This is a genomic window from Hymenobacter sp. DG01, from assembly GCF_006352025.1.
Lineage (GTDB): Bacteria > Bacteroidota > Bacteroidia > Cytophagales > Hymenobacteraceae > Hymenobacter.
Genome location: NZ_CP040936.1, coordinates 1,715,595 through 1,830,415 on the forward strand (window position 1 = coordinate 1,715,595; position 114,821 = coordinate 1,830,415).

General features: G+C 60.3%; 100 protein-coding genes, 1 other RNA gene and 2 riboswitches (2 of these 103 cut by a window edge). Of the genes, 60 read left to right on the top strand and 41 right to left on the bottom strand.

What is annotated here, in order from left to right; genetic code table 11:
• From ccoN to FGZ14_RS07385, 11 genes are all read left to right on the top strand, one after another.
• On the top strand, positions 1-40 hold the 3' portion of the coding sequence (gene ccoN, locus FGZ14_RS07335; RefSeq protein ID WP_139922849.1) for a cytochrome-c oxidase, cbb3-type subunit I. 2,210 nt of this gene lie to the left of the window's left edge; only the last 40 of its 2,250 coding nucleotides appear in the window; its start codon lies off the left edge, out of view; it ends in the stop codon at positions 38-40.
• A 51-nt stretch (positions 41-91) separates the two neighbouring features.
• The gene (locus FGZ14_RS07340) at positions 92-310 is read left to right on the top strand and encodes a hypothetical protein (RefSeq protein ID WP_139922851.1); all 219 of its coding nucleotides are present in this window, start codon (positions 92-94) and stop codon (positions 308-310) included.
• Positions 304-627 carry a hypothetical protein gene (locus FGZ14_RS07345; protein WP_139922852.1) on the top strand — a complete coding sequence of 108 codons (324 nt, stop codon included), beginning with the start codon at positions 304-306 and terminating at the stop codon, positions 625-627. Before FGZ14_RS07340 ends, FGZ14_RS07345 begins: the two co-directional genes overlap by 7 nt.
• Positions 624-1,505, top strand: a complete 882-nt coding sequence (locus FGZ14_RS07350) for a cbb3-type cytochrome c oxidase N-terminal domain-containing protein (RefSeq protein ID WP_139922854.1) — start codon at positions 624-626, stop codon at positions 1,503-1,505. Before FGZ14_RS07345 ends, FGZ14_RS07350 begins: the two co-directional genes overlap by 4 nt.
• Before the next feature lie 217 nt (positions 1,506-1,722).
• Complete coding sequence (gene ccoG / locus FGZ14_RS07355) at positions 1,723-3,132, top strand: cytochrome c oxidase accessory protein CcoG (protein ID WP_139922856.1); 1,410 nt, start codon at positions 1,723-1,725, stop codon at positions 3,130-3,132.
• 170 nt (positions 3,133-3,302) lie between these two features.
• The gene (locus FGZ14_RS07360; RefSeq protein ID WP_139922858.1) at positions 3,303-3,779 is read left to right on the top strand and encodes a FixH family protein; all 477 of its coding nucleotides are present in this window, start codon (positions 3,303-3,305) and stop codon (positions 3,777-3,779) included.
• Positions 3,780-3,855: 76 nt separating this feature from the next.
• The gene (locus FGZ14_RS07365) at positions 3,856-4,593 is read left to right on the top strand and encodes a sulfite exporter TauE/SafE family protein (RefSeq protein WP_139922860.1); all 738 of its coding nucleotides are present in this window, start codon (positions 3,856-3,858) and stop codon (positions 4,591-4,593) included.
• Between the two features lie 40 nt (positions 4,594-4,633).
• Positions 4,634-5,554, top strand: a complete 921-nt coding sequence (locus tag FGZ14_RS07370) for a universal stress protein (RefSeq protein WP_180754524.1) — start codon at positions 4,634-4,636, stop codon at positions 5,552-5,554.
• A gap of 22 nt (positions 5,555-5,576) precedes the next feature.
• Positions 5,577-6,569 (top strand): oxygen-dependent coproporphyrinogen oxidase, encoded by a 993-nt coding sequence (gene hemF / locus FGZ14_RS07375; RefSeq protein WP_257883366.1) that lies wholly within the window; start codon positions 5,577-5,579, stop codon positions 6,567-6,569.
• Between the two features lie 328 nt (positions 6,570-6,897).
• On the top strand, positions 6,898-7,233 hold the full coding sequence (locus FGZ14_RS07380; protein ID WP_139922864.1) for a YbaB/EbfC family nucleoid-associated protein: 336 nt from the start codon (positions 6,898-6,900) through the stop codon (positions 7,231-7,233).
• Entirely contained in the window at positions 7,223-8,302 is a 1,080-nt protein-coding gene (locus FGZ14_RS07385) for a glycosyltransferase family 2 protein (RefSeq protein ID WP_257883367.1), read from the top strand. Before FGZ14_RS07380 ends, FGZ14_RS07385 begins: the two co-directional genes overlap by 11 nt.
• Before the next feature lie 78 nt (positions 8,303-8,380).
• Here FGZ14_RS07385 and FGZ14_RS07390 read toward each other — a convergent pair whose 3' ends face one another.
• Positions 8,381-8,599, bottom strand: a complete 219-nt coding sequence (locus tag FGZ14_RS07390; RefSeq protein ID WP_139922866.1) for a PspC domain-containing protein — start codon at positions 8,597-8,599, stop codon at positions 8,381-8,383.
• 164 nt (positions 8,600-8,763) lie between these two features.
• On the opposite strand from FGZ14_RS07390, the gene FGZ14_RS07395 reads away from it, so the two are divergent.
• The 4 genes from FGZ14_RS07395 to FGZ14_RS07410 all read left to right on the top strand — a co-directional run bounded on the left by FGZ14_RS07395 (position 8,764) and on the right by FGZ14_RS07410 (position 12,750).
• Positions 8,764-10,572 (top strand): tetratricopeptide repeat protein, encoded by a 1,809-nt coding sequence (locus FGZ14_RS07395; RefSeq protein WP_139922869.1) that lies wholly within the window; start codon positions 8,764-8,766, stop codon positions 10,570-10,572.
• 33 nt (positions 10,573-10,605) lie between these two features.
• A complete protein-coding gene (locus tag FGZ14_RS07400) occupies positions 10,606-10,827 on the top strand; it encodes a hypothetical protein (protein ID WP_139922871.1) in 222 nt (73 codons plus the stop codon).
• 122 nt (positions 10,828-10,949) lie between these two features.
• Positions 10,950-11,933 (top strand): pyruvate dehydrogenase complex E1 component subunit beta, encoded by a 984-nt coding sequence (locus FGZ14_RS07405; RefSeq protein WP_139922873.1) that lies wholly within the window; start codon positions 10,950-10,952, stop codon positions 11,931-11,933.
• A 280-nt stretch (positions 11,934-12,213) separates the two neighbouring features.
• On the top strand, positions 12,214-12,750 hold the full coding sequence (locus tag FGZ14_RS07410; protein ID WP_139922875.1) for a DinB family protein: 537 nt from the start codon (positions 12,214-12,216) through the stop codon (positions 12,748-12,750).
• A 90-nt stretch (positions 12,751-12,840) separates the two neighbouring features.
• Here FGZ14_RS07410 and FGZ14_RS07415 read toward each other — a convergent pair whose 3' ends face one another.
• Both FGZ14_RS07415 and FGZ14_RS07420 read right to left on the bottom strand, forming a co-directional pair.
• Positions 12,841-13,293 (bottom strand): thioesterase family protein, encoded by a 453-nt coding sequence (locus tag FGZ14_RS07415; RefSeq protein ID WP_257883368.1) that lies wholly within the window; start codon positions 13,291-13,293, stop codon positions 12,841-12,843.
• A gap of 80 nt (positions 13,294-13,373) precedes the next feature.
• On the bottom strand, positions 13,374-14,114 hold the full coding sequence (locus FGZ14_RS07420) for a bifunctional 2-polyprenyl-6-hydroxyphenol methylase/3-demethylubiquinol 3-O-methyltransferase UbiG (RefSeq protein WP_257883369.1): 741 nt from the start codon (positions 14,112-14,114) through the stop codon (positions 13,374-13,376).
• A 97-nt stretch (positions 14,115-14,211) separates the two neighbouring features.
• On the opposite strand from FGZ14_RS07420, the gene FGZ14_RS07425 reads away from it, so the two are divergent.
• From FGZ14_RS07425 to FGZ14_RS07440, 4 genes are all read left to right on the top strand, one after another.
• Complete coding sequence (locus FGZ14_RS07425) at positions 14,212-14,388, top strand: DUF2256 domain-containing protein (RefSeq protein WP_180754525.1); 177 nt, start codon at positions 14,212-14,214, stop codon at positions 14,386-14,388.
• 89 nt (positions 14,389-14,477) lie between these two features.
• Complete coding sequence (locus FGZ14_RS07430; RefSeq protein WP_139922877.1) at positions 14,478-14,864, top strand: hypothetical protein; 387 nt, start codon at positions 14,478-14,480, stop codon at positions 14,862-14,864.
• Between the two features lie 539 nt (positions 14,865-15,403).
• A complete protein-coding gene (locus tag FGZ14_RS07435) occupies positions 15,404-15,856 on the top strand; it encodes a nucleoside deaminase (RefSeq protein WP_308217171.1) in 453 nt (150 codons plus the stop codon).
• A gap of 393 nt (positions 15,857-16,249) precedes the next feature.
• Positions 16,250-19,021 (top strand): heparinase II/III family protein, encoded by a 2,772-nt coding sequence (locus FGZ14_RS07440; RefSeq protein ID WP_139922881.1) that lies wholly within the window; start codon positions 16,250-16,252, stop codon positions 19,019-19,021.
• A 99-nt stretch (positions 19,022-19,120) separates the two neighbouring features.
• Here the strand turns inward: FGZ14_RS07440 and ffh are convergent, their stop codons facing one another.
• Positions 19,121-20,470 (bottom strand): signal recognition particle protein, encoded by a 1,350-nt coding sequence (gene ffh / locus FGZ14_RS07445; protein ID WP_139922883.1) that lies wholly within the window; start codon positions 20,468-20,470, stop codon positions 19,121-19,123.
• A gap of 178 nt (positions 20,471-20,648) precedes the next feature.
• Between ffh and FGZ14_RS07450 the strand changes: the two genes are divergently transcribed.
• Positions 20,649-21,983 (top strand): glycosyltransferase family 4 protein, encoded by a 1,335-nt coding sequence (locus tag FGZ14_RS07450; RefSeq protein WP_257883370.1) that lies wholly within the window; start codon positions 20,649-20,651, stop codon positions 21,981-21,983.
• Positions 21,984-22,192: 209 nt separating this feature from the next.
• On the opposite strand, the gene FGZ14_RS07455 is transcribed toward FGZ14_RS07450, so the two are convergent.
• Entirely contained in the window at positions 22,193-24,028 is a 1,836-nt protein-coding gene (locus tag FGZ14_RS07455) for a hypothetical protein (RefSeq protein ID WP_139922885.1), read from the bottom strand.
• Positions 24,029-24,298: 270 nt separating this feature from the next.
• Between FGZ14_RS07455 and pseB the strand changes: the two genes are divergently transcribed.
• The 19 genes from pseB (at position 24,299) to FGZ14_RS22235 (ending at position 49,731) form a co-directional block, all read left to right on the top strand.
• Entirely contained in the window at positions 24,299-25,318 is a 1,020-nt protein-coding gene (gene pseB, locus FGZ14_RS07460) for a UDP-N-acetylglucosamine 4,6-dehydratase (inverting) (protein ID WP_139922887.1), read from the top strand.
• A gap of 97 nt (positions 25,319-25,415) precedes the next feature.
• Positions 25,416-26,591, top strand: coding sequence for a UDP-4-amino-4,6-dideoxy-N-acetyl-beta-L-altrosamine transaminase (pseC, locus tag FGZ14_RS07465; protein WP_139922889.1), 1,176 nt, complete (start codon positions 25,416-25,418; stop codon positions 26,589-26,591).
• A gap of 111 nt (positions 26,592-26,702) precedes the next feature.
• Complete coding sequence (locus tag FGZ14_RS07470; protein ID WP_139922891.1) at positions 26,703-27,428, top strand: cytidylyltransferase domain-containing protein; 726 nt, start codon at positions 26,703-26,705, stop codon at positions 27,426-27,428.
• Between the two features lie 42 nt (positions 27,429-27,470).
• Entirely contained in the window at positions 27,471-28,988 is a 1,518-nt protein-coding gene (pseG, locus tag FGZ14_RS07475; protein ID WP_139922893.1) for a UDP-2,4-diacetamido-2,4,6-trideoxy-beta-L-altropyranose hydrolase, read from the top strand.
• Positions 28,989-29,029: 41 nt separating this feature from the next.
• Entirely contained in the window at positions 29,030-29,716 is a 687-nt protein-coding gene (locus FGZ14_RS07480; protein WP_180754527.1) for a DUF4328 domain-containing protein, read from the top strand.
• Between the two features lie 39 nt (positions 29,717-29,755).
• On the top strand, positions 29,756-30,796 hold the full coding sequence (gene pseI / locus FGZ14_RS07485) for a pseudaminic acid synthase (RefSeq protein WP_139922897.1): 1,041 nt from the start codon (positions 29,756-29,758) through the stop codon (positions 30,794-30,796).
• A 67-nt stretch (positions 30,797-30,863) separates the two neighbouring features.
• Entirely contained in the window at positions 30,864-32,153 is a 1,290-nt protein-coding gene (locus tag FGZ14_RS07490; RefSeq protein ID WP_257883371.1) for a hypothetical protein, read from the top strand.
• A 71-nt stretch (positions 32,154-32,224) separates the two neighbouring features.
• Positions 32,225-33,670 (top strand): hypothetical protein, encoded by a 1,446-nt coding sequence (locus tag FGZ14_RS07495; RefSeq protein WP_139922899.1) that lies wholly within the window; start codon positions 32,225-32,227, stop codon positions 33,668-33,670.
• Between the two features lie 124 nt (positions 33,671-33,794).
• Positions 33,795-35,273, top strand: a complete 1,479-nt coding sequence (locus tag FGZ14_RS07500) for an oligosaccharide flippase family protein (RefSeq protein WP_139922901.1) — start codon at positions 33,795-33,797, stop codon at positions 35,271-35,273.
• 47 nt (positions 35,274-35,320) lie between these two features.
• Positions 35,321-35,620, top strand: a complete 300-nt coding sequence (locus FGZ14_RS07505) for a hypothetical protein (protein WP_139922903.1) — start codon at positions 35,321-35,323, stop codon at positions 35,618-35,620.
• Positions 35,621-35,713: 93 nt separating this feature from the next.
• Positions 35,714-35,805, top strand: a riboswitch (SAM riboswitch).
• Positions 35,806-36,117: 312 nt separating this feature from the next.
• Entirely contained in the window at positions 36,118-36,894 is a 777-nt protein-coding gene (locus FGZ14_RS07510; protein WP_139922906.1) for a phosphoadenylyl-sulfate reductase, read from the top strand.
• 51 nt (positions 36,895-36,945) lie between these two features.
• The gene (gene cysD / locus FGZ14_RS07515; protein ID WP_257883407.1) at positions 36,946-37,887 is read left to right on the top strand and encodes a sulfate adenylyltransferase subunit CysD; all 942 of its coding nucleotides are present in this window, start codon (positions 36,946-36,948) and stop codon (positions 37,885-37,887) included.
• Between the two features lie 118 nt (positions 37,888-38,005).
• Positions 38,006-39,292 carry a sulfate adenylyltransferase subunit 1 gene (locus tag FGZ14_RS07520; RefSeq protein WP_139922911.1) on the top strand — a complete coding sequence of 429 codons (1,287 nt, stop codon included), beginning with the start codon at positions 38,006-38,008 and terminating at the stop codon, positions 39,290-39,292.
• A gap of 114 nt (positions 39,293-39,406) precedes the next feature.
• Positions 39,407-40,210 (top strand): uroporphyrinogen-III C-methyltransferase, encoded by an 804-nt coding sequence (gene cobA, locus FGZ14_RS07525; protein WP_139922913.1) that lies wholly within the window; start codon positions 39,407-39,409, stop codon positions 40,208-40,210.
• Between the two features lie 44 nt (positions 40,211-40,254).
• On the top strand, positions 40,255-42,111 hold the full coding sequence (locus FGZ14_RS07530) for an assimilatory sulfite reductase (NADPH) flavoprotein subunit (RefSeq protein ID WP_139922915.1): 1,857 nt from the start codon (positions 40,255-40,257) through the stop codon (positions 42,109-42,111).
• 420 nt (positions 42,112-42,531) lie between these two features.
• On the top strand, positions 42,532-45,459 hold the full coding sequence (locus FGZ14_RS07535; protein WP_139922917.1) for a TonB-dependent receptor: 2,928 nt from the start codon (positions 42,532-42,534) through the stop codon (positions 45,457-45,459).
• A 168-nt stretch (positions 45,460-45,627) separates the two neighbouring features.
• Positions 45,628-46,401, top strand: coding sequence for a DUF2490 domain-containing protein (locus tag FGZ14_RS07540; protein WP_139922919.1), 774 nt, complete (start codon positions 45,628-45,630; stop codon positions 46,399-46,401).
• A 4-nt stretch (positions 46,402-46,405) separates the two neighbouring features.
• Entirely contained in the window at positions 46,406-48,112 is a 1,707-nt protein-coding gene (locus FGZ14_RS07545) for an NADPH-dependent assimilatory sulfite reductase hemoprotein subunit (RefSeq protein ID WP_139922921.1), read from the top strand.
• 110 nt (positions 48,113-48,222) lie between these two features.
• Entirely contained in the window at positions 48,223-49,731 is a 1,509-nt protein-coding gene (locus FGZ14_RS22235) for a TSUP family transporter (RefSeq protein WP_139922923.1), read from the top strand.
• 88 nt (positions 49,732-49,819) lie between these two features.
• Here the strand turns inward: FGZ14_RS22235 and FGZ14_RS07555 are convergent, their stop codons facing one another.
• Together FGZ14_RS07555 and FGZ14_RS07560 are read right to left on the bottom strand one after the other, a co-directional pair.
• A complete protein-coding gene (locus tag FGZ14_RS07555; RefSeq protein ID WP_180754528.1) occupies positions 49,820-50,407 on the bottom strand; it encodes a CPBP family intramembrane glutamic endopeptidase in 588 nt (195 codons plus the stop codon).
• A 364-nt stretch (positions 50,408-50,771) separates the two neighbouring features.
• Positions 50,772-52,229, bottom strand: coding sequence for an amino acid permease (locus FGZ14_RS07560; protein ID WP_139922927.1), 1,458 nt, complete (start codon positions 52,227-52,229; stop codon positions 50,772-50,774).
• 357 nt (positions 52,230-52,586) lie between these two features.
• Positions 52,587-52,679, bottom strand: a riboswitch (SAM riboswitch).
• Between the two features lie 379 nt (positions 52,680-53,058).
• Here FGZ14_RS07560 and FGZ14_RS07565 point away from each other — a divergent pair.
• Positions 53,059-53,490, top strand: coding sequence for a hypothetical protein (locus FGZ14_RS07565; RefSeq protein WP_139922930.1), 432 nt, complete (start codon positions 53,059-53,061; stop codon positions 53,488-53,490).
• A 93-nt stretch (positions 53,491-53,583) separates the two neighbouring features.
• On the opposite strand, the gene FGZ14_RS07570 is transcribed toward FGZ14_RS07565, so the two are convergent.
• The 4 genes from FGZ14_RS07570 to FGZ14_RS07585 all read right to left on the bottom strand — a co-directional run bounded on the left by FGZ14_RS07570 (position 53,584) and on the right by FGZ14_RS07585 (position 57,776).
• Positions 53,584-54,339 carry an EcsC family protein gene (locus FGZ14_RS07570; RefSeq protein WP_139922932.1) on the bottom strand — a complete coding sequence of 252 codons (756 nt, stop codon included), beginning with the start codon at positions 54,337-54,339 and terminating at the stop codon, positions 53,584-53,586.
• A gap of 228 nt (positions 54,340-54,567) precedes the next feature.
• Entirely contained in the window at positions 54,568-55,572 is a 1,005-nt protein-coding gene (locus FGZ14_RS07575) for a Gfo/Idh/MocA family protein (protein ID WP_139922933.1), read from the bottom strand.
• Positions 55,573-55,724: 152 nt separating this feature from the next.
• Positions 55,725-56,534, bottom strand: a complete 810-nt coding sequence (locus tag FGZ14_RS07580) for a M48 family metalloprotease (RefSeq protein WP_139922936.1) — start codon at positions 56,532-56,534, stop codon at positions 55,725-55,727.
• Between the two features lie 78 nt (positions 56,535-56,612).
• Positions 56,613-57,776: a DegT/DnrJ/EryC1/StrS aminotransferase family protein gene (locus FGZ14_RS07585; RefSeq protein ID WP_257883372.1), complete on the bottom strand. Its 1,164-nt coding sequence runs from the start codon at positions 57,774-57,776 to the stop codon at positions 56,613-56,615.
• A 163-nt stretch (positions 57,777-57,939) separates the two neighbouring features.
• Here FGZ14_RS07585 and FGZ14_RS07590 point away from each other — a divergent pair, with 163 nt between their 5' ends.
• Entirely contained in the window at positions 57,940-58,866 is a 927-nt protein-coding gene (locus tag FGZ14_RS07590; RefSeq protein ID WP_139922938.1) for a hypothetical protein, read from the top strand.
• An 84-nt stretch (positions 58,867-58,950) separates the two neighbouring features.
• On the opposite strand, the gene FGZ14_RS07595 is transcribed toward FGZ14_RS07590, so the two are convergent.
• The 6 genes from FGZ14_RS07595 to FGZ14_RS07620 all read right to left on the bottom strand — a co-directional run bounded on the left by FGZ14_RS07595 (position 58,951) and on the right by FGZ14_RS07620 (position 62,664).
• Positions 58,951-59,841 (bottom strand): glycosyltransferase family 2 protein, encoded by an 891-nt coding sequence (locus FGZ14_RS07595; RefSeq protein WP_180754529.1) that lies wholly within the window; start codon positions 59,839-59,841, stop codon positions 58,951-58,953.
• 148 nt (positions 59,842-59,989) lie between these two features.
• The gene (locus FGZ14_RS07600; protein ID WP_139922942.1) at positions 59,990-60,697 is read right to left on the bottom strand and encodes a cell division ATP-binding protein FtsE; all 708 of its coding nucleotides are present in this window, start codon (positions 60,695-60,697) and stop codon (positions 59,990-59,992) included.
• Positions 60,698-60,824: 127 nt separating this feature from the next.
• Positions 60,825-61,028 (bottom strand): fructose-6-phosphate aldolase, encoded by a 204-nt coding sequence (locus FGZ14_RS07605; protein WP_139926053.1) that lies wholly within the window; start codon positions 61,026-61,028, stop codon positions 60,825-60,827.
• A gap of 89 nt (positions 61,029-61,117) precedes the next feature.
• Complete coding sequence (fsa, locus tag FGZ14_RS07610) at positions 61,118-61,774, bottom strand: fructose-6-phosphate aldolase (protein WP_139922944.1); 657 nt, start codon at positions 61,772-61,774, stop codon at positions 61,118-61,120.
• A 212-nt stretch (positions 61,775-61,986) separates the two neighbouring features.
• Positions 61,987-62,083, bottom strand: an RNA gene (ffs, locus tag FGZ14_RS07615) — signal recognition particle sRNA small type.
• Between the two features lie 122 nt (positions 62,084-62,205).
• Complete coding sequence (locus tag FGZ14_RS07620) at positions 62,206-62,664, bottom strand: carboxypeptidase-like regulatory domain-containing protein (RefSeq protein WP_180754530.1); 459 nt, start codon at positions 62,662-62,664, stop codon at positions 62,206-62,208.
• A 381-nt stretch (positions 62,665-63,045) separates the two neighbouring features.
• Between FGZ14_RS07620 and guaA the strand changes: the two genes are divergently transcribed.
• Entirely contained in the window at positions 63,046-64,578 is a 1,533-nt protein-coding gene (guaA, locus tag FGZ14_RS07625) for a glutamine-hydrolyzing GMP synthase (RefSeq protein ID WP_139922948.1), read from the top strand.
• Positions 64,579-64,668: 90 nt separating this feature from the next.
• Here the strand turns inward: guaA and FGZ14_RS07630 are convergent, their stop codons facing one another.
• On the bottom strand, positions 64,669-66,546 hold the full coding sequence (locus FGZ14_RS07630) for a DUF4153 domain-containing protein (RefSeq protein WP_139922951.1): 1,878 nt from the start codon (positions 66,544-66,546) through the stop codon (positions 64,669-64,671).
• Between the two features lie 68 nt (positions 66,547-66,614).
• The gene (locus FGZ14_RS07635) at positions 66,615-66,935 is read right to left on the bottom strand and encodes a DUF6686 family protein (protein ID WP_139922953.1); all 321 of its coding nucleotides are present in this window, start codon (positions 66,933-66,935) and stop codon (positions 66,615-66,617) included.
• A 201-nt stretch (positions 66,936-67,136) separates the two neighbouring features.
• Between FGZ14_RS07635 and FGZ14_RS07640 the strand changes: the two genes are divergently transcribed.
• On the top strand, positions 67,137-70,373 hold the full coding sequence (locus FGZ14_RS07640; protein WP_139922955.1) for an AsmA-like C-terminal region-containing protein: 3,237 nt from the start codon (positions 67,137-67,139) through the stop codon (positions 70,371-70,373).
• Between the two features lie 14 nt (positions 70,374-70,387).
• On the opposite strand, the gene dgt is transcribed toward FGZ14_RS07640, so the two are convergent.
• The 6 genes from dgt to FGZ14_RS07670 form a co-directional block, all read right to left on the bottom strand.
• Positions 70,388-71,809 carry a dGTP triphosphohydrolase gene (dgt, locus tag FGZ14_RS07645; RefSeq protein WP_139922957.1) on the bottom strand — a complete coding sequence of 474 codons (1,422 nt, stop codon included), beginning with the start codon at positions 71,807-71,809 and terminating at the stop codon, positions 70,388-70,390.
• Between the two features lie 76 nt (positions 71,810-71,885).
• Complete coding sequence (locus FGZ14_RS07650) at positions 71,886-72,587, bottom strand: DUF1361 domain-containing protein (RefSeq protein WP_180754531.1); 702 nt, start codon at positions 72,585-72,587, stop codon at positions 71,886-71,888.
• Positions 72,588-72,859: 272 nt separating this feature from the next.
• Positions 72,860-74,374 carry a TolC family protein gene (locus FGZ14_RS07655; RefSeq protein WP_139922961.1) on the bottom strand — a complete coding sequence of 505 codons (1,515 nt, stop codon included), beginning with the start codon at positions 74,372-74,374 and terminating at the stop codon, positions 72,860-72,862.
• Positions 74,371-75,771: an HlyD family secretion protein gene (locus tag FGZ14_RS07660; protein ID WP_139922963.1), complete on the bottom strand. Its 1,401-nt coding sequence runs from the start codon at positions 75,769-75,771 to the stop codon at positions 74,371-74,373. Before FGZ14_RS07660 ends, FGZ14_RS07655 begins: the two co-directional genes overlap by 4 nt.
• A 46-nt stretch (positions 75,772-75,817) precedes the next feature.
• Positions 75,818-77,545, bottom strand: a complete 1,728-nt coding sequence (locus tag FGZ14_RS07665; protein ID WP_139922965.1) for a peptidase domain-containing ABC transporter — start codon at positions 77,543-77,545, stop codon at positions 75,818-75,820.
• Between the two features lie 50 nt (positions 77,546-77,595).
• Positions 77,596-78,282, bottom strand: coding sequence for a TetR/AcrR family transcriptional regulator (locus FGZ14_RS07670; protein WP_139922967.1), 687 nt, complete (start codon positions 78,280-78,282; stop codon positions 77,596-77,598).
• A gap of 331 nt (positions 78,283-78,613) precedes the next feature.
• Between FGZ14_RS07670 and FGZ14_RS07675 the strand changes: the two genes are divergently transcribed.
• From FGZ14_RS07675 to FGZ14_RS07695, 5 genes are all read left to right on the top strand, one after another.
• Positions 78,614-80,614, top strand: coding sequence for an ABC transporter substrate-binding protein (locus tag FGZ14_RS07675; RefSeq protein ID WP_139922969.1), 2,001 nt, complete (start codon positions 78,614-78,616; stop codon positions 80,612-80,614).
• A 123-nt stretch (positions 80,615-80,737) separates the two neighbouring features.
• Positions 80,738-82,066 carry a glutamate-1-semialdehyde 2,1-aminomutase gene (hemL, locus tag FGZ14_RS07680; RefSeq protein ID WP_139922971.1) on the top strand — a complete coding sequence of 443 codons (1,329 nt, stop codon included), beginning with the start codon at positions 80,738-80,740 and terminating at the stop codon, positions 82,064-82,066.
• A 257-nt stretch (positions 82,067-82,323) separates the two neighbouring features.
• Positions 82,324-83,187 (top strand): hypothetical protein, encoded by an 864-nt coding sequence (locus FGZ14_RS07685; protein ID WP_139922973.1) that lies wholly within the window; start codon positions 82,324-82,326, stop codon positions 83,185-83,187.
• A 90-nt stretch (positions 83,188-83,277) separates the two neighbouring features.
• Positions 83,278-83,814: a dCTP deaminase gene (gene dcd, locus FGZ14_RS07690; RefSeq protein WP_139922975.1), complete on the top strand. Its 537-nt coding sequence runs from the start codon at positions 83,278-83,280 to the stop codon at positions 83,812-83,814.
• 190 nt (positions 83,815-84,004) lie between these two features.
• Entirely contained in the window at positions 84,005-84,520 is a 516-nt protein-coding gene (locus FGZ14_RS07695; RefSeq protein ID WP_139922977.1) for a hypothetical protein, read from the top strand.
• A gap of 84 nt (positions 84,521-84,604) precedes the next feature.
• Here FGZ14_RS07695 and gldC read toward each other — a convergent pair whose 3' ends face one another.
• Together gldC and dnaN are read right to left on the bottom strand one after the other, a co-directional pair.
• The gene (gldC, locus tag FGZ14_RS07700; RefSeq protein ID WP_139922979.1) at positions 84,605-84,943 is read right to left on the bottom strand and encodes a gliding motility protein GldC; all 339 of its coding nucleotides are present in this window, start codon (positions 84,941-84,943) and stop codon (positions 84,605-84,607) included.
• A 216-nt stretch (positions 84,944-85,159) separates the two neighbouring features.
• Positions 85,160-86,284 (bottom strand): DNA polymerase III subunit beta, encoded by a 1,125-nt coding sequence (gene dnaN / locus FGZ14_RS07705; protein WP_139922981.1) that lies wholly within the window; start codon positions 86,282-86,284, stop codon positions 85,160-85,162.
• Positions 86,285-86,530: 246 nt separating this feature from the next.
• Between dnaN and FGZ14_RS07710 the strand changes: the two genes are divergently transcribed.
• Positions 86,531-86,977, top strand: coding sequence for a BLUF domain-containing protein (locus FGZ14_RS07710; RefSeq protein WP_139922984.1), 447 nt, complete (start codon positions 86,531-86,533; stop codon positions 86,975-86,977).
• Positions 86,978-87,037: 60 nt separating this feature from the next.
• Here the strand turns inward: FGZ14_RS07710 and FGZ14_RS07715 are convergent, their stop codons facing one another.
• The 9 genes from FGZ14_RS07715 to FGZ14_RS07755 form a co-directional block, all read right to left on the bottom strand.
• The gene (locus FGZ14_RS07715) at positions 87,038-88,747 is read right to left on the bottom strand and encodes an ATP-binding protein (protein ID WP_139922986.1); all 1,710 of its coding nucleotides are present in this window, start codon (positions 88,745-88,747) and stop codon (positions 87,038-87,040) included.
• A complete protein-coding gene (locus FGZ14_RS07720; RefSeq protein ID WP_139922988.1) occupies positions 88,744-89,070 on the bottom strand; it encodes a circadian clock KaiB family protein in 327 nt (108 codons plus the stop codon). Before FGZ14_RS07720 ends, FGZ14_RS07715 begins: the two co-directional genes overlap by 4 nt.
• A 9-nt stretch (positions 89,071-89,079) precedes the next feature.
• Positions 89,080-89,397 (bottom strand): circadian clock KaiB family protein, encoded by a 318-nt coding sequence (locus FGZ14_RS07725; protein ID WP_139922990.1) that lies wholly within the window; start codon positions 89,395-89,397, stop codon positions 89,080-89,082.
• 41 nt (positions 89,398-89,438) lie between these two features.
• Positions 89,439-91,148 (bottom strand): circadian clock protein KaiC, encoded by a 1,710-nt coding sequence (gene kaiC, locus FGZ14_RS07730; protein WP_139922992.1) that lies wholly within the window; start codon positions 91,146-91,148, stop codon positions 89,439-89,441.
• A 344-nt stretch (positions 91,149-91,492) separates the two neighbouring features.
• Positions 91,493-93,211 (bottom strand): gliding motility-associated ABC transporter substrate-binding protein GldG, encoded by a 1,719-nt coding sequence (gene gldG / locus FGZ14_RS07735; protein WP_139922994.1) that lies wholly within the window; start codon positions 93,209-93,211, stop codon positions 91,493-91,495.
• Positions 93,212-93,285: 74 nt separating this feature from the next.
• The gene (gene gldF / locus FGZ14_RS07740; protein ID WP_139922996.1) at positions 93,286-94,011 is read right to left on the bottom strand and encodes a gliding motility-associated ABC transporter permease subunit GldF; all 726 of its coding nucleotides are present in this window, start codon (positions 94,009-94,011) and stop codon (positions 93,286-93,288) included.
• Positions 94,012-94,098: 87 nt separating this feature from the next.
• Positions 94,099-95,007, bottom strand: a complete 909-nt coding sequence (gldA, locus tag FGZ14_RS07745) for a gliding motility-associated ABC transporter ATP-binding subunit GldA (RefSeq protein ID WP_139922999.1) — start codon at positions 95,005-95,007, stop codon at positions 94,099-94,101.
• Between the two features lie 52 nt (positions 95,008-95,059).
• The gene (locus FGZ14_RS07750; protein WP_139923001.1) at positions 95,060-95,431 is read right to left on the bottom strand and encodes a four helix bundle protein; all 372 of its coding nucleotides are present in this window, start codon (positions 95,429-95,431) and stop codon (positions 95,060-95,062) included.
• Positions 95,432-95,529: 98 nt separating this feature from the next.
• Positions 95,530-96,222: an SDR family oxidoreductase gene (locus FGZ14_RS07755; RefSeq protein ID WP_139923003.1), complete on the bottom strand. Its 693-nt coding sequence runs from the start codon at positions 96,220-96,222 to the stop codon at positions 95,530-95,532.
• Positions 96,223-96,232: 10 nt separating this feature from the next.
• Here FGZ14_RS07755 and FGZ14_RS07760 point away from each other — a divergent pair, with 10 nt between their 5' ends.
• The gene (locus FGZ14_RS07760; RefSeq protein WP_180754532.1) at positions 96,233-97,012 is read left to right on the top strand and encodes a GIN domain-containing protein; all 780 of its coding nucleotides are present in this window, start codon (positions 96,233-96,235) and stop codon (positions 97,010-97,012) included.
• A gap of 13 nt (positions 97,013-97,025) precedes the next feature.
• Here the strand turns inward: FGZ14_RS07760 and FGZ14_RS07765 are convergent, their stop codons facing one another.
• Complete coding sequence (locus FGZ14_RS07765; RefSeq protein WP_139923007.1) at positions 97,026-97,736, bottom strand: SDR family oxidoreductase; 711 nt, start codon at positions 97,734-97,736, stop codon at positions 97,026-97,028.
• 102 nt (positions 97,737-97,838) lie between these two features.
• Between FGZ14_RS07765 and FGZ14_RS07770 the strand changes: the two genes are divergently transcribed.
• Together FGZ14_RS07770 and FGZ14_RS07775 are read left to right on the top strand one after the other, a co-directional pair.
• On the top strand, positions 97,839-98,570 hold the full coding sequence (locus FGZ14_RS07770; protein WP_110977447.1) for an ABC transporter permease: 732 nt from the start codon (positions 97,839-97,841) through the stop codon (positions 98,568-98,570).
• A gap of 66 nt (positions 98,571-98,636) precedes the next feature.
• Positions 98,637-99,446, top strand: coding sequence for an ABC transporter ATP-binding protein (locus FGZ14_RS07775; RefSeq protein WP_110977446.1), 810 nt, complete (start codon positions 98,637-98,639; stop codon positions 99,444-99,446).
• A gap of 213 nt (positions 99,447-99,659) precedes the next feature.
• On the opposite strand, the gene FGZ14_RS07780 is transcribed toward FGZ14_RS07775, so the two are convergent.
• From FGZ14_RS07780 to FGZ14_RS07795, 4 genes are all read right to left on the bottom strand, one after another.
• The gene (locus FGZ14_RS07780) at positions 99,660-100,202 is read right to left on the bottom strand and encodes a YfiT family bacillithiol transferase (protein ID WP_139923009.1); all 543 of its coding nucleotides are present in this window, start codon (positions 100,200-100,202) and stop codon (positions 99,660-99,662) included.
• A gap of 141 nt (positions 100,203-100,343) precedes the next feature.
• Positions 100,344-100,967: a bifunctional nuclease family protein gene (locus FGZ14_RS07785; protein ID WP_139923010.1), complete on the bottom strand. Its 624-nt coding sequence runs from the start codon at positions 100,965-100,967 to the stop codon at positions 100,344-100,346.
• Positions 100,968-101,167: 200 nt separating this feature from the next.
• Positions 101,168-102,145, bottom strand: a complete 978-nt coding sequence (locus FGZ14_RS07790) for an electron transfer flavoprotein subunit alpha/FixB family protein (protein ID WP_139923012.1) — start codon at positions 102,143-102,145, stop codon at positions 101,168-101,170.
• A gap of 112 nt (positions 102,146-102,257) precedes the next feature.
• The gene (locus FGZ14_RS07795) at positions 102,258-102,995 is read right to left on the bottom strand and encodes an electron transfer flavoprotein subunit beta/FixA family protein (RefSeq protein WP_139923014.1); all 738 of its coding nucleotides are present in this window, start codon (positions 102,993-102,995) and stop codon (positions 102,258-102,260) included.
• Positions 102,996-103,069: 74 nt separating this feature from the next.
• Here FGZ14_RS07795 and FGZ14_RS07800 point away from each other — a divergent pair, with 74 nt between their 5' ends.
• From FGZ14_RS07800 to FGZ14_RS07835, 8 genes are all read left to right on the top strand, one after another.
• Positions 103,070-103,411, top strand: a complete 342-nt coding sequence (locus FGZ14_RS07800; protein ID WP_139923016.1) for a tetratricopeptide repeat protein — start codon at positions 103,070-103,072, stop codon at positions 103,409-103,411.
• Positions 103,412-103,516: 105 nt separating this feature from the next.
• Positions 103,517-104,194: a response regulator transcription factor gene (locus tag FGZ14_RS07805; protein WP_139923018.1), complete on the top strand. Its 678-nt coding sequence runs from the start codon at positions 103,517-103,519 to the stop codon at positions 104,192-104,194.
• A gap of 88 nt (positions 104,195-104,282) precedes the next feature.
• Positions 104,283-105,632, top strand: coding sequence for an ATP-binding protein (locus FGZ14_RS07810; RefSeq protein WP_180754533.1), 1,350 nt, complete (start codon positions 104,283-104,285; stop codon positions 105,630-105,632).
• A 492-nt stretch (positions 105,633-106,124) separates the two neighbouring features.
• The gene (locus FGZ14_RS07815; protein ID WP_139923022.1) at positions 106,125-107,411 is read left to right on the top strand and encodes a TolC family protein; all 1,287 of its coding nucleotides are present in this window, start codon (positions 106,125-106,127) and stop codon (positions 107,409-107,411) included.
• Positions 107,412-107,534: 123 nt separating this feature from the next.
• A complete protein-coding gene (locus tag FGZ14_RS07820; RefSeq protein WP_139923024.1) occupies positions 107,535-108,629 on the top strand; it encodes an efflux RND transporter periplasmic adaptor subunit in 1,095 nt (364 codons plus the stop codon).
• Between the two features lie 148 nt (positions 108,630-108,777).
• Positions 108,778-111,942 (top strand): efflux RND transporter permease subunit, encoded by a 3,165-nt coding sequence (locus FGZ14_RS07825; RefSeq protein WP_139923026.1) that lies wholly within the window; start codon positions 108,778-108,780, stop codon positions 111,940-111,942.
• Positions 111,943-112,122: 180 nt separating this feature from the next.
• Entirely contained in the window at positions 112,123-114,594 is a 2,472-nt protein-coding gene (locus FGZ14_RS07830) for a M1 family aminopeptidase (RefSeq protein ID WP_139923028.1), read from the top strand.
• A 197-nt stretch (positions 114,595-114,791) separates the two neighbouring features.
• A protein-coding gene (locus tag FGZ14_RS07835; RefSeq protein WP_180754534.1) for a transporter crosses the window boundary here: on the top strand, positions 114,792-114,821 show its beginning. It continues 816 nt past the right edge of the window; the window shows 30 of its 846 coding nt (coding positions 1-30); it begins with the start codon at positions 114,792-114,794; its stop codon lies beyond the right edge, outside the window.

Genomic DNA, 114,821 nt, shown 5'->3' on the forward strand with positions numbered 1-114,821 from the left:
TACCCCGGTCCAACGGGCTTTGCCCGTCGGACCGGGGTAGGCGGCGCGGTCCGAAATCCAAGTCCCTAAGACCTCAAGTCCCCAAGTCCCTATGGAAAAGAAAGTCCTGCAATCCATAGCCGGCATTGAGCTGTACCCGCTCATCTCCCTGGCCATTTTCTTCCTCTTCTTTCTGGGGCTGCTGGTGTACGTGCTGCTGACCAGTCGCCAGCACCTGCAGGCCATGAGCCAGCTGCCCCTGGGCGCCCCCGAAGACGCTACCCCCGATCAAACCCTAGAGTACCACCTTAACCACGACGTGTTATGCTAACCAAGCGCACCTCCCTCCTGACTGTTCTGGGCCTGCTGACCTCTTACCTGGCTACGGCGCAATCCACGGCCGCTACGGGTCCGCAGCCCACCGATATTCTAAGCTGGCTGGCCGGCGCCCTGGCCGTGGTGGTACTGCTGATGGGGCTGATGACGGGCGTATCGTTGGCGACGGCCGCCGCCCAGCCCGACGACCAGGCGGCCCCCGCGGAAGCGGAAACCGCCCCCATGACGGCCTCGGTCGCCCAACCCCAACCCGCCACGCCGGTTCTCACGGCCGCCCCGGCCCTCACCCCCGAGCAGGTTATTGCCGCATGAGACGACTACCTTACCTTTTGACCGGAGCCGGAGCCCTGCTGCTAAGCGCGTCGGCGGCCCTGGCCCAGGCCGCCGACGCGGCCACCCCTACCCCCACCCCGGCCGCCGAGCCCAAGCTGCTGCTGTTCTGGTTTCTGGTGGGTGTGCTGGCCCTGGTGCTGCTGGTGTTTCTGGTGCTGTTTGTGGCCATTGTGGCTCAGATGCGGCCCCAGCTGCGCCGGGTGTATGAGCTACCCTCGGTGCGCCGCTCCTGGAGTGGCAAGGTGCTGGGCCTGCTGGTAGGCGACCCCACCCTGGTACGGGGCGAGGTGCGCGACGAAATTCTGGACCACGACTACGATGGCATCCACGAGTTCGACAACGACCTGCCGCCCTGGTGGAAGTATAGCTTCTACGTGACCATTGTGTTTGCCATCGGGTACCTGGGCTACTACCACGTAGCGCAGGCCGGGCAGCTCAGCCAAGCCGAGTACGAAACGGAAATGCAGCAGGCCGCCCTGCTCGTCTCGCCCGACGCCGACGACCCCAACAAGCTGACCACCTACGAGGCCCTGGCTTCGGCGGCCGATATCAGCAGCGGTAAAACGCTGTTCGCCAGCAACTGCGCTGCCTGTCACGGCCAGAACGCCGAGGGCAAGGTAGGCCCTAACCTCACCGATGAATACTGGCTGCACGGCGGCGAGGTAAACCACGTCTATAAAACCATCAAGTTTGGGGTGCAGGGCAAGGGCATGGTGGCCTGGAAAGGCAAGCTCTCGGGCAAGCAGATTCTGCAGGTCAGCTCCTACATCCTGAGCCTGCAAGGCACCAAACCTGCCGGCGCCAAAGAGCCCCAGGGCGAGAAGGAAGCCCCCACCAAGCCCGTAGCCAAGCTCTAAGTCACTACGTGTGGCCTACCCCGAGCCCCCTCTCCGAAAAAGCAGTGGGGCCAGATGGTCATCAGTATTATCCCATTTCATCATATAAAGCGTAGCTCCCACGCCGGCCAGGCCAGGTAGCCAGTCTTGAGGCCAGAGCCGAAAGGATGGCGCTGAAACGTCAGGCTCCCCCTCTCCTTTTTCCGGAGAGGGGGCCGGGGGGTGAGGCCCCAGACTCATGTCCGTTACCCAGTTCAAACCCGACGACTCCTACCGCGACTCCATTGCCACGGTAGATGCGGAAGGCCGCCGGGTGTGGCTTTACCCTAAGCAGCCCGCCGGCCGGCTCTACAACCTGCGCAAGTGGCTGAGCTACGGGCTACTGGCCCTGCTCTTTGCCGGCCCCTGGCTGCGCATTGGGGGGCTGCCGGTGCTTATGCTGAACCTGCCGGCGCGGCGCTTCATCATCTTCGGGCAAATTTTCTGGCCCCAGGATTTCTTTATTCTGCTGCTGGCCTCGCTCACGTTTCTGGTGTTCATCATCCTGTTTACGGTGGTGTACGGGCGGGCCTTCTGCGGGTGGGTCTGCCCCCAGACCATCTTCCTGGAAATGGTGTTCCGGCGCATAGAGTACTGGCTGGAAGGCGACGCGCCCCAGCAGAAAGCCCTCGACCGCGCCGCCTGGACCTGGAACAAGATCTGGCGCAAAACCACCAAGCACGCGCTGTTCCTGGTCATCTCGTTTCTGATTGCCAACACCTTCCTGGCCTACATCATCGGCACCGAGGAACTGATCAGCATCATCACCGACTCGCCCGCCGAGCACCTGGGTGGCCTGACCTCCATGGTCTTGTTCACGGGGGTGTTCTACGCCGTGTTTGCCCGGTTCCGGGAGCAGGTGTGCACCATTGCCTGCCCTTACGGCCGCCTGCAGGGCGTCCTGCTCGACAAGGACAGCCTGGTAGTAGCCTACGACTACCGCCGGGGCGAGCAGCGCGAGAAGCTGCGCAAAAACCAGGTGCGCACCGCCGGCGACTGTATCGACTGCCATCAGTGCGTGCAGGTGTGCCCCACCGGCATCGACATCCGCAACGGGGCTACCCAGCTGGAGTGCGTGAACTGCACGGCCTGCATTGACGCCTGTAACCGCATGATGGATTTGGCCGGCCTGCCCCAGGGCCTGATCCGGCACGCCTCCGTAAACAACATTGCCGAGGGCACCCGCTTCCGCCTGACGGGCCGGGTGAAGGCCTACTCCACCGTGCTGGTGGTGCTGCTGACCGTGCTGACGGGCCTGCTGGTGTCGCGCTCCAACGTGCAGGCCACGGTGCTGCGCACGCCGGGGCAGCTGTTCCAGAAAACACCTCAGGGCACCATCACCAACCTCTACAACATCTCCGTCATCAACAAAACCAACGCCCCCTACCCCCTCACGCTGCGGGTACTGGAGCCGGCCCAGGGTCGGATTTCCCTGGTGGGCGGCCAGGGCCTGAAGCTGCCGGCCCAGGGCATCGTGGAGGGGGTATTCTTCGCCGAGCTGCCCCGCACGGCCCTGCACCACACCAACCAGCCCCTGCGCATCGGCCTGTATAGCGGCAACCGGCTCATTGCCGAAGCCAGCACCAAGTTCCTGGGCCCGGTGCAGTAGCCCGCTCTCGGTCCGACGGGCAGCGCCCGTCTCGGGGCCGGTTGCCGCCCGCACCTCCAGAGCCACCTGCACATCCTACCCCCTCCCGAGTTTCCAACCTCAGCACGAAGCCAACCGGCCCCGAGACGGACGCTGCCCATCGGACCGGGGCCAGGCTTACTGTATTCAAGATGATGACCATGACTTCTCCTACCAAGCGCACGTTCTGGCCCTACGCCATTATTGCGGCGTTCGTGCTGTTTGCCGGCTTTATCGGCTACCTTGTGCAGCAGGCCATGCGCACCAGCGTGGACCTGGTCAGCCCCGATTATTACCAGCAGGAGCTGGCTTACCAGCAGCGCATGGAAACCGTGGCGCGCACGGCGGCCCTGCCGGCCCCGGTTGAAATTGCGTTTGATGCCGCCGCCGAGCGACTCACGCTGCGGCTGCCCGCCGCCATGGCCGGCCAGGCCGTGAAAGGCCAGCTCCACCTGTTCCGCCCCTCCGATCAGCACCTGGATTTCAGCCTGCCCCTGCAGCTTTCCGCGCAGCTGGAGCAGCAAATCAGCACGGCCCGCATGCAGCCCGGCTACTGGCGCGTGCGCCTGGATTTCACGGCCAATGGGCAGACGTATTTTGTGGAAAGAAATATCACCCTCGGCAACTGATTTTCGTCATGCCCGGCCCGGCAGCAGCGGCCGTACTTGCCTCCCGATTCAAGTACGCTTCATTTCTCTTCCGCTGATGCTCTGGGCCGGTTTTGTTTTTGGGTTATTGGGTAGCTTCCACTGCGTAGGCATGTGCGGCGCTATTGCCCTGGCCCTGCCCGGCCGGCCCGGAGCGTCCCTACCCTCGGGGCGCTACGTGGCCGGCCGGCTGCTGTATAACCTGGGCCGCGTTACCACCTATGCCACCCTGGGCGCCCTGGCCGGCCTGGTGGGCCAGAGCCTGCGCCTGGCCGGGCTGCAGCAGGGGCTGTCCATAGCCTCGGGCTGCCTGATTATGCTGCTGGTGGCCGTGCCCGAGCGCTACACGGCCCGCCTGGCCGGCTGGCTGGGTCTCTCGCGGCCTTTGGGCTGGGTAAAAACCACCCTGGCCGCGCTGTTTCAAAAGACTTCCGGTGGGGCGCTCTACGGCGCGGGCGTGCTCAACGGCCTGCTGCCCTGCGGCCTGGTGTACCTGGCCTTGGCCGGGGCCCTGAGCGCGCCGGGCGTGCTGGGCGCGGCCGCCTACATGGCCTGCTTTGGGCTGGGCACGCTGCCCCTGATGCTGGGCCTCTCGCTGACGGGGCAGCTGGTGCCGCTGCACTGGCGGCGGCGCCTGCGCCTGGCCGTGCCCTACGCCGCCACGGTGCTGGCGGTGCTCTTCATCGTGCGCGGCCTGGGCCTGGGCATTCCCTACCTCAGCCCCCGCCTTGGCCCGGCTCCTACGGCCCACGCGCCCCATGCCCAGCTGCCCCGGAGCGTGCACTACTGCCACTAATCTTCTCCTCCAAGTCCTTCCCTTTACGCCCAGCCTGCGCATGAAAACCATTCTCGTCCCTCTTGACCACACGGCCGCTGCCGAGTACACCCTGGCCTATGCTAACAAGCTGGCCGTGCGCTGGCCCGCCGAAATTGTGCTGCTTTACTGCCACCACGGCGCCGGCCCCGGTCAGCCGCCCACCAACCTGCCCGAGCAGGAGCAGCGCCTGCGCAGCCTGGTGGAGCGCCTGCGCTACCAGCAGCTTACCCGCCAGGATGGGCGCCGCATCCGCTACCACTACCGGGTGCTGGCTGGCTGCCTCCACGACCACGCCGCTACCGAAGCCGCCCGCTGCGCCGCCGACCTAGTGGTAATGGGCCTGGAACACGTTGACTGCAACCGGCAGGCGCCCCCCGGCAACCACGCCGCTGCCATCACGGAGCTGGTGAGCTGCCCGGTGCTGGTGGTGCCGCCCGGCCGCCGCCCTCTGCCCAACCGCCTGGCCCTGGTCACCGACTTTACCTCCCTCGGGCTGAACGTACTCCCCCGCCTCTCGGCCCTGCGGGAGGCCTTTCCGGCCCCCCTGGACCTGGTGCAGTTCTACTCCCCGGCCCAGCGGCCCCAGCGCCGCCATCTGAAGCAGGCCCTGAACCAGGCCGCCGCCCAGCTGACCTGGTCCCTGATTACCCCGCATTTGCTGGAAGATGATGCTCCCCTGGAAGGCGGCAGCGAATTCTGCGCCCGCACCCAAACCCAGCTGCTCATCATTGCGCCCGGCAGCCCGGGGCAGCTGCTGCAGTATTTCGATAGGTGCTACACTACCACCCGGGCCTACCACACCCAGATTCCGGTGCTCGTGCTGCGCGCCACCCAGCGCCCTGCGTCCGTCGAGGCCTGCTGCGAAAAGTGCGCCGAGCGGCTGGCCCAGCAGCCCGCCCGCCGCCTGCTCCCCGATTACGCGGCCATGCACTGGGCCTGATTTTCTTGCTTTTCCTTCTTCTATGATGTCTTCTCCGATGAATATACCTGCTTCTACCCCCGTTCCCGCCAACCGCGTAGTGGTGGAAGACTGGATGCGCCAGTTTCAGGATTGGCTGTGCCAGCAGCTGGAAGCTGCTGATGGCGGTGAGGCCCGCTTTACCGAAGATGCCTGGCGCCACGAAGGCGGGGGCGGCGGCCGTACCCGCGTCATTCAGCAGGGGTGGGTTCTGGAAAAAGGTGGGGTAGCCTTTTCAGCCGTGTGGGGCACCATGAGTGAGCAGGCGGCCCGCGTATTGCTGATGCCTGACCCCGGCTACTTCGCCACGGGTGTGTCGGTGGTGCAGCACCCGCGCAGCCCCCGGGTGCCCATTTCTCACATGAACGTGCGCTACTTCGAGGCCGCCAACGGCGAGGCCTGGTTTGGGGGTGGCCTGGATTTGACCCCGATTTATGTGGATGTCGAGCAGGCCCGCTGGTTTCACGAGCAAATTGAGGCCATGTGTGCCCAGCACGATGCTACCTACTACCCTCGCTTTAAGCAGTGGGCCGATGAGTACTTTTTCCTGCCCCACCGCCAGGAAACCCGCGGCATCGGCGGGCTGTTCTTCGACCGCCTCACGGTGGGCAAGGACGGTTCCTTTGCCGAGCTGTTCGCTTTCGTGCGAGCTGTGGGTGAAATCTATGGCCGCGCCTATTCCACCATTATGCGCCAGAACGCGGCCCTACCCTACACCGAGCAGCAAAAGCAGTGGCAGCTGGTGCGCCGCGGCCGCTACGCCGAGTTCAACCTAGCCTTTGACCGGGGCACCAAGTTTGGCCTTGAAACCGGAGGCCGCACCGAAAGCATCCTGATGAGCCTGCCGCCCCAGTGCGAGTGGCACTACAACCTGCAACCCCAGCCGGGCTCGCCCGAGGCCGCTACCCAGCAGTGGCTCCAAAAGGGCATCGACTGGCTGGCCGCTGATGCCGCTGCCCCCGAGGCGCTTGAGCTTCAGGAAGCGGCGCAAGCTTAGGCGTCTTCTCCGCCCCCGTATTGGCAAGGTTACCCCGGCAACTGCCTGATAAATCAGGCGGTTGCCGTTTTTTATGTTCGGGCGCAGCTATCCGGCCTGGGGCGTCCTATACCGCTCATGGGCATCTTTCCTACCCCCTACGCCCACCCCAACCCGGCCGCTTCCGGCGGTTTGCCGTAAATTGCCGGGCGTTCGTTTGGGGTAGCCGCGCAGGCTCCGGAGCAGGAGCGGCTATGGTAGCCGCCCCGGCAGGAAAGACCACCTAACGTTTCGCTTACCTTTTGGTGTTCCACTCCGTCCGGCCCGCCGGACTTAGCACGACCTTCCTATGTTTGATATGATGGGCATGATGGGCAAAATGAAAGAGCTTCAGGACAAGATGAAGCAGGCCCAGGACCAACTGCAGTACCTCACGGCCACCGCCGAGTCGGGCGGGGGGCTGGTAAAAGCTACGGCCAATGGGCAGCGTCGCCTGCTGAAGCTGGAAATCGACGAAAGCCTGCTCCAGCCCCAGGACCGCGACATGCTGGCTGATTTGGTGGTAGCCGCCGTGAATAAGGTTATGGACGAAGCCGGCGAGAAAGCCAAGGAGGAGCTTAAATCGAAAACTGCGGGCCTCATCCCCAACATTCCGGGCCTCGACCTCGGTGGCTTTGGCCTCTGATGCGGGGGCCGCGACCACCGGCTTTTGCGCCGATGTGGCGGTAGTCATTCTGAACTGGAACGGCCGGGACTTTCTGCGCCGGTTCCTGCCTGCCGTGCTGGCGCACTCCGATGGTGCCACCGTTTTCGTGGCCGACAATGCCTCCTCCGACGACTCAGTGGCACTGCTGGCCCAGGAGTTTCCGCAGGTACGGCTGCTGCAGAACGGAGCCAACCTGGGGTTCTGCGAGGGCTACAATATGGCCCTGGGCCAGCTGCCCGGGTTTCGTTACTACGTGCTGCTCAACTCCGATGTAGAAGTAACGCCTGGCTGGCTTCGCCCCCAGCGCGAGCTGCTGGAAAGCAACCCGCGCATTGCCGCCTGCCAGCCCAAAATCCGTCAGTACAGCGAAGTTCCTGCCGAGCGGCAGCAGTTTGAGTACGCCGGCGCCGGGGGCGGCTACCTCGATGAGCTGGGCTACCCCTTCTGTCGCGGCCGTCTCTTCGATACTCTCGAAGCCGATGCCGGCCAGTACGACGATCCGCGCCCTGTGGCCTGGGCCACTGGCGCCTGCCTGCTGGTGCAGGCCACCGCCTGGCACGAATTGGGTGGCCTGGAAACGGCTTTTTTCGCTCACATGGAGGAAATTGACCTGTGCTGGCGCCTCCAGAACGCGGGCTATGAGGTGTGGTATCACGGCGGCGCTACGGTGTTTCATGTGGGCGGCGGCACGCTCCACAAGTCTAACCCCCGCAAGACATACCTCAACTTCCGCAACGGGCTGGCCCTGGTGTATAAGAACACCCACCCCGCCGAGCTGCCGGCCGTGCTGATCAGCCGGGTAGCTCTGGACTGGGTAGCGGCACTGCGCCTGCTACTGCAAGGTGCTACTCCCGATTTTCAGGCCATCCTGCGGGCGCATTGGCATTTCCTGAAGCGGCTCTCCTACTGGCGCACCCAACGCCGGCAGTTTCCGCCGCGCCTGCGCGCCACGGAGCGGACGGGCGTGTACCAGGGCAGTTTAGTGTGGGCCTATTTCGGGCAGGGGCGGCGCCGGTTTTCGGAGTTGCCCGGCCACCTGCTGCGCTAAAACCAAAGCCCGCCTTTGCCGGGCGGGCAGGGGCGGGCTTTCAGGAAGTTTTCGTTCAGGGTGCTAACCGGGCGGGGCCTATAGGTCCCAGACGGTGCTGCGCTGCCGCCGCAGGGCCCGGCGCACGTTTATCCAGAAGGCCAGGGCAAAGTATAGGACAATGGGCGAGCCAAACGTGAAAAAGGAGGCGTACACAAACGACAACCGGACGCTGCTGGTTGAGAAACCCACCCGCTTGCCGATGGCATCGCAGACGCCGAAGCTCTGCTTTTCAATAAAGTCGGTTAGTCGTTTCATAACTCCTGCTATTCCAGTTGCCGGCAGTGGCTAACCTGATGTTAAAATACAATGATTTGTAGCCTGTGTCAAGCACTTACGCGGAAAGCTCGCCGCAAGATACGTCTGTCGGCTGCCTTTTTCCGTTTGTTGTCTGAATTTCGCGCTACCCCTGCCTGTTGCCCATGAGAATTTCGTTGTTACGCCTAGTACCCGGTGCCCTGCTGAGCGCGTCCTTTCTATCCGCCTGCTCTCCCCTGGCCAAGGTGCTAAAGAATGCCCAGGCCGGCCAGGAAATTACAGTGCAGCCCACAGTGCTGGAAAGTAACGGCGAAAACGTGCTGTTTGAGGTAACGGCCAAAGTACCCGCCAGCCACTTGCGCAAGGGGGCCGCCTACAACCTGGGCCTGAGCTACCGCTACAACAACGGCCTGCGCGAAGACACGGTGGGCCGCCTCACGTTTATCTCCGGCGAGTACCTCTACGATGAGGAGCAGAAAAATAAGCTGGTCATCCGGAAGCAGTTTTCTTTCCCCTACGCTCCCCAAAAAAGCCCCGGTGAGCTGCTGGCCCTCCCCGACGCCCGCGAGACCAAGCCGGGCGGCAAGCGGGTCAAGGGCAAGGAAATCTGGCTTACGCGCGGCATTGTAACTACCAGCCGCCTGGTGGTGCGCCAGGATACGGCCATTGCTCTGCTGCCCGAAACGGCCAGCAACAACATGAGCGGCACCCGGGTGATGCCCTTTTTCTTTGATGCCGGCAAGGCCGAAATCCGCAACTACCTGGGCACGAACGTAGCGGCCCTGGAAGACTTCATTGAGGCCAACCAGCACACCGACAAGGTGATGATTGTGGCCGGTCACTCGCCCGACTCCCTTGACCGCCACGACCCACGCCTGTCCGACAAGCGGGTGCGGGCGCTGCTGAACTACTACAAAAAGCGCGTCGATACCGACTCCTACCTCAATAAAGTCAGCAACATCGATTTTGAGACGGAGGCCTATCACCGCCGGTGGGACTTGTTTCTGAACAAGGTGCAGGAGTCGGCCCTGAAGCCGGCTCAGGTCGATTCGGTGCTGCTGCTTATCAACGATACGCCTGGTTCCTACGCCACCAAGGAGCAAAGCCTGCGCCGGCTTACGTTCTACGACTACCTGGAGCAGTACATTTACCCGGTGATGCGCTTTGGCACCATTGCCGTGCGCTACACCGCGCCCAAACGCTACGACTCTGAAATCTATCTGCTCTCCAAAAAGATTGTGGAGAAGCAAACCGAGGCCGACGCCCTCACGCCCGAGGAGCTGCGCTACTCCGCTACCCTTACCCCCCTGCTGGCCGAAAAGCAGCGCATTTACGAAACCTCGGTGGCTACAACCGGCCTCTGGCAGGCCTACCACAACCTGGCCGTGGTGTTGCTGCAGCGCTCTGAAAAAGAAGTAAACCCGAAGGTGCAGCGCGCCTACCTGCGGCGCTCGGCCGTGAACTTCACCCTGGCTGCCCACCGCAACCCCACCGCCGAGCTGTTCTACCGCGTGGGCAGCGCCTACCACCGCGCCGGCGACAAGCTGGAAGCCCTGCAGAACTACGACTACGCCATCAAGCTGGGCGGACCGCGGGCCGTACTCAGCAAGATTTTCTCCGATAAGGCCGCCCTGGAAATTGAAATCGGTCAGCTCGATGACGCCCTGCGTAGCCTGAGCTACAGTTCCAAAACCTACCAGAACATCATGAATCGGGCCCTCATCTATGTGCTGAAGGGCAACTACCAGGGGGCAGCCAACATCTACGCCGAGGCCATTGCCCTCCGCCCCCAGGACCCGCTGGTGTATTACTGCCTGGCCATTGTGGCCGCCCGCCAGCAGAACGAGCCCGCCATGGCCATGCACCTGCGCCGCGCCGTGCAGCTCAGCCGCACCTACGCCAACCGCGCCGTGGAAGACCTGGAGTTCCGCGACTTCGCCAAGGGCAAGCAGTTTCTGGAGGCGCTACGGTAGCTACTGGCTGAACCGTTTAGATTTACTCATGCAATGAGAACTCTAAATTCAATCTTACTCAACGAAACCGCCATACTTAGTTTGGCAGGCTATATCATAGCGGCGGCAGCCATTCTCTTTGGTGTAATTATAGGTGGTGTAGGAGTGGTGCTTTTGATAGGTAAAGTGGATTCAAAGCCACTAAAAGCCGTTGGCATTTTTTTACTGCTGCTGACGCTGTGCTGCTTTTCCTTTGCTTACTCACTATTCGGGTGATACTGGTAATACTATGGATACTGGGCGAATGCATTGCTTGTCCGTCCCGGTTACTCGTCGTAGCTTTACGCGCCGGTTTAGAGCCGGCTTTTTCTTTCTGATCTGACAAGCACCTGACAAGTATGCGGACCATCCAATTCCGGGAAGCCCTGCGTGAAGCCATGTCTGAGGAAATGCGCCGCGACCCGCGCGTGTTTCTGATGGGCGAAGAAGTAGCCGAGTACAACGGCGCCTACAAAGTAAGCCAGGGCATGCTCGACGAATTCGGGCCGGAGCGCGTGATTGACACGCCCATTGCTGAGCTGGGCTTCGCCGGTATCGGCGTGGGCGCGGCCGCCAACGGCCTGCTCCCCATCATCGAGTTCATGACCTTCAACTTCTCGTTGGTGGCTATTGACCAGGTGATTAACTCCGCCGCCAAAATCTACTCCATGTCGGGCGGGCAGTACTCCTGCCCCATCGTGTTCCGCGGCCCCACCGGCAATGCCGGCATGCTGTCCTCGCAGCACTCCCAGAACTTCGAGAACTGGTACGCCAACACCCCCGGCCTGAAAGTGGTAGTACCCTCTACCCCCTACGACGCCAAAGGCCTGCTGAAATCGGCCATCCGCGACGCCGACCCGGTTATCTTCATGGAGTCGGAGCTGATGTACGGCGACAAGGGCGAAGTACCCGAGGAAGAGTACCTCATTCCGATTGGCAAGGCGAACGTAGTGCGCGAAGGCGAATCGGTAACCATCGTGAGCTTCGGCAAAATGATGAAGGTAGCCCTGGCCGCCGCCGACGAGCTGGCCAAGGAAGGCATCAAAGCCGAAGTAATTGACCTGCGCTCCGTACGTCCTATCGATTACGACACGCTGGTAGAATCGGTGAAGAAAACCAACCGCATGGTGGTGGTAGAAGAAGCCTGGCCGCTGGCCAGCATCAGCTCGGAGCTGGCTTACATAGTACAGCGCCGCGCTTTCGACTACCTCGACGCCCCCGTGCTGCGCATCACCAACATGGACGTGCCGCTGCCCTACGCCCCTACCCTCATTGATGCTGCTCTCCCGAATGTGGAGCGCACGGTGAAAGCAGTAAAAGAAGTACTCTACGTAAACCGCTAATCCAGGCTCCGGCATCCCCGGTTGCCTTTTGGTTATAACACAAAAAAGCCCGCTTACAGCGGGCTTTTTTGTGTTCCTGCCACTCTTCTGGCCCTGCCCGACCTCGGCTTCCGGCCCGGGCCTCAGGGTTTGGGCTGCCTCGGGGGGTAGGCAAATAGCGTAGCCTCCCGAACAGGCCGGATTCTGACGAAGAAGGTCGGCGCCCCCGCCAAGAAGCAGAACAGGAGGGGCAGAATTTTTATGTACCTTTTGCCCAAAGCTACGCTTGTTCTCTCCCCTTATGAATCATCGGTTACACCTCCGCTTCGAGCAGCTCGAACACGCCACCACCCGCTTACTTCAGTCGGTTGCCGCACTAGGCGACAAGGCCCGGCAAGCACCAGGTCCGGGGCAGTGGTCGGCCGTGCAGGTAGTGCAGCACCTGGTGGTAGCCGAAACAGGTATTGGCCAGTACATGGAGAAGAAGCTGTTGCAGGCCGATGCGCTGGCCAAAGCCGGGGTAGGCTCCATCCTGAAATCGTGGCTGCTGCGCGCGCTGCTGCGGCTGCCATTTACGCGCTTTAAGGCGCCTGCTCAGCTCACCCAGCTTACGCCCGCAACTATTCCGCCGCTCCCGGAGCTGCAGGCCGAGTGGGAAGCCGTCCGCCGCCGCTTGGAGCGCCTGCTCAATGAGTATCCCGGCAACCTCCTCGACCGCGCCATCTTTAAGCATCCCCGCTCCGGTATGCTCACCATCTACCAGACCCTGGACTTCATGCTCGACCACGTGCTTCACCACCAGAAGCAGGTAGAACGCATTGCAAAAGCCGTGGCCTAGGCTAACTAACGCGAGCCGGCGCCTACCAGAGCCCAAACCGCCAGGGGTTCAGGGTCCGGTAGGCGCCGGCAGATGGCAGCTTATGGGCTGCTAGCTGGGCTTGCGAACAATAGCAGCGTACGACTCGTGCCGGGGCAGTTCCTGCATCAGGGCCGTGATTTCGGCGGGCGGCACCACCAGTTTGCGGGCCCGCAGATCAAGCCAGGCGCCTTCCACGGCTACAGTGGCGGCCGGGCGGCCATCAGCCTTGTGCAGGGTATGGATGATGTTCCACCGGGAGCCGTCTTCACTCAGGCCCGAAAGCTCCCCGGTTACGCGCAGCGCTTCGTTAAGGTGCAGCTCCTTCAGGAAGCGGGTATCCTCCCGAAACAAAATGGGTCCAAGGCTCAGCTGCGCGAAGCGCTGCAGCGTGAAGCCATGCTGGGCCAGGTACTCAATGCGGTGCTGAGCGGCATAATCGGCGTAGGCCGAGTGGCGCATGTGCCCATTAGGGTCCATATCGGCCCAGCGCACGGTGTACATACGTTCAAAAACAGCAGACATACGAAAGGAAATATAAGTGGTAGGCCGCCCCGCCGGGGCGCCTGCCAAGCAGCCGCCCGCACCAGTAAACAGCCCGTGATTTAGCGCACTGTCAGCCGAACGAGGTACTGCTGCTGGTCGTCTTCCTCCAGAAACTCCACCTCATAGCCGGCGGCTTCGGCGTAGTCCTGCAGCAAGGCCGGGTCGGTGAAAATCCAGTGGAAAGCCGGGCCGGTTTCGTTGGCGTACTGCATGGTGTACTCTACCTCGCCGTAATAGGGCGCGTTCAGATCAAACACCAAGGCCCCTTCCTCGTCTTCGTAGAGGTAGCTGATGTCGGAGGAGGTAGCCAGAATCTGGCCGCCGGGCGTCAGCAGGTGCTTGGCATGGACCAGAAAGCGCTCCAGGCCGTCCAGCGTACCCACCAGCCCGATGCCGTTCATAAGCATAAGAATGGTATCGAACTTTTCGCCCTGGGCAAGCGCCGCATCGAAAATATCGTGGCGGGCCACTTCCTGTACGCCGCGCTGCTGCATTACCTGCACGGCACCCGCCGAAACATCCACAGCCTTCACGGCGAATCCACGCTGCTGCAGCTCCAGAGCATGGCAGCCGGCCCCGGCGCCCAGGTCAAGTACCCGGCCGCGGCACTCTTCCAGCGCCGTGCGCTCCATTTCGGGCATTTCCCAGAGGGAGCGGAAGAAGTACGCGGCGGGCAGTACCTCTTCATCGGCCACGGAGCTGTGCACGGCTATGGTGGCACTCAGGTGGCCTTGCTGATATGCAAGCAGCGCCTGGCCTATGGGGTCGGGGGTAGGGGTAGCAGTAGGTGACATCGACATAACGGCAAAGATACGCGGCGCGGCCCGGCCCGCTGATGCCGGCCGCGAACTTCCCCGTCCTGAACTCGTTACAGAACCCTACTCCTGCTGTTCCTCCATGCCGTCTTCTAGCCTGCCTAAACGCCTGGTTAAGGGCAATTTGCCCACGAAATTATGCCTGACCTGCGGACGCCCGTTTGAGTACCGTAAAAAGTGGCGCGCCTGCTGGGACGAGGTGAAGTATTGCGGCGAGAAGTGCCAGCGCAACCGCCCGCCTACCTCTTCCGCCGCCTGAAAGGGCCGGGCACCCGCCCGGCTGCGTGCATCCTTTCCGGCGGCGGCTGCGTTGTGAAGCTCAGCAACCACTCTCTTCGCTTTCCACTCATGTCAACCAATCTCGACTACCTCGACCCGGCCCTGCAGCCGCTGGCAGATAAGCTACAGGCGTACCTGCAAACCGAAAAGGAGCTGCAACGGGCCGAAGTAAAAGCTACCGACCTCACGCACCGGAACCAGCCCGCTCCTACCCCCATCGACTACGAGCAACGCTCGGCCGCCGGCAGCTACGACCAGTCGCACGAAGAAATACGCCTCAGCCTCCAGCACCTGCGCGACGAGCTTGACCAGCTGCGCCAGGAAATAATTACGCTGCTTCCAGTGCACGATGAATGGATTAAAGTAAACCTAGGTTACGGCCCTAGCCGGGTAGGTGCTTTCAGTACTACGCCCGCTGATGCTCCTGCTAGCTATGAATTGCGCGTAGTAGTGTAAAAAGAAAAACACCCTACCACCCCGGAAGCCCCTGCGCTACGGGGTGGTTTTTTGCGCTTACCGGGCTACACTTTTAAGATGCGGTACACACTAAGCCTAAAGCACCCTCAGTGTGTATAGACAATGCTGTGATTATCAGCAATAAAAAAAGGGCGACTAGTAGCCGCCCCCTTTTCCACAACCAAAACACCTAAAAAACTATTCTTTCGTTTTACAGATGATCAAATACCGGGCCAAATTGCATTAACCCTGTCTGATCATTTGTGCGAAGAACAGCATTCATAGTGTCTACACGATATAGAGTCGGAAGTGGGGCCTTGGGGTTGCATGGGGATACAAAAAAAGTAGCGAGCCGAAGCTGCTTGGTCGAAGCGACTTGCGGCGCATGCTGGGTAGCTTGTTTCCGCGTGGGCTGGTAACCCGGTGACGAAAAGAGCTGAATACCGTATTTTGCGCAGTTTTTGGCCGGTTTGTTCGGCCCGTTCTTCTTTCTTCACTCCCTGACTCCTACCCGTATGGAAGCGCCCAACCCCGACTTTATGCGCGAAGCAATTCGCTTATCCATTGAAAAAATGCAAGCTGGCTACGGCGGGCCTTTTGGGGCCGTGGTCGTCAAGGACGGACAAATTATTGCCCGGGGCTTCAACCAGGTTACCAGCACCCACGATCCTACCTGCCACGCCGAGGTAGATGCTATTCGCAAAGCCTGTGCAACGCTTGGTACTTTTCAGCTCGACGACTGCGACCTGTACACCAGTTGCGAGCCGTGCCCCATGTGCCTGGGAGCAATTTATTGGGCCCGCCCGCGCCGCGTGTTCTACGGCAACACCAAGCAGGATGCCGCCGCTATTGGCTTCGACGACCAATTTATTTACGAAGAATTAGAGAAGCCGCTAAGCGCCCGCCACATCCCAATGGTGGAATTACTGCGCGACGAAGCAGGGGCCGGGTTCCGGGCCTGGGAGCAGCACGAGGGCCGCACCGATTATTAAACTTTATTTATAGACTTTAGCCTGTTCATCCCACATCAGCAAAACCCCGTCCTATTCCTGGAATAGGACGGGGTTTTGCTTTTACTTCCTTTTTAAGTCACAGGAGCATATAAAATAGAATGAAACTCTTTTTGCGCTCGGATTATTAACGCATCATACGTCAAACCAGCCCAAGAGTAATATATAACTAAAATAATATACGCTTTGAGTAAAAAGCTTTTACTGTCTGTCTTTTTTCTTTGGTTTTTAGCAACTTCAGCCCCAGCCCAAACGGGCAGCTGGAATCCACCCGGGGCCACGGCCGCCTACCCCCGTACCCTACTTACACCAGCCGCCATACCGGGCAGCCGCGGGTTTCTGGCCGCCCCGCAGAACCAGCCGCTGTACGCCAGCTTGTACACCAGCATTGGCAGCGGCCCCACCAGCAGCAACACTACCGCTGATGAGCGCCGCAGCAGGGCCACCTTCGCCAAGAACGCGGCTTTTGTGCTGCTGATGGACCGCAAGCCCACCGGCTCTACCCTCACCGCTTTGCCTGCGCCTGAGCGTGCTTTGTACCAGCAACAGGCAATAGAAGCGCTGGAAAGTCTGAACCCAGCCGTAGAGCCATTCGCCAGCTTCTCGGGCACTACTTATACCGAGTGGCAGTGGCGCTCTAAGGAACTCATTGATTATCTGATTGCCTACGACTTGCTGCGGGGAGCAGGGGTAGCAGAACCAGCTTTGCTGAAGAGCCGGACCAATCTGCAGCAGTTTGCGGGGAATCTGTACCGGGAATCGAACCGGGCTTTTCTAGGCGTGTACTTCTTCCGCCAGATCAAGAACAACCATACCCTGATGACAGCGGCCGCGCTGGGTATGGCGGCCGTAGTACTCAACGACGCCACCAGCACCGACGCCAACCTGCAGCCGGCAAACTGGTTCAACTCCGGCCTCTACCACATTGATAACGTGCTGTGGGCCGATGCCCAGCGCCAGTCGGACCCGGCAGCGGTAGCAGGCTACGCCGAAGGCCCGTACTACTTTAAGTATGCTTTTCTGAACTGCCTGCCGTTCTTTCGGGCTCTGGGAAATTTCGCGCCGGATACTGGTTTCACTTGCACCTACAACGGAACCACACGCAGCATCCGCAACCCTTTTTACGACCCTCGCTACGACCAGCTCTACGACTGGATAACCGCCATTCTGATGCCAGATGGCCGTTTTCCGGCCTTGGAAGACTCGTACGTGGACATGGGCATGCCGGAGCTGGCCCTCACCGGCAAAAGCCGCTATGTGGTGCCCCTGCATCTGCAACACCTGTCGGGTGGGCAGCTAAATTCCCTGAATGCCCAGCTCCGCGATGCGACGGTGGACATGCGAGCGGCTTACCTGGCCGCGCAGATAACCCCGGCTCCCCGGATCCGCCCTACCCTCACCTACCTGCCCCAAAGCGGCAACCTGGTGCTGCAGGCCGGCCCCGATTCCGTAGCCACCTACCTGCACTTGTATGGCAAAGGCGGCGCGGTGCAAGCCAACTCCGGCGGCCACAACCAGGCCGATGCTACCAGCTTTATTCTCCACGCTCAAGGCCAGCTACTGGCCCTTGATGCTGGCTACCTGAGCTATAACCGCCGGGCAGAGGTAGGTCAGGCCAGTAACCACAACATGGTGCTGGTAGATGGCGCCGGTCCGGCCATCGGCAACGCCGGAGCGGCCAACGAGGCCAATGCCACATTGCCGCGCGCTTTCGAGTCGGGTGGCCTGGCCTTCGGCGAAGCGCGCACTACCTACCAAAATGCCTCCGTTACCCGCAAAGTGCTGTTCGTGCGGGGCCGCTACTACCTGCTGGCCGACTTCGTGCAGTCGGCGGGGCCGCGGCGCTACACCTGGCAGCTGCACGGCTACGGACTGGCCGGCGGCACCGAGCAGACGGGTGTTTTCCGGGATAATCTAGCGCAGCAGGAAGGCACCTGGGAGAAGAATGGTGCCCGTCTGCTGGCCCACGTTGCAACGCCGGGCACCACGGCGGCTTACCGTACCGCAACCGGAGCCCACGAGCTGGTTTATAACACCACTGAAAATCACACGACCCTGCTGGTAGAGCAAAACGGGGCGGCCCAAACGCAGTTTCTGGCCGCTCTTTATCCCAGCGCCGCCACCACTCCCCCCGCCCAGATAACCACCACCAGCACCCCCGCCACGGCCGGACTGACAACCTCCACCGATGGCTTCCGGGACATGGCTTTCACCCAAACCGACACCATGCTGACCACCAGCCCCGGACCGGACCGCCCCGTCAGCTCCGATGCGCTGCTGACGTTCCTTTCTCTAAACGAGGGAGGAACTCCTGTTCAGGCTTTTCTGGATGAGGGCACCGAACTGCGCTACGGCTCGGAGGTAGTGCTGCAGTCCTCGCGCCGGGCTACCATCAGCTGGCAGCAGCTGCCCGGCAATCAGTTCACCGTGTATGTCAGCCGACCTACGACCCTTACCCTACGTGCAGGCTCGGGGGCGGTAGCCGCTACCGGACCGGGCGTTGCGCGCAGCTCCTACAATCCGGCAACGAGCCAGCTAGTGGTTGAACTGACGCAGGCCTCGGCCGTTACGGTACAACCGCTCGGCGGCCCGCTGCCGGTAACCCTTACTTCCTTTAGCGCCCGCCGGCAGGGTAGCACCTCTACTGCGGTAGAGCTAAGCTGGCAAACTGCGGCGGAGCTACAAAACCGGGGCTTCGCGGTGCAGCGTAGCCACGATGGAGGCCGCACGTTCCAGGATATCGGGTTTGTAAAAGGCCAGGGCACCAGTGCCCAGACTACTACCTACCAGTTCACTGACCACACCGCTCCGGCCGGCCCGGGCTATTACCGCCTGCAACAGCAGGACCTGAATGGTACCACCGAGTACTCCTCCGTAGTACAGGTAGCCACCGCAGCTACGGCCGCCACGCTAACGGCCTCCCCCGTTCCCACGCGCGACTTCCTCACTGTTTCCTACCCCGATCCGCAGCAACGCATCGACCTGCAGATGCTGGACCGCAACGGACGGGTAGTATTACGGGCGCAGTTTCAGCAGCAAACCCAGCTCAATGTTCAAAGTTTAGCGCCAGGAATGTATTTCCTCCGGGCCTTGAGTTCAACCGGCGAGGTAGTAGCCACGCCCCTTAAAGTTCTGATTGAGAGGTAAGGTAGCTGCTACCCCGTAGAAACCCGGAAAGCCCGAACGCTGGAGCGTTCGGGCTTTCTGATTCAGGTGGATTTGGAGGCTGGGGGGCTCCCTTCCGGTTTAGCGAAGCGGGCCTTTCATGCCCATCATCCGGGCCATTTGCTGCATACCGCCTTTGGTCTGGCTCATCTTGTTCATGGTGCGCATTACTTTGCGCATGTCCTCGAACTGCTTCATCAGGTTGTTTACCTGCTGAATATCAGTACCCGAACCTTTGGCCAGGCGGCGGCGGCGGGAGCCGTTCAACAGCTCGGGCTGGGCGCGCTCCTTGGGCGTCATGCTCTTGATGATGGCTTCAATCGGCTTGAAGGCGTCATCGTCGATTTCCACGTCCTTCAGGGCCTTGCCCATGCCCGGAATCATGCCTACCAGATCCTTCAGGTTGCCCATCTTCTTGATCTGCTCCAGCTGAGAGAGGAAGTCATCGAAGTTGAACTGGTTTTTGCGGATCTTCTGGTTGATGCGCTTGGCCTCTTCCTCATCGAACTGCTGCTGGGCACGCTCTACCAGCGAAATCACGTCGCCCATGCCCAGGATGCGCTGGGCCATGCGGTCGGGGTAGAACAGGTCGAGGGCTTCCATCTTCTCACCCGTCGAGATGAACTTGATGGGTTTCTCTACCACGGCCCGGATGCTCAGCGCGGCACCACCACGCGAGTCACCATCAAGCTTGGTGAGTACTACCCCGTCAAAATTCAGGCGGTCGTTGAAGGTCTTGGCCGTGTTTACGGCGTCCTGACCCGTCATGGAGTCCACCACGAACAGCGTTTCCGAAGGATTGATGGCGCGCTTTACGGCCTCAATCTCCTTCATCATCTGCTCGTCCACGGCCAGGCGGCCGGCGGTGTCGATGATGACAACCTTCTTGTTGTTCTTACGGGCAAACTCGATGGCGTTCTGCGAAATCTCAACCGGGTTCTTGTTTTCCGGCTCTGAGTACACTTCTACGCCAATCTGCTCGCCCAGCACTTTCAGCTGGTCGATAGCGGCAGGGCGGTACACGTCGCAAGCCACCAGCAGCACGTTGCGGCCCTGCTTCTTGATGTGGCTGGCCAGTTTACCAGCAAATGTGGTCTTACCCGAGCCCTGCAGACCCGAGAGCAGCACCACGGCCGGCTCGCCTTTAATTACAATGTCTTGCTTTTCGCCGCCCATCAGCTGGGTCAGCTCATCATAGACGATTTTGGTCATCAACTGGCCCGGCGACACGCTGATCAGCACGTCGCGGCCCATGGCCTCGTCCTTGATTTTATCGGTTACCTCCTTGGCTACCTTATAGTTTACGTCGGCGTCCACGAGGGCCCGGCGAATCTCCTTTACGGTGGAGGCAACGTTGATTTCGGTGATGCTGCCCTGGCCTTTAAGGGTTTTAAAGGCGCGGTCTAGTTTGGTACTAAGGTTATCGAACATGGAGTCGCAGATTTGCGCTGATTTTCCTGATTTCGCTGAAGTATACTCGTGCTGCGCAAGCGCGGCGTCGGAACGCCGGGAGGCGTCGGTGGTTCAGCCTCCAAAAGTAACCAGAAAACCCCGAAAGGCCGCAGGTGCTTACCTTCGCGGTTTCATTGCTACCACCTGCTTCGTGTCCGTGTCTGCTGCTCGCCCGCTTCGCTTGCTTGTTCTTACGTACTACTGGCCGCCTTCCGGCGGAGCTGGCGTGCAGCGCAGCCTGAAGTTTGTGAAGCACCTGCCCCAGTTCGGGGTGGAGCCGACGGTGATAACCGTGGACCCCAGCCAAGGCGCCTACCCCGTCCTCGACCACTCGCTGGCCGCCGACGTGCCACCGCAGGTGCGCGTGATTCGCACCAACACCTTCGAGCCCTTCGACAGTTATAAACGCCTGACGGGCAAGCAAGTTCCTTACGGAGGATTCGTGGGCGAAAGCAAAACCAGCTTTGTGCAGCGCGTTTTCAAGTTTGTGCGCGGCAACCTGTTTATTCCGGATGCCCGCCGGGGCTGGAACCGTTACGCCCTGCAGGCTGTGGCCGACCTGGTGGCGGCCGGCGAGGAGTTTGACGCCGTGCTGACGTCTTCCCCACCCCACTCTACCCAACTGATTGGCCTGGAGCTAAAGTGGCGCTTCGGCCTGCGCTGGCTGGCCGACATGCGCGACCCCTGGACCGATATTTACTACTATAAAGAACTGAACCACACCCCGCTGGCCCGCTGGCTCGATGCCCACTACGAGCGCCAGGTGCTGGAGCAGGCCGACGCCGTGCTGGTAACCAGCCCCCACACCAAGCGGTTGTTCCTGGGTAAGTCAGCGCATATTGCGGCCGACAAGATTCAGGTAGTGCCCAACGGCTACGATGAGGACGATTTCCGGGCGGTAAGCGCGCCGCCCCCGGATGCGTTGCTCATCACCCACACCGGCACCATCTCCGAAACCTACCACATTGAGCAGCTGCTGGCCGCCTGCGCCGAGTGCGCCCGCCGCCACCCCGAGGTGCCACTGCGCCTGCGCTTTGTGGGGAAAGTATCCGACGGATTGCGGCAGCAGGTAGTGGCAGCGGGGCTTGGTGAACAGACAGAGTTTATTCCCTTCGTACCGCACGATGAATCGGTAGGCTACCTGCTCCGCAGCACGGTGCTGCTGATGGCCATTCCGGACGTAGCCAATAACCTAGGCATTCTGCCGGGCAAGGTGTTTGAGTACCTGGCCGCTGGCAAACCCATTCTGTGCGTGGGCCCCACTGGCTCTGATGCCGACCTGCTCCTGCGCGAGTGCGGCGCCGGCCAAGCCCTACCCTACGCCGACTACGAAACCATGCTGGCGCATTTGGAAGCATTAGCCGCGCAGTGGCGCACCAACCCCAACCTTGATCTGCCCGCTGGCCGCGCCACCGCCTACTCCCGCCGTGCCCTTACCGAGCGGCTGGCGAAATTGGTGAGGGTAGGTGATGAGGTGACCAGTGACAGGTAAATGGTTGGAAGTGAAGAGTGGTAGGTGAATCGTCTGTCATGCAGAGGCGCAGCCAAAGCATCCCGCGTGCTGACGTTGCAGGACTATTCAATCTCCCTCTCTGAGGAGAGGGAGCCGGGGGGTGAGGTTGCCCACGCGAGATTCCTCGACAAGCTCGGAATGACGTTCTGTTTGTAACCTATCACTTGTCACCCCATCACCTTATCACTTTACTTAAACAAGCCGCGCAGCTTACTTGGTACTAGGCTGGCGGCGCGGGCTTTCAGGTCGGTCCAAGTGGAATGGTCTAGATGGTGGCCGTGCCACTGGCCGATGGCGGCGGCTAGGCGCTGGGCCAGGGTGCGGTAGTGCTGGCGGTGATAGTGGCGGAGGTTGTTGGTCACGTCGGCGGGCGTCTGCACGAAGTCGCGCACATCTACTACCTGGCAGTTTTCGGCGGAAGCCGCAAAATCCATCAGAGCCTGGTTCATTAGGTGGTGCCTCTCTTTGGCGCCGGTTTCGCCCGAGCCGGGCACCTCTATTTCGGCTCCGTTCAGCAGGAAGATGGGCACCTGAACCGGCACCTGAGCCCGCAACCACCGCAGGTTTTCCGTGAATTGCTCGGGCGAAATCTGACCTACTAGCTCATATTCCTGTTGGAAACGGCGCAGAAATGCTTCGTCCATTCCCTGGAAGCGGCGCTGGGTGTACTTTGCAGCCTGCGTGGCAGGGTCCACGGCCGTCAGGTTCTGGTAGCCCCCGAAAGGAACTTCGCGGCCGGTGGCTTTTTCGCGGTACAACTCCTGGGTGTAATCCATGAGGGGGCTGTACACCAGCACGTCGTATTTGCCGCTCCAAAGCTGCGTGTCGAAGGCTTCGCGGCCTAGGAAGGGTAGCGCGGCGGCCAGGCGCTGCTGCTCGGCGGCAGGCCACTCACGCCCGGCGCGTAATAGGGCCGTATGCTCCAGGTGGACGGGAATCTGGTGCTCGTTGTTGTAGTTGAATTCTTCGACCACCGCCAAATCAAACGCCTGCAGGAAGGGCGTGAGCTGGCCCAGGTCGCAGCCGCCTTTCAGCAGCACCCGCAGCTGCTCCCCGGCCGGAGCGGAGGCCGCCGCAACCGGAGTTTTGGTTTCAATGGTAATCCAGTCGGGTTTGTCCGTGGTGTTAAGGGTAGTAGCTACCTCGCCCTGTACCTCCAAAGCCGGAAAACCGAGGTGGGCGTAGGTAAACTGCTCCACGCCCAGATGCAGAATCCGGCAGGAAAACACCAGCTGTTCCAGTTGCTGGGTGGTCGTGTTCAGGCAGTAAATCCCTACCAGCCCATAATCCCCGAACCGGTCGCGCACCCGCACAGTACCCCAACGGCGGGTGGCATCCGCGAAGCTGGCCTGCAACTCGTCTTTAGTAACGCGGCACTTGGTGAAGTTGAGCTGATTGGAACGGTTAATCAGCTCCTCGATGCGGTCCAGATCGGGGCCTACCCCCACTCCTTCGCGGAACTCGATGCGTACCTGGGCGTCGCGCAGGAAAGCCAGGTTGTCGTCGTAGGCGGCGCGGGCCTGCTGCTGGCGCTCCAGCAACCGGTACTGCTCCAGGCGCGAAAACGTGGGGTCAGGCTTGCCGCTGGCGCGCAGTTGCGGGGCCAGGGCGGGCAGATCGGCGGGGTCGGCTACCTGTAGCTCGGGGTTGTAGTACTGGGCTTCGGCCCGGTTCATGGAGTTGTCATCCAGAAACAGGGCATTGGGGGCCCGCAGCTGCATCTGCTCCAGTAGTTGCTTGATAATAGGGCCTTTCGGCTGCCAGCTAATTTGCGGAAACACGAACAGGTCGCGGATGCCCAGCTCAACCAGCTTGGCTTCGGCCGGCGCAAAATCGTTCTTACTGACAATGGTATGCACGATGCCGCGGGCCGCTGTGTCGCGCACCAACTGCAGATTATCTTCCAGCGCCTCCACCGCACCTTCGGAGAGCGTGCCGTTCCAGAATGTATCGTCCAGGTCCCAGATGATGACCTTTATTGGGTTGTCAGTTACCAGTTGCGAGTTGCCGGTTGCCAGTGTCATGTGCTATGCGTTGCTGATTGAGCAGGATCTGTGCAGTCATTCAACCTGAAATTATTCAACTCCATTCTGCATCAATCAGTCCCCAAAGCTACGGAGGAAGAACCAACCCTTGGCCCTGGTTGGTTTCTCTGCCCGGCGCTCAAAGAAACAGGCAACCTATAACTCGCAACTGGTAACTGACTGCGGAATGTCTATTTTTGCCTGCCTTAGCCCGGGAGGTCCGGTTTGGGTGACGTTTCACCTGTTTTCCGCCTCCCCTCATCACTCCCAATGGCCCTCGACCTCAATCATAAATCCATTCTGGTAACCGGCGGCACCGGTTCGTTCGGCAAGCAGTTCGTGCAGACCGTTTTCGAGAAATACCCTCAGGTGAAGCGCCTGGTGGTGTACTCACGCGACGAGCTGAAGCAGTTCGAAATGTCGCAGATTTTTCCCCACTCCAAGTACCCCGCCATTCGCTACTTCATTGGGGATGTGCGCGATGGGGAGCGACTCAAGCGAGCCTGCGAGGGCATTGATGTGATTGTGCACGCCGCCGCCCTCAAGCAGGTGCCGGCTGCCGAGTACAACCCCATGGAGTGCATCAAAACCAACATCTTCGGGGCCGAAAACGTGATTAACGCGGCCCTCGACTGTGGGGTGAAGGACGTGGTAGCCCTGAGCACCGATAAAGCTGCAGCGCCCATCAACCTCTACGGCGCTACCAAACTTTGCTCCGATAAGCTGTTTGTGGCCGCCAACAACATGAAAGGCAGCCGCGACCTGCGTTTCTCGGTGGTGCGCTACGGCAACGTAATCGGCTCGCGCGGCTCAGTGGTGCCGTTTTTTCTGCAGCGCCGCCACACCGGCGTGCTGCCCATCACCCACCCCGACATGACGCGCTTTAATATTTCCCTGGAGGAAGGCGTGGACCTGGTGCTGTATGCCTTGGAGCACAGCTGGGGCGGGGAGATTTTCGTGCCCAAGATTCCGAGCTATAAGATTACAGAGGTAGCCAAAGCCATCGGCCCCGACTGCCGCCAGGAAATTGTGGGCATCCGGCCGGGCGAGAAGCTGCACGAGGAAATGATTACCGAAACCGACGCCCTGAGCACTGTGGAGTTGGATAAGTACTACGTTATCCTACCCTTCACTCCGCGCTGGGACGTGGATGACTTCATCAAGCACTTCGGGGGCCGCCGCGTGGAAGCCGGTTTCCACTACGACTCCAGCAACAACACCGAGTGGATGGACGCTGAGCAGATCCGGGAGGAAATCCGTCTGCACGTAGATGCCGATTTCACGGTGTAGCATCACGCTGGTTTTATAAAAGAAAAGGCTGTTTTCGTCAGAAAGCGGCCTTTTTTGCTTTTCGAGTTGTTACCGCACCAGCTACCTTTGATCTACTATGTCTGCACCTGCTTTCTCCCCTACCCGCCCCATCGCCTACGGCCGCCAGCAAATTACCCCCGAGGATGTGCAGGCCGTAACGGAAACCCTGTATTCCGACTACCTCACCCAGGGCCCCAAAGTGGCGGAGTTTGAGCAGAAGTTTGCCGCCTACGTGGGAGTCAAATACGCCGTAGCCGTTGCCAACGGCACGGCCGCCCTACACCTGTGCGCCCTGGCGCTGGGCGTGCAGCCGGGCCAGCGCGTTATTACAACTCCCATTACTTTCTCGGCCTCGGCTAACTGCGTGCGCTACTGCGGCGGCGAGGTGCACTTCGCCGACATCGACCCCACTACCGCCCTCATCGACCTGAAGGCCGTTCGCCGCCTGCTGGAGAGTCAGCCCAAAGGCTACTTCCACGGCCTGATTCCGGTGGACTTCGCGGGCCTGCCCGTGAACCTGGAGGAAGCTCGCCAGCTAGCCGACGAGTTTGGCCTCTGGATAATCGAGGACGCCTGCCACGCGCCCGGCGGGTTTTTCCTGGATAAGGGGGGTAGGGAGCAGCGCTGCGGCAATGGGCAGTTTGCCGACTTAGCCATTTTCAGCTTCCACCCCGTCAAGCACATTGCCACCGGCGAGGGCGGCATGATTACCACCAACCGGCAAGACCTTTACGAGCACCTGCTACGCCTGCGCACCCACGGCATCACGAAGGAGCCCGCGCAATTGCAGCGCCCCTCTGATGGCGGCTGGTACATGGAAATGCAGGAGCTGGGCTACAACTACCGCATGCCCGATATGCTCTGCGCCCTGGGCATCAGCCAGCTTACTCGCGCCGAAGAAGGTCTGCAGCGCCGCCGCGAGCTGGCCGCCCGCTACGATGCCGCCTTTGCCGACACGCCCGGCGTGCAGCTTCTGGCGCCGGCTGCCGGGCATGCTTACCACCTCTACGTCATTCAGGCAGCCGACCGCAAAGGACTTTATGACTTCCTGCGGGAAAAGCAGATTTTTGCGCAGGTGCACTACATTCCGGTGCACACCATGCCCTACTACCAGCAACTAGGCTGGCAACCCGGCGACTTCCCCCTGGCCGAAACCTACTACGCCCACTGCCTCAGCATTCCGCTGTTCCCTAGCCTCTCCGACGAGGAGCAGCTGTACGTGATTGACTGCATCCGGGAGTTTGTTGGATAAGTCGTTCAGACCATTTTAGCCCGCAGAGGGCGCAGAGGTCCGCAGAGCCGTTCTGGTATAAATACGCCCTTCGACGGGCAAGACACTTCTTACCTTCCTACCCCCGTCTCCTTGACCAACGTCGGTATTATTTCCCAAGCCCGCATGACCAGTACCCGGCTGCCCGGTAAAGTGCTTCACCTGGCTGCCGGTCGCCCTTTGCTAGACTACCATGTGGAGCGGCTCGCGTGGAGTAAGCTGCCCTTGCACCTGGCCATCACGGCCAATGACCCCGACGATGCCCTGGCCGCCTATGCCGAGGCGCACCACCTACCCTACACGCGCGGCTCCGAAGACGACGTGCTGGCTCGCTTTCAGCAATGCGCCCAGGAGCACGACCTGGACGTCATCGTGCGCGTCACCTCCGACTGTCCGCTGCTGGATGGAAGGCTGATCCAGTCGGCGGTGCAGGAGTATCTGAGGGTCGATAATCCGCGTCTCTACCTCTCCAACGTGCTGAAGCGCAGCTACCCCCGCGGTTTCGACTACGAAGTATTCTCGCGGGAACTGTTGGAAGAAGCGCACCAACGCGCTACCCTGCCCGCCGACCGGGAACACGTTACCCCGTACATCAACCAAAACCGCTCTGGCCGCGTGGAGTTCCGCCACGTTCGCCGCCCTGAGGACCGCAGCGCCTACCGCCTCACGGTAGATACGCCCGACGATTTTACCTTGATAAAGACGCTGATTGAGAACTACGGAGCGGCTGACTTATCGGGGGATGAGCTCATTCAGCTGCTGGATGCTCACCCCGAGTTGGTGGCGCTGAACGCCCACGTAGAGCAGAAGAAAATCTAGGCCGCTGCCGGGGTATCGGGCGCAGGTGGCTACTTTCGGGCCATGCAAACGCCCGCGCCTACCCCTGCTCCCGTCCGCAACCCTACCCCCCGCCTCGTGCTGCGGGCCGATGGCAACTCCCGCATTGGGCTGGGCCATGTGATGCGGCTGCTGGCCCTGGCGGAAATTCTGCAGCCGGACTTCGCGGAGCTGCTCTTTCTGATTCGGGAGCCGGATGCGGCGTTGGTAGAGCAGCTCCGGGGGGCCGGCCTCGCGGTGCGGGATCTGCCAGCGCAACCTCTGGCCGAGGAAGCGGCCTGGCTGGTGCGCCACGTCCTGCGCCCCACCGACCTGCTGGTGCTCGATGGCTACGATTTTCGCTACGACTATCAGAACACGGTGCGCGGGGCCGTGGCGCGGCTGGTGTACCTCGATGATCTGCACGCCTACCCCCTTGCCGCCGACCTAATCCTTAACCCCGCCGGCGGCCTCACCCTCCGCGACTACGAGCTGCGCCAACCCGGCGCCCGCTTGCTCAGCGGTCCGGCCTTTGCCCCCTTGCGCGCGGCCTTCCGCACGCTGCCAATGGCTGAACAAGTTGCCTCCACCGATACCGTGCTGGTGTGCCTGGGCGGAGCCGACCCAACCCACCAAACCCAGCGCATAGCCGCCGAGCTGCTAGCCCTGCCCTCGGTGCGGCAGGTGCACGCGGTGGTGGGCGGGGCCTACCTGGGTTGGGAAAGCCTGAGCGCCTGGGCCCAGGATCAACCCCGACTTCTGCTCCACCGCAACCTGTCGGGCCCTGATCTGGCGGCTCTCATGCGGGAATGCGGGGCGGCCGTGTGCTCGGCCAGCACCGTGAGCTACGAGTACGCGGCGGCCGGGGGGGGCCTGCTGTTTTTGCTGCCCACCGCCGATAATCAACAGGATATCGACCGGTACTTGCGCGAAACGGGCCTGGCCTTACCCTACCCGGCAGCCGCCAATGTGCTGACCTCCCCCGAAGCCGGTCGCGTTGCCGAGCGCCTGCGCCGACAGCAGCTACAGGTGTTCGATGGACTCGCGCCCGTGCGTCTGCGCCAGGAGTTCCGGGCCCTGCAGCTGCCCCCACCGCCGTTTTACCTACGCCCCGTAGTCGCCGCCGACTCGGATCAGCTGCTGGCCTGGACCAACGAGCCTGCCGTGCGGCAGTTCTCCTTTAACTCTACCCCCGTGGAGCGCCCCAACCATGAGCAGTGGCTGGCAGCCCGCCTGCAAGACCCGAAGGCCTTGCTGCTGCTGGCCCAGGATGCCGCTACGGGCCGCCCGGCCGGGCTCATCCGGTTTGCCATAGAAGGGGAAAAGGCTACCCTGAGCTACCTGCTGGATGCTGCCTTCCGGGGCCGGGGGCTCGCGCCACTGCTGCTACTGGCCGGTACGCGGCGCTTGGCGGAGCATTTCCCGCAGGTGCGGCAAGTGGTAGGGCATGTGCAGACCGCCAATGTCCCGTCGGTGAGGGCTTTTGAGCGGGCGGGGTTTCAGCAGGTGCCCACTGACAGCCCCAGCACCCTAAGCTTCCTTTGGCAGGCTGCCAGAATTTAGGCTACTTTATCAGCTCTTTTACGCTTTTATTATTTCAGTTGATGATTCGTGACAACGCCGGACGAGGCCAGATGGCCTACACGGTATTTCTTGGCCTCAGTCTCTTTAGTCTAGCGTTTGCTGCCTTTAGCATGGCCTACGCCACCTACCTGCGACAAACAGATTTCAGCTCTACTACTGTAGAGATACTCTCCATCTTTCAGTCGCTGGGCACGATTACACAATTTATTTTGCTCATACTGAGCATAGTCGTCTTTATGCGCTGGCTTCGGCGGGCTTACTATAATCTGGCCGCTACGGGTTTCGAAACAAATTACGCGGACAATCAGGCAGTTATTGCGTGGTTCCTGCCTGTCATGAGCATGTATCGTCCTTACCGAATTACGCGGGAGGTCTGGCAGGTAACCCAAGGCCTGGGCACAGGCGTCGGTAGTTCGCATGGCCTGCTGCGGCTGTGGTGGGCTCTATTTTTACTACGTGGGCTGCTAGGGTTACTTATTACCTTCCTTGGAAAAGGGGTCGGAGTGGAAGGCCTGCGCACGGTTCTTCTGTTTACGGCCTGCACTTCCGCCTTCGATGCGGTGGCGGCCTACACTACGGCCCGCGTGATTCAACGCATCGTAGGGTTTGAGCAGCAGCTGGCCTTGAAAGTACAGGTAGCTGACTTAGGGCAAGCTGCCCCCGAGCATAATCATTTGGGTGCCACGGAACAAGACCTCTACCTCTAGCTGCAGCCCATTTCGGCGGCAGCTTTGTTTCTTTGCAGCATGAATTTCTCTCTTGGCTCCCGCCTCATCGGCCCCGATCAGCCGCCGCTTATCATTGCTGAGCTCAGCGGCAACCACAACCAGGACCTCAACCGCGGCCTGGCCATTGTGGATGCCATGGCTGCTGCCGGAGCCCACGCCATTAAGCTCCAGACCTACACCGCCGATACCATGACGCTGCCCGGCGCCTACCGCATCGACGACCCCAACTCCCTCTGGTACGGCCGCGAGCTGCACGAGCTCTACCAGGAGGCCCACACGCCCTGGGAGTGGCACAAGCCCCTGTTCGACCGGGCCCGGGCGCACGGCATGCTGGCGTTCAGCTCGCCCTTCGATGAAACCGCCGTCGATTTTCTGGAAACCCTCGACGTGCCCGCCTATAAAATTGCCTCCTTCGAGAATACCGACTGGCCTTTGCTGCGCCGGGTAGCCGCTACCGGCAAGCCCGTGATTATGAGCACCGGCGCCAGTCAGCTCTCCGAGGTGGCGGAGGCCGTGCAGGTGCTGCGCGAAGCCGGCTGCCGCGACTTGGTGCTGCTCAAGTGCACCAGCACTTACCCCGCCACGCCCCAGAATACCAACCTGCGTACCCTGCCTCACTTTCAGCAGCTCTTCCCCGATGCGCTGATGGGCCTCTCCGACCACACCATGGGGGTAGGCGCTGCCGTAGCGGCCGTGGCCTTGGGTGCTTGCGTGGTGGAAAAGCACGTCACCCTGCGCCGCGCGGACGGCGGGGTGGACTCGGCTTTCTCCCTGGAGCCCGAGGAGATGGCCCAGCTCGTAACGGAAACCGAGCGTGCCTGGCAGGCCCTGGGCCAGGTGCAGTACGGCGTGCAGCGTGCCGAGGAGAAAAGCCGCCTCTACAAACGCTCCCTCTACGTGGCCCAGGACGTTGCCGCCGGCGAGGTATTCACCAAGGACAACCTGCGCGTGGTGCGCCCCGGCGACGGGCTGCCGCCGCGCTACTACGACCAGCTGCTCGGTAAACCCGCCCGCCAGAACCTACGGGCCGGCACCCCGCTGACCTGGGATGCCCTGTAGGCTTCTGACAATTCCTAAGCTTTCAACTAGCGCGTTGCTCCTGAGCGGCGCGCTATTTTTGTGCTCTATGCCCAACTCCGCTACCGCCCGCCTGCGCGACATCCTGCAACTGCGTTTCACCGACCTGTTTGCCTCGCTGCCAGCCCACATGCTGGAAGCCATTTCGCCGGCCAGCCCCTGGAAGCGCCTGGCCAAGGTGGCCGGCTACGCGGGGCTGCGGCTGGTGGGCAACATGTTTCGGCCGGTGCGCAACCCCGAGCAGCTGCAGGGCAAGGTGTGGCTGTACGTGGTCAGCCAGAACAACTACGATTCCCTGCACTTTCTGCGCGAAAGTCTGCCTAGCGCGGTGCTGGTGGCCGGTCAGAGCAAGCAGATTGGTCGCTACAACGGGGTAGTAAACCGCCTTTCCCTGCGGCGCAAGTTGCTGTATTACGGGCAGTTTCCTACCCTGTACCAGGGCCTGAAGCGCACGGAAGGCGGGAAAGCCTGGCGCTTCTTCGACTTGATTTTCAACGCCATTGGCTACTATGAGGTGTACGTGCGGGCCCTGCGCCACTACCGCCCCCAGGCCATCATCTTCGCCAACGACCACAACGACGACGCCCGGGCCCTGCTGCTGGCGGCCCGCACCTGCGGGGTGCCCACGGCCTACGTGCAGCACGCCAGCGTGAGCACCAACTTCCCGCCCTTGGGCTTCGATTTTAGTTTGCTGGAAGGCCAGGACGCGCTGGACAAATACCGGCAGTGCGGCCCGGTAGCAGGCCGGGTGGAGCTGGTGGGCATGCCTAAGGCCGATGCGTTTCTGGCCCGCAAAAACCTGAACCCCACCGTGCAGCGCGTGGCCGTGGCCATCAATACCCTCGATGAAACAGAGTCCGTAGCCGCTACCCTGGCTCACCTGCTGCAGGAGTTTCCGAACCTAACGTTCACCCTACGCCCCCACCCTGGCGACACCCGTGACTTTTCCTTTCTGCGCCAGCGCCACCCGCAGCTGCAGTTTTCCGATGCCCGCCAGCAAACGGTTTTTGAGTTTCTGGCCGAGCACGATGCCCTGATTGCGGCCGACACCAGTACCCATCTGGAGGCTACCCTGCTCAATCTTGCCAGCATCTACTTCCGGCTTGGCACCCACGGTGTAACCGAGGACTACTACGGCTACGTGGCCCACGGCTTGGTGGAGCGCGCTCATACGTTGCCTGAGCTCAGCAGACTACTGCGGCGCTACCAGCAGCACAAGCCCACCGATTTGTACCACCGCGCAACTTACTATAACGCTACCCTGGGCACTCCCGACGAGGGGCACAGCCAGGAAAGAGCCATCCGGTTGCTGCGGGAGTGGCTGGCCGGGCAGGCGTAGGTTTCCGCGGAGGAACGCAGAGGATTTCGCAGAAGGCTACAGAGTTGCTGGGTAGCGCTTATTTTGCCGGGATGACTGCCCCGCCTTTCCCCATCACGCCGCTTCCAATTCCGACGGAAACCCGGCTAGCCTATGTACTTCAGCACTTCCGCATGGCCTACGAGGCTGTGCCGACGGTGTCCATCGGGTACGCCGAGTTGCAGCCGCAGGTGGAGGTAGCGGAGGCGGCCGGGTCGTTTTTCAGCGAGCAGCAGCCCTACCCCCCTGCCCCCACCCAACGCGAGTGGCTGGGCCAGTCCATTCCGGTTTTCTTCGACCTAGCGCCGCAGAAGCCGCTGCTGGAGTTGCTGCCCGGCGGGCGGGCCCTGATTCACGCCGACATCATTTCGGCGGCTTTCTACCTGCTCAGCGGTTGGCAGGAGTATTTTTCGGAGGAGCGTGACCAGCACGGCCGCTTCCCTTACTCGGCCAGCGTGCAGAGTCGCTACAGCTTCGTGACGGTGCCCGTCGTGAACTACTACTTCGATGTGCTGAAAACTGCCGTGGAGCACGTCATGGGCCAGCCGCTGCAGCCGCGCCGCTGGGCCGGTGGGGCCTCCTGGGCCGCCTTCATCACCCACGACATCGACAACCTGTACAGCGCCTGGAAAGCCCCGGCCAAAGCTGCCCTGCGCCAAGGCCGGCTCCTGAGCTTCGGGCAGCAGCTGTGGCGGCATTTCACTACCCCTGACGCCTGGGACAACCTCCGGCAGGTGCAGGAAACCGTAGCCAGTTACGGCGCAAAGAGCACGTTCTTCTTTCTGCCTGAGCACCGGAAAGCTGCCAACGGCACGCCGAATGCGGATTATAAACTGCGCAAGGTGTGGACAAAAATAGCCGCAGCTATTCAGGATGCAGAGGTAGGCCTGCACGCGAGTCTGGGTACTGCAGCACATGGCGGAAAGTTGAAGGTGGATTGGCTTAAAATTCCGGTACCATGTAGCGGCATCCGGTTTCACTACCTGAGTTGGGAGCCGCGCATCACGTCCACTTTGCTGAGTATGGATGGTTTCACTCATGACTCTACGCTAGGGTTTGCGGAGCACTTTGGCTTCCGAAATTCCTACTGCCTACCGTTCTATACTTTCAATTTTAATGCTGATCCTTTTATTGTTGATCCTCCGCAAATGAGGCTTTATACGCTACCATCAGAAGCACCAGCTTTCTTTACCCTAGGACCGAAAAACTCTATTCAGACATCTACATTCCTGGAAATCCCGCTCAACGTGATGGACGCTACCCTCCATCACCCGCGCTACCTCCAACTGGCTACCAAGGAAATCCTGCCGGCTTTGATGCCGATGTTTCAGAAAATAGAGCGGTTCGGGGGCGTGTGCACGGTGCTCTGGCACAACGAGAACTTCGACCCGGCCAACGAAACCAACGGCCCCCGCCAGTTCGCCGAAATCATGGAGTACCTTCGCGGCCGCAACGTGGCCTTCGTCAACGGCCGGGAAATTTGTGAGCGAATGGGCTAGCAATGTCATTCCTCGCTTCGGTCGGAATCTGGGTTACTCCGCCGCGTGGAGAACCTAGACCTCTCGCTTCGCTTAGAACGACAGCTGGAACATTCATTCATTCACTCATTTATCACTTCACCGTTTGGGTATCGTTCAGCGGCAGGGGCTGCGCAACACCATTATTTCCTACATCGGGCTGGCGCTGGGCTTCGTGAGTACGGCTCTGGTGCTACCCAACTTTCTGCAGCCCGAGCAGCTGGGGGTTACGGCCACCCTGTCGTCGGTAGCCACGCTCTACGCCCAGGTTGCGGCCTTTGGCTTTGCCAGCGTGGGCATCCGTTTTTTCCCTTACTTCCGCCATCCAGAGTCGGGGCACCGAGGGTTTCTGCCGCTGCTGCTGGGTGTGCCGCTGCTGGGGTTTGCAGTGGTCACGGCCCTGTATTTTCTGGGCGAGCCACTGCTGCTGCCCTGGTATGGGCGGGATGCGCCCCTACTGGCGCCGTACTACGCCTGGGGTGCCGTGCTGGCCTTGTTTACCATGCTTTACTCGGTGCAGGATGCCTACCTCAAGGCGCTGTACCACACGGCTTTCTCGTCCTTCGTGCAGGATATTCTGCTGCGAGTTCTGATTGTGACGGGGGCTTTCCTGTTTGGCTTTGGCTACCTGTCTTTCTCAGGCTACGTGCTGTGGTTTGTGAGCGTAAACAGCGTCATTGCTTTGCTGCTGACGGCTTACACGGCGGCCATCGGGGAGCTGCACTGGCGACCTACGCAGCAGGTGCTCACGGTGCGCCCCCTGCGCGAAATGCTGGGCATGGGCGCCTTTACCCTGCTTGGCAGCCTGTCGGGCAGCATCATTATGTTCATCGACACCCTGATGGTGGGCGCCCAGGTGAGCGTGGCGGCGGCCGGCATTTACGTGGTGGCCGGCAACATCAGTACGGCCTTGGCTATTCCGGCCCGCTCCCTCAACAAAATAGCCTTTCCGCTCCTGGCCGACTACTGGAAGCAGCAGGACCTCCCGCGCATGGCCGACTTCTACCGCCGCGCTACCCGCCTCAACACCCTCATCGGCTGCCTGTTGTTCCTGGGCATCGCCTTGAATCTGGACTTTATCTACTCCCTGATGCGCAACGCCCGCTACGCCGAGGGTACGGTGGTGGTGCTGCTCCTACTGGCCAGCAAGCTCTTCGATGGCATCACGGGCGTTAATGGCCTGATGGTAGTAACGTCTCCACGCTACCGGTTCGACCTGATTTTCAACGTGTCACTGGCGCTGCTCACTATTCTGCTCAACGGTTTGTTGATTCCGCGCCTGGGCATGGTGGGGGCGGCGGTAGCGGCCTGCATCGCGCAAGTCAGCATTAACGTGGCCCGCACCTGGTTTGTGTGGCACAGCTACCGCATGCAGCCCTTTACCTGGCGCATCCCGCTGATACTAGGTATTGCGGCCGTGGCGGGGGTAGCAGGCTGGCTGATGCCCTCCCTTAGCTCGCCCCTGCTTACCATGCTCCTGCGCTCCACCGTGCTGACGCTGGTGTACGGCGGACTGATTCTGGTGACGAACTCGGCCCCCGAAGCAACTGCTTTTCTCAGCAAACTTAAACAACGGAAACACTAGCCGTTGTTTTATATATTATTATTCTACAGACTGATATACTATCTTCTATGAACGCGGTGAAGCATTTTCTGGGGTCAATTTTAGCCATTGCTTTCTTCCTTTTACTGGTTGTGATTTTCAGGGAGCATATACCCGGGAAAAGAAACCAGCACAATTCCTATCTGGTCCGGGTGGGCATGTCTAAACAGCAGGCAATGAGAATAATGGGCGGCGCTCCGTCGCGCAGAATGCTGGGCGTTTCTGCTGATTCAGCGTACGTGTACAAGGCCTCGCCTGCAGCCTCCGATAATATCTACCTAAGCATTGGGGCCGATGGCGTAATTACGAGCGTCAGCCACGGCGAATAATCAGGATTTTTAGTTGACCAGAAAAATAAAATTTGGAAGTATAAAATTCTGGCCGCTACTTTTGCCCCATCAATTCTTTACCTGAAAGGATTGTTTTTATACAGAGGCGTGGAGAGACAGGCTCGACGAAGCGCCGGCAACCAGCGGACCATCCGAAACGGTGCCAAGTCCTGACCATATAAAAACAACGTACCGTGAACCGCTTGTCTAACTCCGCCGCCACATCCGCCACCACCATTGCTCTACAGCATGGGTGTTGTGCTATGATGGGCATGGCGTGTTGTTGTCAGGCGTAACGCACCCTTCTTTTTTTCCTGGTTTGTGCGCCTGGCAGCTCTGCTGACACAGTTTTTTGTGTAGCTGACTCTGCCCGCACACCCGGCTTTTCGCCCTTGCCGCTGCTGGCTGCGCCTCCTTGTTTGGCTGCCACCGCGGGGTAGGGCCATCCTGTCAGCTGAAGTTTGCGCCTGTGGGCCGGCTTCCCTCCCCTTCTTGTTATGTCAGCAGCAACTGCTGCGCCGGCCGTCCGCGCCTTGCTCGACGACCTGCGCCCCCGGCTGATCCAGGCTACGGCCCTGGAGCGGCTGCGCCTCGTGGCTGAACGCTTCCCCGAACAGGCCGTTTTTTCGACCTCTTTCGGCCTGGAAGACCAGATTATCAGCCATTTAATCTTCAGCCACCAGCTTCCCATTCAGGTTTTCACCCTCGATACGGGCCGGAATTTCCAGGAAACCTACGCCACCTGGAACAAGACCCTGCTGAAGTACGAGCAGCCCATTGCGGTGTACTACCCCCAGCGGGAAAGCGTAGAGCAGCTGATGCTAGCCAAAGGCCCTAACTCCTTCTACGAGAGTGTGGAGAACCGCAAGGAGTGCTGCCATATCCGCAAAGTGAAGCCCCTGAACCGCGCCCTGGCCGGCAAAGCCGCCTGGGTTACGGGCATCCGCGCCGAGCAGTCGCAGAACCGCCAAACCATGGACCCCGTGGAGTGGGACGCGGCTCATAACCTGGTTAAAATCCATCCGCTGTTCGACTGGACCTGGGACCAGGCCGTGGCCTTCACCCAGGAAAACGGAGTGCCGGTGAACACCCTGCATCAGCAGGGCTTCGTGAGCATCGGGTGTGCCCCCTGCACCCGCGCCATTCGGCCGGGCGAGGACTTCCGGGCCGGCCGCTGGTGGTGGGAAGACCTTTCGGCCAAGGAGTGCGGCCTGCACGCCACCGCCCATCACAACGGCCCCGACCCGGTGGTGGAGCCCGTTCCGGCAGGCTAGCCACGGGCCTTTTACCTCTCATTCGTCTCTACAGCAGCTCCGCCAGTTTAGCTGACTTCTGCGCTAAATCGTGTTCTACACATGAGTACCCCTTCTTTCGATTATCTCGACCGGCTGGAAGCCGAAGCCATCCACATCCTGCGGGAAGTGGCCGGCCAGTTTGAGCGCCCAGCCCTACTCTTCTCGGGCGGCAAAGACTCCATCGTGCTGACCCGCCTCGCGGAAAAGGCCTTCCGGCCCGGCCGCTTCCCGTTTCCCCTGGTGCACGTCGATACCGGCCACAACTTCTCCGAGGTACTGGCCTACCGCGACCAGCTAGCTGAAAACCTGGGCGAAAAGCTGATCGTGCGCCAAGTGGAAGATACCATCAAGCGGCAGCGCCTGCGCGAGCCGGGCGGCAAGTTTCCCAGCCGCAATCCCCTGCAAACCTATACGCTGCTGGAGGTCATTGAGGAGTTTGAGTTCGATGCCTGCATCGGCGGGGCTCGCCGCGACGAGGAAAAGGCCCGGGCTAAGGAGCGCATTTTCTCCGTCCGCGACGAGTTTGGGCAGTGGGACCCTAAGCGCCAGCGCCCCGAGCTCTGGAACATCTACAACGGCCGCATCCAGAAGGGCGAAAACGTGCGCGTGTTCCCCATTTCCAACTGGACGGAGCTGGACGTGTGGCGCTATATCCAGCGCGAGAACATTGCCCTGCCCGACATCTACTTCGGTCATGAGCGCCGTTGCGTGGTGCTACCTACCGGCCAGCTACTAGGCCTTTCGGAGCACTTGCGCCTGGATAAGGACGATGAAATCGTGACCCGGCAGGTGCGCTTCCGCACCGTCGGCGACTCTACATGCACGGCCGCCGTGGAAAGCGACGCCGCCACCGTGGAAGACATCATCCAGGACCTGCTGCTGGCCAAAGTAAGCGAGCGGGGCGCTACCCGCCTCGACGACAACATCTCGGAAGCCGGCATGGAAGACCGCAAACGCAACGGGTATTTCTAGTGGGGTGATGAGGTGATGAAGTAATGAGGTGAAAAGAATGGTCCTGCAATGGCTTCCTCCCTCTACTCCATCATCCCACAACACATTTCACCTCATCACCTTTCACCTCATCACCAACATGGACTTACTTCGATTTATCACCTGCGGCAGCGTCGATGACGGCAAAAGCACCCTGATTGGGCGGCTACTCTACGACTCCGAATCGGTGTCGCTGGACGTGCTGGCGGCCCTGGAAAAGCGGCAGGCCTCTAATGGCACCGTGGATTTGGCTTTGCTGACGGATGGCTTGCGGGCTGAGCGCGAGCAGGGCATCACCATTGATGTCGCCTACAAGTATTTCACTACCCCCCGCCGCAAGTTCATCATTACCGATGCGCCGGGCCACGTGCAGTACACCCGTAACATGGTAACCGGCGCCAGCAACGCCGACCTGGCCATTGTGTTGGTAGATGCGCGCCAGGGCGTGATTGAGCAAACCCGCCGCCATACGCTCATTGCCGCCCTGCTGGGCATCCGGCACTTTGTGCTGGCCGTGAACAAGATGGATCTGGTAGGCTACGACGAAGCCGTGTTCGCCAAGATTGCCACCGACTACGCCGAGCTGACCAACCACTTCAACCTGCCCGCAGCCACGGCTATTCCGCTCAGCGCCCTCAACGGCGACAACGTGGTGAAGAAGTCGGTGCTCCTACCCTGGTACACTGGCCCGAGCCTGCTGGAGCACCTGGAAAGCGTGCCCGGCGCTTCGGAAACGGCCGCGCCGGGTCGCTTCCAGGTCCAGTACGTCATCCGGCCCCAAACCGCCGAGCTGCCCGATTACCGTGGCTACGCCGGCCAGATCCAGAGCGGCCAGTACCGCCGCGGCGACCGGGTAACGGTGCTACCCTCCGGCCTGCAGTCGGAAATCGAAGCCATTGAAGTAAACCAGCAGGAAGTTGATGCGGCCTCCGCGCCCCAGGCCGTGGTGTTGCGCCTGCGCGACGACGTGGACGTGAGCCGCGGCGACTCCATTGTGCCGCTGGCCGAGGCCCCTACCCTCACCCGCGAGCTGGAAGCTACCCTTTGCTGGATGAGCGAGCAGCCCCTGTGGCCCGGCCGTAAGCTGCTGGTGCAGCATCATTCCGCGCTGGTGAAAGCGGCCATTCCGGCCATCCTCTATAAGGTGAACGTGCACACCTTCGCCCGCGCCGCCGCCGATTCGGCCCAGCTCAACGACATCGTGCGGGTGCGCCTGAAAACGGCCCTCCCCCTGGCCGTGGACACCTACCTGGAAAACCGCGCCTCCGGTTCCTTTATCCTCGTCGATGAGCTGACCGGCGACACCGTGGCGGCCGGCCTCGTGGAAGCCGCCGACTCCGAGTACTTCACCCTGCCCGTCGGTCCGCCGGTGGCCTATTCTATTTAGAAATCTGAGTCTGGGGGCACACGGGTACCTGCTCATCAAATAGAACGTCATGTCTAGACTAGCTCGACATGACCGGCAGTTTTCCCAGCTCTCACCTCACTTCTCCCTACCCCCATGTCCACAACCAAACTACCACGCCTGACGGTACTCGGGGCCGGGCCCGGCGACCCGGAGCTGCTCACGCTCAAAGGGGCTCGGGTGCTGGCCGAAGCCGACGTGATTCTCTACGATGCCCTGACCAACCACGCCCTGCTCCAGCACGCACGCCCTGCGGCTGTAAGCGTGCCCGTGGGCAAGCGCCGCGGTATGCGCAGCCACTCGCAGGACGAAATCAACGCCCTGATTGTGGAGTACGCCCACCGCTACGGCCACGTGGTGCGCCTGAAAGGTGGCGACCCATTTGTGTTCGGGCGGGGCCGAGAGGAAATGCTCTTCGCCGAAGCCCACGGCCTAGCCACCGACTACGTGCCGGGCATTAGCAGCGCGGTAGCGGCGGCGGGCAGCGCGGGTATTCCGGTTACGCACCGCGGCCTGAGCGAAGGATTTCGAGTGATTACGGCCACTACGGCTACCGGCGAGTTGTCGGGCAGTGTGGCCGAGGCCGCTCAGTCGCGCGCTACTACTGTGATACTCATGGGCCTGGGCGAGCTGGAAAATATCGTGGCTGTGTTCAGCCGTTGCGGGCAGACTGACACCCCGGCAGCCATCGTGCAGAACGGCACCCTACCCCAGGCGCGGGTGGTAACCGGTACGGTAGCCGAGCTGCCCGCCCGCGCCGCCGCGGCCGGTATCGGGACGCCGGCCATCATCATTATTGGCGAGGTAGTTCGCCTGGCTACTCCGGCCAGTCTGGCGACTACGCTCCCGCCGGCGGCTTTCGCCGTGTTAACGCCACCCTCCTACGCAGAGGTGGCCTGATTTATTTCTGCTCCGCTTTTCCACAGCCAATATCACTACCGCTCATGTCTTCCCCCACTCTTCCCATCGGCCTTGATGAAGCCACGCTGCAGCAGCTGACGGCCGGCCTCACCGACCGCCAACTGCTTTGGCTGAGTGGCTACCTCTACGGTCGGGCTGGCTCGGACGCTGCTCCGGAAGCCGCTATTCCGGCAGCGGCAACCGCCCCGATTGCCACGTCCGTAGCTCCCAGCCTCACCATTCTGTACGGCTCTCAAACCGGCAATAGCAAGAAGGCAGCGGGTATTGCGGCTGAAGCCGCCCGGCAGCGCGGCCTGGTAGCCACCGTGCGCGACATGAACGACTACCCCACCAAGGACCTCAAAACCGAGCAGCAGCTATTGGTGGTGGTGAGCACCCAGGGCGAGGGCGACCCACCTATTGCGGCCGAGGAGCTGCACCAGTTCTTACTGAGCAACCGCGCCCCCAAGCTGCCCGACCTACGTTTCGCAGTGCTGGCTCTGGGTGATAAAAGCTACCTGCAGTTCTGCCAGACGGGTTTTGAGTTCGACCAGCGCCTGGCCGAGTTGGGTGCCAAACGCCTGCTGGAGCGCGTGGACTGCGACGTGGAGTTCGAAGCCGAAGCTCGCCGCTGGGCCGGGCAAGTGCTGGGGCTGATTGCCGCTGCTACTTTGCCTGCAGTAACTCCTGCGCCGGTAGCCGCCAGCGTGGTGTCAGCCCAGGTTAAGCCGGTGGCGCTGACAGCTCTTGTGGGTGGCGCGGAAGTGGAGTTGGAGGAACGGGTGGAATACAGCAGCCGTAACCCCTTTGAGGCTGAGCTGCTGGAGAAAATTCAGCTCAACGGCCGTGGCTCTACCAAGGAAACCTACCATTTAGAGTTTTCCCTGGCCGACTCGGGCATCCAATACGAAGCTGGCGACGCCCTGATGGTGCAGCCCCGCAACCGCCCCGGTTTAGTGCAGGAAGTGCTGGACGCTGCCCGCCTGGCCGCCGCGGACCCCGTGCGCCTCGAAGCCGAGGAACTAGACCTGAGCACGGCCCTGACCGAGCGGCTGGAGCTGTCCGTCGTCACCCGCGACGTGCTGGAGCGCTACGCCGCCGTAGCCCCGCACCACCCCAAGCTGCGCGAAATTCTAGCCGACAAAGCTCAACTTCCTACCTACCTCTATGGCCGCGACGTAGCCGATTTGCTTCAGGAGTTTCCGGTGGAACTGTCGGGGCAGCAGTTGGCGGCGGTGCTGCGGCCTTTGCCGGCCCGGGCTTATTCTATTGCCTCTTCCCTGTTGGCTCACCCCGAGGAAGTACACCTGACTGTGGGGGCAGTGCGCTACCAAGCCAACGGCCGCGCCAAGCACGGTGCCTGCTCCAGCTTCCAGGCTGACCACCTACACATCGGCGACGCGGCCCGGGTGTGGGTGGACCGCAACGAGTACTTCAAGCTCCCCCAGGACCCGAGCACCGACATCATCATGGTAGGCGCGGGCACCGGCGTGGCACCCTTCCGGGCCTTCGTGGAGGAGCGGGCCGAAACCGGCGCTACCGGCCAGAACTGGCTGGTGTTCGGCAACCCCCACTTCACCACCGACTTCCTCTACCAAACCGAGTGGCTGCAACACCTCAAGCGCGGCACCCTCCACCAGCTCGACGTGGCCTTCTCCCGCGACCAGGAAGAGAAAATATACATCCAGCACCGCCTGCTCCAGCAAAGCCGCCGCCTCTACGCCCAGCTTGAAAACGGGGCCCACTTCTACGTCTGCGGCGACAAAAACCGCATGGCCGCCGACGTACAGCGCGCCCTGCTCACCGTCATTGCTCAGGAAAGCGGCCAGGGCGATGCCTACGCCGCCGACTACCTCAAGCAGCTCCGCAAATCGCGCCGCTACCTCGAGGACGTGTACTGACCTGTCCAACTCGCACTGAATGCTAGAGCTAAAGCCTAGCTCCCCTCCTCAGCTGAGGAGGGGTTGGGGGTGGTTGATCAGCGCGTCTGAACATCCTAGTAGCTCTAGACACCGCCCTACCCCCTAACGTTTTCTCCAAGGAAAGGGATACTAGTTCTAGACACTGCCCTACCCCATCAACCACCCTCAACTCCTTCCCATCTGAGGAGGGGAGCTTAACTCTAACTTTTCCTACCTCTCCTCCCAATCTGATGATGTTCCTTCTGCCAAGACGATGTTGTAGCTGGTAACTGCTGCCGCGCGGCCTGACGCGGGTGCCCCCGTTTTTGTGCCTTTTGCGGCCTTTACCTGAGTAGGCTCTTTCCAAGCGCAGACCTGCTCCCTACCCCTCCTTCTTTCCAGAACCTCATCTGATTTGTCATGAAGCATTCCTACGCTTCTCTTCTGCTGCCGGCTGTATTGCTGGCTAGCACTACTTCCCTGCACGCCCAAGAAGCGTTAATTTCCGTGAGCGGTACCGTTCGGGAGAAAGGCACCCAGGAGCCATTACCGGGCGTGAGTATTAGCGTGAAAGGCGGCTCGGCGGGCACGCTCAGCGACGGTAACGGGCAGTTCGCCCTCAAGGCTAAGCTGCGCTTTCCGTTTACGCTGGTATTTAACATTCTCGGCTACGAGGCCCGGGAGCTGGAAATTGCCAGTGGCAGCCAGCCCATTGCCATGCAGCTGGAATCGAAGGCGGTGGCGATGAACGAGGTGGTGGTGTCGGCCTCGCGGGTGGAGGAGAGCCGGCTGAAGTCGCCGGTGGCCATTGAGAAGCTGGACATCCGGGCCATCAAGGAAACGCCCGCGCCCAGCTTCTACGACGCCCTGGAAAACGTGAAGGGTGTGCAGATGACTACCTCCTCGCTTACCTTCAAAGTACCCAATACCCGCGGCTTCAACATCCCGAACAACTTCCGCTTTATGCAGCTGGTGGATGGCGTGGACATGCAGGCCGCTACCCTTGGCGTCCCGCTGGGCAACGCCATTGGGCCCACCGAGCTGGATATTGCCAGCGTGGAGATTACGCCCGGAGCGGCCTCGGCCCTCTACGGCATGAATGCCATCAACGGCATGGCCAACCTCACCACCAAGAGCCCCTTCAGCTACCAGGGCTTGAGCGTGTATCAGAAGGTAGGCGTGAACCACGTCGATGGGAAGGACCGGGACCCAAGTGTGCTCACCGAAACAGCCGTGCGCTGGGCGCAGGCGTTGGGCAGCTCGCAGCGCTGGGCCTACAAAGTAAACCTGAGCTACCTGCGCGGCACCGACTGGCTGGCCAACACCCAAACGGACCAGAACCCGCAGAACCTAAGCTCGGCTAACCCACGCTTTCCAGAGTTGAGCGGGGCCGACAACCCGGCCGCCGACCTCTGGAACCGCTACGGCGACGACAACGCCGGCAACGTGTCCATCCCGATTACCTACAAGGGCCGCACCGAAACCTTTAACATCCGGCGCACCGGTTACTACGAACGGGACCTCACCAACCCCATCGTGCGCAACATCAAGGCCGATGCCAGCCTGCACTACAAGCTCACGGATAAGCTGGAGCTGAGCTACGGCTACCGGTTTGGACTCATGGATGGCGTATTTCAGCGCGGCAACAAGATTCAGCTGGATGGCGTGACGGTGCAGAACCACAAGCTGGAGCTGCGCGGCCAGAACTTCACGGCCCGCGGCTATATGCTGGCAGAAAACACCGGCAACTCCTACAACCTCAACCCCTTGGCCCTGAACCTGGACCTGCAAAACGGCGCTACCGCCCTTTCGCCGGCCAGTGCCACCGTGCGCAACAGCTGGGGCGACAAGTTTCAGCAAAGCCTGCAAGCCCAGGTAAACCAGGGCGTGGACCTGGCCACAGCCATGCAGCAGGCCCGCGCCGCCGCCGATGCCGGCCGCGCCGTACCCGGCACTCAGGCTTTCGACGCCCTCAAAAACCAGATTGTGTACACCAACAACTGGGACAGCGGCGTGAACGTGAAGGGTGCCCCCATTCCGGGCGGGGCCGCGCTTACCCAGCGCAGCCGCACCTACCACGCCGACGTGCTCTGGAACCTGGGCGAGCGGGTGAAGTTTGCCGACGTGGTGGTGGGGGCCGATACTCGCCTCTACGAGGTACTACCCGACGGCAACAACTTCGTGGATTTCGGCCGGCCGCTCGACCAGCGCACCCAGCCTGGTGGCAACAACCAGTACTACAAGAAAATCGGAGGCTTCGGGCAGGCCACCAAGCTGCTGCTCCAGGACCGCCTGAAGCTTACCGCCTCCCTCCGACTCGACTACAACCCTGAGTTTGACCCCAAGCTGAACCCGCGGGTAGCGGCCGTGTACACCCTGGCGGCCCGGCACAACTTTCGCGCATCCTACCAGAACGGCTGGCGCTTCCCGTCCCTGTTCGAGGCCCTGTCCTTCGTGAACAACGGCAACGTGCGCCGGGTAGGTGGCCTAGCCCGCGTGAACGAAGGCCTGAATTACCTCGACAACTCCTACACGCTGGCTTCCATTTCTACCTTCAACGCAGCCGTGAATGCCTACGTGTCGGCTAACGGTGGTACCGCGGCCCAGGCAGCGGTGCGGCCGGAAATTCGGGGGTTGCTGCAAGTCGGCAACCTGCCCACCGAGCAGCCGGAGCAAATTAACGCCTACGAGGTAGGCTACCGCAGCGTGCTGCTGGATAACCGCTTGTCCGTTGATGCCGATGCCTACTACAACATTTACTCCGGCTTCCTGGGCCAGGTGGAAGTAAGCGTACCCAAGAACGCCAGCGGCCAGCAGGTACCGGTAGGCTCTGATGATGCCGTGCTGGCCGCGCTCAACAGCAACCGCTCGGCCCGCCAGGACCGCTACCGCGTGTACACCAACGCCCGCAACAACTACCACAGCTATGGCTCTACGCTGGGCCTGACTTACAACTTCTATCAGAAGTTCACGGTAGGCGGCAACGTCAACTACAACGCCCTATCCGACAACAAGGAGGCCGACATCTTCGTGACCGGGTTCAACACCCCGCATTGGGTAACCAACGTGAACTTCGGCAACCGCGAAATCGTGCGCAACGTGGGCTTCAACGTGGTATGGCGCCACCAGAGCACGTTCTACTGGGAAAGCCCCCTGGCCAATGGCCGCGTGCCTGCCTACCAAACCGTGGATGCCCAAGTGAACGTGCGCGTGCCCAGCCTGAAGTCGACTATCAAAGTGGGCGGCGCCAACCTCTTCAACAACCGCTACTTCCAGTACGCCGCTGGCCCCACTATCGGGGGGCTGTACTACGTGGCGTTGACCTTCGACAACACGGTGCTCCGCTAAAATTAAAGCTAGAAAGCTAGCTCCCCTCCTCAGATGAGGAGGGGCTGGGGGTGGTTGACCGGAGTGTTGAACGAATACTAGCTCTAGTTTCTAATTCTAACCTTTCAACCTACCCCAACCCCTCCTCAGATGAGGAGGGGGAGCTAGTGCCAAAAACGCTTCTTTGTTATGAAACGGCTGCTTTCCTCCCTTGGCTTCCTACTGCTCCTGAGCCAGCATGCAACGGCCCAGAAGCAGTACGTGCGCGAGCAGCAAACCTGGCTGGGCGTGTTCAACCAAACCCGCTTCTCGAACCGCTGGGGCACCTGGACCGATCTGCACCTGCGCCTCCACGACCACTACGTGCAGGACCTGTTCCAGACCGTGGCGCGGGTAGGCCTGACCTACTACCTCACCGACGACGTGCGCCTGACCGGGGGCTATGCCTACGTACATCACTTCCCCGACGGTGCCCGCACCATCGGGCAGCCGGAGCACCGGCCCTGGCAGCAGGTGCAGTGGTTTACCAAGTTCCCGAAGGCCCGCCTCATGCAGTGGGTGCGGCTGGAAGAGCGGTTCCGGCGCACCATCCAAAGCAACGAGCGCACCGACGAGTTCAACTTCAACTACCGCACCCGCTACAACGCGGCGCTGTTTCTGCCCCTGACCAAAAAAGGCTTTGCCCCCGGCGGTGTGCAGTTTCTGCTCAACAACGAGGTGATGATGAATTTCGGCAAGGAGATTCGCCTCAACTACTTCGACCAGAACCGACTGTTTGCTGGCCTGGTGTATCAGCTCAACCCGCACGCTCAGCTGCACGGGGGCTACATGCACCTGTTTCAGCAGTTGCCGACGGGTAGCACCTACCGCAATCAGCACACCATCCGGGTGTTTTACTTCCACAATTTCGATCTGAGGCCGACCCCGCCGCCGGTTCCGCCTACCCCCACTACTGCCCCCTAACCTCATGGCTGATATTCAAAAGCTGTCCGAAGTCGAGCACGTCAAGCAGGCCAGCAACTACCTGCGTGGCACCCTGGCCGAGAGCCTCGTTAACCCCATCACCGGCGCCCTCTACCCCGACGATACCCACCTGATCAAATTCCACGGCTCCTACCAGCAAACGGACCGCGACTTGGACTCGGAGCGGAAGCGCCAGAAGCTAGAGCCGCTCTACTCCCTCATGATTCGGGTGCGGGTACCGGGCGGCGTGGCTAACCCTCAGCAGTGGTTGCGCATGGACGAGCTAGCTGACCAGTACGGCAACGGCACGCTCAAGCTCACCACTCGCCAGGCTTTCCAGCTGCACGGCGTGCTCAAGCGCAACCTCAAAAAAACCATTCAGGGCTTCAATGATGCCCTGCTGGACAGCATTGCGGGCTGCGGCGACGTGAACCGCAACGTGATGTTCAACCCCAATCCGCACCAGAGCCGCGTGCACGAAGAAGTGTACGAGGTGTCCCGGCAGATCAGCGCCCACCTCACTCCGCGCACCTCGGCTTACTGGGAGCTGTGGCTAGACGGGGAATCGAAGTACAGCAGCGTACCGAACGAGGGCGAGGAAGATGCCGAGCCGATTTACGGCAAAACCTACCTGCCCCGCAAGTTCAAGATTGCCCTGGCCGTGCCACCCCACAACGACACCGATATCTTCGCCAACGACCTGGGCCTCATTGCCATTGAGGAAAACAGCCGCCTGCTGGGCTTCAACGTGGCCGTGGGCGGTGGCATGGGCATGACGTTTGGCATGCCCGAAACCTACCCCCGCCTGGCCAGTCTCATTGGGTTTGTGCCCACTGAGGAGGTAGTAAACCTATGCGAAAAGGTAGTCACGATTCAGCGCGACTGGGGCAACCGCGAAAACCGCAAGTTCAGCCGCCTCAAATACACTATCGACCGGGTAGGTCTGGATGTGTTCAAGGCCGAGCTGGACAACCGCCTGGGCTTTGCCCTGGAGCACGGGCGGGCTTATGAGTTCAAGAGTTCCGGCGACGCTTTCGGGTGGAGCCAGGGCCCCGATGGTGCCCACCACCTGACCTTGTTTGTGGAGGGCGGCCGCGTGGCCGACCGGCCTGGCAGCCAACTCAAAACCGCCCTGCGCGAAATTGCAGCTTTCCATACCGGCGACTTCCGCCTGACCGGCAACCAAAACCTGATTATAGCTAATGTAGCGCCCGAAGACCGCCTCACCATCGAGACGATTCTGGCCCAGCATGGGGTAGCTGTAGAAACCACTTCGGGGCTGCGGCGGGGGGCTTTGGCCTGCGTGGCCCTGAATACTTGCTCCCTGGCTTTTGCCGAAGCTGAACGCTACATTCCACAACTTATTGATAGATTGGAGCCTGCGCTGGCGGCTCATAACCTCACCCACGACGACATCCTGATCCGGATGACGGGCTGCCCCAACGGCTGCGCCCGGCCCTACCTGGGAGAAATCGGGCTGGTTGGGCGGGCGGTGGGCCGCTACAATCTGTACCTCGGCGCCGCTTTCAACGGGGAGCGGATGAACAAGCTCTACAAAGAAATGTTGGACGAAGACGGCATCGTGGCGGAGCTTACGCCCCTTTTCGCCGACTACGCCCAAAACCGCCAGCCCCAGGAGCGCTTCGGCGACTTCGTGATTCGCCAGGGCTACGTTCAAGCCACCACCGAAGGCCTGAATTTCCACGTGTAATACGGTTAGTTTAGGGAAACGTCATGCAGTGCCGTCGAAGCATCTCGCCCGTGCCTCTGCATAACGTTCTACTCCTATCCGCCCCCTACCCTTCCAACCAACACCAACCCATGCCTCTTTCTTCCAACGAACTTCTTCAGCCGGAACCGCCGCCGCAGCCCAATAGCAACCGGCTGTTTCCTGTGTTTCTGAAGCTGGAGCAGCTGCACGTGCTGCTGGTAGGCGGGGGCTACGTGGGCCACGAGAAGCTCGCGGCCCTGCTGGCCAACAGCCCGGCTGCGGCCGTAACGGTGGTAGCCACCTGGTTTTCGGCGGAGCTGAAAGCCCTGGCCGCCCGCCATCCGAGCGTGCAGCTGCGCGAGCAGCCCTACCAAACCACCGACCTCGTGGGCCACGACCTGGTAATTGTGGCTACCAACGACAAAGCCCTGAACCTGCGCATCAAGGCCGATGCCACGCGCCAGCGCCTGCTCTGCAACGTGGCCGATACGCCCGAAGCCTGCGACTTTTACCTGGGCTCCATTGTGCAGAAAGGCGACCTAAAAATTGCCATCAGCACCAACGGCAAGTCGCCGACCATTGCCAAGCGCCTGCGCGAAATGCTCACCCAGGCCCTGCCCGATGAGCTGCACGACGTGCTGCAGCGCATGTCTGTCATCCGGGACAAAGTCGGCGGCGACTTTGCTCACAAGGTGAAGTCGTTGAACGCCGTGACGGCTGAGCTGACCGGCGGCCCGGCCTACGAGTCGCCGGCGGCGGCGCGGTGGCGTCGCATTGCCACGGCCTCTCTGCTTGCCTTTGCGGTCATGCTCGTGTTCAACATTCTCTCCTACTACTTTACTCTGGAGCAAGTGTGGAGCGCGGCTACCCACGCCGAAATGTTCTGGCTGTTTGTGGCCATCGGCTTTGGCGCGCAGCTGATTGATGGGCTCTTGGGCATGGGCTACGGGGTAGTAACGGCTATCAGCCTGATGAGCCTGAACATTGCTCCGGCCGCCGTGAGTGCCAGCATCCATACCGCCGAAATGTTTGCCAGCGGGGCCTCGGGCTACCACCACTACCGCTTCGGCAACGTGAACAAGCGCCTGTTCAAGGTGCTCCTGATTCCGGGGGTGCTGGGCGCGGTTACCGGGGCCTACCTGCTCTCAAAATTCGGCGAAACCTACGCCGGCTACGTCAAGCCCCTGCTGGCCGCCTACCTGCTGCTGCTCGGTATTCGCATCATTTCCAAGGCCTTTTCCAAACCCGGCTCGCGCAAAAAGCACAAGAAGCTGGGGCTGCTGGCCGCGGCCGGCGGCTTCCTCGATTCGTTTGGCGGGGGTGGCTGGGGGCCGCTGGTAACCAGCACCCTCATTGCCGGGGGCCGCACGCCGCAGTACGTTATCGGCTCGGTGAGCGTCACGGAGTTTTTTGTCACGTTTGCCAGCGCCGTTACGTTTTTTGCCACCCTGGGCATCTCGCACTGGCAGATTATTCTGGGCCTGATTGTGGGCGGCGTGGCCGCTTCGCCCATTGCCGCCCGCCTGGCTGGCCGCATTCCGGTGCGCTGGATGCTGGTAGGCGTGGGCCTGATGGTAATCGTCTGGAGTTTATGGGCCTTGCGGAAGGTGTTTATGTAGGATGATCATGATTTAGCGTAAGAGTCCGCAAAAGAAAGTCCTGCCAAAGTAGTTTGGCAGGACTTTCTTTTGCGTGATGGTTGATGCACTACATCACAACTGCTGGATCGGGCACAGTACGTTGGTGTACGCGGCGTAGTATGACGGCTAGAACCAAGGCGCTGAGCAGCACGGCGGCGACGTAGTACCAAGAAGACGTAAACAGGTCCTCTACCCCATTTAGCTTGCTGGTAGCCGTGTGCGTGCTGGCCTGCAGGGCCAGCAGGTTATTGAGCGCGTGCAGGGCTATGGTCAGCAGTAAGGAACGGGTCCGGTAATACAGCCAGCCCAACAGCAGCCCCATGAGCCCGGCCGAAACTGTTTGCACAGGGTTCAGGTGAAACAGACCAAATAGCAGCGCCGACTGCCCAATAGCCACCCAGGGCCGGTAATTACGCAGCAAGCCGGTAAGCAGTATGCCCCGAAACAACACTTCTTCCAGCACAGGGGCGCTGATTACGAGCAGCACAAAGGCTAGCACAGGCTGCCCCTCCAGACGCAGGAAGGCTTCCGCCGCCCAGTTGGGCAGGTGCAAATAATTTACCGTGGAGCGGAGCACCACCTGCGCCAGCACGATAGCCGGCAGCAGCGCATACACGCTCCCCGGAACGCGGCCCAGCAGTCGTAGTCGCGGCAAGCGCCGACGGTAGCGCCAGAGCAGAAATCCTATGGTAACTAATTCACCCAAAGCAGTTGCCAAGGCACTGACAACAATTGATGTATGATGAAGGAATTTGTTGAAAACAAGAAAGACTGATACTACAGCGAGTACCATTATTAGCAGAAACCACCCCAGGGCGCCCCAGCTTTCTTTTAGGGTAGGATAAGCAGCTTCCGCCACTTCGGAGGCGGGCTCAATTCCTGATTTTGCACGCGTTTCCATGCAATACGGATAAATAAGTAACAGATATCAGGAGGTAAATCTAAAGGGTTTATTTATGAAAATACCCCCGGCCCCTTAAAGCAGGGACCGGGGGTAGCGCCAGCAAAACCCAGAAAGGTTACGCTACCGGCTGCCGGGCTTGCTCCTGCCCCAGCTTGCTATGCTTGCGGCCGTAGCCGAAGTAAATAGCCAGCCCGATAGCCAGCCACACGGCCAGGCGCAGCCAGGTTTCCCAGGGCAAGGACACCATCATCACCAGGCAGGTCAGGATGCCCAGGATGGGCACCAGCGGCACCAGGGGCGTGCGGAAGCCACGCGGGGCGTTAGGCTCTTTCTTGCGCATGATGAGCACACCCAGGCACACCATAACGAAGGCCAGCAGGGTGCCGATGCTCGTCATTTCGCCTACCACTGCAATGGGAACGAACCCGGCGAAGAGGGCAATAAACAGGCCCAGCAGCAGCCCCGACTGCAGGGGCGTCCCGAACCGCTCGTGCACGCGGGCAAATACGGGTGGGAGCAGCCCGTCCTTGGCCATGGCAAAGAACACGCGGGTCTGACCCAGCAAATCCACCAGAATCACGGAGGTGTAGCCGATGATGATAGCCAGAATTACGGCCGAAGACAGCCAGGCGTAGGGCGTTTTCTCGATGGCAATGGCCACCGGGGCAGCACTGTTCTTGAACTCGGTGTAGTTGGCCAGGCCCGTGAGTACGTGGCCGAACAGCACGAACAGCACCGTGCACACCAGCAGGGAGCCGATGATACCGATGGGCATGTTGCGCTGGGGGTTCTTGGTTTCCTGGGCCATAGTAGCCACAATATCAAAGCCAATGAACACGAAGAATACTACCCCCGCCCCGCGCAAAATACCGCTCCAGCCAAACTCCCCGAACACGCCCGTATTGGTTGGGATGTAGGGTTGGTAGTTGGCGGGGTCGATGTACTGCCAGCCCAGGGCAATAAACACCAGCACCACCGACACCTTCAGGCTCACGACCAGGGCATTAAACCAGGCTGAGCTTTTGGTGCCGCGTACCACAATGAGCGTGATGCCCAGCACAATGAGCATGGCCGGGATGTTGACCAGCCCGCGCACCACGCTGCCATCGGCCAGGGTGGCCGTTTCAAACGGCGACATAACCAATTGGGGCGGAATGTGCAGGTTGTACTTGCTCAGAAACTTCACCAGGTACTGCGACCAGCTGATGGACACGGCCGCCGCACCCACCGAATACTCCAGAATCAGGTCCCAGCCGATAATCCAGGCGAACAGCTCCCCCATGGTGGCGTAGGCGTAGGTGTAGGCCGAGCCGGCCACGGGCACCATGGCGGCAAACTCGGCGTAGCACAGAGCCGAGAAGGCGCAGCCCACGGCTGCCACCACAAACGAGAGCGTAACGGCCGGGCCGGCATTGTTGGCGGCGGCCAGACCCGTAAGCGAAAACAGGCCCGCCCCGATAATCACCCCAATGCCGATGGCAATCAGGTTGAAGCCATTCAGGGTTCGTTTCAGGGTGCCAGCCCCAGTGGCCGCGGCTTCCTGCCGCAGCAGTTCCAATGATTTTTTAAGCATAAAAACAGGTGCCACCGCTGGGGTGGCTGGTAAGAAAAAAACCCGGCCATTGTACTACCCCCGCCTGGGGGCAGCGTGCTTTCCGCCCCTGAGCGGGGGTAGCACAACAAACTGCTACTTCGGAGAAGAGGAAAAAGTAGCAAGCTGCTCACTCCCAGATGGGGTGCGCGCCGCAAAGAGAAAACGAGAGCAAAGCCCGCAGCAGCCAGAGTGCCTACCCAGGCGCACTACCTATACGCGGCCGCAACAACAGCCACCCCAAGAATCCGCCGGCACCCGCCAGGAGGCCACACGGAAGCTGGCAGCAAAAACTACGAACGGGGTACTACGGCAGGGGCAAAAGTCCACGGCTTGTTGTTTTTATATGGTCAGGAATTGGCACCGTTCCAGCAGTTGCGGATGGTTGCCGACGCTTCTTAGAGCCTGTCTCTCAGCGCCTCTGTATAAAAACAATCCTTTGGGCTAGAAAGAATTGATGGGGCAAAGGTAGGGCCGGAAATCCACCGCTGCAAACTGCTCAGCTGCCGGCCTGTTTCCTCTGGTTTTCCGGGCAGTGCCTACGCGGCCGGCCCCGCCCTCCTTGTCCGGCTTCCGGACACTCACAAGCCATAGCCACTCTCGCAACTAACATGTAGCCAAGCTTTTACTACCCCCGATTAGTTTGAGGCCCCGAAGTTTAACCTGAAAATTTAATTATTTTCAGAGGCCCTTCAGCCGGTGGTTTAGCCAAAGTTGGCATTTGAGTTGGGTATTACCCATACAGAAGCTCGCAGCCTGGCTGCTACCACTAAGCGCTTCCTTTCCTGAATTTAACTCTTCCAACATAGCCATGAAAAAGATTCTCGTTCTTCTCGCCGCCTTCTCTCTTTCAGCAGCCGCCGTTTCGGCCCAGACTACGCCTGCAAAAGCCGCGTACGGGCAGCATCAGAAGGGCAACAAGCCCGCCAAAACGCCCGAGCAGCGCGCCGACCACGCCGCCCAAAGTCTGGCCAAGAAGCTAAGCCTCTCGGCCGCTCAGACCGAGCAGGTGCGCCAGCTGAACCTGGCCCGCTTCCAGGAGCTGCAGGCCAAACGCACCCAGGTTGCTACCGCCGCCGATAAAAAGCAGCGTCATCAGGCCATGAAAGCGAGCAAGGACCGCTACGAAGCCCAGCTTAAGCAAATCCTGAGCGCCGAGCAGTACACGAAATACGCTCAGCTGCAGGCCGAAAAGCAGGCCAAGCGCAAAGCCCACCAGGGCCAGCGCCAGGCAAAGAGCTAATCTGGTTTCCTGACTACCCCACGCCCAAACGCCCCGGTACCGTGCTGTATCGGGGCGTTTTGCTGTCCGCCTAGGTCGCGCTAAGCCCCGTCACTACTCTCCCGGCTCCACTCCTGAGGCCAGGGCACTGGCTTGCTGCTCGGCCCTGAGCCACCGCAGCCGATAGCAGTTCATGGCCGTCTCGCCGAGCTGCTCCAGCAGACGGTAATTGGCTACGGCCCCTACTGCCGCCCCGATAACGGGCACCAACTGGGCCATTTTGGCCAGGTCAATGTAGTCGCGGTACTCCTGCTGAAACGTGCGCCAGTCAAACTCCTGCACGTCGGGGGGCAGGGTATGGCGGTAGGTGTCCCAGGTAGCCACCCGCTGGTATATTTCGTTGCGGGTGTGCTGGCTACTGAAGGCCAGCTGAAAGATGTGAAGCAGAAACAGGCGCTCGGTGTAATCCTGCACATCGTGCCCGTAGAGAGCGGCTACATCAAACAGAAATTTGAGCTTCAGGCCCAGTAGCAGCGGAAAATCGGCGAGGCCCAGCAGAAAGCCACCGGCTCCGGTCACCGCGCCTTCGGCGGCTGCCGTGTTGCGGTAGTAGCGCAGCGTGCTTTTCACGGCCACCTCACGCTCCGAAAGGCTTACGCCAACCTGGGGGCGCCGGGTAAGATGCCGGGAGCCAAACAGCACACCGCGCACCATTTGCTTGATGGCGGCGGTTATGGCCGTGTGTACTTTTTCGGGTAGCAGGGCGTTCAGACGGGCTTGCAGCCGCCGGGTTACCCGCCCTAACAGGGTAGGTTTCTGCTGCATCCGGTGCTGCCAGGAGCGCAGCTCAGCGAGGGGTTGTGCTTCCATGGGTTGGGGCAAGGGCCGGGCAATAGTACGAAGATCCGGGGGCGTACGGTGAGGTTCAGCGGGCGTTTCTGAAAGCCCGGCCCTACCCCCTGCCGCCGGCCTAACCCCGGAACTCACCCAGGATTTTCTGTATCTGAAAGCGGAATGTCAGCCGGTGCATGTGCCCGGCACCACTATTTCCTACACTGGAGGCTACAGGGCTCCGGAAGAGGCCATCGGAAGCAGCGCCTACCGCAGGCTATATACTCGCTCGATTATCTCAACCACTTTCAGTCCTTCCAGGGCATTGGTAGTGGCGTGGGCGCCGTTGCGCAGGGTATCTATTACGTTTTCGATAACCTGCACGTGGTTGGCGGCACTGCCCTGGTAGGCGCCGTAGCTGTTGGCGGGGTTGGTGGGCGGCAGTGGGGGTAGCTGGTAGTCGCGCAGATGGCAGTACTCTACCTTATCCAGGTACTGCCCCCCAATGCGCAGACTGCCGTGCTCGGCCACTACCGTCAGGGAGCTTTCCAGGTTCCGGTCCCACACGGCGGTGCTGTACTGCAGCGTACCGCTACCTCCGCGCACAAGGTCAAAGGTTACCAGCCCGCTATCCTCAAAATCGGTGAGGCCCTGGTGGTTGAAGTTGCGGAAACGGGCCGAAATATTGGTTACGTCGCCGAATACCCAGTAAAGCAGGTCCACGAAGTGGCTGAACTGGGTGAAGAGGGTACCGCCATCCTGGGCCTGGGTGCCACGCCAGCCGCCGGGGCGGTAGTAACGGGCGTCGCGGTTCCAGAAGCAGTTCAGCTGCACCAGGTACACCGGACCCAGACGGCCTTCCTCATACACTTGCTTTAGCCAGGTGGCCGGGGGCGAATACCGGTTCTGCATCACCCCAAACGCCAGGCGGCCGGTTTGCGCAGCCATACGCACAATGGCCTCCGCATCGGCCGTGCGCAGGGCAATGGGCTTCTCAATAACCACATGAAGGCCGTGGCGCAGGCCAGCTATAGCCTGGGGCGCATGCTGGTCATTTGGTGTAGCTATAGTCAGCACATCGGCCTGAAGCTCAGCGGCGAAATAGGCTTCAAGGGAAGAATAGAAGGGCACGCCCGGAAACTCCAAGGCCAACTCGGGAGCCAGCGCCGCGCACGTATCAACCAGGGCTACTAGCTGCGCGCGAGCGTGCCGGGCCACCAGTGCCGCATGCCGCCGCCCGATGTGGCCCACGCCACAAATTACAAACCGCACGGCCCCAGCGCCGCCAGACTCAGATACTACTTGGGATAACACGGCCGCAAGCTGCGAAAAAACGGCGTTTATTTCGGGCAAAACAAAGCCCGAAGTACCATTTCTGGTTTCTTTGGGCTTTGTTTCCTTCGGAGCAGGACCGCCTGGGCAGCTTACAGCAACCGCTTCAGCTCATTGAAATTGTTGTTGCTGACGCTCTTACCCGTGCAGCCCAACTGCTGGGCGCTGCGCTGAATGTTCTGGATGCGGGAGCCGGGGTTGGGGTGGGTGCTCAGAAACTCGGGGGTGCCCGCCGCACCCTGCTTTTCGGCTTTGATGAAGAAGCCGGCGGCCCCGTCGCAGGAGTAGTAGCGGGTGCCGTTCAGGTAAATAGTAGAATACTTATCGGCTTCGGTTTCAAAGCCGCGGCTGAACTTGAGCTGCCCCAGGCCGGCTGCAATCTGCACCAGCTGGTTGGAGGAGCGGTTGCCTAGCAGCAGGCCCAGCAACAGACTGGTACCATATTGCTGCTGCAGCTGCTGGGTGCTGTGGCGGCGGTCGGCGTGGGCAATTTCGTGGCCCAGCACCCCGGCCAGCTGGTTTTCATTATCCAGAAACTTGATCAGCCCCGAAAACACGTAAATGTGGCCGCCGGGGGTAGCAAAGGCGTTCTGGGTCTGGTCGTCTTTAATGATCTGCACATCCCACGGAAACTGGGTGCGGTACTTGATATTGCCATTGTCGAGCACGCGTTTTACTACCCCATCGAGCAGCTGATAAGCCCGGGGGTTGCGGGAGCGTTCCAGCAGCTGGCCCTTGGCGCGGTAGAGCGAGTCGGTTTGTTTGGCTACCTGAGCTCCCAGGGCAATATCCTGGTTGATGGAGAACAGGTTCAGGCCCTGGGCCGGCTTGTTCACGGCCGCTGTGGTCAGGCCGGCCACTGCGGCCAGCGGAAGGAGAATGGTCAGGAAGGTACGACGCATGGTAAAAGAGGGGAAACGGAATAGAAGAACTACTACGCAGAAAAGAAAAAACAGTGCCAGCATCAGGCCAACCCGGCCTTAGCCCGCACCTTGGGCCCACTCCCGCACCACGGCTGCCACGTAGGCCACCTGCTCGGGGGCCAGGGTAGGATGAATGGGCAGAGATAATACCGTACGGCACAGGCGCTCAGCCACCGGAAACCGGCCGGGCTGGTAGCCCAGGTAGGCATAGGCCGGCTGGGCGTGTACGGGCAGAGGGTAGTACACGGTGCTGGGTACCCCACGAGCGGCCAGGTACTGCTGCAGGGCGTCGCGGCGGCCGGGCTCATCGACCACCGTAACCGTGTACTGATGAAACACATGCGTGCTGCGCGGGTCCCGGGCCGGCACCTGCACGCCGGGCACGGCGGCCAGGGCAGCATCGTACTGGGCTGCTACGCGCTGACGGGCGGCAGTCCACTCGGGCAGGTAGCGGAGCTTCACCCGGAGCAGGGCTGCCTGCAGGGTATCGAGGCGGGAGTTAAGACCGATGTGCTCGTGGTGATACTTGCGGGTTTGGCCGTGGTTGGCCAGTTGGCGGAGGGTAGCGGCGCGCCGGGCATCCTGGGTCAGCAGGGCGCCCCCGTCGCCAAAGCCACCGAGGTTTTTGCTGGGAAAAAACGAGGTGGTACCCACCTCCCCCACCGTGCCCGCCCACCATGTTGCGCCCTGGCGGGTAGTAAACCGCGCCCCAATGGCCTGGGCGTTGTCTTCAATCAGGGCTACCCCCTGCTGGTCGGCAAGGGTCCGTAGGGCCTCCAGATCGGCACACTGCCCGAACAGGTGCACGGCCACGATGGCCCCGGTGCGCGGAGAAAGTGCCGCTGCCACGGCGGCGGGGTCGAGGTTAAACGTACCAGGCAGCACATCGGCCGGAACCGGACGCAGCCCCAGCACGGCGGCGGCCTCCAGGGTGGCTACGTACGTGAAGGCCGGCACAATCACCTCGGCGCCCGCGGGCAGCTGCAGGCTCATCAGGGCCAGCTGGAGGGCATCGGTGCCGTTAGCGCAGGGCACTACCTCAGCCCCGCCGAGGTAGGCGCCCAGCTCCTGGGCAAAGGTCGCCACGGCGGGCCCCTGAATGAAAGCAGCTTCCCGGAGGGTATCGGCTAGGGCTACCTGTAGCTCAGCCTGAAGGGGGGCGTGCTGGGCGGCCAGATCCAGCATCTGAATAGGAAGGCGCGAAACGGAAGGTAGCGACACGAAAAATGGCTTGGCGTAGAAGAAGCAGGCATCAAAGATAGAAGGCCGCCCCAAACCCACCGAGCACCGGCGGGGGCGTAACCAGGCAAGCGCGTGTTGCGTTAAGCGGGCTAACGGCTACATCGCAGTAGCCCTATATTCTCTCCCCTTTCACCTATTTGCCATGTTCAGGAAAACTCTCTCCCTGCACGCTCTTTCGGCCCTGCTGCTGTTGGGCGGTGTGGCGGCTACTACCTCCGGCTGCAACCAGAATCAACAAAATGAAGCCTCGGCGGAAGCTGATCAGGCCTACAACGACTTCAAAACCTTTGTGTCGGATACGGAAGCCAAAACCGACGCCGTAGCCTCGGAAGCGGAAGCCGACTACAACCAGGAAACGACCCAGCTCAAAGCCGACTTTGACGCCAAGGTAGCCGCCGTTGATAAATACGCCGACCGTTACGATGATGCCCGGCGGCAGGAAATTGAGGCCCTTCGCACCCGCTACACCACGGCCTACGACAAGCGCGAAATGGCCTGGAAAAGCCGCCCCGGCGCTACCAGCGCCATGTCGGGCCCGGCCAGCACCACGGCCGGTAGCAGCATGAAAATGGGTCAGTACTACAAGCCAACCAACCCGGCGGCCCAGCTTACGGCGGCCAACGCCCGCCAGACCTACGAGGCTTTCGTGCGCGACATCAAGGTCAATGAAAACAAGTACGACATTGACGACTGGCGCAACATCAATGCCGAGTGGCGGGCCCTCGACGAGGCTTATGACAAGGTAAAGAAAGACATCCCGGCCCGCGACTTGGCCGAGATTCAGAAGGAAAAGCTGAAGTACGCGGCCTTCAAATCATATGACAAAGCCGAAGCCCGGGTAGCCCAGGGGGCCGATGCCACGGAGCGCGGGGCCGAAAATGTGGCCGCCGAAACCCAGGATGAGCGCTCGGCTGTGGGCCGCGCTGCCAGCAACACCGCCGCCGATGTAAAAGAGGCCGGCAAAGATGTAAGCCAGGGTGCCGCGAAAGTGGGCAAAAAAGTAGGCGGCGCCGTGAAAGGTGCTTACAAGGAAGTGAAATCGGAGGTTAAAAACACCGACAACGACTAACCCCCCCTGTTTCGGATACAGCGCCGGCTCTTCTTCTGGAGGGGTCGGCGCTGCTGGTTTCAGGGAGTGCCGGGTCTTCTGCCGCTAGCGCAGCTCGGTCAGCAGCCAGTACAATTTCAGGGCATCCAGCTGGCGCAGACTGGGCCGATTGGAGAGCAGGTTCCGCCGCACCTGCTCGCGGCGCAGGCTGAAGGCCACGCGCACGGCCTCACTTAGGCCCCAGCGCTGCAGGCGCAGGGCGGCCCTTAGCAGTTTGGTATCGGCCCCCAGGCCCTCGGCGCGGTACAGCTGCACCAGGTTGCGCACGGCATCGTGGGTTTTCTGCAGGAATACGGGCGCCGGGTCCAGGCCATTGTGCAGCACCGGATTATCCAGGTGTACCACTGGGGCCCCGGCGCGGCGCAGCAACCACCCGAATTTCGTGTCTTCGTGGCCGTAACGGGTCAGGCTCTCATCGAGGCCCAGCTGCCGGAACACTTCCGTCCGGATAAGCAGGTTATTGAGCGTGAGCTGCCCGTGGGGGGCGCGCTGGCGCACGGCAGCCGGCCGGGCTTCGCGCTGGCGGCCGTAGAGCCAGCGGAGCCGCAGCGCTTCTTCTTGGGGCGGCACCGCCTCGTAAGCCGTTCCGCCAGAGAGCACCGGAGCCTTGGTGCGGGCGGCAGCGTAGCGGGCCAAAAAGCGGGTATCGGGTAGCAGACTGTCGTTATCGAGCAGCAGCAGCCAAGGCTGCCGGGCTTCGCCGGCCAATTGGTTTCGGATGGCGGCGCGGCCTACGTTGCGCTCCAGCTCCCGATACTGCACGCCGGGCAGGCAGGCCACTTCCCGGTTTCGCAGCCGGCAGGCTTCCTCCGAGCCGTCGTCGAGGCAGCGGACCTCCACCGGGCCGGGCCAGCCCGCAGTCTGCGCCAGCAATGCGTGCACCAGTGGCCGCACATCGTGGTTGTACACCGGAATCAGCACTGAAAGGCCAGCCATGCTTACTAGGAAAGAATTGGAAAGCAAAAATGCCGAAAGCATTGAATTTTCAGGCATTTCCTCCCGGAACCGAGCAGTAGCCGCATACTGCGGCGGTACATAACGCTTCTTTCCGACAGGTAGTGTAGCGGCGGCACTCGGGCCCGGTTTACAAAGCCAGCTCGAAAGGCGTAACCGCCGAATCCAGCAGCTGTCCTCCTTCGCACTTCAGCACCCGCTGCGGATACTGCCGGATAATCTGGTAGTTGTGTGTGGCCATCAGCACGGCCGTGCCCGCGTTGTTTATTTCCACGAACAGGCGCATGATGCTGTCGGCCACGTCGGGGTCCAGGTTGCCGGTGGGTTCATCGGCCAGCAGCAGCAGGGGCTCGTTGAGCAGAGCCCGCGCGATAACCACGCGCTGCTGCTCGCCGCCCGAGAGCTGATAGGGCATTTTGCCGGCGGCATTGGCCAGCCCTACCCGCATGAGCACCTCCGAGATGCGCTGCTGCTTGCGCGCCTTCCCCGACCAGCCCGTGGCATTCAGTACAAACAGCAGATTATCGGCCACGGAGCGGTCGAACAGCAGCTGAAAATCCTGAAAGATAATACCCAGCTTGCGGCGCAGAAAGGGCACCTTGCTGGTACTGGCAAGTTTGGGCAGCGGAAAACCGGCTACCGTGCCAGAGCCCGCGGGCAGGGGCAAATCGGCGTAGAGGGTTTTGAGCAGAGAGCTTTTGCCCGAGCCCGTACGACCTACCAGGTAGGCAAACTCGCCCTTGTCCAGCGTAAACGTGACCTTCTGCAGCACAGTATTCACGTCCTGCATAATGTAGGCGTCGTGCAGCTCAATAACCGGAGCGGAAGAAGTAGGCATAGCAGTGAAGGTAGGTAAGGCAGCTTAATCCTTAAATAACATTCCGGGCAGCACAGGCACCCTGAGAAGCCCCCGGTGGGGTGCCCGCAGGTTTCCTGCACTACCCGGAACGGTACGGGCAAGCCCGCTAGAGGTCCAGCTTTTGGAGTTTCCCGAACTCAAGGCCCGTAATTACAGCGGCCAGCCCCTCTTCCTTGCCCTCCAGCCCGTAGCGGTGCAAATCCTTCAGAGGGCGGTCGGCGCGGAAGTAGGCAATCAGCACGAAGTGCTCATCGCGCAGCTGAATGTAATCCGGAATCTTGGCCTTGCCTTTTACTTTGATGATGTACATGCGCTGTAATGTGGGAAACATGAAGATGTGAAAAATGTGAAAATCTTGTACTGGTAGGCACATTCAACACATTTCCCACATTTCACACATTAAGAATTCACCTTCTTGTGGTCGGCCAGGAAAGTGGCGAGGCCTTTGTCGGTGAGGGGGTGGTTAAGCAGGCCGGTGATTACGTTCAAGGGACAGGTTACCACGTCGGCACCCAGCTCGGCGCACTGAATCAGGTGGGGTACGTGGCGTACCGAGGCGGCCAGCACCTGGGTAGGATAGCCGTAGTTGGAGAAGATATCCACGATCTGCTGAATCAGCTGCAGGCCATCGTGCCCGATATCATCGAGGCGGCCTACGAACGGCGACACATAGGTAGCACCGGCTTTGGCGGCCAGCAGGGCCTGTCCGGCCGAGAAAATCAGGGTGCAGTTGGTTTTGATGCCTTTGTCGGAGAAGTAGCGGATGGCTTTTACCCCGTCGCGAATCATGGGCACTTTCACCACAATGTTGGGGTGCAGCTCGGCCAGGGCCTCGCCCTCCCGGATGATGCCCTCGTAGTCGGTGGCAATTACCTCCGCCGACACGTCGCCGTCCACGATTTCGCAGATCTGCCGGTAGTGGGCCATCACGGCATCGGTGCCTTTGATGCCTTCCTTGGCCATCAGCGAAGGGTTGGTGGTAACGCCGTCGAGCACACCAAGCTCAACAGCTTCCTGAATTTCCTTCAGGTTGGCGGTATCAATGAAAAATTTCATGCGGGTAGATTGGAAACAACGATGCGCGCAAAGCTAATCACGGATTAAACGGATTCTTCGGATTGCGCGGATTTTATACCGTTATGTCAGCGGTGCCCCGTTTGCCAGGGGCTATAAACACAACAAGAGCCTCCTGATAGAAGGCTCTTGTTGGTACTGAGCAGATAAAGAGGCATCCGTGAAGGCCGGACGAACCGTCTGAATCCGTGATAAAAAAAGCGAGCCAAAATCGCACCGCTCAACCACCTACCCTTGCTACCTTCCGGTCCTGGGGGAGTTCAGCAGGAGCTGGTCGTTCTGACTCGCCGGGGCAAAGGTAAGCAGCTATTGCGGCAGAAAGCACACTCCTGCCAGATATTTTTTCACCTAGGCCAGTATCAGCAAGAGTATCAGTTGGTTTAAATTCCCAAACTCCCGGTCTCAACTCCGGCTTAGTGCTTCCAGGCTTTGGTGGCGGCTTTGCTGCGCTTCTTCAGGTCGCGCTTGTAGCCTTCAACTGGCTCCAGCTTGAACAGCAGATCGGCCGGGCCGTGTACTGCCCGCTCCGCATCCTGGTAGCCCGCGAAGCTTACCTGAATAACGGGGGTAGTAGCGGTGGTTGGCAGCAGGTAGTTGCCCTCGGAGTTGGTGCTCACGGAGCGTTCCTTTTCTCCCAGTACCATCACGGTGGCCCCCATCAGGGGTTTGCCCCACTCATCCACCACGTTGCCGGTCAGGGTTCGGGGGGTGGTTTTACCCGGAGCCGCGTTCTGGGGCTGAGCGGGCGGCAGCTGCACCGCTTTGGCCAGGGCATCGGGGGTAGCATCCGGCAGGTGTTGGGCAACTACCGTTGAGGGAATGGTGAGGGCGCCAAGCAGGGACAAGGCCAGTAACGGCAGAGCAGAATCCATAGGAAAAGCAGGTAAGCCAACATCTATAACACTGCTACAAAGTACTATGGACCTTGGATAAGTATAAAGGCAGACCAGCCGCTTTTTGTGACTAGGATTCGTTAGAGAAAATCGTAGGATTATAGGCATACTTCTTCATATTTTCGGCTTTATTCAGCTGTTGCGGCGGTTTGCTAGTTTCACCAAACGGCTTTACTGTGACGTTGCAATCGGATGAAAAAATCTTGCTGTTTAGCCCGGCAGGCCCTTGTAAGCTATGCGGCAAATGACAAGCAAATCCAACGGAGGCGCTTGGGTCAGGATGGATAAGCCCGCAAGAAAAAAGCGGCTGCCAGCAGGGTGGAGTGCGGCAGGTCTGAAATCTGCGCCGTACTTTTGCCCATGCCTCAACAGATTCTCATTCTCGATTTTGGGTCGCAGTACACCCAGCTCATTGCCCGGCGCATCCGGGAATTGAACGTTTACTGCGAAATCCACCCTTATACGCACGCCCCGGACCTCACTGAGGACATCCGGGGCGTTGTGCTTTCGGGCTCGCCCTGTTCCGTGCGCGACGCCGACTCACCCAACCCCGACCTCTCCCGGTACCTGGGGCAGGTGCCCGTGCTGGGCGTCTGCTACGGCGCGCAGCTGCTGGCCCACCAGCAGGGCGGCGAGGTGCTGCCGGCCACCATCCGGGAGTACGGCCGCGCCCGCCTGGCCCGCGTCCACCACAGCTCGCCCCTGCTGCACGGCGTGCCCACCGAGTCGCAGGTGTGGATGTCGCACGGCGACACAATTAAGACGCTGCCCGCCGGCTTCGACATCATTGCCAGCACCCCGGAGGTGGCCGTGGCCGCCTACCAGATTCAGGGCCAGCCCACCTACGGCATACAGTTTCACCCGGAGGTGACGCACTCCTCTGATGGCAAAACCCTGCTCCAGAACTTCGTGGTAAACATCTGCGGGCTGGACCAGAGCTGGACGCCCGAGCACTTTGTGGATAGCATGGTAGAAACCCTGCAGCGCACTATTGGCGAGGAGGATCAGGTAATTCTGGGCCTCTCGGGCGGCGTCGATTCGTCGGTGGCGGCGCTGTTGCTGCACAAGGCCATTGGCAAGCGCCTGCACGGCATCTTCGTGAACAACGGTCTGCTGCGCAAAAACGAGTACGAAGACGTGCTCCATTCCTATAAAGACCTCGGCCTGAACGTGCGCGGCGTGGACGCCTCCCAGGAGTTCTACGATGCGCTGGTCGGCCTCACCGACCCTGAGCTGAAGCGCAAAGCCATCGGCCGCACTTTTATTGAGGTGTTCGACCGGGAAGCTCAAAAGGTAGAGGGCGCCCGCTGGCTGGCCCAGGGTACTATCTACCCCGATGTAATTGAGTCGGTATCGGTGAAGGGTCCGGCCGTGACCATCAAGAGCCACCACAACGTAGGCGGCCTGCCCGAAAAGATGAACCTGCGGATTGTGGAGCCGCTGCGGGCCTTGTTTAAGGATGAAGTGCGCGAGGTAGGCCACACTCTGGAGCTGCCCGAGAACATTCTGCACCGCCACCCCTTCCCCGGTCCGGGCCTGGGCATCCGCATCCTCGGCGACATTACGCCGGAGAAAGTGGACCTACTGCAGCGCGCTGACGCCATCTTCATCAACGGCCTGAAAGACCACGGCCTCTACGACAAAGTGTGGCAGGCCGGCGTGATGTTGCTGCCCGTGCAGAGCGTAGGCGTGATGGGCGACGAGCGGACCTACGAGCGGGTAGTAGCCCTCCGCGCCGTAACCAGCGTGGACGGCATGACCGCCGACTGGGCCCACCTGCCCTATGAGTTCCTGGCTGACGTGTCGAACCGCATCATCAACCAGGTGCGCGGCATCAACCGTGTGGTGTACGACATCAGCTCCAAGCCCCCAGCAACTATTGAGTGGGAATAGAGGATTTATAACCTCAACAGAAAAGGGTAGCGTCTAAACGCTACCCTTTTCTTGTTTTTATACGGATGCTTCTTACTCTAAGCCCATACGCTACTTTACCTCCAGCAGGCCCTGCGCCTCGTAGTGGTAATAAGTACTGTCATTTTTTTCATGTCGGTGCAGGTACTGAAAAAACAGCTGCATTCTCACTTGCTGGTTACCTCTACTTAAGCTTAGGTCTCGGGCCATTTCAATTTCCTGCTTCGGATTACGCCCGTACACCCCAGCTAGGGAGTCGGCGAGGGCACCGGGCGCTAAGCTGAGCTGAAAATGCCAGCTTCTATTGCCTTGTTGTCGCTCCAGTATAAGCTCTCGGCCCCTAGCACGAGCCCGAAGGCGCAGCGAGTCGCCGGCCACAATCATTTTCATTAATACACTGTCCTTTTGAATCTCATTATACTCGGGCAAGTTCACGTTATTAATCCAGTAGCGCCCGTAGCCTAACTCCGGGTTGTCGTTATGAGCGACAAAACCGGCCGTAAGCTCTTCGTGCGCCTCATATCGGGCATAAGCACTAACCCGGGTAATGTCACTGACAACAAACACTTGATTTTCTCTCCATTCATCCTGTTGCCATTCGGGTTTGCCCTTTAATGAATCGGGCAGTTGCAGGGAGGCGGCGAACAGGGGTTGTAGCTTATCGACGGCCTCGCGCTTGGCGAAAAAATCGACAATGGACGTAAGCCGCTGCCGCACCGCAAAGGGCAGCTTCGGAACCCGTTGTCCGGCCCCGTCCAGCTTACCATCTTTCAGCAACTTGTACCGGGCGCTGATTTCGCGTAGCTGACTGAGCTGACTGCGTTCGGCTACCGCAAACGCGCCCCAGGGTCCGGCGGCCGACAGCAACGCTACCAGGGCCAAAGAAGCCGGAATCCAGATGATGCCCTGGCCTTTGCGCACCAGAAAGTAGGTAGCCATTACCAGCAGCCAGGCAGCCAGCACCAGCACGAAGTAGCGCTCCTCCGTGATGCCGTAGGCCCGGATGCGGATACCGATGGCCACGGCCAGCAGCCCCAGCAGCGGAAACAGGGCCCGATAAAACCAGCGGGCAAACGTGCGGATCCAGGTGTTTTCGGCGGCGTGGCGGATGGGATGAATCAGGAGCAAAGCCAAAATGCCGGCTACCGCCAAGGCCAGCACCAGAATCGAAACCCACCCTTTCGGCAGTTCCCATTGCACCAGAATGCGGCCCAGATAGGCGTAAAGGATGCCTAAGTACAGCACCACCAGCGGCAGCAGCACAAACTGCGTGAACACCTTCAGTCCTTTGGGGTAGGTAGCCTCCTGCTCCAGGGCGGCAAAATCCTGCGGCACCCCGGCCAGGAAAAACCAGGTGTTGAACACCGTTCCCAGCACCGTGAAAAGATGCTGATACAGATACGGGTCCAGTTTTACTTCAAACAGATTCTCGATGGCCAGCAGGGCCAGGGCACATCCCACAAACAGCACCCCAGAGTAAAGACCGGCGGTAAGAATGCGCAGGAATAGGGTTTCGTTGTAGCGCCAGAAGCCGGGCGTATCGGCCTCGCGGCGCAGTTCCGGCAGGTAAGGCACCACCGCTACCAGCAGGTGCGAAGCCACCAGCAGCACGAACAGCCGCAGCCTCCACACACTATTTGGGGTAGCGGGGCAGACCACATACCAGCCTACCAGCAGCAACACTACCCCTCCGGCAGCGGCCAAGCGCCAGCCGCCGGGCCAGCGGTATCGCTCGGAGGCCAGGGCCACAGCCAGGGTGAGCGTGAGCCCCAGCACCGCCGTAGAAAGCGCCGGAAACAGCCAGTCGAGTTTGGCCTCCTCAGCATAGGGTAGGCGCTGCGTGTAGATGCCCACGCCGCAGAGAACAAAGGCGCAGAGCAGAGTGAGCGGAAAGCGCCGAAGCACTGTGGTAGCCTCGGATACCAGATGCTGCAGGGAAGGAAGCTTCATGAGTCACATGGAATAAGTGCGCCAAGAAACGGCTTTTCTGTTGAGCTGCCTACCCCCTACTGCCGGGCTTACTCATTTGGCTGCAGAAGCGCTTCCACCTCCAGCAACAGGGCTGTGTTTTCCAGAATGTCGCGCAGCTGGGTCAGCTCAATCAGGGTGAACACCAGAGCCAGCTTGGCGGCCGAGGTGCGCAGGGCAATGCACCGGGCCTCCGGGTCGCGGGTGCAGAGGCAGTGCTGCTGCCAGGCTGCGCTTACTACCCCCCGAAACTCCTGAAACTCGGCCCCCGTGGCGGCTATGGCCACGTTGCCAAAGCACAGGTGCAGATGGCGCGTGCGCGGGCACCGGGCGCAATATCCGAACTCGTTATGATGAAAAAACTGAGCCATAGGAAAGCAGTTGCCTGAATGATTTACTGTCGCAAGTATAACTATTTAGAATAATTATAAATAAAAATCACACTTCTAATTCCCAGCTTTCCAGCCCTAAGCTCCTTCGTATGGTGTCGGCAATACACCGTTCAGCTGGCCGTGTTACTGCTTTTCTGCGTAGAATGGGCTTCCTGTGTTGCTCCCCTCGCGCCCGCCTCTATGAAACGACCTTCCTTCCGTCAGCTCCTGTCCCTCACGGTGTTGGGGCTGCTGCTGGGGGTAGTGACGGGCGCCTGGCTGCTGGGCACGCGCTGGGGGCAGCGCCAGGTGGAGCAGCTCATTCGGCAGCGGCTGCGCCAACACTCCGATTTGGTGGTGGCTCCGTTTACGGTGGAGCTGTCGGTGCTGCGCCACTTTCCGCACCTGACGGCTTCCGTGCATCACCTGGCTCTTACCGATACTTCCTACGGCCGGGCCGTGCCGGTGCTGCGCATTGGGCGGGCCGATATGCGGGTGGAGCTGGGGCAGATCTGGCGCGGCAAGTTCCGGGTGAGCCACCTGACCCTGCAGGACGGCGACTTCCGGCAGTTCACCGATTCGCTGGGCCACGACTGGGGCCTGCGGGGGAAAGGGCCGCGCCGTGCTACCCCCCAGGGCCCGCCCAACTTCGACCTGGACTCGCTGGTGCTACTGAACGTGCGCGTTACGGACCGAAACGAATTACACCACAGTGGTTTTTCGGCCTACGTGCGCAATGGCCGCCTGACGGTGCGGGCCCGCTGGGGGGTAGGCCACACCAGCGGCCGGCTGGATGGGCAGCTGGAATACCTCCGCAGCGGGCGCGGCAACCTCTTCACCCAGGAGCCCATTGTGGCCCTGGTGCGCTACCGCTATGATTTCCGCCGACGTGAAGGCACCTTCCTCCGGACGCGGGCTACCCTCAACGGTGACACCGTACTGGTAAACGGTACGCACCGGGGCGCTGGACCCGGTGAGTCGCGCGGTACCCGCCTGAACCTGCGCTTTCAGGGCACGCAGCCTTTGCTGGAGGTGCTGCACGTAGCCTTGCCCCCTGGGCTGCAGCGCTACCTGAAAGGAGCCCGCAGCCCCAGTCGGGCGAGTATCTGGTACACCATTCGGGGCGTGAGCGGGCCTACCACCCGGCCGCGCACGGTGCTGCGGTTTGCCCTGCGTGGGGCCCAGGTGCAGTGGGCCGACTCGGCCCGCCGAATTCAGCGCTGGGATGCGCGCGGCATCTTCGACAACGGCCCCGAGCACTCGCCCCGCTCTACCTACCTTGCCTTCAGCCACTGTAAAATCTACTCCAAGGCCGGCCAGCTAGACGCAGCCCTCACCGTGCGCGACTTCACGCGGCCCCACCTGCTGGGCCATGTGCGGGGCCGCACCGAGCTGCAAACCCTGGCTGCCGTGGTGGCGCCCCGCCTCTGGAAAGCCCGCCGCGGCGAAGCGGCCCTCGACCTGCGCCTGGATGGTGCGGTGCCCGAAATTCCGGACCGCCAGACCCGCCGCACCCTCCGCCCGGATACCCTCCTACCCCTGCTGCGGGCCCAAGGCACCGTGCGGCTGGAGCGGGCTTCCTTTACTATTCCGGGCCGGCAGGCCTCCATGACCAACCTCAACGTGCTGGTGCGCCTGCACGACAGTGTGTGGGCCCTGGAAAACCTAACCGGGCGACTTAATGGCATGCAGGTACGGGCCAACGCCACCACCACTCACCTGCTGGCTTACTTCAGCGGGCAGCAGCCCGTTACTACTATCCGAGGGTCGTTTGGGGTTGATGCGCTGGACTTAAGAGAGTTGCGCCGCCTGCTGGCCCCGCCGGGCGGGCGGGCCCGACTGGCCAAGGCCCGACGGCCGGACTACACCCCCAATCAGCAGCTGGCCGCGCAGGTGCTGAATTTCCTACCCTCCGGTCTGCACCTGAACATCCGGCTGCACTGCGGGCAGCTGGTAGTGGCCTCCGATACCCTGCAGCACTTGGCGGCCACCGTGCGCCACGACGGGCAACGGGTGCAGCTGACGGACTTGCAGGGCCGCATGTGGGGCGGCGACCTGAAAGGGGTCGTCAGCTGGCCGACGGATACGCTGAACCTGCAGCCGGTGGCGGCGCAGCTGGCCGTGCACTTCCGTACCCTGCGCTACCACGAGCTGCTGACCCGCATCACGCGCCCTTCCCGCCGCGACCCGGCCGCGCCCGCAGCGCCTACCCTGCGCGAAGTGCTGCTGGCGGCCAACGGGCAGGGCCTTATATCCATCGACCGGCTGGTATTTTCGGAAGGTGAGCAGTTCACCAATCTGCGGCTGCGGATTGATAAAACCGGGCCCCGTTTCCTGATTCCGGCCCTCACCTTTGGCATCAGTCATGGGGGTAGCGGGCGGCTCAGCGGCAGCGCAGAACTGCGGGGCAGTCAGCTCACCAATATGAGCGCCGATATCAACCTGCACTACGCCAGCCTGAATGTGCAGCACCTGCTGCGGCTCCTGACGGGCCTGAGCTCCGGGGCGGCCAAGCCCACGGCCGCTGGCCTTACCCCTGCGTCCCGCCCCAACCACCCCCAGGACTCACCGTTTCTGGATGGCACCGTTACCGGCCGGGTGCGCGTAACGGCCAACCAGATGCAGTATGGCAATCTGCGGGGGCAGCAATTCCGCCTACTCAGCACCTTGCAGGCCGGGCAGGTGCAGGTAACCGAGTGTAGTTTGCAGGCGCTGGAGGGGTCGGTGCACCTGCGCGGCACCCTGCGCACCGACGCCGATACGGGCCGCTACCCCCTGCACACCCAGGTAAGGCTGCGCAACATCCACTTACCCAAGATGTTTGAGCTGGCTACCGCGCTGGGGCTTGATGTGTTGGGTCCGGAGAATATTCGGGGGAGTATGGACTGTGAGGCCGATGTTCACACAGAGCTGGGGGCCACTTTTCTGCCCCAGCTGGCCAAAACCCAGGCCTTTCTGCGCACCGATGTGCAGGAGCTGGAGCTGATTGAGGTAGAAGCGGCCATGCAGGCCCTGAAGATTCTGAGTAGGAAGCGCACCGGCCACCTTTACTTCGAGCCCGTGCAGCCCCGTTTTGTGCTGGACGGCAGCCGCCTGTTGATTCCGAACCTGAGCCTAAGCAGCAACCTGACCGACATGAGCGTTACCGGCGAATACTACCTTACCGGGCGAGCCAACCTGTATGTGGGGCTAAGTCCGCTGCAAGCCCTGTTCGGTAATAATGAGAAGCGCATTGCCCGCATCCGGAGCGGCGAGGCTGAGCAGCGTCCGAGCCGCGGGCTGGTGTATCTGAACCTGCGGCGTGAGCCGGGCCAACCCTACAAAGTGCGTCCTTTCCAGAAGCAGGAGCAGCAACTTCTGCAGCAGGAACTGCACCGCGAGTACCAGCAACTGCTGCTGCGCCAGCCCCTGGATACTACCCTGCGCCTGCTGCAGTAGCAAAAGCGCCGCCGCTAGAACCCTTTCGGTAGGTCAATCCCCCGAATAGTCCGGAACAGGCTGATAGCATTTTGGTCCGTGAGCCCCCCAATATAATCCGTCAGCAAAATAATCTGCTCGTAGGCGGAAGCGCCCTGTTGGTGCCCGATACCGCGAAATTGCTCGGGTAGCAGTTGTACCACTTTCCGGGAACGGGGACTTTCCTGGGGGTCGAAGGTGGCGTGCAGGAAGGCATCGAGCAGGCCGGCCATCACCTCGAAGCCTGCCGCCTCAATCTCCAGCACCGGCCGGCTGCGGTAGAGGTGTTCCTTAGTAAGCTGATGAATGTGCTGCAGCTGGTCCCAGCAGTCGAGCTGCTGCACCAGGGGCTCATCGGAGCGGCCCCGGAGCAGGTCGTCGGCGCGGTCGGCGAACAGGCGGGCGGTTTGCTGCACGAGGCGGTTGATGAGGCGGGCGCGCAGGTAGCCCAGCTCCTCGCGCCAGTCGCGCCATTCCAGGGAGCCCCGCCGACCAGGCGCGTCGCCGAGCATTTCGCGCAGCACCCGTAGCCCTGTTTCGCACGGAATCAGCCCCAGCTTCAGCCCGTCTTCAAAATCAATGATACGGTAGCATAAGTCATCCGCGGCTTCTACCAGAAAAGCTAGCGGGTGGCGGTGGTAGAAGCCACCGAGCTGGGTACCGGGCGGCTTGGGCAGCAGCCCCAGTTCGCGGGCTACCTCCTGAAACCGGTCGGCTTCGGTCTGAAAGTAGCCATACTTTTTCTCGCTGGTGCCGCGCGTAAGCGTCGCCTCCTCCACAATAGAAGGCCGCGGATACTTGGTGAATGCGCCGAGGGTAGCATACGTCAGGCCCAGCCCTGCCGAGCCGCTGCTATGGGCCGCATACGTATGGGTCAGCGTACGAAAACCAGCGGCGTTGCCTTCAAACTGCTGCAAATCGGCGCGCTGAGCGGCATTCAGCACGCGCACGAAGGGCTCGGCGGCCGGGCTGCGGAAGTAAGCCGATATGGCATCTTCGCCGGAGTGCCCGAATGGTGGGTTGCCGATATCATGGGCCAGGCAGGCGGCGGCCACGATGTCGCCGAAGTCGCTGTCGAGGTGGGGCAGCTGCCGGGCCAGGTCCGGGGTTTCCTCCAGCAGAAGACGCCCGCCCAACCGCCCCAGGGACCGGCCCACGCAGGCCGTTTCGAGGGAGTGGGTGAGGCGGGTGTGCACGAAATCGGTTTCCGGCAGGGGCATTACCTGGGTTTTGCGCTGCAGCCGCCGAAACGGCGAGCTGAACACCACCCGGTCGTAGTCCTGCACGAAAGCTCCACGCACGGGCGGGGCATCCGTCACGAGGTGAAGCTGAGGTTGCTCGGGGTAGCGGCGGCGGCTAAGCAGCCGCTCCCAGGTCATGGTGGGGGTATCGGGCGAGTCGGGCTGGAGGTGCATCATCAGAAAGGCAAGGTACAAGGCCGGCTTCAATCAGCGGGCCCCTACCCCTCTAAAATCGCGCAACCTGCCTCACTCACTACCGGTCAAGCGAGCTTTCCTGCTCCTGCTGTTGCCCCAGCAGCCGCACGGTAGCGTAGCCCAGCAGCAGAAATACGCCGTAAAGCAGCGTAACGCCCCAGGTGCCGCGGTGCACGGTGGGGTGCAGAATACGCGAAACAATGTCGTAGAACAGGGTGAGAGGGTTGGTCAGCACGTCCCAGCTGTTGAAGCGCAGGTAGCGGCCCAGGTACACCCCGAAGCTGCTCAGCAGCAGGGCCACGGTGGCAAACGCCCAGCCGGCCCACCAGCCCAGGCGGCGCGTAACCAGTAGCTGCATGTCGGTGAGAGAAGCGTAGGCCAGCATCAGCCCGTTCCAAGCACAGCTCAGAATCAGGGCCAGATCGTACCAGTAGGGCACACCTAGGCGGGGCTCCAGGTGAAACAGGTCGGTGAGGATGTAGGGGGCGTTAGGGAAGAACAGCAGCCACACCGCCCCTACCGGCAGCAACACCCTGGCCTTCAGCCGGCCGGCCGTAAGGCCCAGCATAGTGCTCAGCCCAAACGGAATGAGAGCCAGAAACAGGTTCCAGAGCAGGAAAACAAAGGTTATCTTATGCGTCAGGAACACCCGGAAGGTGATGAGCACAACACTCAGCGCCAGGGAGGCACCCAGCACCAGAATCAGGCTGAGGCGCTGGCGCAGCTGAGGAAACGACAAAGTGGCTACTGACATCGACATGCTACCAAGTTCGGAATTTCTAACCGGGGATAGTAACGGAAGGTTGCAGCCACTCATTGCCCTGAGCTCCGGAAACAATTAGCTGGTAGCAAAAAACATCATGTCGAGCTGGTCGAGACATCTCGTGTGCTGACGTTGGATTACTAAGGCAACATCAGCACGCGAGATGTCTCGACCAGCTCGACATGACAGTTCCTCTAGCAACGTCAGCACGCGAGATTCCTCGACCAGCTCGGAATGACGGTTTAGAAATTAGGTAGCCAGCCTCACTCCTACTCCGGCACGCCCCCGGCGGCCCAGCGCAGGGTAGCCTGGGTTTGCGCGTACTTGGACTGCAGCTCCGCCAGCTTCACCCGCGCCGATACCAGACTGGCTTCGCGGGAGTTGATCAGAAACACCGAGCTTTCTCCGTTTTCAAAGCGGATTTGCTCGCCATTGCGCAGTAGCTCGGCGTTGCGCACTACCTGCTCCTGCAAAGCCAACTGCTCGCGCAGGGCCTCCCAGTCGTTGGCTACGCTGCGCACGGTGGTTTGCACCTCGCGGGTATCCTGCTGCAGGTCCAGCTCGGCCTCACGCGTTTTCAGGCGGTTGAGCTGGAGCTTGGCCCGCTCCTGGCGCAACAGCAAGGGGTAGGCAAAGCTCACGCCCAGCTTGTAGTTGTTTTCGAGGTAGCTACCGCTCAGGCTGGCCGGCTTTTCCGGGTTGAAGGGCTGGCCGGCCTGCAGCAGGTTGTAATCGAGGGTGAGCTTGGGCAGCAGCTTGTTGGTGAGCAGGCGCTGCTCTACGCTTAGCTGGCTGATTTTAGCGCGACTTTTCTGCAGGTCCGGATGAATCTGCTGGGCCAGCTGCGCCAGGGCCGCCACCGAATCGGGGGGTAGGGCGCGCCAGTCGGTGGGGCCGGGTAAGGGCTGGGGCACGGCGGCTGGTGGCAGGTCAAGCGGTTGCTGCTGCTCAGACCAGAGGTAGTTGCTCAGCAGCAGAGTAGCGTTGCGAAACTGTACGCGCGCCTGACTAAGCGTGGCCTGGCGGTTCTGCACTTCCGTAAGCGCCTCCACCGAGTCGATGGCGGCCAGGTCGCCGAGTAGCACCCGCTGCCGGATAGCCTGCAAACGCACACTGGCCAGGCCCGTGTTGCGGTCCAGAAGCTGCAGACGCTGGTAGTTCAGGCTCCACTCCCAGTAGTCTTTGGCGGCCTGCAGCAGCAGCTTGTTCAGGGCGCCGCGCCGCTCGGCTTCAGCCAGGCCCTGCAGGGCCTGGGCCTGGCGCACGGCCGCCCGGCGCTCGTCAATCAGCAGCCCCTGGGCCAGCGGCACCGACAGCCCGATGTAGCTCAGGCCGGCCGGCGAGGTGTAGTTTTCGGGGTTGACGTAAGCGCCGACCCCCCGCTCGAAGCCGGCTTTCACATCAAGTCCGTACCACACCGGAATGCGGAGCTGAGTATCCCAGTCATGGAAATACTCCTTGCCCTTGAAGGTTTTGCCGTAGTACTTGCTGGTGGCGGCGGGGTCGAAAAGGCCGCGGGCGTAGCGCACTTCCTGCAGGGCCCGCTCGGGCAGCAACCCGGCCTGCCGCGCCACCGGGTGGCGCAGGGCCACGTAGTTGAGCAAGTCAGTCAGGGTAAACACCTGCCCCGAATCGGGGCGCGGGGCGGTGGGCTGGGCCTGCAGGGGAGCGGCTGCAGCCAGCCACAGCAGCAGGAGCAGCAAGCCCCTACCCCTCCGAATCGGCCCAAAGCTAAGCTGCCTACCCCCATAGAGGCTGGCAACCCGTGTTAGCAGATGCTTCATTTCGCTTCCTCCTCTCCGCCGCTATCGGCACCTTTATCGGCTTTCTTGGCGTCTTTTCCGCCCTTGCCGGCATCGGCGGGCATCCCCACGAAATCGGGTGGGAAGCCGTTGAGCTGGCGCCAGAGCTCATACCAAATCGGCACATCATCCAGCAGGGCCCAGCCATACACGCCCGAGCCTACGCGCAGGGGTTTGGGCCAGGGTTCCAGCTCGGGGTCGGGGGTAACCAGAATGCGGTATTGCCCCTGGGAATCAATGTTATCGATGACGGCCACGCGGCCCCCGAACGTACCGAAGCTGGTGCCAGGCCAGCCGCTAAACACAAGGGCAGGCCAGCCATCGAACTGCAGACGCACCTTGCGGCCCACGCTCAGCAGTGGGATGTCCATGGGTTTCACGTACAGTTCGGCGGCCAGGGCCGGGGCGTTGGGCATTACCGTCACCACGGCTTCACCTTCCTTCACAATTTCGCCCAGACCTTCTTTCAAAGCCCGCACCACATAGCCGTCCTGAGGGGCGGTGATATGGTAGTAGCCCGAGCGGATGCTGAGGTTGGCCAGCTCGTTGCGCAGCTTGGCAATCTGCCCTTCCGAGTCAAACTGGTAGGCCACGGCCGAGCGGCGGTCCGACTCCGACTTGGCCAGCTTGTCCTGATACTCAGCCTGCAGCGAGGACAGCTCCAGCTGGGCATTCACCAGCTCCTGGCGGGAAGCTCCCAGCTTGTTTTCTACGGCTTGGCGCTTGGCGGTGCTTTCCTGAAACTTCAGGCGGCGCTGCTCCAGCTCGGTGAGGCTTTTGAGGCCCTGCTGATACAGCGCTTCCTGGCGCTGCAGCTGCTGGCGGGCAATTTCGAAATCGTTGTTGGCGGCACGCAGCTCGGCCTCGTCGGAGTTTACCTTCAGCCGGGTCTGGGATACTTTGTTGCGGGCCTTGTCGAGGCTCACGCTCAGGCCTTGGCGCAGGGCGTCCTGCTGGGAGCCCAAGGCTACGGTTTTACCCCGGTTTTCTTCCAGAGCCGCAATTTTAGCCGCCAGCTGCTCGCGGGTGCGCTGCAGCAGCTCGGGGTCAAAATACTTTTCCTTGATTTCGGCAATTTCCACCAGCGTATCGCCCTTTTTCACCTGCTGGCCCTCGCGTACACGCCACTGCTGAATGCGGCCGGCAATGGTGCTGGGCACGGTTTGGGGGCGGTCCTGGGGGCGCAGGGTGGTAAGGCTGCCGGTAGAGCGAATGTTCTGGGTCCAGGGCAGGAAGCCGGCCAGAAAAATCAGGACGAATAACCCGCCCAGCCAGCGGGCCAGGGTGCGGCCGGTACTGGGCGTCTGGACGTGCTTAAACGAGTTAAACCGCGCCGTCTGGGGGTTGGTTTCTTCAAGCGGATGTTCAGCAAAAGGCATATTGAATGGTGCTGAGAAGTCGGGAGGGGATAGAAAAAGGCGGCGCTTAAATCAGCTCCCGCAGATCGGACTGTTGCGAGAGGGTAGCAAACGGCCCCTCGGCTACCAGGCGGCCTTCGCGCAGCACGGCCAGGCGGGGGCACAGTTCCAGGGCGCGTACGTCGTTGGAGGCCACTACCACTGTCCAGGGGTGCGCCGGGTTGAGCAGGCGGCTCAGGATGCGCAGGCGCTCGGCGGGCTCCACGCCGGGCAGGAAGGTATCGAGCAGCAACAGGCGGGGACGGCGCACCAGGGCGCGGGCCAGCAGCAGCTTCTGGCGCACGCTATCAGAAAGCGGCGTGCCGATGCCGATGCGCGAGTTCAGACCCTGGGACCGGGTGTAGAGGTCGTCGCGCAGGCCCACCAGCTCCAGGGCCCAGGCCACATCCTCGGGGTTGATGCTGGCCTGGTCGAGGGTTATGTTCTGCAGCAGAGTGCCTTCAAACAGGTGCTGGTGGGAGATGTTGTCGCCGACGTGCAGGCCCAGGGCCTCGCTGGAAATGTCCTGCAGGGGTAGGCCGTCGTAGGCAATAACGCCCGTGTAGTCATCGAGCAGGCCGGCCATAATGCGCAGCAGGGTGGTTTTGCCCGAGCCGTCGAAGCCCGCCAGGCCCAGGTGCTGCCCTGGCTCCAGACTCAGGGTTACGTCCTGAATGGGTTGCTTGGTGCTGCCGGGGTAGCTGTAGGCAAGGCGGCGCACTTCTACGCGCAGCCCCGCGTCAATATCAGGCAGAGGCAATGCTACCCCCTGGCGCGCGGGCAGCACGGGCAAATCCAGTACGTGCCCGATTTTGTCGAGCGAAGTCAGGGCATCGTACACTACGTCCAGCTTCAGCAGCACTTTCTCCACGGCCGAAATGGTCAGAATAATCACGATTTCAGCGGCCACGAACTGCCCGATGTTGATTTGCTTGCTGATCAGCAGCCAGCAGCCCAGAATCAGCAGGGCCGCCGTAATGAGGGTTTTGAAGGCCACGAAGCCCCAGAACTGAGTTACCAGCACCCGGAAGTGACTCTGGCGGGCCGTCAGGTAGCCTTCCACCAAGTTATCGGTGCGGTTAAGCGCCATTTGCTGGCGCGGAGCGTGCCGGAAGGTGTGCACCGTGCGGGCCACGTCTTCCAGCCAGGCTACCACCCGGTACTTGTACTTCGACTCCGTAAGGCTGGACTCGAGGCCGTTGGGGCCGGTGAAGCGCACCATCAGGGCCAGCAGGAAAATCAGCAGCAGCCCAAAGGCGATAAAGACGTAGTGGTAGAGGGAAAGCAGAATCAGGCCAAACAGAATTTGAATGGCAGCGGCCGTAAACTCTACCAGCAGCGTGGAGAGGCCCTTTTGCAGGGTAGGGGTATCGAGCAGGCGGTTAACCAGCTCCGGCAGGTACTGGCCGTTCAGCGACTCAGTCCGCACCCGGGGCAGGCGCACGGCAAAATCAAAGCTGATGCGGGCAAACAGGCGCTGCTGAATGTACTCGACCAAGTGGAGCTGCATCACCTGCAGGGCGCCCACCACAAACGTCCCGAACACAATAAAGCCGATGAGTACCACCAGGGAGGTGCTCACGTCGCCGCTGCTCACAAACCCAATTACCGACTGCACACCCAGCGGCAGGGTAAGGCTGATGAGGCCCGCCAGGGCCGCGTACACGTAGAGGTAAATAATGTCGCGGCGCTCGGCAGACACCAGGCGCAGCAGGCGCTGGCCCGGCGTAAGCGAAGATTCAGAATGCTCGGCCATGAATACAAAGAGGGTTGAGGTGCAAAGAGGGGGTAGGAACCAGAGCGGACTCAGGCGGGCTGGGGCGGGTGCAGGGCCCCGAACAGCAGCCCTTCCAGAAAGCAGTAGATGCGCTGCTCGGTGGTGTTGGCGGAGGTATCAGTGAGGGAGGGCAGGTGCCGGGCAAAAAAGAGCTGCTTCTGGGCCGCTTCTACCAGGGTACTGACCAGGGCATGGGGGTGGGCATAGGTGGGGCTCAGCTCCTGTACCACGCGGGCTATATCGGCCACCAGGTACTTGTACTCCCGGAATAGGCCGGCCTGGTTGTCCTCATCCACGCCGTGGGTGAGGTAGGCCTTCGAGGACTCCCGCACCACAATGCGGTAGAGGGCGGCCTCGTCCAGGTCAGTGGTAGTAGGGTCGTCGCGGTGGGCCCGGGTCAGAATTCCCAGAATCAGGCGCAGGCGCTGGGCCGCGGCAGGTACGTTGTGGGTATGAAACCGGATTTGGAACCGCAGCCAGGCCCAGTACCACGACACCAGATAGCCCAACAGGCGGTGCTTGTTTTCGAAGTAGCGGTACAGGGAGGCCTCCGTGGACTCCATGTGCTGGGCCAGCTTGCGGAAAGTAAACCGCTCCAGCCCGATTTCATCAATCAGCCGGATGCTTTCAGCCAGCAAACGGCGGCCCAGCACCGTCTGCTGCGGGTCGCGCAGGTACAGTTTGCAGTTTACTTCTATGCGCAGCGAGGCACTCATACAGGTAGGCGGTCAGCCGGAAGGACAGCTACTATTGTGGTTGATAGTATTACTTTCATGTAAGGGCCGAAACCAGCCGCCCGGGACTTGCTGAGCCCCGTCGTGCGGATGTCGGATTTTACACTGCAAAGGTACTTCGCGCTACTACTGCTGAACTTAAGACTAAATTAAATGGAGCTTAAGTTTCGATTAAAAATGAGCCCGGCCGCCCCGCTGCCCCCCGTCCCGGAGCCCGATATATCTTCCCCGGCGTATCTGCGTACCTTTGCCGGACGAGTCGCAGCGTGGCGGCTCGTGGTTTCTCCCGCCTATCTGATTTGGCTCCTCGCGTATGAGGCTTTACTCTCTCCTGTCTGCTGCCGTGTTCTGCGGAGGCCTTGCCTGGTCGGGGCCCGTGGGGGCTCAGCAGGCTCCCCCCAAGAAAGCGGCTACCCCCACTCCTACTGGTAAGGCTGCCACCCCGGCTACTGCCCGCCCGGCCTCCCCTACCCCGGCCGGTGCCGCCAAACCCGGCACCTCCAAGCCCGGCTCAACCCCAACAACAGGCACCCGGCCGACGGCCCCGGCCACAGCCAAGCCGGCGGCCCCGGCGACCACCAAACCGCCTACCGCCGCTAAACCGGCTACCCCGGCCGCCACATCCAAGCCAGCCGCTACTACGCCTCCTAAGCCCACGGGGCCACCGCTGCCCGCCAACCTGGGCTCCAGCGACCCGGCCACGCGCTACCGCAACGGCAAAACCCTGCTCGACCAGACCCGCTACGAGCTGGCTATGCAGGAGCTGCAGCCCATTACGGCGCCGGGCAGCCAGTTTCAGCGGGCCCCGGAAGCGGCATACCTCTATGCCGTGGCTGCCAGTCGGGCTAAAAAGTGGGCCGAAGCCGAGCAGATGCTCAACCTGCTGCGCACCGAGTACTCCCGCTGGCCCAACCTGCCCGAAGCCTTTTTTCTGCAGGGCCAGGTTTCCTTTGAACAGGGCGACTTCGAGAATGCCCTGCGCGTGCTTGGCCAGCTTCCGCCCGACCGGCTGGTGGCGGAGCGCGAAAACATGAAGGCCACCTACCTGCCCCGCATCAAGGACAAGGCTACCTTTCAGGCCCTACTGAAAGCCTACCCCCAGGACGCCGCCCTGGCCCGCGCCTACGCCGACAAGCTGGCCAACGGAGGCTGGTACACCGACGCCGACAAGTCCCAGCTCGACCAGCTTATCACCCAGTTTGCCCTCGAGCGCACCCGCTACACGCCCCGGCCCCGGGCCCAGAAGAAAAGCACCTACAACATCGGGGTGCTGCTGCCCTTCGAGTTTAATGACCCCGGCTGGGAGACGAGGCGCAAAAACCAGTTCGTGACGGACCTGTACGCCGGCATGCGCCTGGCCCAGGACTCCTTGCAGCGCGAGGGGCGCCCCGTGCAGCTTTTCGCCTACGATACCGGCGCCGATACCCTGCAGCTGAAGCAGGTGCTGGCCTTGCCCGAGCTGGCCGGTATGGACATGATTATCGGGCCGGTGTACAAATCGGGCAGCAAGATTCTGGCCCGCTACGCCCAGCAGAAGCAGATTGTGGTGGTCAACCCCCTCTCCCAGGACGGCGACCTGGTGCTGGACAACCCCTGGCATTATTTGTTCGAGCCCAGCACGGCTACCCAGGCCCGGCAGGCGGCCCAGTTTGCCTTTAGCCGCCTGGGCGGCCCGCGTACGGCCGTGGTGCTCTACGAAGACAGCAAGGACGAAGCCGCCTTTGGGCAGGCCTACAAGCAGACCTACGAGGCCTTGGGCGGGCGGGTGCTCCAGCTGCGCCGCATCAATTCCGATGTGGAAGAGTCCTTGGCCGCTGGCTTCGCGGGCGTCGACCTGAAAACCCTGGGCCACTTGGTGGTAGCTTCCGATGGCAAAAAAGCCGGGCCTTACACCTTCGGGGTGCTGAAAGCCCAGGACGCCCGCACTCCACTGATTGCCTACGCTTCCTGGTTGGAAAACAACCGCATTGGCCTGGGCCAGCTCGATGCCCGCGACGTGTACTTCGTGCACCCCAAGTTTGTGGACCGCACCAGCCCCGGCGCCCGCCGGGTCCGCCAATTGTACACCCAGCGCCAGAACCTGCCGCCTTCCGTGTTTGCGCTATCCGGCTTCGAGCTGCTGTATTACTTCGCCAACCAGCTCCATCAATACGGCCCGGCTTTCCAGCAGCCGCTGGCCAACGGCGGCCCGGTTTCGGGGGCTGTGTTCCAGGGCATCGGCTACCCCGAAGGCAGCCACGACAACCAGTACGTGCCCCTAACCAAGCTGGAGCGCCTGGAGGTAGAGGTGCTGAACCCTGTTGGCATCCGCTAGGTTGTACTTCTAGCGTGCGCGCAGCTCCAGCTTCGCGTTTCGTTGAGCTATTCCACTGGGGTAATTCAACAAGCACTGTTCACCGATCCGCGAAGCTGGAGCTTCGCTGTTACACCCTAACCTATGGAATCTTCCAACCTCACCACTACCCCCGAGCTGAACCTGAACACCAGTGATACCCTGTTTACCCGCGCCAAAAACCACATTCCGGGCGGGGTAAACTCGCCGGTGCGGGCTTTCCGGGCCGTGGGCGGCCACCCCGTGTTCATGCAGTCGGCTAAAGGCGCCTGGCTGACCGACGTGGACGGGAACCGCTACCTCGATTTTATCAACTCCTGGGGCCCCATGATTCTGGGTCATGCCCCGGAGCTGGTGCTGGAGGCAGTGCAGCAAGCCGTGCAGGGTTCCCTCTCGTTTGGAGCCCCCACGCGCCGCGAGGTGGAAATGGCCGAGCTTATCAAGCAGATGGTGCCCAGCATCGAGAAAGTACGTCTGGTAAACTCCGGCACCGAGGCTACCATGTCGGCTATCCGGGTGGCGCGGGGCTTCACGGGCCGCGACAAAATCATCAAATTCGAGGGCTGCTACCACGGCCACGGCGACTCCTTCCTGATTGCGGCCGGCTCCGGTGCCCTCACCCTGGGCGCCCCCGATTCGCCGGGCGTTACCCAGGGCGTGGCTCAGGATACGCTCACGGTCCCCTACAACGACCTGGCAGCCGTGGAAGCAGTTATTCAGGCCAACGAAGGTCAGGTAGCCGCCCTGATTCTGGAGCCGGTGGTAGGCAACATGGGCCTGGTAGCGCCCCAGCCGGGCTACCTGCAGGGTCTGCGCGAGTTGTGCACCCGCCACGGCATCGTGCTGATTTTTGATGAAGTAATGACCGGCTTCCGGCTGGCGCGCGGTGGTGCACAGGAACTCTACGGCATCACCCCTGACCTGACCACGCTGGGCAAAATCATTGGGGGTGGCATGCCGGTGGGCGCTTACGGTGGCCGCCAGGATATTATGGACAACGTGGCCCCCGCCGGCAAGGTGTACCAGGCGGGCACGCTTTCGGGCAACCCCATTGCCACGGCCGCGGGCATCGCCCAGCTTTCCTACCTCAACGAGCATCCCGAACTCTACGACGAGCTCAACCGCATTACCACCCGCATTGCCGACGGCACCCGGCAGATTTGCCAGGAGCTGGGCCTGAACTACACCGTGAACCAGGTGGGCTCCATGTTCAGCGTGTTCTTCACCAGCCAGCCCGTTACCGATCTGGGATCGGCCAAAACCTCCGATACCGAAGCTTTCGGGCGCTACTTCCGGGCCATGCTGCACCGGGGTATCTACCTGGCGCCGGCTCAGTACGAGGCCCTGTTTGTAAGCACGGCCATCACCGACGACCTAGTGGACCACTACCTCACCGCCTGCCGCGAATCGATGCGGGAAGCCCACGGGCTGTAAGTAGTTGCGGCAAGAGAGCACATAAGTAAAGTGTTGTGATGAGAAGACGAAGGACGCCATCCTTCCTCTCCCGTGATAAGCTTTCTACCCTGACAAGCCCTTACTTCCAACGCGGAGGTAGGGGTTTGCTCGTTTATCTCGGGGGTAGAAAACGGAGGGATTGAGTTGGGGTCATGCACATTTTTAGCGTTTCCGGGCACTTCCTTCCGCAGTACATGCCCAAATTCCCGACCTTTGCCCGAAACCATTTTTGCCCTATGCCCCGATTTCGACAGTTGCTACCGCTGTTTCTGCTGCTGTGGCTTGCCGTGCCGGCCGTGTTGCTGGCACAAACCGACACTCCCGCGGCTGCCAATAAGCGCCTCTTCGACCGCACGGTGGATGAGCTGAACTTCCGGACCATGGAAACCGTGTACGATAAGTCCTTTGCCCGGGGCAAATTTCCGGTGTCGCTGCGCACGGCCAAAGCTCGCCGGGAGTTCGATAACTTTCCCGGTCGCGACGACCTGAAAAAGCTATTTCATAACTATAACGGCATTTCCGACCGCTTCAAGAACCGCTTCGGCAAGGGACGTACGGATCTGGTGGAGTTTGAGAAGCAGCTGAATACCATTCTGGTTGACCGCAACTTTGAGTTCTTTATCCGGGTGCTTCCCCGCGACGAGCGCATTGCCCTGATCCGGAGTCTGCAGCGAGCCATTAAGCAGGGTGCCGCCCAGTTTAACGCCTCCCAGGACCCCGCCCCGGAGGAGCTGGCCGCCGACGGAGCCGCCGTGCCGCCCGCCGATATTGACCCGGCCACCGCATCTTCGGCCAATACGACCCCGGAGGCCGTTGCCGCCGAAGACCCGCAGCCCGAGCCGGAAGGGGCGCTGACTTCTCCGGCCGTGGCCTACGCCGGACCTCGCTCCCTCGACACGGCCCCGCGCCACGACTGGATGGACTACCTGAACCTGCTGCTTTCGGGTAGCTCCCTGCTGCTGCTGCTCTACCTGGTTACCAGCGTCCTGCCCGAGCTGCGCAGCCGCCTCGATGCCCTCACCGAAGACCAGGAACCCCCTACCCCCCGTACCCGTCGGCCGGCTCCTCTCCCTGAGGACCGCTACGAGGATGAAAATTAAAGATTGAGACATCTGGCTGGCCCAGTGCCGCTGGCAGGCCTGGCCTGTGCCCGTTTCTCACTTTTTAATTCTTAATTTTTAATTGAAAGCATGATCCTTACCGACCAGCAGATTCTCGCCGAAATTGAGCGGGGCAACATTGTAATTGAGCCCTACGACCGGAGCTGCCTCGGCACCAACTCCTACGATGTGCACCTGGGCCGCTACCTGGCTACCTACCGCGACGCCGTGCTGGATGCCCGCAAGCACAACGAAATCGACGTTTTTGAAATCCCCGAGGAAGGCTACGTGCTGCAGCCCGGCACCTTGTACCTAGGTGTAACCGAGGAGTACACCGAGAGCCACGCCCACGTACCCTTCCTGGAAGGCAAAAGCAGCGTCGGCCGCTTGGGCATTGATATTCACGCCACGGCCGGCAAAGGCGACATCGGTTTCTGCAACACCTGGACCCTGGAAATCAGCGTTTCGATGCCTGTGCGGGTGTACCACCTCATGCCCGTAGGCCAGCTAATTTACTTCGCCGTGCAGGGCGATGTAGAAACCTTCTACAACCGCAAGGCCAACGCCAAGTACAACGACCGCACGGTGAAGCCCGTGGAGTCGATGATGTGGAAAAACAAGTTCTAAAAGCCCGCTTCCGGCCCGCTGCACTGCTACCTGACTAGTTGGGTAGTAATGCGGCGGGCCGCATGCTTTTTCCGGGGTAATTAAACTACCTGGCATAGTTTTTCGTTAAGAACAGACATTCGGTGGGTTTTGCAGTACCATGAACCCGCTGGTTTTCTGTGACTTCGACCTGTCTTAAGCATCCTTTCCGATGAAAAAGAAACTTGCCGCTGCGGCTGCCTTATTCGTTGCTTCTCTCGGGGCGCATGCCCAGCAGAAGCCCGCCCAGGCCCCGCAGAAGAAACCGACCCCGGCCGCTGCTCGCCTCAACCCGGTGCAGGCCCACGCCCGCAAGCTCTCGGAGCAAATGGCCCGCGACCTGCGCCTGAATGGCTATCAGAAGAACCGTCTGCAGGCCATCAACGAAGATAAGCAGGCTAAAATCGTGGCTATCAACCAGAAAAATGCCGGCAACGATAAGCTGATAAAGCAACAGTGCGACGCCGTGTGTAAGGAGCGCGACAAAGAGCTGCAGGCCGTGCTCAGCACCGACCAGTACAGCGACTATTATGGCTCGCGGCCTACGTACAACGCGTTCAGCATGAACTATAACAAGGCAGCCGACGCCATTTTTGTAAACTCGGTGCAGAACCCGCTGCCGGCTAGCAGCAATGGTACCACCATCGGGCCGGCCCGCTCCGCGGCCCCTACCCCCGGCACCAAGTAGCAACCTTCCCCGGTAGCTAAAGTCTATAAAAAAAGCCGCGCCCGATATCCGGGCGCGGCTTTTTTGTAAGTTAAGCAGAAGGTACTAGCGCTGTTTGCGCTCCTCTTCCTCAATGTGGTCCATCAGCTGGCGGCACAGGTCGCGCATTTTGGTGGCCATTACCGAATCGTTGGTGGCCGTTACGATGCTTTCGGCCATGGCGCCTATGGTGTCCACATAGAAGCGCTTCATTTCATCAACGGGCATTTCCTTGGTCCAGAGGTCAATCTTCATGGTGCCACGCTCGTCCCGGTCCCAGAGGGCAATGTTGATGGCCTTGGCAAAGTGAATATCGGGGCCCGCATCGGTGGCCGACCAGCTGATGGCCTCGGGTACTTTCTGGTCGTCGAGGGCAATGCTGAAGCGGATTTCAGACTTCTTCATATCACGGATTTAGACGGAATTTTCGAATTTCACGGATTCGGGCAGCCCTCCGTTCCGGGCCGCACGCCGCGCATTTTCCGCTCGGGGCGGAATTGGCTGGCCCGTTGCCGGAGCCAGTGTCACGGTTTCCAACCAACTAAGGCTGAAAGAAGAAAGACGGATTTTTCGGTCACAGAACGAATCCGTGAAATCCGAAAAATCCGTCTAAATCCGTGATTAAACGTAGTTGTTCAGCATTACGGGCATCACCAGCATCAGGATGCTCTCGTTGTCATCGGGGGTAGTGGGCATGAGCAGGCCGGCGCGGTTAGGCGTGCTCAGCTCCAGGGTGATTTCCTCGGAGTCGATGTTCGACAGCATTTCGGTCAGGAACTTAGCGTTAAAGCCGATTTCCATGTCCTCGCCGTCGTACTGGCAGGCCAGCTTTTCGTTGGCTTCATTGCTGAAGTCCAGGTCCTCGGCCGATACCGTCAGCTCGGAGCCAGCCAGGCGCAGGCGCACCTGGTGAGTGGTTTTGTTGGAGTAGATGCTGATGCGCTTTACCGAGTTCAGAATCTCCTGGCGGCTGATAATGAGCCTGTTGGGGTTGCTTACCGGAATTACGTTCTCGTAATCGGGGTAGCGCTCATCAATCAGGCGGCACACGAGGCGCATCTGGTTGAAACTGAAGAAGGCGTTGGAATTGTTGAACTCCACGCGCACGGTAGTAGCCTCGGAGGGCAGAGCACCTTTCAGCAGATTAAAGGCCTTGCGCGGAATGATGATGTTGGCGGTCTGACCAGCGCCCACATCGGAGCGGCGGTAGCGCAGCAGGCGGTGCCCATCGGTAGCCACGAAGGTTACCTGGTTATCAGCCAGCTGCACCAGAATACCCGTCATGGCGGGACGCAGTTCATCGGTGCTTACCGCGAAGATGGTTTTGTTGATAGCCCGCGACAGGGACGACGACGGAATTTCCACGGGAGCCGAGCCCTTCACTACCGGCACGCGGGGGAAGTCGGTGGCGTTTTCGCCAGCCAGCTTGTAGCGGCCATTGGAGCTGGCAATTTCAATGGTGTAGGTTTCCTCGTCCAGGGTGAAGGTCACGGGCTGGTCGGGCAGGTTCTTGAGGGTATCGAGCAGAATGCGGGCCGGCGCGGCAATGCGGCCGCTTTCGCGAGCCTCCACGGGCAGCTCCGTCATCATACTGGTTTCCAGATCGGAGGCCGTAATCGTCAGCTTGCCGTCCTCGATTTCAAAGAGAAAATTCTCCAGAATCGGCACCACGGGGTTGTTCGTGACCACGCCATTAATGCTCTGGAGCTGCTTGAGCAGGGCGGAAGACGAGACGATAAACTTCATACAAGGGGCGGGTTTCGGTCGGTTTTTTCTAAGAGGACAAAGATAGGGAACGGCAGTGGGTTTGGAAACCGCTTTATGCAATCCGAAGCGGGCCTTCCCATTTTTCGCCTGGTTTTTTCGGGTGGCGAGCAGCCAGGCGGCAGCGCCTGAGACCGTCTGCAGTCAAGCTCAACTATTGTCTTCTATCGGCAAAAAGACTAATTAGCCTCTTTCTATATTACCTGTCTTCCTGCAAACGCTCCGTCCATGCCCCCTTCCGCACTTCATCACTTAGTGTACCAAAGTGTATCTACCATGCTCCTGACGGAGGAAGACCTTGAGAAGCTCCTGAAGCAGTCCCGCGCCTGGAACGAGTCGCACGGCTTAACTGGCCTGTTGCTTTACTCCGAGGGTCATATTATGCAGGTGCTGGAAGGCCATGAGGAAGACGTACGCTACATTTTCGGGCGTATTGAACACGACCAACGTCATTTTGGCGTAACTAAGCTGTCGGATGGGCCTATTCAGTCCCGGAATTTTACGCAGTGGTCTATGGGCTTCACCGTGCTGGACCCAACTGCTTTTCAGCAGCTCTCCGGCTACCAGAACCCCAACAGCCCTACCTCCTTCCTGGCTACCTACTCTGAAAACGGAAATATTTCTCTGCACGAACTGCTCGCGTCCTTCGCCGACCAGGACAAAATGGTTTTGTAGGCCGGCGCGGGCATGGTGCCGCCCGGGCTGCGCCCTGCTCTCCGCCGCAACGGTTGGCGTCTAGCGCCTGAAGTACACGGAAAAGGTGGTGCCCTCTCCTACCTGGCTCTGCACCTCAATGCGGCCGCCGGCGTTATCCACCATTTTCTTGACCATATACAGGCCAATGCCGCTCCCCTCCACATGGTCGTGAAACCGCTGGAACATGGAAAACATCTTGTGGGTGGCTTCCGGCTTCAGCCCCAACCCGTTGTCCTGCACCTCCAGCAGCACGTACTTCTCCAGCTGGCTGGTCCGGATGTGCACTCGCGCCGCCCGCTCCGGCGAGCGGTACTTGAAGGCATTGCTGAGCAGATTGTAGATAATGCTGCGCAGGTTTTTTTCAGCAAACGAAATGGTGGGGCAGCTGCCCACGGTTACTTCCAGCACGCCGCCGGCCTCCTGTACCAGGGGGGCCAGATCCAGGCTGACCTCCCGAATAAGGGTAGCCAGATCCACCGTGGCTATGGGCTGGTCGTTTTCCTTCTGCAGCTTGGTAACTTCGGTCAGGTGCTCAATGGTGCGCTTGAAGCGGTCCACGGAATCCTGCATCATATTCAGCAGCAGCTCCACCTGCTCTCCACAGGGCGTGTCCAGCTCCGGTAGCAGCGCGTGCAGTAGCCCCTCAATGTTGTTGATAGGGGCCTTCAGGTCGTGGGAGGCAGTGTAGATAAAGTTATCCAGGTCGGCGTTGACACGGGTAAGACGCTCGTTGTTTTCCTGCAGCTCCCGCTGGGCGCGGTCAATGCGCTCCTGGGCCAGGCGGTGCTCGTGGATGTCGGTGTAGGTGCCAATCCACTGAATGATTTCGCCCTGCTCGTTGCGGGAGGGTAGGGCCCGGCCCAGCATCCAGCGGTAGTGGCCCTGGTGGTTTTTAATCCGGCACTCTACCTCCAGCGCCGTTCCCATCGTAAGGCTGTTGCGCCAGCGCGCCATGGCAGTGGGCAAGTCCTCGGGGTGAATGTTGGCTTTGATGTTGCTGCCCGAAGGGGTCAGGTTATCCTGGCCGGTGTAGTAAAACCACTGGCGGTTCAGAAAAGTATTATGCCCGCCGGGACTGGCCGTCCAGGCAATCTGCGGAATACCCTCTAGCATACGGTTGGCTTCGGCCGCGGCCTGCGCAATGGCTGCCTGGGCCTGCTGCTGGCGCAACAGCTCCTGCTGCTGGTGTTCCAGCAGGCTGTTCTGCTCCTGCACGCGCGCCCGGATATCCTCAATTTCCCGCTGGGCCGAGAGGTCGGTGATGATAATGGCCAGCACTGGCATACCATCAAAATCCAGCACGTTCATCGAGACGGAAAACGGTTGCAGCAGGCCCGATTTTGTTTGCAGGGGTATTTCACCGCGGCTTTTGCTTTCCCAGCCTTTCTCCAGCAGCCCGTGCCAGTACGTGCGAAACGCCAGGGGCACAAAGCTCTGGAAGGAGCTGCCAATGACTTCTTCCAGGGCCAGCCCCAGCAGCCCGGCCAGCGAAGCATTGCCGTAAAGCACCGTAGCATCCCGGCTCAGCAGCAGGGCGCCTTCGTTCATTTGCTCAATGAGGGTGCGGTAGCCCTGGTCGGCGCTTTGCAGTGTAAAGATGCGGGGACCTTCGGCACTTTGCACGGCCAGCGCGTCAACGGCGCCGGTACGAATGGCCGTAATCAGCTCCTCTGCTTCCAGCAGCTGCTGGCGCAATTCCTCATTTTCGCGGAGCAAGCCGGCGGCACAGGGCTGGTCTTTATCACTCATGGGCGGACGCGGTCTGGGCCCTGCGGTGGCGACAGGCCCAGGGCCAGCAGCACCTTATCATGTTCCGAAAGATCCCCGATCAGGCGGCGGGCCGGGAGGGGCGTTTTTTTAATCAGGGTTGGAGCCGCCACAATCTGCTCCTGCTTGGCCAGCTCTGGCTGTTGATAGATGTCAATGATCAGCAATTCGTAGCGGTTTTTCAAATGCTGCTCACAGATGGCCTTAATGTTGCGCACAGCCCGCGTAGAGTTGGGAGTAGCGCCGGTAATATAAAGATGCAGCACATAGTCGGCGGCACCTTCAGGTTGTTCCTCTGATTCCATCCGTGGGGTTTACTTGCTCTCAACCGCCCGGATGTCTAATCCAACCAGTACGCGCTCCTGGTTCGACAGGTCGCCAATTATTTTACGAATCGGGGCGGGTACCTTGCGCACCAGCGTCGGGATGGCCAGGATCTGGTCGCCGGCCGCCAGCTGCGGATGCACCAGCAAATCAATTACTTCCAGCTTGTAGCGACCCTTCAGGTGCTGCTCGCAGTACGACTTCAGATTCGCCAGGGCCGTAACCGACTTAGCCGTCTGGCCGGCCACGTAGAGGCGCAGTTCCCATATTTCATCTTCGGCGGCGGTAGTTGCAAGCGGGGTCTCCATACTCTGGGAACGGTGTAAGTGGGGAAGAAGGTAGTGGAGCCCTATTCGGGAGACGAGGAACCTGCCATGTTTTGCCGGTTGTAGCGCAGGGCCTGCTGGCGCATCAGCTCATCGTGGTTGATTTGCCGCAGCTCCTCTTCCACTGACTCAAATTCCGTGCGCAAGTTGGTGATGGTGGCTTCCAGCACCCGGCGCTTGCGCTCCAGCTCCCGGTCTTTGCGCTCCAGCTCCTGTTGGTTAGCCAGGGCCTCGGCCTGCTCCTTTATCTGCTGGGTCAGGCGGCTGGCCCCCGTAACGATGCCCGTGGGGCCGATTACTACATCCAGCAGGCGAATGCCCTGGTCGGTAACGAGAAACTCGCGGACTTGGTTGGAATGCGCCATGCCGCGGGCCTTCAGAATGCTGATGCCACGGTTCCGCTCCCCTACCCCCTCCAGGTCGCGTACACTCAGCCAGGTATCCACCAGAGAAGACACACCTTCCTCGGTCATTTCCTGCTGAATATTGCGCCCACTGATAAGGGAAGTGAACAGAGCCGTGATGTTGTTGACCTTCAGGAAGTCGATGAGGCGGGTGAGCATGCTGCGCACCTCGGCAATATTGCCCACCGTAATCAGGTTGCTGATGGGGTCAATGACTACTGCTTCCGGCTGCCAGTCTTTAATAAACTTGTGCAGTGTGACGAGGTGCTTTTCGAGGCCGTTGAGGGTAGGCCGCGAGGCTTCAATATGCAGCAGGCCCTGCTGCTGGTACTTGTCCAGATCAATGCCCACGGAGCGCATGTTGCGCACGAGCTGCTGCGGCGATTCTTCGAAGGCAAAGAACAGGCAGCGTTTTCCTAAGCGGCAGGTTTCCGCGGCAAAAGCTGCCGCCAGCGTGGTTTTGGCGGTGCCAGCCGTACCGGTAACCAGAATACTGCTGCCCTTAAAGAAGCCACGGCGCCCGAACATTTCATCGAGGGCCGGAATGCCCGAAGACACGATTTCGTCGGACACCTCGTGGGCCAGCTTGAGGCTGGTAACGGGCAGTACCGAAATGCCTTCCTCGGTGATGAGGTAGGGGTATTCGTTGGTGCCGTGGGTACTGCCACGGTATTTTACAATACGCAGGCGGCGGGTGGTAATCTGCTCAATCACGCGGTTATCGAGCAGGATAACGCAGTCGGACACGTACTCTTCCAGGCCCTGGCGGGTAAGAGAGCCCTCGCCCCGCTCGGCCGTAATGATGGTGGTTACGCCTTTATCCTTCAGCCAGCGAAACAGCCGCCGGATTTCAGAGCGAAGAATGGCCTGGTTCGGGAAGCCCGAGAATAAAGCCTCAATGGTATCGAGCACTACCCGCTTGGCCCCGATGGAGTCAATGGCGTAGCCCAGCCGGATGAACAAGCCTTCCAGGTCGTACTCGCCGGTTTCCTCGATTTCGGAGCGGTCTACGTGTACGTGGTCGAGGCGGAGCTTACCCTGGTCCTGTAAAGCTTGGAGGTCGAAGCCCAGGGAGGTAACGTTGGCGGCCAGCTCATCGGCGGTTTCCTCGAAGGCCATCAGCACGCCCGGCTCGTTGTAGTCCAGAATGCCGCGCACCAGAAACTCCACGCCCATCAGGGTTTTGCCACAGCCGGCGCTACCACACACCAGGGTGGGCCGGCCCAGCGGCAAGCCTCCTTCGGTTATCTCATCCAGGCCATCAATGCCCGTAGGAGTTTTAGGCAGCTGAGGCCCGAGAGGAGCGGAATAAGTGGCGGCGTCTTGCATATAACACTAGCGTTTCCAACAAAGATACCCGAATAGGCCAGACTTAGCCCGCGTCTTCTGGTACCGCGCAGCACGCCCGTGGATTTGTAGCTTGTCCTATCCCCTGCCCTAGCCTAAACCCCCTAGGGTAAGTGTGTGTGGCTCCGCCCGAAAGCACGTTTCAACAGAATACCCGAGCGACTGAGCAAGGCAGGCCAATAGCATTACCTATCTGATAAGAACGGTCATTCCGAGCGGAGTCGAGGAAGCTCGCGTGCTGACGTTGCCATGCTAACCCAACGTCAGCACGCGAGCTTCCTCGACTCCGCTCGGAATGACCGTTCTATTTTTTACTATTCGCTAATCTAAAAAGAAGCGTACCGCCGCTTCCGACGCCAGGCCCGCACCAACCCGAATAGGCCCAGCAGCACCAGCGGCGCCGCCAGGTTCAGCAGCTGCCACTGGCGGCGCTCGGCAATGGCGCGCAGTTTGTCTAGGGGGCGCAGGGTAATCTGCTTGCCGCGCACGGCAATCAGGCCCGACTCATCCAGCATGTAGTCCACGGCATTCAGGACCAGCTCGCGGTTGGCAAACTCGGTGTTGGCGAGGCGGTCAAAGCCCAGGCGGAAGGGCCGCCCGGTTTTGGGGTCCACGTCGTTGCGCACAAAGTCGCCATCGGAAATAACCAGCACCTTGGCCGGACGGGCCTGGGGCGAGGTTGCGGGCTGGAAGCGGGTAGTACCCGGCTCGGCACGGTTGGCAAACAAGGACCGGAACTGCCCTTCCAGCAGGTAGCCCACCGGCTTAAACTGCGAGGTGTACAGCTTGGGGTTGGGCTCCAAGCGGGCGTCGTTGAGGTTGACGGGCACGGGGGCAGGTAGCACCCGGGAGTAGCGCGAGGTAAACAGCAGCGGCGTTTTGCGGATGCCCACGGCCTTCACTGTATCCATGCTGCTTACGAACTTGGTGTACACCGCATCGAGGTTGCGCGTGACGGGGTGCTGACTGAAGTTGTTGATGAGGGGGTAGAACTGCCAGGGCATGGGCTCTACCTTGGGCTTGTCGCCGAGGCTACCCGTGACCAGCGGAATAACGCCAGAGTTGAGGTCCAGGAGCAGATCGGGGTTCACGCGTACCCCGTATTTGAACAGCATATCCTCCAGGCCCAACTGCAACGGAAACGAGAGCATGCCGCCCCGGTTGGCGCTGTCGAGGTTGACGCGCATGGCATCCACGAAGAACAGCGCGTTGCCGCCCTGGGTAATAAACTGATCGAGCTTGAACTTCTCGGGCTCCGAGTAAGCCGTAGCAGGCTTGGCCACGATGATGGCGCTGAGCGTTTTCAGGTCCTGAGGGCGGGCCTGGTTCAGATTTACCCGAAATACATCGTAGAACTGCTGCAGAGAGCCAATCAGGTCGCCGGCTTCCTGGTTCGACAGCTCGCCGTGGCCTTCCAGCACTCCAATGCGCTTGCGCTGGCCGGGGTTCAGCTTGCGGATGGCACTGGCCAGCTCATACTCCAGGCCTTCAATGCTTTGATTGAGGCGCACATCGGAGGGGGCAGCTTGGTTGCCGCGCAGCAGCAGCACCTGCTGCTCTTTGCCCCCAGCCGCTATTGTCGCCCACGGGAAGATGATCTTTTCGACCCGCTTGCCGTTTTCGTTGGCCCCGAGGTTGGTGGGGCGCAGGCCTTTCTTAAGCAACGTGGCGTAATACTCGTTGCGGGCCTTTTCGGTGCCGGCGGCCGAGGGGTCCACGAACACGTAGTGAAGATTAGCCCCGCCGTACACCTGCATTTCATTCAGGGTTTCGCGTACCGACTGCTGCAGGCGCCGGAATGCCGGCGGGAAGTCGCCCTCCAAGTACACCGTCACGGTTACGGGCTGCTTCAGGTTTTCCAGCAACTGCTTGGTGGCCCCGGCCATGGTGTAGCGCTTTTCCTCTGTCAGATCGAGCCGGAAGAAAAACAGCCCGCCCAGAAAGTTGAGCAGCAGCAGCCCGAGCACAGCCACCCCAAAGCGCGTTAGGTCGCGGCGTTTGCGAGTGGTTACCGGGGTAGTAGGTTCGGAAGCAGGTGAAGCCATAAAGTGGCGAATTGCAAATCAGATAGTTAGGATTCAGCGTCACTATTTGGCGCTGAATAAGGGGTAGGAAAAGACTACCAGTTGCGGCTTTGCAGCACCAAGCGAGTACCCAGCAACAACCCTACAATCAGACTACCGAAGTACAGCAGGTCGCGGGAGTCGATGAGGCCCTTGCTGATGTCGCGGTAGTGGGCCGCAATGCCTAGCTGCCCGATGTAGTACGCCGGGGCCCCACCAAACACCGAGGCCAGCGAATCGAAGCCGGAGTACACCAGAAAGCAGCCCACTACAGCCACCAGAAAGGCAATAATCTGGTCGCGGGTGAGGGCTGAAGCAAAGACGCCAATGGCCGCAAATACAGCTGCCAGCAAGGTCAGGCCCAGGTAGGAGCCCACGGTAGCCGCCGAGTCGATGTTGCCTTGAGGGTTACCCAGCTGGTACACTGAGTAGTAGTAGAGCAATGTGGGTAGCAGGGCCAGCAGGGCCAGCAGCAGGCAGGCCAGGTACTTGCCGCCGATAATCTGCCCGTCGGTGAGCGGGCGGGTGAGCAGCAGCTCCATAGTGCCCGCCTTCTTCTCCTCGGCGAAGGTGCGCATGGTGAGGGCCGGAATCAGAAACAGGAAAATCCAGGGCGCCATGTTGAACAGCGTCTGCAGATCGGCATACCCGTAGTCCAGCACCGAGCTATCCGGGAATACCCACACAAATAGCCCGGTAGCCACCAAAAACACCCCAATGACCACGTAGGCCACTGGCGAGTTAAGGAAGGAGTTAAATTCTTTGCGAAGAATAGTCAGCATTCGGGTCCTATGGTGATACGCTGGTTAAACAACTCGTTGGTCATTCCGAGCTTGTCGAAGAATGACGGCCTGTTAATTGAGGCTAGCTTATTTTGTCAGTGACTGGAATACTTGCTCCAAGCTCTGTTCTTCCTGCCGCAAGCCCAGCAACACCCAGCCTTGCTGAGCCGCCAGGCGGGAAATGGCGCCGCGCTGGTCGGTGCCGCCTTTCGCCTGGATGCGGTAGATGTTGCCTGCTTCGGCCTCTACCCTATTGATGCCCGGCAAAGCCTGCAGCGGTGCTACCTCAATAGGTTCCTCAAACTCAGCGCGGATGATGGTTTCGCCAGCGGCGCGGGCGCCCAGTTCCGCTACCGGCGAGTCGGCCACCAACTGGCCGCGGTTGATGATGACGGCACGGCTGCAGAGGGCAGCGACTTCGGGTAGGATGTGGGTGCTGAAGATGACCGTTTTGTCCTGACCTAGTTCCCGAATCAGGTTGCGGATTTCGCCAATCTGGTTGGGGTCGAGGCCAGTGGTAGGCTCGTCGAGAATAAGAACGCCGGGGTCGTGGATGAGAGCCTGGGCCAGTCCCACCCGCTGACGGTACCCTTTGGAGAGGGCCCCAATTTGCTTGTTCTGCTCGCGCCCCAGGCCTACCCGCTCTACCATCTGCTGCACCCGCTGCCGACGCTGGCTACCCTTCAGCCCGTGCACGGAGCCAATGAATTCGAGGTACTCATGCACGTACATATCCAGGTAAAGTGGGTTGTGCTCGGGCAGGTAGCCTACCCGGCGGCGCACTTCCAGGGGGGCCGTCTGCACATCGAAGCCATCCACCACCACCGTGCCCGCCGAGGGGGGCAGGTAGCCGGTGGCAATTTTCATGGTCGTGGATTTTCCTGCTCCGTTCGGCCCCAGAAAGCCCAGGATTTCGCCCTTGCCCGCTGTGAAGCTGATATTGTTCACGGCCGCCTGGGTGCCGAAGGTTTTGGTAAGCTGCTGAACTTCTACCATAGTTGAGTTGCCAGTTGCCAGTTTTCAGTTGCCAGTTTGTGTTAAGCAAGATTTACTGGGTACTCGGCGGTAGTTCTTGAAAGTAATTAATGAATCCGCTGAGCATCCGCCGACACTCCACCAGCAGGGCTACGGCATCATCAAAGGCGGCCTGAGAAAGATATTGTTGGTCCAAAGAAATGTAAAGCTGCGTTTCCAACTCATATAAGGAGCCGCGAGCTATGAAGAACAACTGTAGCGAATCACGAGCATGGTTACGACCACATCCTTCTGCCAAGTTGGAGGGAACAGAAACCGCGCACCGCCGCATCTGGCTGGCTAACCCAAAGACTTCTTCCCAAGGAAAGCCGCGCGTGAGCTGATAAACCAGATTCGCTAACGCTCGGGCTTTCTGCCAAACACCGAGCTGCTTATAATCCTTCATTTGTGCGTTGTCAGTAACCCAGATTCAAGGCAAATGATTCTTAACGCAACAGCCATACACTCTCTGCTCCTGACAACTCACAACTGGTAACTGGCAACTCACTTCGGTTGAGTAGGCCGCATCTGCAGCTCCGAAATCATGACGGTTTGCGGGGCTTCCAGGGCATGGATAATGGCGGCGGCAACGTCTTGGGGTTGCATCTTGTGGGGGTTGGGCTCCTGTCCGGGGGTAGCCCCGTTGAAGTTGGTTTCCACCGAACCCGGCATCAGGCAGGTTACCCGCACGCCATCGGGGCGCACTTCCTTAAACAGGGCGTCGGAGAAGCCCCGCACCGCATATTTAGTAGCGCAGTACCCCGCCAGATTGGCCGAGCCGGCCGTGCCCGCCAGAGAAGCCACGTTGATGATGTGGCCCTCGCGCTGCTTTTTCATCTGGGGCAACACCGCTTTGGTGCAATAGAACAGACCGTGCACGTTGGTATCAAACATAGCGTGCCATTCTTTGGATGAAAAGCCATCTACGGGACCAAAATTGCCAATACCAGCATTGTTGACCAGTACATGAATTTCCTGCCCCAACTCGCGCTGCGTGTTCATGAAGGCTTCCTGCACGGCAATTTCGTTGCGGATGTCGCACTCGAAAAACTGAAACCGCTCGTGCCGCAGGCTTTCCGGCGCGGTGCGGCCCCAACCCGCCACCACGGCTCCGCGCGCCAGCAGCGCCTCGGCCGTAGCCAGCCCAATTCCTTTGCTGACACCTGTGATAATGGCTACCTTGCCGCTTAGGTCCATAGCTGTTGTGATGTCTTGGTTTGAAAGTTGGGTGCAAGTTAGCGCCCCCTGGCGGCTTTTACGTGCCGTGGCGGCCGGAGTGGCGGTAAGCCTCACATTATCTGCCTGCCAGAAGGAAAATGAGGCCGGGTGTTTCACCAGCACGGGCAACATCGTGACGGAGCGGCGCGCCCTACCCCCTTTTCGCATCTTAACCACCAACGACAATGTGCGCGTAACCCTGGTGCAGGACTCGGAAACGTACGCCGAGGTGCGGGCCGGCAAAAACCTGCAGGACGACATTCGGCTCGACGTGCAGGACGGCCACCTGATTATCCGCAACACCAGCCGCTGCAACTGGGTGCGCCGCTACAATACTCCCCGCGAAGTAACCCTGCACACCCCCCGCCTCACCGACATATTTCTACGCGGGCAGGCCGATATTCAAACGCAGGGCTCTTTCAAGGCCGACACCCTTTTCGCTCACCTCATCGGCTCCGGCGACTACCACCTGACACTGGACAGCCGCTACCTGGGGATGAGTCAGTATGAGCTAGGCGACATTTACCTCAGCGGCACCACCCAGGAGCTGCACCACACCATTGGCGGCAATGGCAGCTTATATGCTCAGGACCTGATACTCCAGGACCTCTACCTTCAAACCAACGCTGATAGCAACGGGATAAGTCACTGTGCTCCTACCCGCCTGCTTACCGGCAACCACGCCGGGGCTGGCACGGTGTACTACCGCGGCACACCCGAAGCCCTAACCTTACGCATAACGGGCAAAGGCAAACTGACCCGCGAATAAGCCTGATAGCCTTTTACAAGTCGCCTAGCTGGGGCCGGATCAGCAGCTCCTCTACCACGGCCTGCGGTGAGAGGCTGTAGGTCGCGAAAATGGCTTCGGCTACATCCTCGGCTTTGATGAACCGCTCGGCAGGCAGGTCCACGCCTTCCCAGCTGGCGGTGAGGGTAGCGCCCGGCAGCACGGCTGTCACCCGGATGCCGGAGGTTTTGAGCTCTTCCCGCAGATTACGGGTCATACCCAGCAGGGCGTGCTTGGCAATACCGTAGGAGCCTCCGTTGGGGTAGGCGGTCAGGCTGGCCGTGGAGCAGATGTTGAAGATGTGGCCCTGGCCTTGTGCCAAGAGGCCAGGTAGCAGAGCGAGAGTCACATCGTAAGCACTCAGCAGGTTAACGTCCAGCATCTTGCGCAGCTGACTACCGTCCTGGGGCTCATCTTGCAGGCGGCCCGGAATAAAGGAACCGGTGTTGTTGATGAGCACGCCTACCTCGCCCAGGCTTTGTACAAACTCCGTAAAGCGGATGGTTTCTTCGCGCTGGCTCAGGTCGGCGGGTAGCGTGTGCAGCACGGCGCCCGGAACCTGCTCCGCAGCAGCGGCTTGCAGCTCCTGCAGGTCGGCGGCGGAGCGGGCACAGGTAACGACGGGGTAGCCAGCCTGCAGAAAGCGTAACACCAGGGCCCGACCAATTCCTTTGGTGCCGCCTGTAACAACGATATTTTTTTGCATTCCTTTGATTCCTGAAACGGTTTTTACGTAAGCAACTCAGCTCGGCATTCCGCCGGCGGCCTACTGCCGCAAGTTTCCGCTTTTCTTTTCTTTTTCCTCTTTATGGTTAAATCCTTCGGTGAATTCCTGCTCTTCCTGCAGAGCATGCTCACGCGGAAAGAACGGGCCGTGGTATTATGGCAACGCACACTGGATGAGTGCGTTATCATCGGCATCAACTCCATCTTCATCGTCGCCATCGTATCGGCCTTTATTGGGGCCGTAACCTGCGTTCAGATTGCGTACAACCTTACGAACCCCCTGATTCCCAAAAGCACCATCGGCTACATGGTGCGCGAAATGACCATTCTGGAGTTGGCCCCCACCATTACTAGCATTGTGCTGGCTGGTAAGGTAGGCTCCAGCATTGCGGGTGGGCTGGGCACCATGCGCATCACGGAGCAAGTATCGGCACTGGAAGTAATGGGCATCAACTCGGCCTCCTACTTGGTGCTACCCCGCATTCTGGCCTCTATGCTGATGTTTCCGCTGCTGGTGATTTTGGCCATGGCGCTTTCCATCATTGGGGGCTACCTGGCCGGCTCCCTTACGGGCGCGCTGTCGGCCCAGGAGTATATCGAGGGCATCCGCACCGATTTTATTCCCTATAACATCGTCTTCGCCCTGATTAAGTCGGTGGTATTTGCCTTCCTGGTGTCGGCCATTTCGTCGTTTAAAGGGTTTTATACCCAGGGCGGCGCTCTAGAGGTAGGCGCGGCCAGCACCACGGCCGTGAATAACTCCATCATCGCCATTCTGGTGGCCGACTTCGCGCTGGCGGCTCTCCTTCTCTAATTCCAGACGCCGGAAGCTTGGTCCTACGGTTTAGGATCAGGCGTCCGGCTCTCAGCTTTTACACAGATGATTGAAGTTCATAACGTTCAAAAATCTTTTGATGGCAACCAGGTGCTCAAGGGTATTACCTGCCGCTTCGAGACGGGTAAGTGCAACTTGTTACTAGGGGGTTCGGGCACGGGTAAATCGGTGCTGCTGCAGTGCATTGTGGGCCTGATGAAGCCCGACCTGGGCAGCATCACTTTCGATGGCACCGTCTTCACCAACAACAAGGTGAATATCCGCCAGGAAATCCGGCGCAAAATCGGGATGCTCTTCCAGGGCTCGGCTCTGTTCGACTCGATGACGGTGCACGAAAACGTGGAGTTTCCGCTGAAAATGCTGACTCCCGACATGACCCGCGAAGAGCGCCGCGACCGGGTGGAGTTCTGCCTGAAGCGTGTAGGACTAGAAAATGCGGGCACAAAAATGCCTTCCGAAATTTCCGGGGGCATGAAAAAGCGCGTGGGCATTGCCCGCGCCATTGCGCCCAACTGCACCTACCTGTTCTGCGACGAACCCAACTCCGGCCTCGACCCGCTCACCAGCATAAAAATTGACGAGCTGATCTACGAAATCACGCACGAGTACGGCATTACCACCGTGGTAGTAACCCACGATATGAACTCCGTAATTGAAATCGGTGACCATATCATCTTCCTCTACAAGGGCCAGAAACTGTGGGACGGTAACAAGGATGAAATCCTGAATGCCCAGGTGCCCGAGCTCAAGGAGTTCATCTTCAGCAGCAGCCTCGTGCGCGCCGCCAAGAAAGTGGACGACGAAACTGAAGGCGGCCTAGCCGCTGCTACTACCGACGAAGCCATAAACATCTAAGTGATTAACAGCCATCTACCATAGTGAGGAGGCAAGATAACGCCGTCTTCCTCTCTTATGTAACAAGGTTACTAACGTGACAAGCCCCTACCTCCACGCTGGAAGTAAGGGCTTGTCGCATTTTAGGGGGGTAGCACTCTGGTCAGGACATCGTCGTTACCCTCTGATAACTGACAACTCGCAACTGACAACTCGCAACCGACAACTCATTTTCTACCACTGCTCCCGTTTGCGCAGCTCCGTGATGTGGGCCAAGTGGTGGCGGCCGTGCCAGGCGTAGAGTACCAGGGCCTGGTCGAGGGTGAACTTACGCTTGGTTTCGGGGTGGAAGAAGGTGCGCTGCCACTGCTCATCGGTCAGGTTGCGCAGCAGTTTCACCCACCGGATATGCAGAGCCTCCAGCAAAGCCAACGACACGGCCACGGGCGTCGCTTCAATATCGGGCAGTTCGGCCCAGGCGGCCTCGTCGTAGGGCCGAATCGTGGGGTTATCCTCCGTCAGGGCCAAACGAAAGCGGGTGTAGCTATTCATGTGCGAGTCGGGCAGGTGGTGGAGTACCTGGCGCACCGTCCAGCCTTCGGGGCGGTAAGGCGTGTTCAGCTGCTCGGGGCTCAAGCCCAGCACCGACGACCTTACCAGATCAGGGAGGGTAGCAATCTGGGCCATGTAGGCGGTGCGGGCGCCGCGGTCCAGGGGTTCATCGGGCAGTACGGGGTGACCAATGGGGTAGCTCAGGTCGGGGGCAGCAGTGTTCATCGTCAGGAGAAAGGAGATAATAAAGAAGGTGCAAGGTACGCCTACCCCTCTATTTCCGGTGAAGGCATAAAGAGTTGGCGACGGAAAACAAAAATGGCTTCCTGGTGCAGGAAGCCATTTTCTGAAAGTGCGGAGGTAGTATTACCCGTTGCGCTTATTGAGTTCGTCGCGGATTTTGGCGGCCTTCTCGTAGTCTTCACGTTCGAGGGCCTGGGCCAGCATTTTGGTCAGCTCATCCAGAGAAACCTGTCCGCTGGGTTCGCGCGGCTCGGCCGGCTTGGGCGTCGGCTGGTCGTTGTCCTCGTCTTCGTCATCATCGGTATCGTCATCGTCCTCATCGGCGTTTTCGTCGAGGTCCGAAAGAATGATACCGGCTTCGCTCAGCACGCTTTCCACCGTAAAGATGGGCACTCCAAAACGCAGGCCGATGGCAATGGCATCAGAAGGACGAGCGTCGAGCTCGAAGGTGCTGGCGCCATCCGAACACACGATTTTGGAGTAGAACACGCCTTCCTTCAGATCCGAAATCAGGACTTCCAGCACGGCTACGTGCATCTGCTCGGCGAAGGACTTGAACAGGTCGTGGGTAAGCGGCCGGTTCGGGCTGATTTTCTCTATCTGGATGGCGATACTCTGCGCCTCAAACATACCAATGATGATTGGTAAGCGCCGGTTGCCGGTCTTTTCGCCCAGAATCAGGGCAAAGGAGCCCGACTGCGACTGGCTGGACGAGAGGCCCAGAATTTCGAGCGGTATCTTTTTCAAAGGAACTAAGGGACTTAGGGTCTTACGATCGGGAGAGGTAGCACCTGACCGCATGAATGGGTTAGGAAGGCAAGGGAACTGGATGCAAAAGAAACCAATGCCCGCGTATCCGTCTGCATACGGCCAAAAAAGACTTAGGGTCTCAGGAAATTTTCGTCGGCCGCAGCCGAGTCATTTCCTGAGACCCTAACTCCTAAGTCCTAGCTGAGTTCTTTAACGGCCTGGGTCAGTTTGGGCAACACATCAAATACGTCGCCTACGATGCCGTAATCGGCAGCCTTGAAGAACGGCGCCTCGGGGTCTTTGTTAATGACCACAATTACCTTCGACGAGTTCACGCCGGCCAGGTGCTGAATAGCGCCCGAAATACCGCAGGCAATGTAGAGGTTCGGCGAAACAGTGATGCCCGTCTGGCCTACGTGCTCGTGGTGAGGGCGCCAGTCTACGTCCGACACCGGCTTAGAGCAGGCCGTAGCCGCGCCCAGGGCCTGGGCCAGGTCCTCGATGAGGTTCCAGTTTTCGGGGCCTTTCATGCCGCGGCCACCCGATACTACCTTATCAGCCTCAGGCAGCAGAATGCCGCCAGCCTGATCCTGCATTACTACCTGCTTGGGAGCATCGGCAAAGTCAGCGTCAGTTAGCTGGGCCGAGAAGGATACCACCTCAGCGGTTTTGCCAGCCTCGTGCAGGGCCTCGATGGAGTTCTTTTTAACGGCAATGATTTTCCGCTCGCCGTCCAGCTTCACATCGGCAAACGCCTTGCCCGAGAAAGCACCGCGCTTTACCGTGAACGAACCGCCCTCGGTTTTGGGCAGCTCTACTACGTTGGTAGCCAAGCTAGCCTGCAGGCGCACCGACAGGCGCGAGCCTACGGCGGCGCCAATGTTGGAGTTAGCCAGCACAATTACTTTGGCGTCTTCCTGCTGGGCCGCGGTGGCAATCAGCTTGGTGTAGGCACCGTTCACGAAATCTTTCAGGCGGGGCTCCTTGTCGTAGAGCACTTTGGCAACGCCCTGTTCACCCAGCTTGGCCAGGTTGGCTTCGGTAGCCTCGCCCACAGCCACGGCCGTAGCCGTGGTGCCGAGCAGCTGGGCTACCTGGCTGCCGTAGGAAGCCACTTCCAGCGAGGATTTCTTTACCTCGCCACCGTCACATTCAACAACTATCAGTACAGACATGATTTTTTCAATTAAGAATTAAGAATTAACAATTAAAAATGGAGCATTGGAACTGCTACTCTCGCTGTTGAGAGCAATTATTCATTCTTAATTGTTAATTCTTAATTGATATTTAGATGACCTTGGCTTCGTTGCGGAGCAGCTTGATCAGCTCGCCGGCGTTTTCGGCCGGAATGAGCTTCACGCCTTGCTTGGCGGGGGGCAGGGCGTAGGAAGCAACCTCCGTACGGGCACCTTCGCCGGTGGGCTCAACTACTTTCAGGGGCTTGGTGCGGGCCGTCATGATGCCGCGCATGTTCGGGATGCGGGGCTCGCACATCGGCTGCTGGCACGAAGCCACGAAAGGCGCATTCACCTCCACGATTTCCTTGCCACCCTCAATTTCACGCTCCAGGGTAGCGGTGTTGCCGCTCATATCCAGTTTCATAGCGGGAGCCACCGTCGGGATGCCGAGCAGCTCGCCTACCATGCCGTGCACCTGAAAGCCGTTGTAGTCGATGCTCTCCTTGCCCATCAGAATTACATCGTAGCTACCTTCTTTGGCAATGGCGGCAATCTGCTGCGCCACGAAGAAAGCGTCCTTCGGAAAGGCGTTAACCCGGATGGCATCATCGGCACCAATGGCCAAAGCCTTGCGGATGTTAGGCTCGGTATCAGCCTCGCCTACGTTCAATACCGTTACGGTGCCGCCCTGGGCTTCCTTTAATTCGATGGCGCGAGTGAGTGCATACTCATCCCACGGATTAATCACGAACTGCACACCAGCCTTGTTAAACTCCTTATTATCAGGAGTAAAGGTGATTTTGGTGGTCGTGTCGGGCACGTTACTTATGCAAACGAGAAACTTCATCTACGGCTATTTATATGAGAAGAACACGGGGAAAGTCCCAAATTTGGGGCGAAGATACTTAAATCTGCCGCCCCATGGAAACGACACCAAGCCGCTTACAGCAACTCCTGGCCTTCTACCAGGATGATCCGACGGATCCGTTCACGATTTACGCTTTAGCCACCGAATACCGGACCACGGAGCCTCTGCGGGCCATGGAATATTACCAGAAGCTGCTCAATGAGCATCCGGAGTACGTGGGTACGTACTACCACGCCGGCAAGATGCTGCAGCAGCTTGAAAAGCCCGAAGAAGCCGAAAAGGTTTACCGCACCGGCCTGACCGTAGCCCGCCGGGCCGGCCAGATGCATGCCGCCAGCGAGATTCAGCAGGCCCTCAACCAGTTACTCGGCCTCGACTACGAGGATGAAGAATAAGATGGGGGTAGTACGATAAAAGTACTACCCCTTCTTTTCGGTCTAACCTCGGCTAAGTAATTAATCACCCGCCTAGCACTTCTTACTCTTGCGTCACTTTCGGTTATGAAAATATTGCTGGTAGAAGATGAGCCAAAGGTGTCGGCTTTTATCCGGCGGGGGCTGGAGGAGGAAGGCTTTGAGGTGGAAGTAGCCTACGATGGGCGTTTTGGCCGACAACTCGCCCTGGCCCACGCCTACGACCTGATTATTCTGGACGTCATCCTACCCTATTTCAGCGGCCTGGAGGTGCTGGAGGCCCTGCGGGCTCAGGACCAGGAAACGCCGGTACTCATGCTCACGGCCCTGGGCACCACCCAGGATAAGCTCCAGGGCTTTGGCGGCGGGGCCGATGACTACCTCGTCAAGCCCTTCGATTTCCCGGAGCTGGTAGCGCGGGTACGGGCCCTCACCCGCCGCCGGGGCCAACAGGCCAAAGGGGCCGTGCTTACGTTCGAAGATTTGACCCTGGATACCGCCGCCAAAATCGTAACCCGTGCCGGGCAGCCCGTAAAGCTTACGGCCCGGGAGTTTGGCCTGTTGGAGTTGCTGATGCGCCACCCCGGTCGCGTACTGAGCCGTGCTGAGCTGGCCGCCGACGTCTGGGAAGATTCCTTTGATGCTGGCTCTAACGTGGTGGACGTGTACATCAACTACCTGCGCAACAAAGTGGATAAGGCCTTCCCGCAGAAACTGATTCATACTGTGGTGGGTATGGGCTACGTGCTACGGGTACAAGAGTGAAATTATGAGAAGTGAAGGAGTGAGCCTAAATTCTTCTTCGCCTAAAAGCCTTTCATCATTTCACTCATCACCTAATAATATTACCCGCATGACCATCCGCAACCGTCTGACGTGGCTTTTTCTGGGGCTGGTAGCCGTGATTCTGCTGGCGGCCATGACGACGGTGTACATTCTGCAGACCGACTACACCCACGAGGAATTCCGGCAGCGCCTGCACGACCGGGCTGAGGTGACAGGCTACGTGTTTCTGGAGCAGGACGAGCTGCGGGCCGAAGCGTTCCGCGACTTCCAGCGCCGCTACATGCGCACCCTCACCGAGGAAGTGCTGCAGATATATGACAGCAATCTGCAGCCCCGCTTTATTGAGCAGGACGTGCGGGTCAGGATTTCCGACCACATTCTAGCCCGGATTCTCACAGAAAAGGAGGTGTACTTCGAGATTGGGTCGCGCCAGGCGGTAGGCATTTTCTACAGCGACAACCAGGGCAAGTTCATCATCGTGGCCGCTGCCCAAAACCGTTCGGGAGCGGCCCGCCTGGAGTATCTGGGCCTGATCCTGGTCTGCATTTTTGTGGGAAGTCTGGTACTGATTTACGTGGCCGGACGTGTATTTGCCGGCAAAGCCCTGGCGCCCATTGCCGCCGTGAACGACCAGGTGGACCGCATTACGGCCCAGGACCTGCACCTGCGCGTGAACGAAGGCATCAGCCACGAACAGGATGAAATAACCCGCCTGGCCCGCACCTTCAACCGCATGCTGGAGCGCCTGGAAGATGGCTTTGAGACCCAACGCACCTTCGTTAGCAATGCCTCTCATGAGCTGCGCACCCCCCTCACGGCTACCATCGGCGAGCTGCAGGTGCTGCTGAACCGGGAGCGAGAGCCAGCGGCCTACCGCGAGGGGGTGGCCTCGGTGCTGCACGAGCTCCAGCAGCTTAAGCTCTTGATCAATAACCTCCTGGAGCTTACCCAAACCAACCATGGTGCCACCGACGACATCCGGCTGGACGAGCTGCTGTGGGAAGCCCGCGAGGCCGTAGCGCCTGCCCAGCGGCCCCGGCTGCACATTACGTTAGGTAACCTGCCCGAGGATGCGGAGCAACTGGAAATCCGGGGCAACCGCCAGCTGCTCGGCCGGGCGCTGACCAATCTGCTGGACAATGCCCTGAAGTACTCCGGCCCCGAGCAAAACGTAGAGGTACGCCTAGATTACGCCCAGGGTCGCCGCTACATCCGGGTGCAGGACCACGGCATTGGCATCAGCGACAAAGCACTACCCCAGATTTTTCAACCTTTCTTCCGCGCCGATAATGCCCGCGACGTGGTAGGCCACGGCGTTGGGCTGCCTCTGGCCCGCAAGATTATTCAGCTGCACGGCGGAGAGCTGCGCATAACATCCCGGTTGGGAGAAGGCACGCTGGCTGAGATTGTTCTATAAGCTGGCTGCTCATAACGAAGGTTTAGGCCGCTGACGGGGGTAGGACTCCGGCCAGGATTGGTTCGCCGCCAGGATTTTCCTTAGAAAACTCATTTTCTAATGCGTTTCTAATGGGGCTCTAACCGGGCTCTAATAGGAATGGTGTAGGCTTGCCGAACAGCTCAATTTCTTACCGGCAGTGACGGCGGCTTCAGCGCGGACCGCCTACCCCCGGTATTGGCTCCAACCCAAACCTTCCCTTAACCCTTCTGCCATGCTCCCTCCTACCCCCGTTGCTTGCCATTGGATGCGCCTGGCTATGGCTACCTCCCTGCGCGAGCTACAGTTGCCGGCGACATCCGCCCCAGGCCCACACTCCGGGCAGACTGTGGACAGAAGGCCCCGGAAAGCCTTTTTAGAGAAATATTTCTGCTCTAATCCGTTTCTAATCTACCTCTAATTCAGGCCTAATATGGGGGGCGTACTCTTGCATATCCTTACCCCTCACCGGATATGCAACGTCCTTTTTTCCTGCTGCTGGCCGCCTGGCTGCTCAGCTTTTCTGCCCATACCGCTTCGGCCGCCCCACTGGGTGCCGATACGGTACGCCTGACGCTTTCGGAAGCCGAACAGCGCTTCGTCAGCAACAACCTGAGCCTGCTGGCTCAGCGCTACAACGTATCGGCGGCCGAGGCGCAGATTACCCAGGCGCGCCTCTGGGACAACCCTACCATTTCGCTGGAGCAGAACACCTACAACCAGTACACGCGCAAGGTGCTGGATGTAACCAAAACCGGCAACTCCATTGTGCAGGTAGAGCAGCTGTTTGCCCTGGCTGGCCGCCGCAAAGCGGCTACCAACGCGGCACGGCAAAATGCGCTGGTAGAGCAATTTACCTTCGAGGACATGCTGCGCACGCTGCGCTACCAGCTTCGCACCACGTTTTATGACCTCTACTTCAAGCAGCAGAGCGTGAGCGTGTACGACATGGAAGTAGCCAGCTTCCAGCGCACCGTGAACTCATACCAGGGTCAGTACCAGCGAGGTAACATTGCTCTGAAGGAGGTAGTCCGGCTGAAAGCGTTTCTGTTTCAGCTGCGCAACGAGCGCCAGGCCTTGCTCAGCGACATTGCCGCTCAGCAGACCGATCTGCGCACGCTCATGCGCGACACCACTGGCACCTACTACCTCCCCACCGCCGACCCTAACCGCCTCCGTGCCCTGAGCCTGAGCGGCCGCACCGAGCAGCAGCTAATTGACTCTGCACAGACCAACCGCGCCGACCTGAAAGCCCGCCAGGCCGCCGTGCAGGCCCAGGCCCAGAACCTGCGTCTGCAACGGGCCCTGGCTACCCCCGACCTGGCCGTGGGCTACACCTACGACCGCGCCGGCAACTACATCCAGAACTACAACGCCGTCACGCTGGGTATTGCCGTGCCCATCTTCAACCGCAACCAGGGCAACATTCGCACGGCCCAGAACCAGGTGGAAGTCAGCAAGGCGCTGCTGGGCCAGCAGCAGCTGCAGGTGCAGAACGACGTGCAGGAAGCGTGGCGCCTGGCGGGCCAGACGGATGCTCTCTACCAAAGCTCCGACCGCGGCACTTCCGACTTCGACCGGCTGATGCAGGGCATTGACGAGAGCTACGCCAAGCGCAACCTCACGGTGGTAGAGTTCCTGGATTTCTACGAGAGCTACAAAAACAACTTGGTGCAGCTGAACAGCCTACGCGCCAGCCGCCTGCGTGCCTTCGAGCAGCTGAATTACGCCGTGGGTCGCCCGGTATTCAACGCCGAATAGCCCACCTGCTACCCCTGCTGCCGGTCTGAAGTCTTCGGCAACCCTAAAGCCTGCTGCCTTACCCAACATAACAGCCTCGGCCCGCTGCCTGGGCATCCGCCAATCCTTACGCACTCAACCAATATGAACCGCATTGCCGCTTTCCTACCCCTGGCCCTGAGCGCAACCCTGCTGGGCTGCTCGAAATCAGAAGACGCCGCTGAACCCCAGAAAGCCAAGGCCGGCTTTTCACTTTCCGATCAGATGCTGCGGGAGCTGAAAATCGACACGGTGCGCAACGAGCCCGTGCGCAATGAGCTGACGCTTTCGGGCCAGATTGCCACCAACGGCGACAAAACCGTGAAGGTGTACCCGCTGGTGGGCGGCGTGGTGGAGCAGCTTACGGTAGAGCTCGGCGACCATGTTACCAAAGGCCAGGTGCTGGCCGTGATACGAAGCGGGGAAATTGCCGACCTGCAAAACCAGAACAGTACCGCTGGCACCGACCTCGACATTGCCCGCAAGAACCTGCAGGTGCTGGAGGAGCAGTACGCCGCGGGTCTGGCCTCGGAGCGCGACGTGACCCTGGCCCGCAAAGAGCTACAAAAGGCCGCCGGCAACGTGGGCAAAACCCGCAAGCAGATGAACGTGTACGGCGTATCGGCTGATGGCACCTACACGTTGCGCGCCCCCATTTCAGGCTTTATCACGGAGAAAAACGTGACTGACCACATGCAGTTCAACGCTGATAATGTGGGTAACCTGTTTACCGTGTCGAACCTCGAAGATGTATGGATTATGGCCAACGTGTTCGAGTCGGATATCAGCAAAGTAAAGGAAGGCTACGCCGCCGACGTAACGACCCTCTCCTACCCCGACAAGCACTTCCAAGGCCGCATCGACAAGATTTTCAATGTACTCGACCCCGAAAGCCGGGTAATGAAAGTGCGGGTGCGCCTGCCCAACCCGGGCTACCAGCTGAAGCCCGAGATGTACGCCCAAATCAAAATCCAGAACACCGAAGACCAGAAGATGCTGGCCGTGCCCGCCAAAAGCGTGGTGTTTGCCAAAGACCGGCACTTTGTGATGGTTTTCCGCGACCGTCAGCACATTGAAACCCGCGAGGTGCAGGTGGCCAAAACCGTCGGCGATGTGAGCTACGTGGCCTCGGGCCTGCGCGACGGGGAGCGTATCATCTCCCGAAACCAACTGCTGGTGTACGACGAGCTGAACGATTAGATTTTTGGCTTCTGGCTGATGGCTGCCAGCTATTAGCTCTTTCCGCTTCTTCCTACCGAATAACCGGGCTGATTTTTCAGCCGATTGGCTGCGCTTTGCCTTCTGAAAAAGCTCCCAGCTAATAGCCATCAGCTAACAGCTCAAGAAAATGAATAAATTCATCCAGGGCATTATTGCCTTTTCGCTCAAGAATCGGGGCTTTGTGTTCCTGATGACGCTGGTCGTGATTGTGGCCGGGGTCATGAGCTACCGGAACACCCCCATTGAAGCCTTCCCCGACGTCACGAACACCGAAATTACCATCATCACGCAGTGGCCCGGCCGCTCGGCCGAGGAGATTGAGAAGTTCGTGACGGCTCCCATTGAAATTGCCCTGAACCCGGTACAAAAGAAAACCAGCATCCGGAGCACGACCCTCTTCGGGCTGTCGGTGGTGAAGGTGATTTTCGATGATGGCGTGGACGATGCTTTTGCCCGCGTGCAGGTCAATAACCTGCTTGACCAGGCCGACCTACCCGAAGGCGCCGACCCCGACGTGCAGCCGCCTTACGGCCCCACCGGCGAGATTTTCCGCTACACCCTCAAGAGCAAGAACAAAACCACCCGCGAGCTGAAAACCCTGCAGGATTGGGTGGTAGAGCGCAACCTGAAGGCGGTGCCTGGCGTGGCCGACGTCAACTCCTTCGGGGGCGAGGTAAAGGACTACGAAATATCGGTGAACCCCGGTAAGCTTCAGGCCCTGAGCCTTACCCCCCTGGACCTCTACAATGCCATTCAGCGCAGCAACATCAACGTGGGCGGCGACGTGATAAACGAGGGCCAGCAGAACTACGTGGTGCGCGGCATTGGCCTGCTCAATAACATCGGCGACATCAATAATACGGTCATCAAGAACGTGAACGGCGCCCCGATTCTGGTGAAGGACGTGGCCGTGGTGCACGAGTCGGCGTTGCCGCGTTTGGGCAAGGTAGGCCGGGGCCTGAACGACGACGTGCTGGAAGGCATTGTGGTAATGCGCAAAGGCGAAAACCCCTCGGAAGTTATTGCTCGCCTCCAGGAGAAAGTGGCCCTGCTCAACGATAAGATTCTGCCGTCCGATGTGAAGATCCAGAGCTTCTACGACCGGCAGCAGCTCATTGATTTCTCCACCGAAACCGTAATTCACAACCTGCTGGAAGGCATTATTCTGGTGACGGTTATCGTGTTCGTGTTCATGGCCGACTGGCGCACTACGGTTATCGTATCGGTAATTATTCCGCTGGCCCTGCTCTTTGCCTTCATCTGTCTGCGCCTAAAAGGCATGTCGGCCAACCTGCTGAGCATGGGGGCCATTGACTTCGGCATCATCATCGACGGCGCGGTGGTGATGGTGGAAGGGCTATTCGTGGCCCTCGACCATAAGGCCCACCGAATGGGCATGGAGCGGTTCAACAAGCTCGCCAAGCTGGGCCTGATCAAGAAAACCGGCCGCGACATGGGCAAGGCCATTTTCTTCTCCAAAGCCATCATCATCACGGCCCTGCTACCCATTTTCTCCTTTGAAAAGGTAGAGGGCAAGGTGTTCTCGCCCCTGGCCTGGACGCTGGGCTTTGCTCTGCTGGGCGCGCTCATCTTCACGCTCACGCTGGTACCGGTGCTCACGAGCATTCTGCTGAAAAAGAACGTGGTGGAGAAGGATAACTTCTTCGTGCGCGGCATTAACCGTGGCTCCGAGCGGTTCTTTTCCTTTACCTACGCCCGTAAAACAGCCAGTCTGTTGTTTGCCACCGTCACGGTAGTGCTGGGGCTGGGCTGCTTCCACTTCCTGGGCTCCGAGTTCTTGCCCGAGTTGAACGAAGGCTCCATTTACGTACGGGCCCAGCTGCCGCTGAGCATTTCCCTGGATGAAAGCAACAAGCTCTGCAACGAAATGCGCCGGGTGTTTCTCTCATTTCCGCAGGTAGGCGACGTGGTAAGCCAAACCGGCCGCCCCAACGACGGCACCGACCCGACGGGCTTCTACAACAACGAGTTTCTGGTGCAACTCAAGCACACGCCCGAAGTGCAGGCCGAGATGAAGCACAAAGACAAGCGCGAGGCCCTGATTGAGCACATGAAGGAAAAGCTGGCCCGCTTCCCCGGCGTGAACTTCAACTTCTCTCAGCCCATCACCGACAACGTGGAGGAAGCCGCTTCAGGCGTGAAAGGCTCCATTGCCGTGAAAATCTATGGCACCGACTTGAGGCTGATGGAAGAAAAGGCCCGGCAGGTGTACGGCGTACTCCGTCACATCAAGGGCATCGACGACCTGGGCGTGCTACGCAACATTGGCCAGCCCGAGCTGCACGTAGAGCTGGATGAGCAGCGCATGGCCAGCTACGGCGTAAGCAAGGCCGACGCCAATGCGGTGCTGGAAATGGCTGTGGGCGGCAAACAGGCCTCCCAGATGTACGAGGGCGAGCGAAAATTCCCTATTCGGGTGCGCTACCAGGAGCAGTTCCGCCAAACCCCGGAGCGCATTGCGGCCCTGATGGTGCCCACCCAAAGCGGCAAAACCATTCCGCTCTCCGAAATTGCTACCATCGGCACCGTGAACGGCCCCAGCCTCATCTACCGCGACGATAACCAGCGCTTTGCCGCTGTGAAGTTTAGCATTCGGGGCCGCGACATGGGTAGCACCATCGAAGAAGCCCAGAAAAAGGTGGAGCAAGTGGTTAGCCTACCCAAAGGCTACAGCATGAAGTGGACCGGCGACTTTGAAAACCAGCGCCGCGCCACCGAGCGCCTCGCCCAGGTAGTGCCCGTGTCCCTGGCCCTGATTTTCTTTATCCTGTTCATTCTGTTCGGCAACCTGAAAGATGCGGGCCTGGTGCTACTGAACGTGCCCTTCGCCATTATCGGCGGTATTGCGGCCTTGCTCATCACCCACACCAACTTCAGCATCTCGGCCGGTATTGGGTTTATCGCCTTGTTTGGCATCTGTATTCAGAACGGGGTAATTCTGATTTCGGTGTTCAAGCAGAACATGGCCCGCAAGCTCAGCCTCGACCGGAGCATCCACGAGGGCGTCACCAGCCGCGTCCGCCCCGTGGTGATGACGGCCCTGATGGCAACCATCGGGCTGCTGCCCGCTGCCCTCAGCACCGGCATCGGCTCCGAAACCTCCAAGCCCCTGGCTATTGTGGTGATTGGCGGCCTGATTACCGGAACCCTGCTGACCCTATTCATCTTCCCACTCATTTTCGAAAAAGCCTACCGCGCCGAGCATTCCAAATATGCCGACGACTTTACGCTCCACCCCGAGCGGCACCAGCCACCTGTGCTGGTGCATTAAGGGGTAATTGGTTTAGTGGATAAACAAGAGTCGGCTTTTGGCCGGCTCTTGTTTGTTTCGGGGGTAGGAGTTTTTTCTACGCTAGGTAGGCCCTACCCCCTGCCGTGCAACCAAGCCGATTTCTGGCGCATCTGTGCAGAAAAGTTTGCAACTAGCAGCCCAATCCTTGCTTCTTATTTCATGACGAAAGCTTTTCTGCTGAGCCTCGGCCTGCTGGGTGCTATGCCCGCCCTGGCCCAGTCGCCTGTCGCCCGCCCCGATTCCGCCGCTACCCTCCCCTACCGCGAAACCGCCCGCAAAGTCAACGCCCTGGTGCACACCAAGCTGGATGTGCGCTTCGACTACTCCAAGCGTCAGCTGCTGGGCCGCGAGTGGGTGACATTGCAGCCCGTGGCCTACGCTACTGATTCCCTGCGCCTCGATGCGAAAGGCATGGATATCAAGTCGGTGACGATGGTAAACGGCAACGATACCAAAACGCTGAAGTTCGACTACAACCAGGAGCAGATGTTAGTGCACCTGGATAAGCTTTACACGCCCGGCCAGCAGTACACCGTGTACATTGAGTACGTGGCCAAGCCCGATGAACTGAAAACCAAGGGCAGCCAAGCCATTACCGACGCCAAAGGACTGTACTTCATCAACCCCGACAGCACCGAGGCCGGCAAGCCTCGCCAAATCTGGACCCAGGGCGAGACGGAAGCCTCCTCGGCGTGGTTCCCCACCATCGACAAGCCAAACCAGAAAACCACCGCTGAAATCAGTATGACGGTGCCTGCCCGCTACGTCACGCTCAGCAACGGGGCCCTGACCAGCCAGAAAAACAACCCCGACGGCACCCGCACCGACACCTGGAAGCAGGAGCTGCCTCACTCGCCCTACCTCTTCATGATGGCCGTGGGCGACTTCAAGATTACCAAGGATACCTGGCGGGGCAAGGAAGTAAGCTATTACCTCGAGCCCAAGTACGCGCCCTTCGCCAAGCAGATTTTTGGCAATACGCCCGAAATGCTGGAGTTTTTCTCCCAGCGTCTGGGGGTAGATTACGCCTGGAATAAGTACGCGCAGGTAGTGGTGCGCGACTACGTGAGCGGGGCCATGGAAAACACCTCGGCAACTCTGCACGGGGAATTTCTGCAGAAAGATGCCCGCGGCTTGCTGGATGCCGAGTACGCCAACGGCGAGTCGGTTATTGCCCACGAGTTGTTCCACCAATGGTTCGGCGACCTGGTAACGGCGGAAAGCTGGAGCAACCTGACGGTAAATGAGTCATTTGCCGACTTTTCAGAAGCCTTGTGGGCCGAGTACAAGTACGGCCAGGACGCCGGCGACGCCCACGCCTACATGAACATGCGCAACTATCTGCGCAGCCCCGCCGATGCCCAGAAGCACCTCGTGCGCTTCCACTACGCCGACAAGGAAGACATGTTTGATTTGGTGAGCTACCAGAAGGGCGGCCAGATCCTGAACATGCTGCGCAACTACCTCACCGATGATGTATTCTTTGCCGGCCTGAAAAAGTACCTCACCGACAACAAGTTCGGCAACGGCGAAGCCCACCAGCTGCGCTTAGCCCTGGAAGCTGTATCGGGCCAGGATCTGAACTGGTTTTTCAACCAGTGGTACTTCAGCGCCGGCCATCCAGTAGTTACCATCGACTACGCTTACGATGCCGGCCGCAAGGAGCAGACGGTTACTATCAAGCAAACTCAGCCCGGCCAGGTATTCCAGCTGCCCATGGCCGTGGATGTGTACGTGAACGGCAAAGCTCAGCGCCATCAAGTAGTGATGCGCCAGGCAACTCAAACGTTCCGCTTCCCGGCCGCCAGCAAGCCTAACCTGGTGAACGTGGATGCTGATAAGGTGCTGTTGTGGCAAAAAACCGACAACAAGCCCTTCGCCGAGTACGCTTACCAGTACAAAAACGCCCCGCGTTTCGTGGATCGTCGGGAGGCTGTAGCGGCCGCTGCCCAACTGCCCCCCACCGACGCTGCCGCCCGCCAGCTTCTGCTCACGGCCCTCAGCGACAAGTACGCCGGCCTGCGCCTCTCGGCTCTCTCTGGTTTGAAGCTCGACGACAAAGCTGTGCAGAAAGCCGCTGCACCTGCCATCCGCAAGCAGCTGGCCCAGGAAAAGAACACCAACAACCAGGCGGCTATGCTGCTGGCCCTGGGTGAGCTGGGCGACAAAAAGGATACGAAAGCCTTCACGCAGGCACTCAACAGCCAGTCGTACGCAGTGCAGGGCGCGGCCCTGCAGGGCCTGGCTTCGGTGCAGCCCAAGCAGGCCCTGGCGAAAGCGCAGGCCCTCCAGAAAGACGCGAATGGGACCGTTGCCGCTGCCGTAGCCGCCGTGTACGCTGAGTACGGCGACGCCAGCACCTGGGCCTACGTACGCGACCAGTTCGATGCGGCCGGTCCCCAGGGCAAGTTTCAGATGCTGGAAAGCCTGGTAGGCTTCATGTCGCGCCTGAACGATGCTACCGTGCTGAATGAAGGTGTTGAACGCCTGCAGAAGCTGGCCGTGCAGTACAAGAAGTACGGGGTAGATGAGCCCATCCTGGCTATGCTGGACAAGGTGCAGCAGAACAAACCCGCTGACCAAAAAGCCAAAGTGCAGGCCGCTATGCAGGCCATCAGGCAGGCTCAGTAAGCCCCTGATTTTTCTTGATTTTTTTAAAAAGGCCGGAACAATATTCCGGCCTTTTTATTAACCAATTTTCTCAGAATAGTGCTTCTAGGAGGCTGTTTTCAGAGCAGCGGGTTATCACGTAAATAACCCAACAGAGTTACATCATCTTTGTAAAATCGAACTATTATGGCGTGGCTGGCGTCGGAGTAAGCATGCGAATGACCACTCTGCTGACCGCTGGCACGCTG

What these genes read in the sequence shown, in the direction of transcription:
- FGZ14_RS07655 (WP_139922961.1), bottom strand. Translation starts at nt 74,374, where the DNA reads ATGAAGCATCTGCTAACACGGGTTGCCAGCCTCTATGGGGGTAGGCAG.
- gldG (WP_139922994.1), bottom strand. Translation starts at nt 93,211, where the DNA reads ATGGCTTCACCTGCTTCCGAACCTACTACCCCGGTAACCACTCGCAAA.
- FGZ14_RS07670 (WP_139922967.1), bottom strand. Translation starts at nt 78,282, where the DNA reads ATGAGTGCCTCGCTGCGCATAGAAGTAAACTGCAAACTGTACCTGCGC.
- FGZ14_RS07790 (WP_139923012.1), bottom strand. Translation starts at nt 102,145, where the DNA reads ATGTCTGTACTGATAGTTGTTGAATGTGACGGTGGCGAGGTAAAGAAA.
- pseC (WP_139922889.1), top strand. Translation starts at nt 25,416, where the DNA reads ATGTCTGCACCTGCTTTCTCCCCTACCCGCCCCATCGCCTACGGCCGC.
- FGZ14_RS07715 (WP_139922986.1), bottom strand. Translation starts at nt 88,747, where the DNA reads ATGAGTGATAAAGACCAGCCCTGTGCCGCCGGCTTGCTCCGCGAAAAT.
- FGZ14_RS07510 (WP_139922906.1), top strand. Translation starts at nt 36,118, where the DNA reads ATGTCAGCAGCAACTGCTGCGCCGGCCGTCCGCGCCTTGCTCGACGAC.
- FGZ14_RS07795 (WP_139923014.1), bottom strand. Translation starts at nt 102,995, where the DNA reads ATGAAGTTTCTCGTTTGCATAAGTAACGTGCCCGACACGACCACCAAA.
- guaA (WP_139922948.1), top strand. Translation starts at nt 63,046, where the DNA reads ATGCCTCAACAGATTCTCATTCTCGATTTTGGGTCGCAGTACACCCAG.
- FGZ14_RS07435 (WP_308217171.1), top strand. Translation starts at nt 15,404, where the DNA reads ATGCGCGAAGCAATTCGCTTATCCATTGAAAAAATGCAAGCTGGCTAC.
- FGZ14_RS07665 (WP_139922965.1), bottom strand. Translation starts at nt 77,545, where the DNA reads ATGGCCGAGCATTCTGAATCTTCGCTTACGCCGGGCCAGCGCCTGCTG.
- FGZ14_RS07825 (WP_139923026.1), top strand. Translation starts at nt 108,778, where the DNA reads ATGAATAAATTCATCCAGGGCATTATTGCCTTTTCGCTCAAGAATCGG.
- FGZ14_RS07530 (WP_139922915.1), top strand. Translation starts at nt 40,255, where the DNA reads ATGTCTTCCCCCACTCTTCCCATCGGCCTTGATGAAGCCACGCTGCAG.
- FGZ14_RS07640 (WP_139922955.1), top strand. Translation starts at nt 67,137, where the DNA reads ATGAAACGACCTTCCTTCCGTCAGCTCCTGTCCCTCACGGTGTTGGGG.
- FGZ14_RS07520 (WP_139922911.1), top strand. Translation starts at nt 38,006, where the DNA reads ATGGACTTACTTCGATTTATCACCTGCGGCAGCGTCGATGACGGCAAA.
- FGZ14_RS07415 (WP_257883368.1), bottom strand. Translation starts at nt 13,293, where the DNA reads ATGTCTGCTGTTTTTGAACGTATGTACACCGTGCGCTGGGCCGATATG.
- cobA (WP_139922913.1), top strand. Translation starts at nt 39,407, where the DNA reads ATGTCCACAACCAAACTACCACGCCTGACGGTACTCGGGGCCGGGCCC.
- FGZ14_RS07660 (WP_139922963.1), bottom strand. Translation starts at nt 75,771, where the DNA reads ATGCCTTTTGCTGAACATCCGCTTGAAGAAACCAACCCCCAGACGGCG.
- FGZ14_RS07580 (WP_139922936.1), bottom strand. Translation starts at nt 56,534, where the DNA reads ATGCGTCGTACCTTCCTGACCATTCTCCTTCCGCTGGCCGCAGTGGCC.
- FGZ14_RS07570 (WP_139922932.1), bottom strand. Translation starts at nt 54,339, where the DNA reads ATGGAAGCACAACCCCTCGCTGAGCTGCGCTCCTGGCAGCACCGGATG.
- ccoG (WP_139922856.1), top strand. Translation starts at nt 1,723, where the DNA reads ATGTCCGTTACCCAGTTCAAACCCGACGACTCCTACCGCGACTCCATT.
- pseI (WP_139922897.1), top strand. Translation starts at nt 29,756, where the DNA reads ATGAATTTCTCTCTTGGCTCCCGCCTCATCGGCCCCGATCAGCCGCCG.
- FGZ14_RS07410 (WP_139922875.1), top strand. Translation starts at nt 12,214, where the DNA reads ATGAATCATCGGTTACACCTCCGCTTCGAGCAGCTCGAACACGCCACC.
- FGZ14_RS07675 (WP_139922969.1), top strand. Translation starts at nt 78,614, where the DNA reads ATGAGGCTTTACTCTCTCCTGTCTGCTGCCGTGTTCTGCGGAGGCCTT.
- dcd (WP_139922975.1), top strand. Translation starts at nt 83,278, where the DNA reads ATGATCCTTACCGACCAGCAGATTCTCGCCGAAATTGAGCGGGGCAAC.
- FGZ14_RS07430 (WP_139922877.1), top strand. Translation starts at nt 14,478, where the DNA reads ATGTCAACCAATCTCGACTACCTCGACCCGGCCCTGCAGCCGCTGGCA.
- gldC (WP_139922979.1), bottom strand. Translation starts at nt 84,943, where the DNA reads ATGAAGAAGTCTGAAATCCGCTTCAGCATTGCCCTCGACGACCAGAAA.
- FGZ14_RS07710 (WP_139922984.1), top strand. Translation starts at nt 86,531, where the DNA reads ATGCCCCCTTCCGCACTTCATCACTTAGTGTACCAAAGTGTATCTACC.
- FGZ14_RS07425 (WP_180754525.1), top strand. Translation starts at nt 14,212, where the DNA reads ATGCCGTCTTCTAGCCTGCCTAAACGCCTGGTTAAGGGCAATTTGCCC.
- FGZ14_RS07820 (WP_139923024.1), top strand. Translation starts at nt 107,535, where the DNA reads ATGAACCGCATTGCCGCTTTCCTACCCCTGGCCCTGAGCGCAACCCTG.
- FGZ14_RS07765 (WP_139923007.1), bottom strand. Translation starts at nt 97,736, where the DNA reads ATGCAAAAAAATATCGTTGTTACAGGCGGCACCAAAGGAATTGGTCGG.
- FGZ14_RS07390 (WP_139922866.1), bottom strand. Translation starts at nt 8,599, where the DNA reads ATGAAACGACTAACCGACTTTATTGAAAAGCAGAGCTTCGGCGTCTGC.
- FGZ14_RS07760 (WP_180754532.1), top strand. Translation starts at nt 96,233, where the DNA reads ATGTCTTGGTTTGAAAGTTGGGTGCAAGTTAGCGCCCCCTGGCGGCTT.
- FGZ14_RS07635 (WP_139922953.1), bottom strand. Translation starts at nt 66,935, where the DNA reads ATGGCTCAGTTTTTTCATCATAACGAGTTCGGATATTGCGCCCGGTGC.
- FGZ14_RS07685 (WP_139922973.1), top strand. Translation starts at nt 82,324, where the DNA reads ATGCCCCGATTTCGACAGTTGCTACCGCTGTTTCTGCTGCTGTGGCTT.
- FGZ14_RS07720 (WP_139922988.1), bottom strand. Translation starts at nt 89,070, where the DNA reads ATGGAATCAGAGGAACAACCTGAAGGTGCCGCCGACTATGTGCTGCAT.
- FGZ14_RS07370 (WP_180754524.1), top strand. Translation starts at nt 4,634, where the DNA reads ATGAAAACCATTCTCGTCCCTCTTGACCACACGGCCGCTGCCGAGTAC.
- FGZ14_RS07545 (WP_139922921.1), top strand. Translation starts at nt 46,406, where the DNA reads ATGGCTGATATTCAAAAGCTGTCCGAAGTCGAGCACGTCAAGCAGGCC.
- FGZ14_RS07590 (WP_139922938.1), top strand. Translation starts at nt 57,940, where the DNA reads ATGTTCAGGAAAACTCTCTCCCTGCACGCTCTTTCGGCCCTGCTGCTG.
- FGZ14_RS07495 (WP_139922899.1), top strand. Translation starts at nt 32,225, where the DNA reads ATGACTGCCCCGCCTTTCCCCATCACGCCGCTTCCAATTCCGACGGAA.
- FGZ14_RS07405 (WP_139922873.1), top strand. Translation starts at nt 10,950, where the DNA reads ATGCGGACCATCCAATTCCGGGAAGCCCTGCGTGAAGCCATGTCTGAG.
- gldA (WP_139922999.1), bottom strand. Translation starts at nt 95,007, where the DNA reads ATGGTAGAAGTTCAGCAGCTTACCAAAACCTTCGGCACCCAGGCGGCC.
- FGZ14_RS07360 (WP_139922858.1), top strand. Translation starts at nt 3,303, where the DNA reads ATGATGACCATGACTTCTCCTACCAAGCGCACGTTCTGGCCCTACGCC.
- FGZ14_RS07560 (WP_139922927.1), bottom strand. Translation starts at nt 52,229, where the DNA reads ATGCTTAAAAAATCATTGGAACTGCTGCGGCAGGAAGCCGCGGCCACT.
- dgt (WP_139922957.1), bottom strand. Translation starts at nt 71,809, where the DNA reads ATGATGCACCTCCAGCCCGACTCGCCCGATACCCCCACCATGACCTGG.
- FGZ14_RS07725 (WP_139922990.1), bottom strand. Translation starts at nt 89,397, where the DNA reads ATGGAGACCCCGCTTGCAACTACCGCCGCCGAAGATGAAATATGGGAA.
- ffh (WP_139922883.1), bottom strand. Translation starts at nt 20,470, where the DNA reads ATGTTCGATAACCTTAGTACCAAACTAGACCGCGCCTTTAAAACCCTT.
- gldF (WP_139922996.1), bottom strand. Translation starts at nt 94,011, where the DNA reads ATGCTGACTATTCTTCGCAAAGAATTTAACTCCTTCCTTAACTCGCCA.
- FGZ14_RS07395 (WP_139922869.1), top strand. Translation starts at nt 8,764, where the DNA reads ATGAGAATTTCGTTGTTACGCCTAGTACCCGGTGCCCTGCTGAGCGCG.
- FGZ14_RS07350 (WP_139922854.1), top strand. Translation starts at nt 624, where the DNA reads ATGAGACGACTACCTTACCTTTTGACCGGAGCCGGAGCCCTGCTGCTA.
- FGZ14_RS07630 (WP_139922951.1), bottom strand. Translation starts at nt 66,546, where the DNA reads ATGAAGCTTCCTTCCCTGCAGCATCTGGTATCCGAGGCTACCACAGTG.
- FGZ14_RS07800 (WP_139923016.1), top strand. Translation starts at nt 103,070, where the DNA reads ATGGAAACGACACCAAGCCGCTTACAGCAACTCCTGGCCTTCTACCAG.
- FGZ14_RS07620 (WP_180754530.1), bottom strand. Translation starts at nt 62,664, where the DNA reads ATGGATTCTGCTCTGCCGTTACTGGCCTTGTCCCTGCTTGGCGCCCTC.
- FGZ14_RS07365 (WP_139922860.1), top strand. Translation starts at nt 3,856, where the DNA reads ATGCTCTGGGCCGGTTTTGTTTTTGGGTTATTGGGTAGCTTCCACTGC.
- FGZ14_RS07755 (WP_139923003.1), bottom strand. Translation starts at nt 96,222, where the DNA reads ATGGACCTAAGCGGCAAGGTAGCCATTATCACAGGTGTCAGCAAAGGA.
- FGZ14_RS22235 (WP_139922923.1), top strand. Translation starts at nt 48,223, where the DNA reads ATGCCTCTTTCTTCCAACGAACTTCTTCAGCCGGAACCGCCGCCGCAG.
- FGZ14_RS07490 (WP_257883371.1), top strand. Translation starts at nt 30,864, where the DNA reads ATGCCCAACTCCGCTACCGCCCGCCTGCGCGACATCCTGCAACTGCGT.
- FGZ14_RS07540 (WP_139922919.1), top strand. Translation starts at nt 45,628, where the DNA reads ATGAAACGGCTGCTTTCCTCCCTTGGCTTCCTACTGCTCCTGAGCCAG.
- FGZ14_RS07650 (WP_180754531.1), bottom strand. Translation starts at nt 72,587, where the DNA reads ATGTCGATGTCAGTAGCCACTTTGTCGTTTCCTCAGCTGCGCCAGCGC.
- dnaN (WP_139922981.1), bottom strand. Translation starts at nt 86,284, where the DNA reads ATGAAGTTTATCGTCTCGTCTTCCGCCCTGCTCAAGCAGCTCCAGAGC.
- FGZ14_RS07595 (WP_180754529.1), bottom strand. Translation starts at nt 59,841, where the DNA reads ATGGCTGGCCTTTCAGTGCTGATTCCGGTGTACAACCACGATGTGCGG.
- pseG (WP_139922893.1), top strand. Translation starts at nt 27,471, where the DNA reads ATGCAAACGCCCGCGCCTACCCCTGCTCCCGTCCGCAACCCTACCCCC.
- hemF (WP_257883366.1), top strand. Translation starts at nt 5,577, where the DNA reads ATGATGTCTTCTCCGATGAATATACCTGCTTCTACCCCCGTTCCCGCC.
- FGZ14_RS07695 (WP_139922977.1), top strand. Translation starts at nt 84,005, where the DNA reads ATGAAAAAGAAACTTGCCGCTGCGGCTGCCTTATTCGTTGCTTCTCTC.
- FGZ14_RS07505 (WP_139922903.1), top strand. Translation starts at nt 35,321, where the DNA reads ATGAACGCGGTGAAGCATTTTCTGGGGTCAATTTTAGCCATTGCTTTC.
- pseB (WP_139922887.1), top strand. Translation starts at nt 24,299, where the DNA reads ATGGCCCTCGACCTCAATCATAAATCCATTCTGGTAACCGGCGGCACC.
- FGZ14_RS07380 (WP_139922864.1), top strand. Translation starts at nt 6,898, where the DNA reads ATGTTTGATATGATGGGCATGATGGGCAAAATGAAAGAGCTTCAGGAC.
- FGZ14_RS07815 (WP_139923022.1), top strand. Translation starts at nt 106,125, where the DNA reads ATGCAACGTCCTTTTTTCCTGCTGCTGGCCGCCTGGCTGCTCAGCTTT.
- FGZ14_RS07455 (WP_139922885.1), bottom strand. Translation starts at nt 24,028, where the DNA reads ATGACACTGGCAACCGGCAACTCGCAACTGGTAACTGACAACCCAATA.
- FGZ14_RS07340 (WP_139922851.1), top strand. Translation starts at nt 92, where the DNA reads ATGGAAAAGAAAGTCCTGCAATCCATAGCCGGCATTGAGCTGTACCCG.
- hemL (WP_139922971.1), top strand. Translation starts at nt 80,738, where the DNA reads ATGGAATCTTCCAACCTCACCACTACCCCCGAGCTGAACCTGAACACC.
- FGZ14_RS07775 (WP_110977446.1), top strand. Translation starts at nt 98,637, where the DNA reads ATGATTGAAGTTCATAACGTTCAAAAATCTTTTGATGGCAACCAGGTG.
- FGZ14_RS07345 (WP_139922852.1), top strand. Translation starts at nt 304, where the DNA reads ATGCTAACCAAGCGCACCTCCCTCCTGACTGTTCTGGGCCTGCTGACC.
- FGZ14_RS07780 (WP_139923009.1), bottom strand. Translation starts at nt 100,202, where the DNA reads ATGAACACTGCTGCCCCCGACCTGAGCTACCCCATTGGTCACCCCGTA.
- kaiC (WP_139922992.1), bottom strand. Translation starts at nt 91,148, where the DNA reads ATGCAAGACGCCGCCACTTATTCCGCTCCTCTCGGGCCTCAGCTGCCT.
- FGZ14_RS07810 (WP_180754533.1), top strand. Translation starts at nt 104,283, where the DNA reads ATGACCATCCGCAACCGTCTGACGTGGCTTTTTCTGGGGCTGGTAGCC.
- fsa (WP_139922944.1), bottom strand. Translation starts at nt 61,774, where the DNA reads ATGAAATTTTTCATTGATACCGCCAACCTGAAGGAAATTCAGGAAGCT.
- FGZ14_RS07535 (WP_139922917.1), top strand. Translation starts at nt 42,532, where the DNA reads ATGAAGCATTCCTACGCTTCTCTTCTGCTGCCGGCTGTATTGCTGGCT.
- FGZ14_RS07605 (WP_139926053.1), bottom strand. Translation starts at nt 61,028, where the DNA reads ATGTACATCATCAAAGTAAAAGGCAAGGCCAAGATTCCGGATTACATT.
- FGZ14_RS07420 (WP_257883369.1), bottom strand. Translation starts at nt 14,114, where the DNA reads ATGTCGATGTCACCTACTGCTACCCCTACCCCCGACCCCATAGGCCAG.
- FGZ14_RS07770 (WP_110977447.1), top strand. Translation starts at nt 97,839, where the DNA reads ATGGTTAAATCCTTCGGTGAATTCCTGCTCTTCCTGCAGAGCATGCTC.
- FGZ14_RS07480 (WP_180754527.1), top strand. Translation starts at nt 29,030, where the DNA reads ATGATTCGTGACAACGCCGGACGAGGCCAGATGGCCTACACGGTATTT.
- FGZ14_RS07750 (WP_139923001.1), bottom strand. Translation starts at nt 95,431, where the DNA reads ATGAAGGATTATAAGCAGCTCGGTGTTTGGCAGAAAGCCCGAGCGTTA.
- FGZ14_RS07830 (WP_139923028.1), top strand. Translation starts at nt 112,123, where the DNA reads ATGACGAAAGCTTTTCTGCTGAGCCTCGGCCTGCTGGGTGCTATGCCC.
- FGZ14_RS07805 (WP_139923018.1), top strand. Translation starts at nt 103,517, where the DNA reads ATGAAAATATTGCTGGTAGAAGATGAGCCAAAGGTGTCGGCTTTTATC.
- FGZ14_RS07565 (WP_139922930.1), top strand. Translation starts at nt 53,059, where the DNA reads ATGAAAAAGATTCTCGTTCTTCTCGCCGCCTTCTCTCTTTCAGCAGCC.
- FGZ14_RS07400 (WP_139922871.1), top strand. Translation starts at nt 10,606, where the DNA reads ATGAGAACTCTAAATTCAATCTTACTCAACGAAACCGCCATACTTAGT.
- FGZ14_RS07600 (WP_139922942.1), bottom strand. Translation starts at nt 60,697, where the DNA reads ATGCCTACTTCTTCCGCTCCGGTTATTGAGCTGCACGACGCCTACATT.